Annotated in this window: 97 protein-coding genes and 2 tRNA genes (2 of these 99 cut by a window edge); 29 read left to right on the top strand and 70 right to left on the bottom strand. The window is 67.3% G+C overall.

Going from position 1 to position 115,343, the window contains the following annotated elements:
* Window positions 1–259: the 5' portion of an amidohydrolase family protein gene (locus NP825_RS03250; RefSeq protein WP_257548344.1), read on the bottom strand. The gene continues 818 nt to the left of window position 1, outside the view; only the first 259 of its 1,077 coding nucleotides appear in the window; the start codon lies at window positions 257–259; its stop codon lies beyond the left edge, outside the window.
* A 193-nt stretch (window positions 260–452) separates the two neighbouring features.
* Here NP825_RS03250 and NP825_RS03245 point away from each other — a divergent pair, with 193 nt between their 5' ends.
* A complete protein-coding gene (locus NP825_RS03245; protein WP_257548342.1) occupies window positions 453–1,445 on the top strand; it encodes a LysR family transcriptional regulator in 993 nt (330 codons plus the stop codon).
* On the opposite strand, the gene NP825_RS03240 is transcribed toward NP825_RS03245, so the two are convergent.
* The 21 genes from NP825_RS03240 to NP825_RS03140 all read right to left on the bottom strand — a co-directional run bounded on the left by NP825_RS03240 (window position 1,397) and on the right by NP825_RS03140 (window position 30,026).
* Entirely contained in the window at window positions 1,397–2,779 is a 1,383-nt protein-coding gene (locus tag NP825_RS03240; protein WP_257548340.1) for an amino acid permease, read from the bottom strand. The two genes, NP825_RS03245 and NP825_RS03240, sit on opposite strands and share 49 nt — an antisense overlap.
* A 23-nt stretch (window positions 2,780–2,802) precedes the next feature.
* Window positions 2,803–4,050, bottom strand: coding sequence for a kynureninase (gene kynU, locus NP825_RS03235; RefSeq protein WP_257548338.1), 1,248 nt, complete (start codon window positions 4,048–4,050; stop codon window positions 2,803–2,805).
* Window positions 4,040–5,482, bottom strand: a complete 1,443-nt coding sequence (locus NP825_RS03230; protein WP_257548337.1) for an aldehyde dehydrogenase family protein — start codon at window positions 5,480–5,482, stop codon at window positions 4,040–4,042. Before NP825_RS03230 ends, kynU begins: the two co-directional genes overlap by 11 nt.
* Complete coding sequence (locus tag NP825_RS03225) at window positions 5,479–7,107, bottom strand: thiamine pyrophosphate-binding protein (RefSeq protein WP_257548336.1); 1,629 nt, start codon at window positions 7,105–7,107, stop codon at window positions 5,479–5,481. The genes NP825_RS03230 and NP825_RS03225 overlap by 4 nt, the downstream gene beginning before the upstream one ends.
* Window positions 7,108–7,203: 96 nt before the next feature.
* Window positions 7,204–7,881, bottom strand: a complete 678-nt coding sequence (locus NP825_RS03220) for a fumarylacetoacetate hydrolase family protein (RefSeq protein ID WP_257548335.1) — start codon at window positions 7,879–7,881, stop codon at window positions 7,204–7,206.
* Window positions 7,882–7,891: 10 nt separating this feature from the next.
* Window positions 7,892–8,809: a hypothetical protein gene (locus NP825_RS03215; RefSeq protein WP_257548334.1), complete on the bottom strand. Its 918-nt coding sequence runs from the start codon at window positions 8,807–8,809 to the stop codon at window positions 7,892–7,894.
* 114 nt (window positions 8,810–8,923) lie between these two features.
* Window positions 8,924–10,654, bottom strand: coding sequence for a hypothetical protein (locus NP825_RS03210; RefSeq protein WP_257548333.1), 1,731 nt, complete (start codon window positions 10,652–10,654; stop codon window positions 8,924–8,926).
* Between the two features lie 92 nt (window positions 10,655–10,746).
* Window positions 10,747–13,101, bottom strand: a complete 2,355-nt coding sequence (locus tag NP825_RS03205; protein ID WP_257548332.1) for a TonB-dependent receptor — start codon at window positions 13,099–13,101, stop codon at window positions 10,747–10,749.
* Between the two features lie 213 nt (window positions 13,102–13,314).
* Entirely contained in the window at window positions 13,315–14,775 is a 1,461-nt protein-coding gene (locus NP825_RS03200; RefSeq protein WP_257548331.1) for an NAD-dependent succinate-semialdehyde dehydrogenase, read from the bottom strand.
* Window positions 14,772–16,052, bottom strand: coding sequence for a 4-aminobutyrate--2-oxoglutarate transaminase (gene gabT, locus NP825_RS03195; protein ID WP_257548329.1), 1,281 nt, complete (start codon window positions 16,050–16,052; stop codon window positions 14,772–14,774). The genes NP825_RS03200 and gabT overlap by 4 nt, the downstream gene beginning before the upstream one ends.
* 23 nt (window positions 16,053–16,075) lie before the next feature.
* Window positions 16,076–17,251, bottom strand: a complete 1,176-nt coding sequence (locus NP825_RS03190) for an MFS transporter (RefSeq protein WP_257548327.1) — start codon at window positions 17,249–17,251, stop codon at window positions 16,076–16,078.
* A complete protein-coding gene (locus tag NP825_RS03185) occupies window positions 17,242–19,338 on the bottom strand; it encodes a beta-lactamase family protein (protein ID WP_257548324.1) in 2,097 nt (698 codons plus the stop codon). Before NP825_RS03185 ends, NP825_RS03190 begins: the two co-directional genes overlap by 10 nt.
* A complete protein-coding gene (locus tag NP825_RS03180; protein ID WP_257548322.1) occupies window positions 19,335–20,729 on the bottom strand; it encodes a tetratricopeptide repeat-containing sulfotransferase family protein in 1,395 nt (464 codons plus the stop codon). The genes NP825_RS03185 and NP825_RS03180 overlap by 4 nt, the downstream gene beginning before the upstream one ends.
* A 2-nt stretch (window positions 20,730–20,731) precedes the next feature.
* Window positions 20,732–23,092, bottom strand: coding sequence for a TonB-dependent receptor (locus tag NP825_RS03175; RefSeq protein ID WP_257548320.1), 2,361 nt, complete (start codon window positions 23,090–23,092; stop codon window positions 20,732–20,734).
* Entirely contained in the window at window positions 23,089–23,997 is a 909-nt protein-coding gene (locus NP825_RS03170; protein ID WP_257548318.1) for a carbon-nitrogen hydrolase family protein, read from the bottom strand. Before NP825_RS03170 ends, NP825_RS03175 begins: the two co-directional genes overlap by 4 nt.
* An 84-nt stretch (window positions 23,998–24,081) precedes the next feature.
* Window positions 24,082–25,887: a PLP-dependent aminotransferase family protein gene (locus tag NP825_RS03165; protein WP_257548316.1), complete on the bottom strand. Its 1,806-nt coding sequence runs from the start codon at window positions 25,885–25,887 to the stop codon at window positions 24,082–24,084.
* A 57-nt stretch (window positions 25,888–25,944) separates the two neighbouring features.
* Window positions 25,945–26,892 carry a copper resistance protein B gene (locus tag NP825_RS03160; protein WP_257548314.1) on the bottom strand — a complete coding sequence of 316 codons (948 nt, stop codon included), beginning with the start codon at window positions 26,890–26,892 and terminating at the stop codon, window positions 25,945–25,947.
* Window positions 26,889–28,679 (bottom strand): copper resistance system multicopper oxidase, encoded by a 1,791-nt coding sequence (locus NP825_RS03155; protein ID WP_257548312.1) that lies wholly within the window; start codon window positions 28,677–28,679, stop codon window positions 26,889–26,891. Before NP825_RS03155 ends, NP825_RS03160 begins: the two co-directional genes overlap by 4 nt.
* A gap of 54 nt (window positions 28,680–28,733) precedes the next feature.
* Complete coding sequence (locus NP825_RS03150) at window positions 28,734–29,324, bottom strand: RNA polymerase sigma factor (RefSeq protein ID WP_257548310.1); 591 nt, start codon at window positions 29,322–29,324, stop codon at window positions 28,734–28,736.
* A complete protein-coding gene (locus NP825_RS03145; protein ID WP_257548308.1) occupies window positions 29,321–29,758 on the bottom strand; it encodes a periplasmic heavy metal sensor in 438 nt (145 codons plus the stop codon). Before NP825_RS03145 ends, NP825_RS03150 begins: the two co-directional genes overlap by 4 nt.
* Window position 29,759: 1 nt before the next feature.
* Entirely contained in the window at window positions 29,760–30,026 is a 267-nt protein-coding gene (locus NP825_RS03140) for a hypothetical protein (RefSeq protein ID WP_257548306.1), read from the bottom strand.
* A gap of 130 nt (window positions 30,027–30,156) precedes the next feature.
* Between NP825_RS03140 and NP825_RS03135 the strand changes: the two genes are divergently transcribed.
* Both NP825_RS03135 and copD read left to right on the top strand, forming a co-directional pair.
* Window positions 30,157–30,540, top strand: a complete 384-nt coding sequence (locus NP825_RS03135) for a copper resistance protein CopC (RefSeq protein WP_257548303.1) — start codon at window positions 30,157–30,159, stop codon at window positions 30,538–30,540.
* Between the two features lie 4 nt (window positions 30,541–30,544).
* Window positions 30,545–31,504: a copper homeostasis membrane protein CopD gene (gene copD, locus NP825_RS03130; RefSeq protein WP_257548301.1), complete on the top strand. Its 960-nt coding sequence runs from the start codon at window positions 30,545–30,547 to the stop codon at window positions 31,502–31,504.
* A gap of 80 nt (window positions 31,505–31,584) precedes the next feature.
* Here copD and NP825_RS03125 read toward each other — a convergent pair.
* The 19 genes from NP825_RS03125 to NP825_RS03035 form a co-directional block, all read right to left on the bottom strand.
* A tRNA-Phe gene (locus tag NP825_RS03125) sits at window positions 31,585–31,660 on the bottom strand.
* Between the two features lie 96 nt (window positions 31,661–31,756).
* On the bottom strand, window positions 31,757–31,951 hold the full coding sequence (locus tag NP825_RS03120; RefSeq protein ID WP_257548299.1) for a DNA gyrase inhibitor YacG: 195 nt from the start codon (window positions 31,949–31,951) through the stop codon (window positions 31,757–31,759).
* Window positions 31,941–32,906, bottom strand: coding sequence for a ribonuclease (locus NP825_RS03115; protein ID WP_257548297.1), 966 nt, complete (start codon window positions 32,904–32,906; stop codon window positions 31,941–31,943). Before NP825_RS03115 ends, NP825_RS03120 begins: the two co-directional genes overlap by 11 nt.
* On the bottom strand, window positions 32,899–33,471 hold the full coding sequence (locus NP825_RS03110) for a nucleoside triphosphate pyrophosphatase (RefSeq protein ID WP_257551275.1): 573 nt from the start codon (window positions 33,469–33,471) through the stop codon (window positions 32,899–32,901). The genes NP825_RS03115 and NP825_RS03110 overlap by 8 nt, the downstream gene beginning before the upstream one ends.
* A 26-nt stretch (window positions 33,472–33,497) precedes the next feature.
* On the bottom strand, window positions 33,498–33,716 hold the full coding sequence (gene infA / locus NP825_RS03105; protein WP_010162480.1) for a translation initiation factor IF-1: 219 nt from the start codon (window positions 33,714–33,716) through the stop codon (window positions 33,498–33,500).
* Between the two features lie 82 nt (window positions 33,717–33,798).
* Window positions 33,799–34,665, bottom strand: coding sequence for a cupin-like domain-containing protein (locus NP825_RS03100; protein ID WP_257548284.1), 867 nt, complete (start codon window positions 34,663–34,665; stop codon window positions 33,799–33,801).
* 8 nt (window positions 34,666–34,673) lie between these two features.
* Complete coding sequence (locus NP825_RS03095) at window positions 34,674–35,846, bottom strand: GNAT family N-acetyltransferase (protein WP_257548282.1); 1,173 nt, start codon at window positions 35,844–35,846, stop codon at window positions 34,674–34,676.
* 228 nt (window positions 35,847–36,074) lie between these two features.
* A complete protein-coding gene (locus NP825_RS03090) occupies window positions 36,075–37,970 on the bottom strand; it encodes an XrtA/PEP-CTERM system amidotransferase (RefSeq protein WP_257548280.1) in 1,896 nt (631 codons plus the stop codon).
* Between the two features lie 13 nt (window positions 37,971–37,983).
* Window positions 37,984–39,462, bottom strand: coding sequence for an exosortase A (xrtA, locus tag NP825_RS03085; RefSeq protein ID WP_257548278.1), 1,479 nt, complete (start codon window positions 39,460–39,462; stop codon window positions 37,984–37,986).
* Complete coding sequence (locus tag NP825_RS03080; RefSeq protein ID WP_257548276.1) at window positions 39,459–40,664, bottom strand: TIGR03087 family PEP-CTERM/XrtA system glycosyltransferase; 1,206 nt, start codon at window positions 40,662–40,664, stop codon at window positions 39,459–39,461. The genes xrtA and NP825_RS03080 overlap by 4 nt, the downstream gene beginning before the upstream one ends.
* Entirely contained in the window at window positions 40,664–41,743 is a 1,080-nt protein-coding gene (locus NP825_RS03075; protein WP_257548274.1) for a FemAB family XrtA/PEP-CTERM system-associated protein, read from the bottom strand. The genes NP825_RS03080 and NP825_RS03075 overlap by 1 nt, the downstream gene beginning before the upstream one ends.
* Window positions 41,725–42,585 carry an XrtA system polysaccharide deacetylase gene (locus NP825_RS03070; RefSeq protein WP_257548271.1) on the bottom strand — a complete coding sequence of 287 codons (861 nt, stop codon included), beginning with the start codon at window positions 42,583–42,585 and terminating at the stop codon, window positions 41,725–41,727. Before NP825_RS03070 ends, NP825_RS03075 begins: the two co-directional genes overlap by 19 nt.
* A gap of 45 nt (window positions 42,586–42,630) precedes the next feature.
* Window positions 42,631–43,800 (bottom strand): XrtA/PEP-CTERM system-associated ATPase, encoded by a 1,170-nt coding sequence (locus NP825_RS03065; RefSeq protein ID WP_257548269.1) that lies wholly within the window; start codon window positions 43,798–43,800, stop codon window positions 42,631–42,633.
* Window positions 43,801–43,813: 13 nt separating this feature from the next.
* Window positions 43,814–45,541: a hypothetical protein gene (locus tag NP825_RS03060; RefSeq protein WP_257548267.1), complete on the bottom strand. Its 1,728-nt coding sequence runs from the start codon at window positions 45,539–45,541 to the stop codon at window positions 43,814–43,816.
* Window positions 45,538–46,572: an AAA family ATPase gene (locus NP825_RS03055; RefSeq protein WP_257548266.1), complete on the bottom strand. Its 1,035-nt coding sequence runs from the start codon at window positions 46,570–46,572 to the stop codon at window positions 45,538–45,540. Before NP825_RS03055 ends, NP825_RS03060 begins: the two co-directional genes overlap by 4 nt.
* Before the next feature lie 14 nt (window positions 46,573–46,586).
* Window positions 46,587–48,125: an XrtA system polysaccharide chain length determinant gene (locus tag NP825_RS03050; RefSeq protein WP_257548265.1), complete on the bottom strand. Its 1,539-nt coding sequence runs from the start codon at window positions 48,123–48,125 to the stop codon at window positions 46,587–46,589.
* Window positions 48,126–48,178: 53 nt separating this feature from the next.
* Window positions 48,179–48,832, bottom strand: coding sequence for an XrtA/PEP-CTERM system exopolysaccharide export protein (locus NP825_RS03045; protein WP_374046558.1), 654 nt, complete (start codon window positions 48,830–48,832; stop codon window positions 48,179–48,181).
* A gap of 185 nt (window positions 48,833–49,017) precedes the next feature.
* The gene (locus tag NP825_RS03040) at window positions 49,018–50,247 is read right to left on the bottom strand and encodes a pyridoxal-dependent decarboxylase, exosortase A system-associated (protein ID WP_257548263.1); all 1,230 of its coding nucleotides are present in this window, start codon (window positions 50,245–50,247) and stop codon (window positions 49,018–49,020) included.
* Window positions 50,244–51,767, bottom strand: coding sequence for an acyl-CoA ligase (AMP-forming), exosortase A system-associated (locus tag NP825_RS03035; RefSeq protein ID WP_257548262.1), 1,524 nt, complete (start codon window positions 51,765–51,767; stop codon window positions 50,244–50,246). Before NP825_RS03035 ends, NP825_RS03040 begins: the two co-directional genes overlap by 4 nt.
* Before the next feature lie 74 nt (window positions 51,768–51,841).
* Between NP825_RS03035 and NP825_RS03030 the strand changes: the two genes are divergently transcribed.
* The 4 genes from NP825_RS03030 (at window position 51,842) to NP825_RS03015 (ending at window position 54,646) form a co-directional block, all read left to right on the top strand.
* Window positions 51,842–52,819 (top strand): GNAT family N-acetyltransferase, encoded by a 978-nt coding sequence (locus NP825_RS03030; RefSeq protein WP_257548261.1) that lies wholly within the window; start codon window positions 51,842–51,844, stop codon window positions 52,817–52,819.
* The gene (locus NP825_RS03025) at window positions 52,816–53,076 is read left to right on the top strand and encodes an acyl carrier protein (protein ID WP_257548260.1); all 261 of its coding nucleotides are present in this window, start codon (window positions 52,816–52,818) and stop codon (window positions 53,074–53,076) included. Before NP825_RS03030 ends, NP825_RS03025 begins: the two co-directional genes overlap by 4 nt.
* Before the next feature lie 116 nt (window positions 53,077–53,192).
* Window positions 53,193–53,873: a hypothetical protein gene (locus tag NP825_RS03020; protein ID WP_257548259.1), complete on the top strand. Its 681-nt coding sequence runs from the start codon at window positions 53,193–53,195 to the stop codon at window positions 53,871–53,873.
* Complete coding sequence (locus NP825_RS03015; RefSeq protein ID WP_257548258.1) at window positions 53,858–54,646, top strand: hydrolase 1, exosortase A system-associated; 789 nt, start codon at window positions 53,858–53,860, stop codon at window positions 54,644–54,646. Before NP825_RS03020 ends, NP825_RS03015 begins: the two co-directional genes overlap by 16 nt.
* A gap of 162 nt (window positions 54,647–54,808) precedes the next feature.
* On the opposite strand, the gene NP825_RS03010 is transcribed toward NP825_RS03015, so the two are convergent.
* Complete coding sequence (locus NP825_RS03010; protein ID WP_257548255.1) at window positions 54,809–56,341, bottom strand: class I adenylate-forming enzyme family protein; 1,533 nt, start codon at window positions 56,339–56,341, stop codon at window positions 54,809–54,811.
* Between the two features lie 65 nt (window positions 56,342–56,406).
* On the opposite strand from NP825_RS03010, the gene NP825_RS03005 reads away from it, so the two are divergent.
* Window positions 56,407–57,114 carry a response regulator transcription factor gene (locus NP825_RS03005; protein ID WP_257548253.1) on the top strand — a complete coding sequence of 236 codons (708 nt, stop codon included), beginning with the start codon at window positions 56,407–56,409 and terminating at the stop codon, window positions 57,112–57,114.
* A gap of 211 nt (window positions 57,115–57,325) precedes the next feature.
* Here the strand turns inward: NP825_RS03005 and trxB are convergent, their stop codons facing one another.
* Window positions 57,326–58,291 carry a thioredoxin-disulfide reductase gene (gene trxB, locus NP825_RS03000; protein ID WP_257548251.1) on the bottom strand — a complete coding sequence of 322 codons (966 nt, stop codon included), beginning with the start codon at window positions 58,289–58,291 and terminating at the stop codon, window positions 57,326–57,328.
* Window positions 58,292–58,384: 93 nt separating this feature from the next.
* Between trxB and NP825_RS02995 the strand changes: the two genes are divergently transcribed.
* Entirely contained in the window at window positions 58,385–59,011 is a 627-nt protein-coding gene (locus tag NP825_RS02995) for a class I SAM-dependent methyltransferase (protein WP_257548249.1), read from the top strand.
* A 15-nt stretch (window positions 59,012–59,026) separates the two neighbouring features.
* On the top strand, window positions 59,027–60,325 hold the full coding sequence (locus NP825_RS02990) for a caspase family protein (protein ID WP_257548248.1): 1,299 nt from the start codon (window positions 59,027–59,029) through the stop codon (window positions 60,323–60,325).
* Window positions 60,326–60,506: 181 nt separating this feature from the next.
* On the opposite strand, the gene NP825_RS02985 is transcribed toward NP825_RS02990, so the two are convergent.
* The 5 genes from NP825_RS02985 to NP825_RS02965 all read right to left on the bottom strand — a co-directional run bounded on the left by NP825_RS02985 (window position 60,507) and on the right by NP825_RS02965 (window position 68,015).
* On the bottom strand, window positions 60,507–61,235 hold the full coding sequence (locus NP825_RS02985) for a rhodanese-related sulfurtransferase (RefSeq protein WP_306998158.1): 729 nt from the start codon (window positions 61,233–61,235) through the stop codon (window positions 60,507–60,509).
* 115 nt (window positions 61,236–61,350) lie between these two features.
* Window positions 61,351–61,587 carry a DUF333 domain-containing protein gene (locus tag NP825_RS02980; RefSeq protein WP_257548246.1) on the bottom strand — a complete coding sequence of 79 codons (237 nt, stop codon included), beginning with the start codon at window positions 61,585–61,587 and terminating at the stop codon, window positions 61,351–61,353.
* A 105-nt stretch (window positions 61,588–61,692) separates the two neighbouring features.
* Entirely contained in the window at window positions 61,693–63,693 is a 2,001-nt protein-coding gene (locus NP825_RS02975) for a GMC family oxidoreductase N-terminal domain-containing protein (protein ID WP_257548244.1), read from the bottom strand.
* Window positions 63,694–64,042: 349 nt separating this feature from the next.
* Entirely contained in the window at window positions 64,043–66,136 is a 2,094-nt protein-coding gene (locus NP825_RS02970) for a malate synthase G (RefSeq protein ID WP_257548242.1), read from the bottom strand.
* 139 nt (window positions 66,137–66,275) lie between these two features.
* Window positions 66,276–68,015, bottom strand: coding sequence for a chloride channel protein (locus NP825_RS02965; RefSeq protein WP_257548241.1), 1,740 nt, complete (start codon window positions 68,013–68,015; stop codon window positions 66,276–66,278).
* Between the two features lie 93 nt (window positions 68,016–68,108).
* Between NP825_RS02965 and NP825_RS02960 the strand changes: the two genes are divergently transcribed.
* Window positions 68,109–68,531, top strand: coding sequence for a MarR family winged helix-turn-helix transcriptional regulator (locus NP825_RS02960; protein ID WP_257548240.1), 423 nt, complete (start codon window positions 68,109–68,111; stop codon window positions 68,529–68,531).
* A gap of 15 nt (window positions 68,532–68,546) precedes the next feature.
* On the opposite strand, the gene NP825_RS02955 is transcribed toward NP825_RS02960, so the two are convergent.
* A complete protein-coding gene (locus tag NP825_RS02955) occupies window positions 68,547–69,743 on the bottom strand; it encodes a GGDEF domain-containing protein (RefSeq protein ID WP_257548239.1) in 1,197 nt (398 codons plus the stop codon).
* A gap of 193 nt (window positions 69,744–69,936) precedes the next feature.
* Here NP825_RS02955 and NP825_RS02950 point away from each other — a divergent pair, with 193 nt between their 5' ends.
* From NP825_RS02950 to NP825_RS02935, 4 genes are read left to right on the top strand one after another with little or no spacing between them, the layout of a single operon-like run.
* Window positions 69,937–71,145, top strand: coding sequence for a hydrolase (locus NP825_RS02950; RefSeq protein ID WP_257548238.1), 1,209 nt, complete (start codon window positions 69,937–69,939; stop codon window positions 71,143–71,145).
* Window positions 71,142–72,143, top strand: coding sequence for an arginine N-succinyltransferase (locus tag NP825_RS02945; protein ID WP_257548237.1), 1,002 nt, complete (start codon window positions 71,142–71,144; stop codon window positions 72,141–72,143). Before NP825_RS02950 ends, NP825_RS02945 begins: the two co-directional genes overlap by 4 nt.
* 1 nt (window position 72,144) lies before the next feature.
* Entirely contained in the window at window positions 72,145–73,395 is a 1,251-nt protein-coding gene (locus NP825_RS02940) for an N-succinylarginine dihydrolase (RefSeq protein ID WP_257548236.1), read from the top strand.
* A 7-nt stretch (window positions 73,396–73,402) separates the two neighbouring features.
* The gene (locus NP825_RS02935; protein WP_257548235.1) at window positions 73,403–74,074 is read left to right on the top strand and encodes a spermidine synthase; all 672 of its coding nucleotides are present in this window, start codon (window positions 73,403–73,405) and stop codon (window positions 74,072–74,074) included.
* Window positions 74,075–74,077: 3 nt separating this feature from the next.
* Here NP825_RS02935 and NP825_RS02930 read toward each other — a convergent pair whose 3' ends face one another.
* Window positions 74,078–74,539 carry an Lrp/AsnC family transcriptional regulator gene (locus NP825_RS02930; RefSeq protein WP_257548234.1) on the bottom strand — a complete coding sequence of 154 codons (462 nt, stop codon included), beginning with the start codon at window positions 74,537–74,539 and terminating at the stop codon, window positions 74,078–74,080.
* Window positions 74,540–74,663: 124 nt separating this feature from the next.
* Here NP825_RS02930 and NP825_RS02925 point away from each other — a divergent pair, with 124 nt between their 5' ends.
* On the top strand, window positions 74,664–75,716 hold the full coding sequence (locus NP825_RS02925) for a Glu/Leu/Phe/Val dehydrogenase dimerization domain-containing protein (RefSeq protein WP_257548232.1): 1,053 nt from the start codon (window positions 74,664–74,666) through the stop codon (window positions 75,714–75,716).
* Entirely contained in the window at window positions 75,716–75,988 is a 273-nt protein-coding gene (locus NP825_RS02920; protein WP_257548230.1) for a hypothetical protein, read from the top strand. Before NP825_RS02925 ends, NP825_RS02920 begins: the two co-directional genes overlap by 1 nt.
* A 192-nt stretch (window positions 75,989–76,180) precedes the next feature.
* On the opposite strand, the gene NP825_RS02915 is transcribed toward NP825_RS02920, so the two are convergent.
* The 7 genes from NP825_RS02915 to NP825_RS02885 form a co-directional block, all read right to left on the bottom strand.
* Window positions 76,181–77,359 carry a dipeptidase gene (locus NP825_RS02915; RefSeq protein ID WP_257548228.1) on the bottom strand — a complete coding sequence of 393 codons (1,179 nt, stop codon included), beginning with the start codon at window positions 77,357–77,359 and terminating at the stop codon, window positions 76,181–76,183.
* Window positions 77,356–78,933, bottom strand: coding sequence for a serine hydrolase (locus NP825_RS02910; RefSeq protein ID WP_257548226.1), 1,578 nt, complete (start codon window positions 78,931–78,933; stop codon window positions 77,356–77,358). The genes NP825_RS02915 and NP825_RS02910 overlap by 4 nt, the downstream gene beginning before the upstream one ends.
* Window positions 78,930–80,063 (bottom strand): hypothetical protein, encoded by a 1,134-nt coding sequence (locus NP825_RS02905; RefSeq protein WP_257548224.1) that lies wholly within the window; start codon window positions 80,061–80,063, stop codon window positions 78,930–78,932. Before NP825_RS02905 ends, NP825_RS02910 begins: the two co-directional genes overlap by 4 nt.
* Window positions 80,060–81,115 carry a DUF1611 domain-containing protein gene (locus tag NP825_RS02900; RefSeq protein ID WP_257548222.1) on the bottom strand — a complete coding sequence of 352 codons (1,056 nt, stop codon included), beginning with the start codon at window positions 81,113–81,115 and terminating at the stop codon, window positions 80,060–80,062. The genes NP825_RS02905 and NP825_RS02900 overlap by 4 nt, the downstream gene beginning before the upstream one ends.
* Window positions 81,116–81,138: 23 nt before the next feature.
* Complete coding sequence (locus NP825_RS02895) at window positions 81,139–83,340, bottom strand: TonB-dependent receptor (RefSeq protein ID WP_257548220.1); 2,202 nt, start codon at window positions 83,338–83,340, stop codon at window positions 81,139–81,141.
* A 233-nt stretch (window positions 83,341–83,573) separates the two neighbouring features.
* The gene (locus NP825_RS02890; protein ID WP_257548218.1) at window positions 83,574–84,578 is read right to left on the bottom strand and encodes a dipeptide epimerase; all 1,005 of its coding nucleotides are present in this window, start codon (window positions 84,576–84,578) and stop codon (window positions 83,574–83,576) included.
* Window positions 84,578–86,554: a serine hydrolase gene (locus tag NP825_RS02885; protein WP_257548216.1), complete on the bottom strand. Its 1,977-nt coding sequence runs from the start codon at window positions 86,552–86,554 to the stop codon at window positions 84,578–84,580. Before NP825_RS02885 ends, NP825_RS02890 begins: the two co-directional genes overlap by 1 nt.
* A 141-nt stretch (window positions 86,555–86,695) precedes the next feature.
* Between NP825_RS02885 and NP825_RS02880 the strand changes: the two genes are divergently transcribed.
* Together NP825_RS02880 and NP825_RS02875 are read left to right on the top strand one after the other, a co-directional pair.
* Complete coding sequence (locus tag NP825_RS02880; RefSeq protein WP_257548215.1) at window positions 86,696–87,319, top strand: helix-turn-helix domain-containing protein; 624 nt, start codon at window positions 86,696–86,698, stop codon at window positions 87,317–87,319.
* Window positions 87,320–87,347: 28 nt separating this feature from the next.
* Complete coding sequence (locus NP825_RS02875) at window positions 87,348–89,033, top strand: amidohydrolase family protein (protein ID WP_257548214.1); 1,686 nt, start codon at window positions 87,348–87,350, stop codon at window positions 89,031–89,033.
* A 6-nt stretch (window positions 89,034–89,039) separates the two neighbouring features.
* Here NP825_RS02875 and NP825_RS02870 read toward each other — a convergent pair whose 3' ends face one another.
* Entirely contained in the window at window positions 89,040–89,645 is a 606-nt protein-coding gene (locus NP825_RS02870; protein ID WP_257548213.1) for an NADPH-dependent FMN reductase, read from the bottom strand.
* A gap of 29 nt (window positions 89,646–89,674) precedes the next feature.
* Window positions 89,675–90,439, bottom strand: coding sequence for a phytanoyl-CoA dioxygenase family protein (locus NP825_RS02865; protein ID WP_257548212.1), 765 nt, complete (start codon window positions 90,437–90,439; stop codon window positions 89,675–89,677).
* A 100-nt stretch (window positions 90,440–90,539) separates the two neighbouring features.
* Here NP825_RS02865 and NP825_RS02860 point away from each other — a divergent pair, with 100 nt between their 5' ends.
* The 3 genes from NP825_RS02860 to NP825_RS02850 all read left to right on the top strand — a co-directional run bounded on the left by NP825_RS02860 (window position 90,540) and on the right by NP825_RS02850 (window position 96,390).
* Entirely contained in the window at window positions 90,540–91,460 is a 921-nt protein-coding gene (locus NP825_RS02860) for a LysR substrate-binding domain-containing protein (RefSeq protein ID WP_257548211.1), read from the top strand.
* Between the two features lie 438 nt (window positions 91,461–91,898).
* A complete protein-coding gene (locus NP825_RS02855; RefSeq protein ID WP_257548210.1) occupies window positions 91,899–94,217 on the top strand; it encodes a TonB-dependent receptor in 2,319 nt (772 codons plus the stop codon).
* A 163-nt stretch (window positions 94,218–94,380) separates the two neighbouring features.
* Window positions 94,381–96,390 carry an alpha-glucosidase gene (locus NP825_RS02850; protein WP_257548209.1) on the top strand — a complete coding sequence of 670 codons (2,010 nt, stop codon included), beginning with the start codon at window positions 94,381–94,383 and terminating at the stop codon, window positions 96,388–96,390.
* On the opposite strand, the gene NP825_RS02845 is transcribed toward NP825_RS02850, so the two are convergent.
* Window positions 96,336–96,536: a hypothetical protein gene (locus NP825_RS02845; protein WP_257548208.1), complete on the bottom strand. Its 201-nt coding sequence runs from the start codon at window positions 96,534–96,536 to the stop codon at window positions 96,336–96,338. The two genes, NP825_RS02850 and NP825_RS02845, sit on opposite strands and share 55 nt — an antisense overlap.
* Window positions 96,497–97,252, bottom strand: a complete 756-nt coding sequence (locus NP825_RS02840; RefSeq protein WP_257548206.1) for a LysR family transcriptional regulator — start codon at window positions 97,250–97,252, stop codon at window positions 96,497–96,499. Before NP825_RS02840 ends, NP825_RS02845 begins: the two co-directional genes overlap by 40 nt.
* A gap of 65 nt (window positions 97,253–97,317) precedes the next feature.
* On the opposite strand from NP825_RS02840, the gene NP825_RS02835 reads away from it, so the two are divergent.
* The 3 genes from NP825_RS02835 to NP825_RS02825 all read left to right on the top strand — a co-directional run bounded on the left by NP825_RS02835 (window position 97,318) and on the right by NP825_RS02825 (window position 101,822).
* Window positions 97,318–98,871: a glycerol-3-phosphate dehydrogenase/oxidase gene (locus NP825_RS02835; RefSeq protein WP_257548205.1), complete on the top strand. Its 1,554-nt coding sequence runs from the start codon at window positions 97,318–97,320 to the stop codon at window positions 98,869–98,871.
* A gap of 1 nt (window position 98,872) precedes the next feature.
* Window positions 98,873–100,276, top strand: a complete 1,404-nt coding sequence (locus NP825_RS02830) for an FAD-binding oxidoreductase (RefSeq protein WP_257548204.1) — start codon at window positions 98,873–98,875, stop codon at window positions 100,274–100,276.
* A 118-nt stretch (window positions 100,277–100,394) separates the two neighbouring features.
* Window positions 100,395–101,822 carry an FGGY family carbohydrate kinase gene (locus tag NP825_RS02825; RefSeq protein ID WP_257548203.1) on the top strand — a complete coding sequence of 476 codons (1,428 nt, stop codon included), beginning with the start codon at window positions 100,395–100,397 and terminating at the stop codon, window positions 101,820–101,822.
* A 125-nt stretch (window positions 101,823–101,947) separates the two neighbouring features.
* Here the strand turns inward: NP825_RS02825 and NP825_RS02820 are convergent, their stop codons facing one another.
* Entirely contained in the window at window positions 101,948–102,784 is an 837-nt protein-coding gene (locus NP825_RS02820) for a hypothetical protein (RefSeq protein ID WP_257548202.1), read from the bottom strand.
* Window positions 102,785–102,986: 202 nt separating this feature from the next.
* On the opposite strand from NP825_RS02820, the gene NP825_RS02815 reads away from it, so the two are divergent.
* Window positions 102,987–104,321: an MFS transporter gene (locus NP825_RS02815; protein WP_257548201.1), complete on the top strand. Its 1,335-nt coding sequence runs from the start codon at window positions 102,987–102,989 to the stop codon at window positions 104,319–104,321.
* On the top strand, window positions 104,318–105,484 hold the full coding sequence (locus tag NP825_RS02810; RefSeq protein ID WP_257548200.1) for an iron-containing alcohol dehydrogenase: 1,167 nt from the start codon (window positions 104,318–104,320) through the stop codon (window positions 105,482–105,484). Before NP825_RS02815 ends, NP825_RS02810 begins: the two co-directional genes overlap by 4 nt.
* Window positions 105,485–105,506: 22 nt before the next feature.
* On the opposite strand, the gene NP825_RS02805 is transcribed toward NP825_RS02810, so the two are convergent.
* From NP825_RS02805 to NP825_RS02780, 6 genes are all read right to left on the bottom strand, one after another.
* Window positions 105,507–105,719, bottom strand: coding sequence for a hypothetical protein (locus NP825_RS02805; protein WP_257548199.1), 213 nt, complete (start codon window positions 105,717–105,719; stop codon window positions 105,507–105,509).
* Between the two features lie 351 nt (window positions 105,720–106,070).
* Entirely contained in the window at window positions 106,071–107,138 is a 1,068-nt protein-coding gene (locus tag NP825_RS02800; protein WP_257548198.1) for an LLM class flavin-dependent oxidoreductase, read from the bottom strand.
* Window positions 107,135–108,037: an aldo/keto reductase family oxidoreductase gene (locus tag NP825_RS02795; protein WP_374046557.1), complete on the bottom strand. Its 903-nt coding sequence runs from the start codon at window positions 108,035–108,037 to the stop codon at window positions 107,135–107,137. Before NP825_RS02795 ends, NP825_RS02800 begins: the two co-directional genes overlap by 4 nt.
* Before the next feature lie 159 nt (window positions 108,038–108,196).
* The gene (locus NP825_RS02790; protein ID WP_257548195.1) at window positions 108,197–109,444 is read right to left on the bottom strand and encodes an MFS transporter; all 1,248 of its coding nucleotides are present in this window, start codon (window positions 109,442–109,444) and stop codon (window positions 108,197–108,199) included.
* Window positions 109,445–109,865: 421 nt separating this feature from the next.
* On the bottom strand, window positions 109,866–110,870 hold the full coding sequence (locus tag NP825_RS02785; protein ID WP_257548194.1) for a LacI family DNA-binding transcriptional regulator: 1,005 nt from the start codon (window positions 110,868–110,870) through the stop codon (window positions 109,866–109,868).
* A 197-nt stretch (window positions 110,871–111,067) separates the two neighbouring features.
* Window positions 111,068–111,138: transfer RNA gene (locus NP825_RS02780), tRNA-Thr, on the bottom strand.
* Window positions 111,139–111,427: 289 nt separating this feature from the next.
* On the opposite strand from NP825_RS02780, the gene NP825_RS02775 reads away from it, so the two are divergent.
* Window positions 111,428–111,967, top strand: coding sequence for a phosphatase PAP2 family protein (locus NP825_RS02775; protein ID WP_257548193.1), 540 nt, complete (start codon window positions 111,428–111,430; stop codon window positions 111,965–111,967).
* A 22-nt stretch (window positions 111,968–111,989) separates the two neighbouring features.
* Here NP825_RS02775 and dgcA read toward each other — a convergent pair whose 3' ends face one another.
* Both dgcA and NP825_RS02765 read right to left on the bottom strand, forming a co-directional pair.
* Window positions 111,990–113,006 (bottom strand): N-acetyl-D-Glu racemase DgcA, encoded by a 1,017-nt coding sequence (dgcA, locus tag NP825_RS02770; protein WP_257548192.1) that lies wholly within the window; start codon window positions 113,004–113,006, stop codon window positions 111,990–111,992.
* A gap of 135 nt (window positions 113,007–113,141) precedes the next feature.
* On the bottom strand, window positions 113,142–114,053 hold the full coding sequence (locus tag NP825_RS02765; protein WP_257548191.1) for a LysR substrate-binding domain-containing protein: 912 nt from the start codon (window positions 114,051–114,053) through the stop codon (window positions 113,142–113,144).
* Between the two features lie 93 nt (window positions 114,054–114,146).
* Here NP825_RS02765 and astD point away from each other — a divergent pair, with 93 nt between their 5' ends.
* Window positions 114,147–115,343, top strand: partial view of a succinylglutamate-semialdehyde dehydrogenase gene (gene astD, locus NP825_RS02760; protein WP_257548190.1) — the 5' portion only. The gene runs 234 nt beyond the window's last position; 1,197 of the gene's 1,431 nt are visible here — the first part of the coding sequence; the start codon lies at window positions 114,147–114,149; its stop codon lies beyond the right edge, outside the window.

Genomic DNA, 115,343 nt, shown 5'->3' with positions numbered 1-115,343 from the left:
GCGCGGGATCCCACAATATATCCTCGACCGGGCGGAACGTCTTCGCACCCTGCATGATGAAGCCCTTGCCCGCGCCATCGTCGCGGAGCCACGGCAGCCCCTCGGCCTCGGCACGCGCACGATAGGCGACATCCATCGCAGGAAAGAAGTGGCTGTGCATGTCGATCACGGCCGCCTGTGTCGCACCCTCGTCCATCATGATTGTCGCCGCATCCTCGCCATTTCGCCATCCCGCGGCGTGCTGAAGCGCGCGGGCCATGCGGTTGAGTAACGAGGGTCAGCTATCAACAATAATCCCGAGACTTGCCCTAGCTATTACAAAACGGCTATATCTTCCTTGGGCCCGACACCGGCCCGCTCCCTCACCCGGCCTCCCATAGTTTGCCATCGTTAGGGAGGCCGGGTGAGGGAGCGGGCCGGCGCCGAACGCCAGGGGCTGCGGGAGATGCATCATGCCTAAATTTCACGAGAATTTCCTGCTGAGCCGGTTGAAGCTGCGCCAGCTCCGCCTGCTCACCGCCATCGCCGACGAGGGTACGGTTTTGAAGGGCTCGCAGGCGCTGAACATCGCGCAGCCCGCCGCGACCAAGAGCATCAAGGAACTCGAGGACGCGCTCGGCGTCCAGCTCTTCGAGCGCTCGTCGCGCGGGGTGACCCCGACCGATTTCGGCGCGGTGATGATCAAGCACGCCAAGCTGATCCTCGCCCAGCTTCGCCACGCAAGCGAGGAATTGCAATCGCTCGAGGAGGGTCTGTCGGGGCGCGTCCATGTCGGAACCTTGCTCGCGGCGTCGACCTCGCTGCTGCCGCGCGCGCTCGCGCGGCTGCGCGAGCGGCGGCCGGGGATCGCGGTGACGGTCGCCGAGGGGACGATCGACCGGCTGATGCCGGGGCTGCGCACCGGCGACATCGATGTCGTGCTCGGCCGCCTGCCCGAATATCGCGAGCGCGAGGGGCTGAAGCAGGAGGTGCTCTATCTCGACACGGTGTCGATCATGGTGCGCGAGGGACATCCGCTGGCGGCGCGCGCTTCGCTCACCCTTGCCGAGTTGGTCGAGCAGGCGTGGGTCATGCCGCCGACGCAGACGTCGCTGCGTCGTCAGATCGACCATGCCTTTCGCCACGAAGACCTCGAACCCCCACGCGACGTGATCGAATCGGTATCGATCCTCACCAACCATGCGCTGTTGGTCAGCACCGACATGCTCGCCGCGATGCCGCATCAGGTCGGGCTCGGCCAGGCGGGGCTCGTTGCGCTGCCGGTGACGCTGGAGGGCGCGAATTCGCGGATCGGCGCAACGACGCACGCGAACGTCGAACTGTCAGCGGCCGCCGCCTACTTCATGGGCGTCGTTCACGAGGTCGCCGCGGAGATCCGGGACGAACTGGGTCAGGATCAGGAGGTCCTCGCCGACCCCGCTGCGACGCGCCGCCAGACGAAGTAAGCGGCGGTGATCAGCACCAGCCACGGCCCGCCCGCGAACACCGCGACCTGCCAGTCGGCGTCGATCGCCATCGTCACCGTGATTGCGCCGAGCAGCCCCAGTCCCAGTATCTGCGCATAGGGGAAGAAGGGCATCCGCACCGGCAGGTCGGCCGCATGATGTTTGCGGCGGAAGCGCAAATGGCTGACGAGGATCGCGCTCCAGACGAGCAGCCCGCCGAACAGCACGATGCCGAAGAGATAATTATACGCGAGCGGGGTCAGGATCGACAGCGAGGCGGCGGCGAGGATGCCGATGCCGGTGACGATCGTCGCGCGCATCGGCACATGCTGCGCGTTGAGTTCGCCGAGCTTTCGCGGCGCATAGCCGCCGCGCGCGAGCGAGAAGAGCATCCGCGAGCCGAGATAGATGCTGGTGTTCATCGCCGACAGCGCCGCGGTCGCGACGACGAAGTTCATGAGGCCCGCCGCATAGGGAATGCCCGCGCTCGCGAACATCTTCACGAACGGGCTTTCGGTGACGACCTTCGCGCCTGACTCCGTCCACGGCAGGAACGCGACGATGATGAACAGCGCGAGGATGTAGAAGAGGAACAGCCGCGCCGCCATCGTCCTGAGCGCGGCGGGGATCGCGACCCTGGGGTCTTTCGCCTCGCTCGCGGTGCCGACGACGAACTCGAGCCCCATGAAGGAGAAGAGCGCCATCAGCACCGCCAGCCACACGCCCGAAAAGCCGTTGGGCAGGAAGCCACCTGCGAGCCCGGTGACGTTGTAGAGCCCGACCGGATCGCCGACCACGCCGAAGATGCGGCTTAAGCCCACGATGATGAAGGCGACGATCGCCGACACCTTGATCACCGTCAGCCAATATTCGACCGAGCCGAAATTATGCACCGCGCGCGTGTTGATCCAGACGACGGTCGCCGCGCTGCCGAGCGCCCACATCCACACCGGCGTATCGGGCAGCCACCAGCGCATATAGATGCCGACCGCGACCGCCTCGCTGCCGATCAGCAGCACCTGCTGGATCCAGTAGGTGTAGCGGACGATAAAGCCCATCATCGGCCCCAGATAGATTTCGGCATAGGTGCCGAACGAGCCCGCGGTCGGATGGACGACCGCCATTTCGGACAGGCTGAACACCATGATCACCGCGACCAGCGCCGCGATCGCATAGCTGACCAGCACGCCCGGCCCGGCATAGCCGATCGCGATCCCCGACCCCATGAACAGGCCGGTACCGATCGCGCCGCCGAGGCCGATCATGATGATCTGCGCCTTGCTGAGCCCACGTTCGAGCCCGGCCTCGCGGTCAAGATAGGCCTGTTCGTCCATGCTTGCGTCCCCTCCCCTGCCGCTCATGTCACCGCGTCGCGGACCTGATGCTCGGGCAATTTCCAGATGTCGCCGTCCATGATCGTCACCAGCCGGTCGACCGCGTCCCACACGTCGGCATAGCCGACATAGAGCGGCGTGAAGCCGAAACGCACCGTGTCGGGCGCGCGAAAATCGCCGATCACCCCGGCGGCGATCAGCGCGCGCATGATCGGATAGCCGTCGGCGTGCGCGAAGGAGACCTGGCTGCCGCGCGCCGCCGCGTCGCGCGGCGAGGAGAGCGTGAAGCCATGTCCGGCGCAGCGCGTCTCGACGAGGCGGATGAAGAGGTCGGTGAGCGCCATCGACTTGGCGCGGATCGCGCCCATGTCGGCGGCGAGGTGGATGTCGAGCCCGACCTCGACGAGCGCCATCGACACGATCGGCTGGGTGCCGATCAGGAATTGGCGGATGTCATGCTGCGGGCGGTAGCCGGGCTCGAAAGCGAAGGGCGCGGCATGGCCCCACCAGCCGGTGACGGGCTGGAGCGCCTGCCCCTGATGCCGCTTCGCCGCGAACAGGAAGGCGGGCGAGCCGGGGCCGCCGTTCAGATATTTATAGGTGCAGCCGACCGCGAAATCGGCATTGCAGCCGTTGAGGTCCACGGGCATCGCCCCGGCACTGTGGCACAGATCCCAGATCGCGAGCGCCCCCGCCGCCTGCGCGCGCGCGGTGATCGCCGCCATGTCGTGGATATGGCCCGACTTGTAATGGACATGGGTGATCGCGACCGCGATCGTCTCTTCGTCGATCGCGTCCGCAATCTCGTCCTTTTCGCAGAGCCGCACTTCGACGCGCCCGCCGGTCGCCGCGGCGACGCCCTCAGCGATATAATTGTTCGTGGGGAAATTGCTGCCTTCGAGGATCAGCACGCGGCGGTCGGGGCGCAGCGCGACCGCGGCCGACAGCAGCTTGAACAGATTCTGGCTCGTCGAATCGCAGACGACCACCTCGCCCGGCGCCGCGCCGAGCAGCGGCGCGAGCTTGTCGCCGAGGCGCACCGGCAGGTCGAACCAGCCCGCGCTATTCCAGCTTTTGATGAGGTCGGTGCCCCATTCGCGCGTCACCACCTCGTGGGCGCGCGCTGCCGCGCCCTTCGGCATCGCGCCCAGCGAATTGCCGTCGAGATAGATCATCCCTTCGGGCAGGTCGAAGCGGGCGCGGAGCGGTGCGAGCGGGTCGGCGGCGTCCATGCCCAGGCAGGCGGCGCGGTCGAGAGTATCAAGCGTCATGGAAACAAATCACCTTCGTCTGCGACATTTCGCGCGCGGCGAAGCGCACGCCCTCGCGGCCCATATTGCCCCGCCCCGCCCCGCCGAAGGGCATGGCGTCGAGGCGGTAATCGGTCGAATCGTTGATCATCACCCCCGCCGCACGCAGCCGCCGCGCCGCGTGGCGCGCGTGCCCGAGCGATTCGGTGAAGATGGCGGCGTGGATCGCATAGTCGGCGCGGTTGGCGGCGTCGATGGCTTCGCCCAAGTCGGCGAAGCGGAACAGGCTGACCACCGGGCCAAAGGCTTCGTGGCAGGCGACGCGCGCGTCGTCGGGGACGCCGGCGAGCACAGTCGGTCGCACCAGCGCCCCGGCGCGTTCGCCACCCGCGAGCAGGGTGGCGCCGCGCGCGACGGCTTCGTCGGCCCAGGCGAGGATGCGCGCGGCTTCGTCGCCGCCGATCATCGGGCCGACGTCGGTCGCGGGGTCCATCGGATCGCCGACGCGCAACGCCTCGGTGGCAGCGATCAGCTCCTCCCGAAAAGCGTCATAGATGGCATCGTGGGCGTAGAGGCGCTGGACGCCGATGCAATTCTGCCCCGCCGCGCCGAACGCGCCCGCGACGCAGGCGGCGGCGGCCTTTTCGACATCGGTATCGTCCATCACGATCACCGGGCCGTTGCCGCCGAGTTCCATCGCAACGCGCTTGATCCCCGCCGAGCGGCAGATCGCCTGGCCGACGCTGGCCCCGCCGGTGAAGCTGACCATCGCCACGTCGCCATGCCCGGTCAGCGCATCGCCGAAGTCGCGCCCGCGCCCGGTGAGGAGGTTCAGCGCCTCGGTCGGCAGCCCCGCCGCGAGCAGCAGCTTCGCGAGCATCACCGCGACGAGCGGCGCCTGCTCGGCGGGCTTGAGCACCACCGCATTGCCCGCAGCGAAGGCGGGACCGAGCTTGTGGCAGACGAGGTTGAGCGGATCGTTGAACGGCGTGATCGCGGCGATCACCCCGACGGGTTCATGGACATAATGGCCCGAGCGTGCCTCGCCGCCCGCAAAGCTGTCGAAGGCGATCGTTTCGCCCGCGAGCCGTACCGCTTCCTCGGCCGAGAGGCGGAGCGTGTTGACCGCGCGCGCCACCTCGCGCGACGCGGCGCGGATCGGCTTGCCGGTCTCGGCGGTGATCGCGGCGGCGAAGCGCTCGGCATCGGCCGCGAGCGCCGTCGCGGCGGCGTGGAGGATGCGCGACCGTTCGCCGGTCGACAGGTCACGCATCGCCTCGGCGCCGCGCAGGGCGCTCGCCACCGCGCGCTCGACATGGCCCCCATCGGCGCAGGCGACCGCGCCGAGCGCTTCGCCCGACCATGGGTTGACCACCGGCATCGTTTCCGCCGCCGCTTCCCAGCGGCCGCCGATCAGGAGCGACCGGCCGGTATCGACCGCGACATGCATCATGGCTTGTCCTTGCGGAGCACCAGCGCGTCATATTCGCGGCTGTCGAGCAGCGCCTCGACGATCACCGGGCCGTCGGCGGCGAAGCCGGCCTCGAGCGCAGCGCGGAATTCGGCGGGGTCGCGCGCAACCGTGACTGGCACGCCGAACAGCGACGGGCCGCCGATCGTGCCCTCGGCGCGCACCGGGGTGCCATAGATGGGATTTGCCTTCTTTTCCTGCTTGATGCGGATCAGCGCGAGGTCGTTGTCGGTGAAGACGACGATCACGATCGGTAGCTTCTCGCGCGCGGCGGTCGCGAGCTCGCCGACGGTCATCAGGAAGCCGCCGTCGCCGACGACGCAGCATACCGGCGTATCGGGGCGGCAGAGCTTCGCAGCAATCGCGGCGGGCAGGCCGAAGCCCATCGCCGACCAGCCGTTGGTCATGATCTGCGTCCCCGGCCGGGGCGTGCGCCAATGCTGGCCGATCAGATGCGTATGCGCGCCGACGTCGCAGGTCATGATGCCATCGTCGGGAAGCACGTCGCGGAGCACGTCGAGCGCCGCGCAGGGGCCGAAAGCCCCCTCGCGCGCCGCAAGCTTCGCGAACATCGCCGCCTTGCGCTCGCCGAGCGCGGCGAGGTCCCAGTCCTTGGCCTCGGCGGGCAATGCGAACAATGCGTCGAGCGCGGGCGCGATCGCGCCAACGGTCTCGGCGGCAACCGGATGCTTGGCGCGGTCGATGTCGGCAGGCGCAACGTCGATGCTGGCAAGCGCCAGCCCGTCCTTCATCCAGCTTTCGTAATTGAACTCGATCGGGTCATAGCCGACCGCGACGACCAGATCGGCCTCGGCATGGGTGAGCCCGACCGTGTCGGACAGCGCGTGAAAGAGGACGCCGGCGTAATTGGGATGATCCTCGGCAATCATGCCCTTCGCCATCGGGGTCAGCAGCACCGGCAGGCCGAAGCGCTCGGCGAGCGCGACGATGCGATCCTGCACCTTCGCGTGAACGGCGCCGAGACCGATCGCGAGCACCGGCCTTTCGGCGGCGGCGAAGGCAGCGACGAGCGCGTCGATCGCGGCGGCATCGGGCAGCGGCAGCGGGTCGGCGGCGAGCGCGCCGATCGTCGCGGCCTCGACCGCCTCCGCGCTCATTCCCTGCGGCAGCCCGACGTGCACGGCACCGGGGCGACCCGACAGCGCGATGCGCGCCGCCTCGGCCAGCGTGTCGACGGCGCTGTCGGCCGCGATCCGCATCGTCGCCTTGGTCAGCGGCGCGAACAGCGCCTGATGGTCGATCGCCATCTGCACCGTGCGGCCGCGCAGCGGCGCGGGCATTTCGTCGGTCAGCGCAATCATCGGCGAACGGTCGAGCGTCGCGCCGCCGACCCCGGTCGCGAGGTTGGTGGCGCCAGGCCCGAAGGTGCCGAAGCAGACCCCCGGTACCCCGGTCAGCCGCCCGCACACATCGGCCATGAAGCCCGCGCCGCCTTCGTGGCTGGTCAGCACGAAGTCGATGCCGTCGGTGGTGCGGATCGCCTCCATATAGTCGACCCAGCCGCCGCTCGGGACGCCGAAGATATGGCGCACACCCAGGTCGCGCAGCCCGGTCACGACGTTGCGGGCCACTGTGGTCGATGTCATGCGCGATCCTTCATGCGAGAGTGCAGTCGCACCCCGATTAGGCGCGGGCGCCATACACAAATAATATCAAATACCCGCGATGATATGGCGAACCAGTTATAGGAAGCGGTTCGCGATCGTGCCGATGCCGTCGATCCCGCCCTCGACGACATCGCCCGCCACGATGCGGCCGACGCCCGCAGGGGTGCCGGTATAGATGAGGTCGCCAGGCTTGAGTTCGACATAGGTCGACAGTTCGGCGATGATGTCGGCGACCGGCCAGATCATGTCGGCGATATCGCCGTCCTGCCGCGGCTCGCCATTGACCGACAGCCAGATGCGCGCGCTCGCGGGATGGCCGCTTTCGCTGGCGGGGCGGATCGGCGAGAGGACGGCGCTATGGTCGAACCCCTTCGCCATGTCCCACGGCCGCCCGCCGGCCTTGGCGTCGGCCTGCAGGTCGCGGCGGGTCAGGTCGTTGCCGACCGCGTAGCCGAAGATGCAGTCCGCCGCAGCGTCGGACGCGATGTTCGCGCCACCCTTCGCGAGCGCTACGACGAGTTCGATCTCGTGATGCAGATTGGCGGTGCGCGGCGGCATTGCGATGTCGGCCGTTCCCGCCACCAGCGCATCGGCGGGCTTCGAGAAGAAGAAGGGCGGCTCGCGCGTCGGATCGCCGCCCATCTCGCGCGCGTGGTCGGCGTAATTCTTGCCGACGCAGAAGATACGGCGAACGGGAAAACGCGCGCCGCTTCCGGCGATTTCGGCGGTGGGAGCGGGGACATCGAAACGCATGGGCAAATCCTCAGGCTGGCGGATAGAGCGCCGCGCGGCATTTGCCGAGGTCGGCGCCGTCGAGGCCGCTTTCCCTCACCGCATTCCACGGACTGCCCATCCTGTCTTCGGGGCGATACCAGAAGCCATAGAGCTTGCCGTTCGCCGCGACCAGTGTCGCCGCGCCGATGCTGCCTTCCGCCTTCGAATACCAGGCGAGCCGCATGATCCGCCCGAAGATCGTGCCGCGCAGCGTGCCGAGCCCGTCGTTATAACAGCCGAAGACCTCATTCCCCTTTTGCCGCAGCAGGATCGGGCCATATTCATGGGCGTAGACGCCGCTGGCGTCGGCGATGGCCGCGCCGCCGCGCTGATCGAGCGTGCCGAGGATCGCGAGGTCCGAAAGCCGCGTCTGGCCGCTGCCCGCCCAATTGCTGTCGATGCGCAGCCGCAGCCAGCGCGCGGCGGCCTGTTTTGGCAGCTTGACGACCGTCTGCCCGTCGGCCTTCGCCTCACCCTCGACTAGCGTCACATAAGGGCCCTCGGGCCCTGCGGTCGAGCCGAGCAGCGCGAAGCGCCGCACCGGTGAGCCTTCGGCGGTCTGCGACATCGACCCGTCTTCGCGCACCACCGGCTCGAAACGATTGTCGAGCGCGACGGCGTCGATCTTGCCGGTGCCCGCGAGCTCGAAATTCAGCGCATGCGGCAAGGTGATTCCCTTGTCGGACAGCCAGCCATAGGCCGGGCCGCCGTCGACGAGGTTGATCGTCCAGGTCGACCAGTGCCGCTTCGCCTCGCCCGCATCGGCCGCGGCGATGCCGCCCCAGCTGATGTGGAGGATATTGTCGCCCGCGGGTTCGGCGGACTTGGCCGCCGGCTTGTCGGGGGCCGCGTTCGAACATCCGGCAAGGAGCAAGGCTCCCGCCAGCGCCATCATGGCTGTACGCATCGGTTTGTCCTTCTAAAACATTTCTTCCGTCATCCCGGCGAAGGCCGGGATCCCGACCTCGCGTCTCACCGCAACGGCGAGATCTCGGCCTTCGCCGGGGTGACGAACAACTTCCTATCGCCGCTCGGGCCAGACCGTCTTCGGCGCGCCGAGGTTGGGCTTGCCGAGCAACGGGCTCGACAGCGCGTAGACGCCGTTCACCGAAAAGGCCCAGATGATCTTGCGGTCATATTCGGTGAAGACCGCGAAGGTCGAATTTTCCTTCGCATAGTCGGGCAATTCGGCATCGGTCGGGAAACGCGGCACGAAATAGCCCGCGATGCTGGGTTTCGCCGGATCCTTGACGTCGAAGATCTGGATGCCCGCGGTATAGAAGGCATAGATGGCGAGCCCCTGGCCCCCCTCGACTTCGCCGGGCTGCCCCATCCCACCCGACCTTTTCGGGCCGAAGCTGCCGCGGCGCTGGCAATAATCGGTGAAACCGGCGTCCTTCGGCGGAGTGGGGCGCGGGAAGCGCGCCGCGATCTTCGGATGCGCGGGATCGCGCGCGTCGATCGAATAAATGTCCTTGTACGGCTCGTAGCAATTGCCGTTCATCGGATAGCCGTTGCCGAACACGAAGCCGGTGCGATCGTATTGGCTGACGTCGACATTGTCGAACTCGGTCCCGGCATAGCTCGGCGGCACCGTCACATGGCCGAGCGTCTTGGGATTCGCGGGGTCGGAGAGGTCGAAGCTGTAGAAGCCGAGACCGCCCATGCCGCCGAAGCCGATCTTGCCGCCGTCCTCGATCGGCCTGGTGAGCAGCAGCGCGGTGCGCGAGCCCATCCAGCTCGTCCGGTTGCCCGCGCGCGGATTGGCGCGATAGGCATCCTCGCTCTCCTTGTCGCCGAGCCGTTGCCCCGGGACCGTGATCTGCGAAACAAATTTCGGATCGGCCGGGTCCGACATGTCCCAGACCTGATAGCCGGGCGAATAGAGATAGTCGGGATATTCGGTCGCCGAATAGCTGTCGTCGGGCGCCGCCGAGAGCAGCATATATTTGCCGCCCCACCACGCCACCGAGTCGAGTGCGCCCGATCCCTGCTGCTCGCCGATCGGCGCGTCGGGATGCTGATAATCGGTGGTGCGCGTCGCGATCAGCTTCCACGTGTCGGGCGTCGGGCCGTCCATCACGAAGACCTTGAAACCCTTGAGCGAATTATAGTGGCGCTGTTCGGCCACCTTGGCAGGCTCGCGCTTCTTGTCCTCCATCAGGCCGAATCGGCCGATCTCGTAGGACGCGACGAGGACGTTGCGCTGCAGCGTCTTGTTCCAGGCGATGGTGACGCCGCCGAAATAATCGGTGACCGCCGCCGCGTCCCAATCCTCGCTCGACCCTTTCGGACCCCATACGCCGCCCTGCGACCACACCGTCTTCGCCTTGCGCGGGTCGGTGACGTCGAGGATGCGCAGATAGTCGCGGTCGTGGGCGTAGAGATAGCGCTTGCCGCCGAAATCGGCGATATTCGCCCATGCGTGCCAGGGCGAGGTCACCGCCGGATAGAAAGCGATGACCTTCACATTCTTCGCGTAGCTGTTCTGATCCCAATGATCGAGCTGGCCGGGAAAGGCCGGCGCGTCGTTGGTGAGCGGCGTCGCGACCGGGTGGCGGAAACTGCCGTCGGGGTTCATGCCGTAATCGGTGCCGGGAACCGGCGGGCGCGGCGGATTGTCGGGGGTCGCGGCGATCCAGGCCTTGAGCCACGGGTCGCGGATGTCGACCGGACCGGGTTCCTTCGCACCCCAGTCCGCCGCAGCGAGCGCCGTCGCGCCGAGACAGGCGGCGATTGCCGCGCCTGCCATGATCCTGATCCCGCGCTTCATTGCGAACCCTTTCTTTTCATAGGTCCTTCCCCCGAAGAGGAAGGACCCGTTATCCGTCGAACCGTCGATGCTCAGAAGCGGAACCGCGCGGTCACGCCATAGGTGCGCGGCGGGATATAGGTCGAATAGATGGTCCCGAACAATTCGAGCTTGCTCGTATAGTTGAGCTCGTTGGTCAGATTCTTCGCCCAGGCCGTCAACTCCCACTTGTCGTCGGCGTCGCGCAATCCGATCCGCGCGTTGAGCAGGATTTCGGAATCGAACTTCAGAATGGGCGTGTTCGGATTGTCGAAGAAATTGGCTCCCGTGTACTGGAAGTCGCTGCCGAGGACGAGCACCAGCCCTTCGCTGACCGGCTGTTCCAGATTGGCCGCGACGTTGAAGGCATGCTTCGGCGTCCGGCGGCAAGTGTTGCCGTCGAGGTCGGTCCCCTCGTCATCGATGATCAGTTCGCCGGTGAAATTGCACTTCGAGAAGGCATAATTGCCCGACAGGGTAAAGCCATCGGTGATCCGCGCCTGGAAATCGAGCTCGAGGCCATAGGCGCGCGTGCCGTTCTTGGCATTGAACACGAAATTGTCGGGCGGCATCCCCGGTCCCGGCGACAGGAACTGGTTGGTCTGCAGATTGTCGTAATTGGTGTAATAGGCCGCTGCGTTGATGAACAGGCGCCGGTTGGCGAGCGCCAGTTTCGCGCCCACCTCGAAGCTGTCGGCGGTTTCGGGATCGAACGACACCAGCGCTTCGGACGGGGTATTGGCATCCTCGCCGGTCCAGCCGCCGGGTTTGTAGCCCTTGGCATAGCGGCCGTAGAGGGTGACATTGTCGTTGGGTTCGAAACGCAGCGTCGCGCTCGGCAGCCAGGCGTCCCAGCTCCGCGTCTCGCCGACGGTGAAATTGACCGCCTCGCCCTCGAACGAGACGCCCGAGCGATTGTTCGAATAGCGCTTGTGGTCATAGGCATAGCGCAGCCCGGCCTCGAAGGTCAGCTTGTCGGTGATGCTGTAGCTGAGTTCGCCAAAGACGCCGACATTGTCGTTCTTCGACGTCGTGACCGTGTGGTTCGACCCCGGCGACGGCGTCGCGGGCGTGCCGCCATAGGCCATGGCGAAGGCGAATTCCTCGATCGCCTGATAGTCGGCGAACAGGAAGTTCACATCCTCGGCGCGGCGGATATTCTCGTGCAAATAATAGACGCCGCCCTCGACGCGCAACGGCCCGCCATTGTCGAAGCGCAGGCGCAATTCCTGCGAGAATTGCTTCACATCCTCACCCTTGCCGCTGTCGAAATAGCTGTCGGGCACAGTGGCGAGATAGGTATCGAGCCCGGCGAGCATCGCCGAGGTGATGTCGGGCGCGTTGGTTGCGGGGTCGATCGGGAAGTTGAACAGCATCCCCGACCCGTCCTCGCGCGCCGTGAGCGAGCTGTCGCGATAGGCGGTCTGCGAGGTGATGCTGATCCCGTCGCTTGGCTGCCAGTCGATCGTGCCGCTCACCCCATACATGTCGCCGTTCTGGAAACCGGTGAAATTATGGTTGCCCGAGCGATGCTTGGCGCTCTTGAACGGCGCGTTGCGGTTCGGCAACACGAAGCCCGGCAGGCTGTCGATCGTCGGCGCATAATAGCCGAGGTAGGTCACTTCCTGGCTGTCGCCGGGAATCAGGATGTCGACCCAGCGCGCGCCGTCGCGATGGCGCGTATAATCGGCCGACAGATTGATATCGAGCGTCGCGTCGGGCTGCCAGCGAAGCTGGGCGCGCACCGACTGCATATTCTGGTCCTCCTCGTCGCCGCCGCTGAGGTTCTTGGCATAGCCGTCGTGGGTGCGCGAACTGGCGGTCAGGCCGAGGCTGACCGTGTCGGACACCGGCCCGCGAACCGACGCCGCGACGTCGAGGCGGTTGTAATTGCCATAGGTCGCCTCGAAGCGGCCCTCGAAGGTATCGCCGGGCTTCTTGGTGACATAGTTGATCAGGCCGCCGACGACGCTCTTGCCGAAGCGCAGCGCCTGCGGCCCCTTGAGCACCTCGACGCGCTCGAGGTCATAAAGGTCGAGCAGCGAGCCGGTGCCGCGCGACAGATAGACGCCGTCGACGAAGATGCCGACCGCCGCGTCGGCGCCCGCGCCCTGGATATCCGAGCCGATGCCGCGGATGAAGAGCTCGGTGTCGACCGCGCGCTCGGCGCTGAGCTTGAGGCCCGGCACACGATAGGCGACCTCGGAGAAATCCTTGATTCCCGCGCGTTCGAGCGCCGCGCTGCTGAACGCCTGGACCGAAATCGGGACGTCCTGCAGGCTTTCCTCGCGCTTGCGCGCCGTCACGACGATGTCGTCGCCCAGCGCCGCGCCGCTTACGCTTTCATTGTCGGCGGGTGCCGACTGCGCTTCCGCCACGGTCGGCAAGGCGCAGGCCGCAGCGGTCACAAGCAAGGCCCGGCGCCAGTTTCGATTCATTCGCATAATCTACCCTCCCCAGCGGCCGGACGCATCCTGTCCTCTTTCGGGAGGTCCCGTGCCGGCCTGAACGATTGGACGAGGGAAACCTAGCGGGCTTTCTATATCGATATAATAGATTGTCGAATATACGATATTCCTGTTTCATTATAGCCCGCTCAAGTGGGCTGCAGTTGCAAGCGGTTAGGCGACGCCGACGCAGACATATTTGACTTCGAGATAATCCTCGATGCCATAGCACGATCCTTCGCGCCCCAGGCCCGACTCCTTGATCCCGCCGAAGGGCGCGACTTCGGTCGAGATCAACCCGGTGTTGACCCCGACGATGCCATATTCGAGCGCTTCGGCCACACGCCAGACGCGGGCGAGATCGCGAGCATAGAAATAGGCGGCGAGGCCGAAGCGCGTATCGTTCGCCTGCGCGACGACATCGGCCTCGTCGGAGAACCGAAAGACAGGGGCAAGCGGGCCGAAGGTTTCTTCCTGCGCGACGTCCATCGCCGCGGTCACGCCGGTCAGCAGGGTCGGCTCGAAGAAAGTGCCGCCGAGCGCAGAACGCCCGCCACCGCAAACGATGCGCGCGCCCTTCGCGGTCGCGTCGGCGATGTGGCGCTCGACCTTCAGGGCCGCTGCTTCTTCGATCAGCGGCCCGACCTCGACGCCGGTGTCGGCGCCGTTTCCGACCTTCAGCCCCCGCACCGCGTCGGCGAGTTTCGCGACGAAAGCGTCGTGGATTCCCGTCTGCACATAAAGCCGGTTGGCGCAAACGCAGGTCTGGCCGGCATTGCGATATTTGGAGGCGATTGCACCCTTGACCGCTTCGTCCACGTCGGCGTCGTCGAAGACGATGAAGGGCGCATTGCCGCCGAGTTCGAGCCCGAGCTTCTTCACCGTGTCGGCCGACTGGCGGTAGAGCAGCTTCCCGATCTCGGTCGATCCGGTGAAGGAGAGTTTGCGGACCAGCGGATTCCCCGTCATCTCCGCACCCACGCCGCGCGCGTCGCTGGTCGGGACGATGCTCAGCAGCCCAGCGGGCAGCCCCGCCTCCTCCGCCAGCACCGCGAGCGCGAGCGCCGACAGCGGCGTCTGCGCCGCGGGTTTGACGACGATGGCGCAGCCCGCCGCGAGCGCCGGGCCGACCTTGCGGGTGATCATCGCGGCGGGAAAGTTCCACGGTGTGATCGCGGCGACGACGCCGACCGGCTGCTTGAGCACGAGGATGCGCTGGCCCTTCTGGGTCGCGGGGATGATATCGCCATAGGCGCGCTTCGCTTCCTCGGCGAACCATTCGATGAAGGACGCGGCATAGGCGATCTCGCCGCGGCTTTCGGCGAGCGGCTTGCCCTGTTCGGCGGTCATCAGCCGTGCCAGATCCTCCTGGTTCGCCATGATCAGGTCGAACCAGCGACGCAGGATCGCCGCGCGCGCCTTGGCGGGGGTTGCTGCCCATGCAGGCATCGCCGCCGTCGCGGCATCGATCGCCGCGCGCGTGTCGGCGGGAGTCGTGTCGGCAACTTCGGCGATCAACGCGCCGGTCGCGGGATTGGTGACGGCGAGGCGGTGGTCGCCTGCCGTCCAGTACCCGCCGATGAAGGCGTCGGTCCGCAAGAGGTCGGGCCGGAGAAGGGTCGGGACGTTGCTCATAGTGCGCTCAGGGCCTTTTCCAGGATCGCCATGCCTTCGTCGATCAGCGCGTCGGACGCGGTGAGCGGCATCAGCAGGCGGATCGTCTCGCCATGGATGCCGCAGCTCAGCAGCACGAGGCCGAGTTCGAGCGCGCGCGCCGTCACGCGCTTCGCCGCCGCGCCGTCGGGTTCGTCGCTGCCGCGCGCCGCGAGCAGGTCGAAGGCGACCATCGCGCCGGGGCCGCGGACATGGCCGATGGGGAGCAGATCATTGCGCGCCGCGAAAGCCTCCAGCGTCGCCCGCAGCTTGTCGCCGAGGGCGTTCGCGCGTTCGATCAGCCCCTCCTCCTCGATCACGTCGAGCACCGCGAGCGCGGCGGCGCAGGCGACGGGCGAGCCGGCGTAAGTGCCGCCGAGCCCGCCGGGCTGCGCCGCGTCCATGATGTCGGCGCGGCCGATCACCCCCGATAGCGGGAAGCCACCGGCGAGCGACTTGGCGACCGTCATCAGGTCGGGCTCGACCCCGCCATGCTCGATCCCGAACATGCGGCCGGTGCGCGCGAAGCCGGTCTGCACCTCGTCGGCGATCAGCAAGATGCCATGCTCGTCGCAGAGACGGCGGAGCGCCGCCAGCAATTCGGGCGGCGCCATGTGAAAGCCGCCCTCACCCTGCACCGGCTCGACGATGATCGCGGCGACGCGCGACGGCTCGATGTCGGCGGCAAACAGCAGCGACAGCGCGCGCAGGCTGTCCTCGACGCTCACGCCATAATGGGCGATCGGAAACGGCAGGTGGAACACCTCGCCCGGCAGCGGGCCGAAGCTGCGCTTGTAGGGCAGCACCTTGCCCGTCATCGCCATCGTCAGCAGCGTGCGGCCGTGGAAGCCGCCGCCGAAGGCGATGACGCCGGGGCGGCCGGTGGCAGCGCGGGCGATCTTCACCGCATTCTCGACCGCCTCGGCGCCGGTGGTGAAAAGGATCGTCTTGGCCGGGCCCGAGAAAGGCGCGAGCGCGTTCAGCCGTTCGCAGAGTTCGACGTAGGGCTCGTAGGCAGCGACCTGAAACGCCGTGTGCGTATAATGGTCGAGCTGGTCGCGCACCGCCGCGATGACGCGCGGATGGCGGTGGCCGACGTTGAGCACCGCGATGCCGCCCGCGAAATCGATATAGCGGCCGCCGTCGGCGTCCCACAGCTCGGCATTTTCGGCGCGCGCCGCGAACAGCGGCGTCGCACTCGCGACCCCCTGCGGGACCGCGGCGGCACGGCGCGACAAAAGAAGGGCATTATTGCTCATCGTTGGACCTCGTGGGTTGGGGGTTAGGCTTGGGAAGGTTGGGCGCGGTCGAGCAGCCGCGCGGGCCACGCCGCCGCGAGACCGCTCGCCAGCAACAGCAGCACCGCCGCGACGATCGTCAGCGGATAGCCGCCACGATCGAGCAGCAGCCCGGTCAGGAGCGGCCCGCTCGCCAGCCCGAGCTTCGAGCAGAAGCCGCCGAGCGCCGCGGTGCGCCCGACCTTGTCGAACGCGGCGGCGAGGCCGAGCAGATAGGGGATGGTGAAGGCCCAGACGATCGCGGAACCGATGTTCGCGGCGACATAGACGGCCGGAAGGTCCGATCGCCAGAAAGCGGCGGTGAAGATCAGGGTCACCGCGATCGAGCCGAGGATCGGCCTCGCCCGGCCGAAACGCGCGCCCATCGCGACGACGAGGATCGACCCCACCGCGCCAAGCCAGTTGGCGGCGGCAAGCGTCGGGCCGATGAAATCCTGCGACAACCCGGCGCCCCGCCCAAGTCCGATGATGAAGGCGGCGAGTCCCATATTGCCCGCCTGGAACAGGAAGATGGCGGCAAGCGTCGCGGCGAGCGGTTTCCGGGCGATCGGTGGCGCCTCGGCTGCGCCGGCGCTTTCCACCACGACCGGATAGGCGGGCAGAAAGGGCAGCATCGCCAATGTCGCGAGGCTGAAGGCGGCGAGCGCGAGGAAGAGGACGCCGGTGCCGTACTCCGGCACGAGCGGCGGCAGCGCCCAAAGGCCGATGCCCCCGATCCCGAACTGCACGACGAGCAGCATTCCGAACACGCGGTCGGGCGAGCGGGTGCGCGCGATCACCGCAAAGGCGATCCCGACGAGCAGCCCGCCGATCATGCCGTGGCAGGCACGAAGCACCGTGAGTCCCGGCACCGACACGAGCTGCGTCGAGACAAGATCGACCGCGATCAGGCCGACCAGCGCCGAGGTCGCGGCGATGCGCCACGGGATGCGGCGAACCAGAAACACCGCGATCAGCGCGCCGACCGCAGCGCCATAGACATTGGCCGAGGCGATCAGTCCGGCGCTCGCGGGCTTGATGCCGAGCCCGTCCGACAGACCCGTGACGAGCGCCGCCATGATGTTGACGTAGAAGAGCCCGGCTGTCGCGAGGAAGGACAGCAGCACCGCGGCGGGCAAGCCGTCAGGCGCGACCTTCGGCAGCGTATCGGTCAGCCGCATGGCGCATCCTTTCCGGCAAGCGCCACGGCGGCCGCGCTCCAATCCCAATGATCGCTGTCGCCGAAGCTGTAGAAGAGCGCGTCGCGGCCGGGCAGCATCGCGACCGAAATGCCGCCGAACCCCGACATCGCCGGAACCCAGAGCGATCCGGCGCAGCCGAGCTTCGCGCCCATGTCGCGCGTCCAGAAACCGGCGCGGTAGCGGAAGCCGGGGAAGCCCGCGGGAAGCCCGCCGCCCTGCGGCGCGCGCTGCATCGCCGCGTCGAGCAGGCGCCGGTCGAGCCGCCCGTCCGCGCCCTGCATCAGCCAGCGCGACAGGCGGGCGATGTCGTCGGGCTGATAGGTCAGCCCCCAACCGACGAAGGGCTGCGCGACCGCATCCTCGCTGCGCCGCGTCGTCGACAGCGTTGGGCTAAGCTTGAGACCATCCCACAGTGGCCGGACGAGATCGTCGTAGAGATCGGCCTTCGCGCCACGCTTCGCGCGCAAGATCGCACTCATCGCGGTGCCGAGCAGATAGGTGTCGGAGGTGTGATAGACCCATTTGCCGCCCGGCGGCGCCTTGCGCGGATAATGGGTGCAGGCGAAGGCGATCTTCGCCGCATGATCGGCGGGCTCGAAGAAAGCGGCGATCGACGGATCGTCCTCGTCGGCCATATAGGCGTCGGAGCGATAATGGCCGGTCGTCATGTCGAGCGCCTGCTCGAGCGTCACCCCCGCCCAGCCGCGCGCGCATTGCGGGACGTGTGCGGCGATCTCCGTTCCCGCGCTACCCGGATAGAGTTTTTCGAGCCGCATCAGCGCGACCCCGCCGAACACCGACTTGGCGGTCGAATAGGACGGCAGGTCGATCGCCTCGCACGCCGGATAGTCGCCGTGGCGGGTCGCGCAGGCGCTGCGGTAATGGACGCCGTCCACCACCGCGCCATAGACGGTCGGCTCCGGCCCCGCCGCGGTGGCGAAGGCAAGCGCATCGGGGCGTTCCTCGATCGAACGCACCGGCAAGCGCGCCGCCACCGCCTCCTCATGACGCCGCACAATCGCGTCGGCGTCGCGGACTGCGCCCGGCGCAAGGCGCGCGGCAGCGAAGCCCCAGGCGTCGAACTTGCGATAGCGGCAAGTCTCGCCCGCAATCTCGAAGGCGGCTTTGCTCACCGTTCCGTCCGCGCCGAACAGGAAGGTCAGCATCCCGTTGTGCGTGCAATTGGCGCCCCGCTCCTGCAGCGCGAAGGGCAGCGCGGCGCGGGTCAGCCCGCCGTCGCCGGGCTCCGACCAGACGCGGCCCGGCTCGACGATCCAGTTCCAGTCGGGATGGGTCGATGGGATCAGTCCGCGCTGCGCGGGGATCAGCGCGTCGCCGTGCTGGACGAGGTCGATGGCGAGATCGGGCAGCGAGCGGCTCGTATCGCCGCGCTCATAGCCCTTTTCTTCGACGATCAGGCGGAACCCCGCCATCGGCCCGCCCGCCAGATGCAGGCGGCCCGTAAAGTTCGCCAGCGGCTTCACAGCATCAGTGGCGGGGGCGAAGGCCGACAGGTCGACGGGGCTATCGAAGCCCTCCCCCGCCAGCAATGCCACGCGGCCGAATGTCGGCCTTGCGCCCGAAACCTCGGCCTTGGCGACGCCCGTCACCACCACATCGTCGAACCAGCAGGTCGCGCGCTTGCCCCGCGCCGACAGGCGGAGCCGCAGCCCCCCATCACCCTCGGCGAGCGCCTGTCCGCCCGGCCACAGCGTCACCGCATCGGCACGTGCCTTGCCGACCGACAGGATCGGCGCCCATGTCGCGCCGCCATCGCGCGAGGCTTCGGCCGCGCAGGCGGCGTCATCGCCGAGCGCATCGGCGGCGATCTTCACGGTCGCATAGAGGCGGCGCTTGCCTTCGACCGGCACCGCGACCTCGGCGCTCGCCCCGGCGGTGAGGCGCATCGAGACATTGCCCTCGAAGCTCGTCAGCCGCACGTCGCCCGCGCCTGCCGCGCGCCACGGGTCGGCGCTGCCCTGCTGGAAATCGCTGCGCAGCAATTCCTCGGCAGATGCGCTGCCGGGCGCCGCGAGCGCGATCAGGGCGAGCGCCCCATATCTCACAGCGTGATGCCTGCCCTGCCCAGCGCCTCGGCAAGCGGCGCGAGCCCCGCCGCATAGCGCCGCCAGAGGCCCACGGAGCGATCGTGGATCGGCGCGCGCACCTGCACGGCGCTCGCGGTCGCCACAGGGGCGGGGTTGCGGTGGAAATCGAGGCAGGCGTCTTCCCAGTCGAAACCGCACGCCGCGACCAGCCGGCGGCTCTCGCCCTCCTGATCGGCAATCAGCGCTTCATAGTCGATCTCGATCATCCGGCCGGGCAAGGCATCGCGCCAATGCGCCATCAGTCGCTCATAGGCGATGCGATAGGCGGCGAGATCGTCGAGGTCGTAGCTGAAGGGATAGCCCATGCGGAACAGCGTCTTGTACATCGCATAGCAGCCATCCATCGCCCCGCGCCGGACATGGACGATGCGCGCATCGGGCAGCGCAAGCGCGATCAGGCCGATATAGAGGAAATTGAGCGGCGTCTTGTCGATCGCGAAAGGCGCGCCGGGATCACGCTCGGCGATGCGCGACCGATAGGCGCGGCCGAGCGCGCCATGGTCCATCGCGACACTGCGGCGGATAAGGTCGGCCTTGTCCCGCGCCTGCCCCGCGCCCTCGATCAGCGCGAGTGCGAAATCCTGAATCTCGCCGAGGCTCGCGACCTGGCTGTGCGACGACAGGATGCGGTCGACCAGCGTCGTCCCGCTGCGCGGCAGGCCGAGGACGAAGATCGGTCCCGGTTCGGCGGACGGCGGCGGAGCCGCGCGCAGGCGCTCGGCCGAAAAGGCGTCGGCGATCGCCGCCATCGTGTCGACGTCGTCGGCGACACGATAGGACAGCCGCGCCCGCCGCGCATCGGCCGCCGCCTTCAGCGCCGCGAACGCCCGGTCATGGCCGCCGAGATCCTCGAGTTCCTTCGCCAGCGCATGGCCGAGCGCGATGCGCGCCTCGGCATCGCTTCCCGCCGCTACCAGCGCGTTTTCAAGCGCCGCCACATGATTATTGTCCGCGGTCGCACGGCGCAACGTCGAGCGGTTGGCCCAGGCGTCCCAATCATGCGGATTTTCCGCAATCACATGGTCAAAATGCGCCTCTGCCGCATCGATCCGGCCGAGCGCGATCGACGCGGCGGCAAGGTCGTAGCGCGCGCGGCCATCGTCCGGCGCCAGTTCGACCGCGCGAGCGCAGCAGCGCTCGGCCTCGACCGGCTGGTTCATATGCCCGTGATATTCGGCAAGGCGGCGCAAGGCATGGGCGTCGTCCCACGCCAGTTCCTCGATCGCGGCGAGGACCGCGCGCGCCTCACCATAGCGGCCCCGCACCGCCGCAGCCCTCGCCCGCGCCAGCCCCGCGTCGAAATCGCCGGGGCCGCTTGACGGAGGAGAGGCGGCGGGCCAGGCCGTCATCGTCAGAAACGCACGTCCGCCGACAGGCCGATCGTCCGCGGCAGCGTGATCAGATCCTTCGACCCATTGCCATAATAGCCCTGCGACGGCGACGTCCCCATATAGGCCTCGGTGAAGACGCCCGTGACCCCATCCGCGTTGAACAGATTCTTGACGAACAAAGTCAGTCCATAGGAGCCCTTGCGCAGCGTCGCCGAGGCGTTCCAGATCGAGAAGCCCGGCAGGCGGACGTTGAATTTGGGCGAGGTGCTGATCGCGTTGCGCGTCGACGATTGATAGAAACCGTCGCCGCGCAGCGTCAGGCTGGTGTCGTTCCCGAGGTCGAAGCTGTAATCGGCGCTGCCAGTGAGGATGTGGTGCGCCGACCCCGGCAGGCGATCGCCGTCGCGCCCGATCAGCGTGTGGCTGGGATCTGGCGAGAAGAAATCGCGCGTCAGCTTCGCATCGACGTAAGTATAGCCGAGGGCATAGTGGAAGCCGCCGCTGCGCCCCTCGATCTGCGCCTCGATCCCCTGCGAGCGGGCCTTGCCGCCGTTCTGGACGACATAGAAGCCCCATACCGGAGTCGCGGTGTTGAGCTGGATATCCTTCCAGTCGATGTAGAAGGCGTCGAGATTATAGGTCAGCCCGCCAAGCGCACCCTTCACCCCGATCTCGTAATTGACCAGCGTGTCGGACTTATACTGCTGCCACGACGGATCCTCGGCATAGCGGCCGATCGTCGGCACCGCGTTCGACCCGCCGCGCCGATAGCCCTGCGACACGGTCGCGTAGAGCAGGCCGCGGTCGGCGAATTTCCACGACAGATTGCCCTTGAACAGCGCCTTGTCCTCGCTGGTGCGGAAAGTGGCGTCGGTCGGCTGCGACAGTGACGGGAAGATCGGAATGTCGATCGAGGTGTCGTTATGCGCCTTGTTCCAGAAATAGCGCACCCCGCCGGTCAGATCGACCGTATCGGTGGCGTGCCATGTCAGCTCACCGAACAGCGCGCGATCCTTGAACGTCTCGTGCCGGCGATAGAAGAAATCCTGATCGCTCGCGACCGCGGCGGGCAGGCCGGTCGCGGCGTCCCACCAGCGCTTGAAGCCGCGCAGAAAGCTGTCCTGCGACGAAAAGAGCTTCTGGTCCTGATAATAAGCGCCGATCACATAATCGAGCGGTCCGCCGCCCTTCGACACGAGACGCAGTTCCTGCACGAAGCTCTTGTCGCGATAGCTGCGCACCGCCGATGCCATCGGGCGCGGGTAGTTGTAATAGAAGGCGAGGAAGCCGGCCTTGGCGTAGAAGCCGGTATTCTCGCTGACGCTGTCGCCCTCATGATCATACCAGGAGGAGCTGGAGGTCAGCGTGGCAAAGCCCAGGTCGACATTCGCTTCCAAGGCGACCGAATCGACGTTGCGGGTCGAGGGTTCGAGCTGGATCGACCCGTTCTGATAGCCTTCATAGGCCTTGCCATAGCCGTCGAGCCCGCGGGTGATCTGCCGCCGACCCCCGACATTATCCTCTTGGTGATTATAGGTCAGCGTCAGGTCGACCGCGTCGCTCGGCTGCCATAGCGCGGCGATGCGGCCGTACCAGACATGGACGAAATCGGCATCCTTGACGCGGCGATATTCAGCATCGGGCGCGAGCACCCCGGCGGGCGCGGTCGGGATGCCGTCGCCGTCGAGCTTGTAGACGTTCACATAGTCGGTCAGGCCCGGATAATGCTGGCGGCTACCCACAGCACGGATCGCGAAGGTATCGCCGAGCGGCACGTTGAGCACGACGTCGGCCTCGTAACCGATGCCGTCCGATCCCTTGACGTTGCTGACGCCGCCGGTGACGCGCCCCTCGAAACGGCCGAGCACGGGCTTCTTGAGGATATAGCGCACCGTGCCGCCGAGCGCGCCCGATCCATAGAGCGTTCCCTGCGGCCCGCGCAGCACCTCGACCCGGTCGAGATCCTTGAGCAGATAGGCAGCGAACAGCGGTGTGTCGTTGACATAGGTCGAGACCGGCGAAACCCCCGAAACGGCGTAGTCGCCGAGCGCGGCGCTGTCGACGTTGACGCCGCGGATCGTCACCGTGTTGATGACGCCCGCGTTGCGCCGGCCGCGATCGACGACCGCGACGCCGGGGATCGAGCGGAGCAGCTCGGCCTGATCGCGCGTCTGGTTCGCGTCGATCCGGTCGCCGCCGACCGCCGAGATATTATAGGGGATATCGATCGTCCGGGCTTCGCGGCGCGTCGCGGTGACGACGATGTCGGTGCCGTCGTTCGCGGCCCCCGCCTCCTGGGCGAAGACCGTTGCCGGCATCGCCGCCAGCAGGCCGGTGCAGGCGAGCGATGTCGTCGCCAGAAGTCGCGTAGTGTTGGTCATGGTTTTCCCCCCTTTTGTGTCATCGCGCGCGCGTCGGCGCTATCCTTGTCGGTGAGCGAAGAAGCAGGCTGAACGAGCGGGCCGAGCGCCTGGAGCGTCGGCGAGGCCGCGGGCCCGCGGTCGAAGGCTTCGAAATGCTGCGGACCGTCGCGCAGGCTCTTGAGCGGCTGGCCGAGCCCGTGCCAGCCGCGTTCGCGGCAACGGCGGACGTAGCCGAGGTCGAGATCGACCGCGATCACCTCGCGCCCCTCCCCCGCCGCGTGGATCATCTCGCCGCCCGGCCCCGCGACGCACGAACGCCCATAGCCGAGGTCGCCCGCGACATTGACCGAGACGACATAGGCCTGGTTGGTCGCGGCGGCGGCGCGGACGATCGACAATTCGACGTCGCGGTCGATGGTGTTGGTCATCACCGGATTGAGGATGACCTCCGCCCCGCGCCAGATCAGCGAGCGGACAACCTCGGGAAACCAGATGTCGTAGCAGATGGCGAGGCCGAAGCGCCCGACGCCGGGAACGTCGAATATGGTCGGCTCGACGCCACCGGTCACCCCCTCTTCATAGGGATAGAAGGGATAGATTTTCCGGTGCCGTGCAGCGATGCTGCCGTCGGGGGCAAAGACGCTGGCGGTGTTGTAGATGGTGTCGCCGTCGCGCTCGAACAGCGAGCCGTTGACGAGCCACAGCCCATGTTCGCGCGCCATCGCCGCAAAGGCGTCCTCGGCGGGGCCGGGCAGCGGCTGCGCATTCGCGGTAGCGGGGCCAAAGCAGGAGAGTTCGCCGAGCACGACCATGTCGACCCAGCCGAAGCGGCGGCGGACGAGCCGCACTTCCTCGGCGATGCGGTCCAGATTGTCGCCGCGCGGCAAGGCCAGTTGCAGTCCGGCGATAGCGAAATGAGTCATAATCCTCCCCAGCGCGCCGATCGGGGCGCGTCCGGGGGATAATCTGTCCGCTATGCGGCGCTTGCGATAGGTCCAGTTTGCAAACTAGGATGGTGCCAGATCGCCAATGCGACCGATCAGCGCCCAGTCGACAATGCGCTGTCCGGCGCCGAGCCACTGGATGACGTCGCCCTCGACCGCGACCTCGAACGAGGTCGCCTCGCCATAGGACCAGCTTTGCCATTGGCGGTGCCAGCGGTCGCCCTCGATCCACCAGCGCCCGGTGTCGATATCTTCGTCGGCATGGCCCGCGCGCCCGGTCATCGTGCCGTCGGGCAGCAGCAATATGGTGCAGGGGTCGCCATAGATGGTGCGGCATTCGAGCCGCGCGCCGCTCATCTTGCGGCGCAGCGCGCGGCCGGTCAGGATCGGCGGCGGCTCGGCCTTCTTCGCCATCACGTCATTGAGCGCCGCGGTCAGCGCCGCGACGCCGGGGCGGATGCGTCCGGTTGGCAGGCTGGTGACGCCGAGCCGGAACAGGCCGGGCGGCGCAGTGCCAGCATAATAGGAATCGACCCGCTCGATCAGCACCCCGCGCCGCTCGGCCGCCGCGGCAAGGTCCGCGACGTCGAGTCCGTCGGGCCCCTGCACCCACATCGTCGTCCCGCCGCGCACCGGCTGGATCGCGATCGAGCGCGGCAGATAATGGTTGAGTGCGTCGCGCAGCGCGATTTGCCGAGTGCGGAATTCGCGGCCGATCCGCCGCATCATCGAATCATAATGGCCGAGCGACAGGAATTGCGCGGCGGCGCGCTGGTTGTTCGGCGGCGGCTGCTTGACCGACAGGCGGCGCAGTTCGCGCAGGTGCGCGATCACTTCGCGGTCGGCAACCATGAAACCGAGCCTGAGGCCGGGATCGAGTACCTTGGCGAGCCCGGCGATATAGACGACGCGGCTGCCTCCCGCCATGCCGCGCATCGCCGGAAAATCCTCGTCGAGATAGTTGGTCTCGCATTCGAAATCATCCTCGACGATGATCAGGTCATGCGCGTCGGCCGCGGCGAGCAGTGCGCGGCGCCGGTCGAGCGACAAGGTCGCGCCGGTGGGCAGTTGATGGCTGGGCGTGACCATGACGAGGTCGCAATCGGCCAGCCGCGCGTCGGTCACCACGCCTTCAGCATCGACCGGCTGCGGCGTCCACACGCCGCGCCGCGCCTCGATCAGCGCGCGCAGTTCGAACAGGCAGGGGTCTTCGATCGCGACGCAGCTACCGTCGGTGCAGAACAGATCGAGCGCGAGGACGCGGGCATGATGCGTGCCGAGCGTCAGCAACATCTCGTCGGGGCGCGCATAGATGCCGCGCCGCGGCAATATCTTGGTTCGGATTTCCTCGATCAGCGCCGCGTCGTCGTCGGCGATTCCCGACCAGGAAGCGACCTGCCGCCGCTTCAGCGACAGACTCGCCGCCTCGCGCCAGTCGTCGACCGGAAACAGGCTGTCATCGAAACAGCCATCGAGGAAAGGATAGGGATACTGCTGCCAGTTGGCGGGCCGCGGCTCGGGAAGCGCGGGCAGGCGCGGCAGGCGTTCGGACCAGGATACGCCGTTCGGCGTCGCACGCTCGGCGATCCCCGCGACCTCGCCGAACCCGATGCGCCCGGCGGTCAGGTCGCCCGACACGAACAGTCCGCTACGCTCGCGCGCGACGACATGGCCGTCGGCGACGAGCTGTTGATAGGCGATCGTCACCGTGTTGCGGGCGACGCCGAGCAGGCGGGCCATCGAGCGCGAGGACGGCAGCCGGTGCCCCGCCGGCCACGCCTGCGACCGCATCAGTTCGATCACGCCCTTGCGAATCTGGTCCTGCAGCGTGGCATCGCTATCGCGATCGAGGATGAAGGACGGGCGCATAGCCGATTGTGCGCAAATCACCCGGTCTTGTTCAAGCGCTAACGACGTCAACCCGACCTAAAACCAGGCGCGTACCCCCAGGACGAAACTGACGCCGTCCACATCCTCGCCGCCCGCGCGCGCGAAGCGCGCGGTGTCGCCGAGCTTGCGCGCCCATTCGACCCCGACATAAGGCGCGAATTCCTTGACGATCTCGTAGCGGAGCCGAACCCCCAGTTCGACATCGGAAAGCCCCGATCCGATGCCGGTTTCGGGAACGTCCTGAAGCGCGAAATTGACCTCCGCCCGCGGTTGCAGGACCAGCCGCTGGGTGATGCGCTGGTCGTAATAGCCCTCGACACGCCCGAGCAGATCGCCCTTGTTCGACAGGAACAGCGCGCCCTCGACCTCGAACCAATAAGGAGCGAGTCCTTCGAACCCGACGACGGCATAGCTGCGGTCGGGCCCTTCGCCCAGATCCTGCCGCACACCGGCCTGGAGGTTGAAATAGGGGCCGACCGCCCGGCTGTAGAGCAGCTGGAGTTCCGCCTCCTCGATCCCCTCGCCCCACCGACCCTCGCCTTCGCTCTTGAGCGTGACGCGGTCGATGTCGCCGCCATACCAGCCCTCGGCGCCCCAGCGATATCCGTCGCGCCCCTTGCGCGCCTGATATTCGGCGCGGTCGAGGCTGAGGAAGGCGATCGTCTGTCCGCCATTCTCCTTCATCATCTCGTGACGCGCGCGATCCATCTCCGCCTTCGGATAGATATGGTCGGCATACCAGTCGCCGGGCGGCGCGGGAGCAGGCGCGTCGCCTGGCGGCAGGTCGGTGCCGGCCGCGCCCATTTGCGGAGCGGGCGACGGCGCGGCTGGCGTGCAATGCCCCATCGCGGCATGGTCCGGCGGGCATAGGGGATCGGACGCGGGCGCAGCGGGCTGCCTATCGTGCATCGCATGGCCCTGCGCGCCCGCCGGAATGGCGAAGACCAGCGCCGGGACCGCGACGATCAGGGCGAGCCGGATCATGCCGCCTCTCCTCGCGGACGGACGCTGACGACGCGCATCATGCCCGCATACATGTGATAGAGGAGGTGACAGTGGAACGCCCAGTCGCCGACCGCGTCGGCGGTGAAATCAAAGGTCGCGATCCCTCCCGGCTGGACGAGCACCGTATGCTTGCGCGGCGCCCGGTCGCCCTTCCCGGTGACCAGCTCAAAGAAATGGCCGTGGAGATGGATCGGGTGGCTCATCATCGAATCGTTGATCAGGTTCACGCGCACCCGCTCGCCCTCGATGAAGGGGATCGGTTCGTGGTGATCCGACATCTTCATGCCGTCGAACGACCACATGAAGCGCTCCATATTGCCGGTCAGATGGATGTCGAGCGAGCGTTCGGGGGCGCGAACGTCGGGATTACGGTCGAGCGCGACGAGGTCCTTGTAGGTCAGGACCGCGTGCCCGGCATCCTCGAGCCCCTGGCCGGGCTCGCCCATCCGGTCGACGGGCATCGGCGAGATCGTCTGCACGCCCGGGTCGCGCCTGACCTGCGGCGCGGCGTCGAAGTCGCGCATCCGATGATCCATGGCGCTGCCCGATCCGTGATCCATGCCCGCCATCGCCCCGCCGTCGCCCGCCGGCGTGCAATGCCCCATCGCGGCATGTTCGGCGGGACACGCGGCGTCCCCGCTCGTCATCGCCCCCATGTCGCCCATCCCCATATCCTTCATGGTCGCGAGCGGCCGCGGTCGCAGCGGCGGAACCTCCGCCACCATGCCGGGGCGCGGCGCAAGCGTCGCCCGCCCCATCCCCGACCGATCATTGGCTTCGGCGACGAGCGTATAGGCACGGTCCTCGACCGGGGTCACGATGACGTCATAGGTCTCGGCAACCGCGATCTGGAACTCGTCGGTCTCGACCGGGACGATATTGAGGCCGTCGGCTTGCACGACCGTCATCCGCAACCCCGGGATACGGACATTGAATATCGACATCGCGGAGGCGTTGATGATGCGCAGCCGGACGCGCTCGCCCGGATGAAAGAGCGCGGTCCAATTGTCGCGCGGGCCGTGGCCGTTGACGAGGAAACTGTAGGTCGAACCGTTGACGTCGGCGACGTCGGTCGGGTCCATCCGCATCCGGCCCCAGTCGATCCGCTCCCCTAGCGGCTGATCCTTGCCGGCGAGCAGACCGGACAGCGTCTGGCGCTGCCGGTTGAAATGGCCGGGGTCGACCTTGAGCTTGTGAAAGATCGCCTCGGGCGAAATCCGGCTGTGATCGGACAGCACGACGACATGCTCGCGGTCATAGGCGATCGGATCGGCGCCTTCGGGGTCGATGACGATCGGTCCATAATGGCCGATCTGTTCCTGCAGGCCCGAATGGCTATGATACCAATAGGTGCCCGACTGGATTACCGGAAATTCGTAGACGAACGTCGAGCGCGGCCTGATCCCCGGAAAACTGACCCCCGGAACGCCGTCCATCTGAAACGGAAGAAGAAGCCCGTGCCAGTGGATCGAGCTGTCCTCGTCGAGGTCGTTGACGACGGTGAGCCTTGCCGTCTGCCCTTCCTTCAGGCGCACCAGCGGCGCCGGCACCGTCCCATTGATCCCGATCGCGCGGCTCGGCTTGCCGTCGATCCGCAATGTCTGGCGCGCGATGCGCAGCGTGATGTCGCTGCCCGACACCGTCGGGATAGGAGCGGTGATGCCGGACGACACCGGCTGCGCCCAGGCGGGGAACCATGCCGCCGCCGCGGCCCCGCCCCCCAAAACCCCGCTGACGAACCGACGCCTGTTGATCTGCATGTTCATTCCGACCGTTTATGTTTGTTCTTCGCTTTCATACGCAGGCGCCGCCGCCATCCCTCACGCCAATCGGTCGCTCACTGCATCAATATCGGCAAGCAATTGCCGCAGTTTCGCGCGTGCGCGATAGAGCCGCGTTTCGATCGTCTTCTCGCTGACGCCGAGCAGCGCCGCCGTTTCCGCCTGGCTCATCTCTTCCACTCCGCGCAGCAGCAGAACCTCGCGCAAATTCCGGGGCAGATCGGCTATCGCGGCGCGGACGCGGGCGAGTTCGGACCGATCGCCCGCCTCGCTATCGGGCAGCGGTGTGCCGCTGGCGACATCGTGCGCCGCTTCGATCGGGAGAGCGCGCGCGAAAAAGGCGCGCACCTTGCGCCGCCGCGCCCAGTCGCGGCACTTGTTGATCGCGATCCGGCTGATCCAGATGCGAAAGGGCCGCTCGCCATCATAGCGATCGATCGCCGCGAAACCCGCGACAAAGGCTTCCTGCGTCAAATCCATCGCCTCCTCGGTATCGCCGGTCTGCCGGACAATCAGCCGGTAGACCCCGGCCTTGTAGCGATTCAGCAGTTCACGGCAGGCGTCTTCGCGCCCGGCGCGCGCAAGCGCGGCCAGGTCCGCGTCCGACCATTGCGACGGGTCGGCACTCACCGCGCATCGGCGGTCAGCGCCTTGACCACGCTCTTGTCGAACATGCGCGCCTGATCGCGGTCGAGGACGGCGCGCATCGCAAAGAGATGTTCCAGCGTTTCCTTTTGCAGCGTTCCCATGACCCGATGGCTATGGTCGATCGCCTCGGTGACGCGCGGGCCATAGCCGTGCTCGGCCTCGATCGCCTGCGCGAGCGCCACATTGGCGGCGCGCATCTCCTGCTCCAGTGCGCGCCGGCGGCCCACGAAATCGGCCTCGATCGTGTCGATCCGGACCTTCTGCGCGGCCGTCAGGTCGAGCTGGCTGTGCAGGAGCGCATGAAGCTCGGTTTCACTGGCTCTCGGGGTGTCGGTCGCCAGACGGCCGACGAACACCCCGGCGATGGCGGCGGCAAAGGCGATGAGGCAGACCAGAAGCACGCGGCGAGAGGGCATGTTATTGCGCATCCAGCAGCGACGAGGGCGCCAACGCGCTGGCCGGGGCGAGCGGGCTGAGCGGGCTCGCCGCCACCGCCGGACGCGGCACCACGCTCCCCGCGAAAATGCCGCCGCCGAGCGACAGAACGGCGGCGAGCGTCATCACCCGGCGCATGATCACCGCTTCGCGGCGCCGGACGCCGAGCGCGCGGATGACCCTGTCGTCGAGCGCGTCGAGCGCCGCCGGCAGGTCGACCCGGCCCAAGATGCGAAGTTCGTCGTCCATGAAACCTCTTTGCCGAACAGCCTTCCTATATAGAGCATACGCGCCCGCGGCGATCATCCCTCAAACCGATCGATGAGGGAAAATCCGCCCGCCCGCGTATTAGCAGGACAGATCCGATATTGGAGGTTTTATGCTCAAGTCCTTTCTTCCGTCCGCAGCGGCAGCCGTCGCCATGCTGGTGACGCCGATCGCGGCAAGCGCGCACACCCGGCTCATGGCTTCGACCCCCGCAGCCGGCTCGACGGCCTCGAAAGTGACGTCGGTGAGCCTGCACTTCAGTGAGAAACTCATTCCCGCGACGATCAAGACCAGCCTCGTCATGACCGCCATGCCCGGAATGACCGATCATCCGCCGATGAAAATTCCCTATTCGTCGGCGATGGGCAAGGATGGAAAGTCGATGACGCTCCTGCTCAAGCGCCCGCTCGCGGCGGGCAGCTACACGCTGAGCTGGTCGGCCGCGGGCGCGGACACGCATCACATGGGCAGCGAATTCAGCTTCACGGTGAAATAGGGCGGTGGGCGATCTCGTCCTGATCGGCATCCGGTTCGCGCTCTATACGGACCTGATGCTCGTCGCCGGTCTCACCGCTTTTCCCCTTTACGCCCTGACGCGGCAAGACCGCGCAAGGCCCGAACTGACGGACAGGATCTGGTGCGCCGAACGATGGCTCTGCGCGGCGGGTCTTCTCCTGTCGGCGCTCGGCATGGGGATGCTCGCGGCATCGATGCAGGGCGTCGGGCTCCTCGCGCTCGACGCCCAATCCTTTCAGGCCATCGTCCGGCAAAGCGACGTCGGCACCGCCTGGCTCTATCGCAGCGCCGCGCTCGCCGCCGCGCTGGCGGCGTCGATCTGGACGAGGCGGTGGCCGACCGCCGTCGCCGCACTGCTCGCGGCGGCGGGCCTGGTGGCGGTCGGCACGCTTGCCTGGTCGGGTCACGCCGGCGCGACCGAGGGAACTGCCGGGACCATCCACCGGATCAGCGACATCGTGCATATCGCGGCAGCGTCGGTGTGGATCGGGGCGATCGCTGCCTTTCTGCTGCTGCTGTCTCCACGGCGCAGCGGCCCGCCGCCGGGGACGATCGCAATCGCCGCGCGCAGCCTCGATCGCTTTTCGGTCGTGGGGACGATCTGCGTCCTGACCATTGCGGGAACCGGGCTCATCAACGGTCAGATGATCATCGGCGCGGAGAATCTCGGCCGGTCGCTCGCGGCTCCCTATGGACAAGGGCTTCTCGCCAAGCTCGCGCTGTTCGCGCTCATGCTCGCCCTCGCCGCCGCCAATCGCTGGCGGCTCACCCCGGCGCTCAGCGCCGCCGTCGCGCGGATGGAAGCACGCGACGACGCGAACCCGTCCGAAGCGATCGCCGCCCTGTGCAAGAGCCTGATCGCCGAAGCGACGGCCGCTTTCGCGATCCTGGCCCTGGTCGCCTGGTTCGGGACGCTCGATCCTTTCGGCGGCGAAGCGATGTGATGCGAAGCACGGGTCGAATTTCGGCGCCGCCAAAGCGAGCGCTCGTTTCCCGGACAAGCCGATGCGCGTCGAGGAAATAATGGTGCCCGGGGACGGAGTCGAACCGCCGACACTGCGATTTTCAGTCGCATGCTCTACCAACTGAGCTACCCGGGCACGGGCGTCGCGAGGCCGGTCGGCCTGCTGGCGAGCGGCGGCTATAGGCAGGGCGTTTCATCCTGTCCAGAGCCTTTGTTGCGTCAATTTCGCGGGTCAATCGCCTTCGAACCGGGCGTCGTCGGTGCCCCCGTCGGGCCCTTCGTGCGCGGGGGTGCGATAGCGTTCGTCGAACCAGTGATTGAGGTCGCGATCGCGGCAGCCGCGGCTGCAGAACGGCCGATATTGCTGGACGCGCGGCTTGCCGCAAAGCGGGCATTTGTCGGGTTCGGCGGCGGCTTCATTGGGCATGGCCCGCTCCTTTCGCTTGGGCATCGCGCACAATCTCGACCGGTCGCCCGGTGCGTTTCTGCAACTCGGCGACCCAGCCGGGATGCGCCGCGATATGATCGGCAACGGCCGGGCGCGCAGTCAGTTGCAACGCGCCCGCGCCCTTTGCCCGTTCGGCCTGGCGCAGCAACAGCGCGGCGTCGGTGGCGGCAGGATCGAATCGCACCTGCTCGACCAGCGACGGCCGCTCGCGGCGGCGGATGATCTGCATCAGGCCGAAGCCGTTGATCGCGGTGCGCTCGAAGGGCGGCGGCAGCCATTCGTCGACCAGCGCGTCGATCGCCTGCCGCTCGGCCCGGCCGGCGAGGGTCGGGAAATCGATGCCGATCGACCCGCCAATATCGCAGCAGCGAATGACATGCGCCGCCGCGGCGGCCCCGGCTCGCGCGAGCGCCAGCCCGCTTCCGTCGCCGTCGATGTCGATCAGCGTCATCGCGGGCGTCGTATCGACCCACAGCGCGCCGCCCGCGAACGGCCAGTGCCCCGCGCGGATATGCCCGATTAGCTCGGACCAGCCCGCTTCCTCCAGACGGTCGAGGCCCATCGCGCTCAGCTCGGCGACCGGATATTCCGTCGCCGCGATACGTGCGCGCAGATCGGGACCGGCGCCCACCGCCCGGTCGGACAGGCGCGCGCGCGCCGGCTTGTCGCGGCCGCGCTCGCGCAGCGCCATGCGCGTTATCTCGACGGTCAGGCGCGTTCCCAGCGAAAGCCCGGGCGGCGGGGACAGCGTCGCGAGCGGATCGCCGGGCGCATCAAGCACAACCTTGCCCGCCTCGACCAGCCGCGCCGCCACCACCGCACCGACGCGCGGCCCGTCGCCGTCACGCTCGATCCGCGCTTCGACGATCACCCCGTCCTCGACCAGCGCGGCGCGGCATTCGCCGATACCGGCTTCATAAAGCCACTCAGCCAAGCGGCACGCCGGCGCTGCTCAATAGCGCGCGCGCCTCGAACAGCGGCAGGCCGACGACGTTGGAATGGCTGCCCGACAGGAAGCGGACGAAGATTTCGGCCTTGCCCTGGATCGCATAGCCGCCTGCCTTGCCCATCCCCTCGCCGCCTTCGACATACCAGTCGATTTCGGCCTGGCTCAGCACCTTGAACGCCACGGTCGTGTCGGCGACGCGAACGCGCGGGCGTCCGTCGGCACCGACGACGCAGACGCCCGACCAGACATGATGGCGCCGCCCCGAAAGCAGGCCGAGCATCCGGCGAAGGTCGGCTTCGTCGACCGGCTTTTCGAGGATGCGGCGCCCGACCGCGACGGTCGTGTCACCCGCGAGCACGACTTCGTCCGCCGCGCGCTCGACGGCCAGCGCCTTGCCGGTCGCGAGCCGCGCGACATAGGCGCGCGGCAGTTCGCCTTTCAGCGGCGTCTCATCGATGTCGGGGGCCGCGATACGCGCGGGCGTCAGGCCGATCCGCGCCAGCAGCTCGCGGCGGCGCGGCGAGGTCGAAGCCAATACGAGAGCCGGAATTGGCGCGGGAGAGGTCGCCGCGCCGCTCACTTGAAGCGATAGGTGATCCGACCCTTGGTCAGGTCATAGGGGGTGAGTTCGACGAGCACTTCGTCGCCCACCAGAACGCGAATGCGGTTCTTGCGCATCTTGCCGGCCGTGTGGCCGAGAATTTCGTGATCATTTTCCAGCTTCACGCGGAACATCGCGTTGGGGAGCAGTTCGACCACCTGGCCGCGCATTTCCAGAAGTTCTTCTTTCGCCATCTATCCTCTAGGGGCTCGAAATATCGGGATGGGCGCCCATAACGCCAAATGTGCGGAATTGAAAGCCATCTGTAACGTCGGTTCAGGACACGAGTTTCAGCTTGCGCGCCACCCGCCAGCCGATGGTTTTCGCCCAGGCATAGCTCGGCCAGCGCGGCGGCATCGCGGGGTCGAGCCCGATGCGGCGCAGCGTGGCGTTGGCGGCATGCGCCTCGGACTCGCGGTAACTCCATTCGCTGCGCCAGGTGATCGACAGCGAGATCGAGGGCGCGTCGCCATTGGCGACGAAATGCGGCGCCATCACCGGCATCAGCACGGCATCGCCCGGACCGAGCGGCACCTGCTGCGCGCGATCGCGAAATTCCTCCTGCCACGGCAGATTGCGGTGCCCGCCCAGATGATATCGCTCATGTTCGGTGCGATGCGCGAAACGTTCGTCGCCCGCGGGCCAGACGTTCATCACCTTGGTGCCGCGCAATTGCAGCAGGATATTATGCTCGGGATCGAAGTGGAACGGCGTGATCGATCCGGGCGAGGAAATGAAGATGAAGCCCTGCGGCGTCAGCATCGCCCCGGTGCGCGGCGCGACAACGGGTTCGAGCTCGCCGAGCAGATCCATCAGCAGCGTGCGATAATCGGGCATCGTCTCGATATTCTTGAGCACCGCCCAGCTGCGGTTGGTGTCGATCGTGCGGATCGTCTCGCCGATCGACAGGCCGTTCGACGGGATATCCTCGGGCCGGATCCCGATCGGCAGTTCGCCGGGATTATATTCGACCTGCGCGTCGGGCAGGCGTTCGCCGAGCGCCGCCAGCGCTTCGAGCGACAGCAGGGGATGGTCGGGCAGGCGGTGATGCAGAAGTCCTGCCTCCGCGGGATAGAGCGCCTCCATCCGCGCGAGCGTTTCGGCGGGAAAGACGGGCTGGTCGATGGTCTGATGGGCCGTCATGGCGATTCCTATAGATTATTTTCAGCAGACGCGGCGCGTTTCCAGCGCCGCCACATTTTTTCCACGCCGACCAGCGCCTTGAAGCGCAGCCGGTCGGCGCCGCCCGCAAGCGGCGCGTTGACCCAGACGAGATGGCGGCGCTCGCGCCAGACGCTGTCGATCATCGGATGGCCGGGCGCGGCGCAGCTATCGACCCAGTCGATGCGATCATCGCCCAACAGATCGAGATTCGCCTGTTGCAGCAGCACGCCGGGCGAGAAGCGGGCGAAATCCTCGTCGAACGCGGTCTTGAACGAAAAGCCGCCCGGCGAGCTGAGGAAATTGATCAGCATCGCGAGCGGCCGATCGTCGAGCGCGAGCAGGCGCATGTCGAGCTTGTCGGCGCCGGCGGCGGCCGTGACGATCGCGCGAAACCACGCTTCGGTCTCGCCATGGCTGGCGAGCGCCGATCCGGCCCGGCCTTTCCAGCCGCGCGCTTCGAGATCAAGAAACGCGTCGATCCAGGGCTCGACCGCCTCGCCCGGTTGCCAGCGGCGAAACGCCATCTCGCCCTGTTCGGCGAGCCGGTTCGCCTGGCGGCGAAGCTCCTTGCGCTTCTTCGCGCGCACTGCTTCATCCCAATAGGCTTCGGCCGAGAGATCGCTGTCGAGGAGCGCGCGCTCCTCGCGGTGGACGACTTCCGCCTCGCCCCCGCGTCCGCGCGCAACCTCGACCAGCGCGCGATGCAACGGCCCGTCCTCGGTCAGGCGCGGCACATGGAGCAAGGTTTGCGTCCAGTTCGCGGCGTCGCACCAGCCGAGCAGGATCGACCAGAAGAGCGTCTCCATCCCGGCGCGGACCAGCGGCGCGCCGTGGAAATGATTGGCGTGCGCCCATCCGGTCACATGCCGGAGCGGTAGACGCCCATATTTCACCGCGGGCGCGAGCGGCATCACGCCGACCAACGGCCCCGCGCCGTCGGCCCGCACCATCACCAGCCGCGCCCGCCGCTCGGGATCGAGCAGATGGAGCGCGGGTTGCAGGCACCAGCGTTCGGCGAAGGGATTCGGCTCGCTCGCCTCGTCCGCCAGCCGGTCCCACGCCTTCGCCAACTCGTCCGAAAGCGACAGCGGGTCGGCGACACGCACGGCAAGCGGCGCGGCATCGGCGACGCTGATCGGAAAGGCGGGGTGGACCGTCATCGGCGGCGAGCCTAGCAGCAAGTCGTTAAGAGGGCGTGGCGATTCATCTACGTCCTTCTATCACTCTCCGCAGATCGAGATGGCCGCTAATGCCCCAATTTCGTCATCCCGGCGAAGGCCGGGATCTCGCCCTATCGCCATAACGCACCGGCGAGATCCCGGCCTTCGCCGGGATGACGAGAGTGGTTAGTCGACGTAAACTCCCCACTCCACGGCGGCGATCAGACCTCAAATCCCGAACAGCTTCGCCAGCGATTTCTCCAGCATGAAGAATTGCCAGATCAGCCGCCCATGGTCGCGGCGGCCCGACTGGTGCGCGGCGACGATGCGTTCGATCTCGGCCATGTCGAACCAGCCCGAGCGCGTCAGCGTCGACGACGTCGCGAGCGCCTTCGCCTGCTCGACCAGCGGCCCGCGGAACCAGCGCGACACCGGCGTCACGAACCCCATCTTGGGACGATAGAGAATGTCGTGCGGCAGATAACGCTCCATCGCCTTCTTGAGGATCGCCTTGCCGGTGCCGCCCTGCACGCGCATCGACGCCGGCAGGGTCGCGGCGAATTCGATCAGGCGATAATCGAGCAGGGGTTCGCGCGCCTCGAGGCTGACCGCCATGCTCATCCGGTCGGTCTTGGTCAATATGTCGCCGGGCAGCCAGATCATCAGGTCGGCATATTGGGCGCGGTCGAGCGGTTCGGCGGCGGGCGCCTCGGCCATCGCCTTCCAGTAACGCGCTTCGCCGATATGATCACCGAGCGCATGGACCGCGGCATCGTTGAACAGGCGCGCGCGCTGCGCGGGGCCGGTCACCCCGACCGCCTCGGCATAGCCCTCCGCCCCGCTCCGCGACAGGCTCGCGAGCGTCGCGCGCGCGCGCAGCGGACGCGGCGCCCAGTCCATCTGCGGCCAGACGCGCGCCAGCGGGCCGAACAACCCCTTGCGCAGGAAACGCGGGATCATCCCGCGCAGCCGTTCCTCCTGATGCTGGAAGACGAGGCGGCGATAGCCCGCAAACGCTTCGTCGGCGCCGTCGCCCGAGAGCGCGACGGTCACATCCTCGCGCGCGAGTTCGCAGACGCGGTAGGTCGGCAGCGCGCTCGCATCGGCAAAGGGCTCGTCGAACATATCGGCGATCCGGTCGATCAGCGCGAAGTCGCCCGCGGCGACGGTACGGGTGCGGTGATCGGTCGCGAAGCGTTCGGCGATTTGCTGCGCATAGGCCGTCTCGTCGAGCGCCGCCTGGTCGAAGCCGATCGTGCAGGTTTTGACCGCCTTGGCGCTCGCCTCGGCCATCAGCGCGACGACCGCGCTGCTGTCCACCCCGCCCGACAGAAAGGCACCAAGCGGCACATCGGCGACCATGCGGTCGGTCACCGCGGTACGCATCAGGTGGATCAGATGCTCGGCGGCCTCGCCTTCGCTCGCCCGGACGCGCTTCGAGAAATCGGGCGCCCACCAGCGCGTCGGCGCGGGCACCGGCTTGCCGCGTTCGAGGAGCAGATAATGGCCCGCGGGCAATTTCTCGACCCCCGCGACGATGCAAGCATCGTCGGGGACATAGCCCAGCGCGAGGAAATCCTCGACCGCCGACAGATTGGCCTCCTGCCGCAGCAGCGGATGGCGGAGCAGGCCCTTGAGTTCGGAGGCGAACGCCACCGATCCGTCCGACAGGCGGACGTGATGGAGCGGCTTCACCCCCAGCCGGTCGCGCGCGAGGAACAGGCAGCCGCGCGCATGATCGTGGATCGCGAAGGCGAACATGCCATTGAGGCGCGACAGGCATTCGACGCCCCACTGACGCCACGCCGCGATGATCACCTCGGTATCGCCGCTGGTGCGGAAGCGGTGGCCGCGATCCTCGAGCTCAGCGCGCAGTTCGCGGAAATTATAGATTTCGCCGTTGTAGGTAAGCGTCACCGCCTCGTCGTCGCTCGCCATCGGCTGCGGGCTGCCCGCGATGTCGATGATCGACAGGCGGAGGTGGCCGAGCCCGACCCCCGGCGCGGTCCAATCGCCCGAACCGTCGGGGCCGCGATGCGCCATCGGGTGCAGCATGGCGCGGACGCGAGCGGGATCGACCGGCTTGGCCGTCTCGAGATGATAAATGCCTGCGATCCCGCACATATAGGAAGCGGCCTTAGCGCAGTTTCAGCGCGCGGTCAGCCATCGCCTGCGCTCCGCCCGACGCGGAAACGAAATCGCTGATCGCTTGCGCGCCGCCTTGCCCCTCCTCGCTCGACACGATCAGCGACAGCGCGCGCGGGTCGCCGCCAAGCAATCGCGCCTTCAACTCGGCGAGTTTGGCGCCGCGCGGGTTGCCCGTCGCGCTACCATCGACGACATACCAGGTCGCGGCGTCACGCAGTACCGGGCCGGGATGGAGCAAACGCTCGGTCTTGGCACCCTCGACCGGTGGCAGCGCCGCGCTCCACGCCCATTTGCTGTCGGGGTCGACCGCGCCCTGACCATAAGCGACGACCTCGCGCCCCTCGGCCTGCCGCACATAGCCGCCGATCGCGACGGCGACGCGTCGCCCCTTCGCATCAACGAAATCGCGGACCAACCGCTGGTCTGCGCCGTCGAAGCGCGGCATCCATACCGCCCGTTCCCGCGCCGCGACACTCCATCCGGCAGGGGCCGCAATCGGCATGGCTTCGGGCAACGGCGCCGAACGACCGCCGACCAGCCAGCCCCAGGCGGCGAAGAGCAGGGGCAGCGCGAGCGCGGCGGGAAGAACCCCCTTCGCCGCCCCCGCATGGCGCGGCAGGCCATCGAGGTCAGCGACATCGGCCGCGACGTCGTTCGCGGGCCGGTCGAACCAGCGCCGCGCGATCAGCATCACGAGCAGAATGACGACCCCGAAAAAGACCCAGCCATAGAAGACATGGTCGATCCCGCCCGCCCGCTCGATCCCCCAGATTTCGGCGGCGACCATCGTGCCGTATGCGCGCAGCGCATTGGCGAGCACCGTCGTCGCGAGCGCGAGCGCGACGAAGACGATCCGCCGCGTCCAGCTTTTGAAACAGAGGTGCGCCGCGAACACCGCATAAGCCAGCATCGCCATCAGGAAATTGACCCCCGAGCAGGCCTCGGCCACCTCGAAGAAGCCCGCGCGGGTGGTGATGAACACTCCCTCGATCTCGGCCGACAGCCCCGACAGGTGGAGCAGCGCGATGCTGATCTTCGCGGTGAGCGTCTGGAGCAAAGGCACCAGCTCCTCGCCGAACGGCACGAGCAGCAGCGCATAGCCGAGCGGAAAGAGCAGCGCGCGCACCAGCTTCCCGCCGAGTGCCACCGCGACGGCCCCTTGCAGCATCAGGATCAGCCCAAGCTGGCGGAACAGACCGACCCCCGCCGCCTCGCCGACGAGCCAGACCAGCCCCGCGCCCGCCATCCAGACCAGCGCGGGCCACCAATAAGCGGGGGTCAGCGGCTTGAGCAAAGCGGCCCGCTGCGACACCAGCCAGCCAATCATCGGCACCATCAACAGGCAATGGGTGAAGGTCGAACTATGCCACCAGATGCCGATCATATCGACGGCATCGGCGTGAAAAATCGCGAGGATCACCGCCGACAGGATCGCCAGCGCCGCGAGATGGTGCTGCCAGCGCGTCACGCGTCCAGCCCCAGCAAGTCGGCGAGCGGCGCAAGGCGTGCCTCCCAGCCATAGCGCGCGATCATCCGCGCGCGCGCCGCCTGACCCATCGCCGCCGCCGCGGCCGGATCAGCGAACAGGCGAACGACCGCCGCCGCCATCCCGGCCGCATCATCGGCCACGAGCAGATGCTCGCCATCCACCGCGTCGATTCCGGTTGCCGCCGCAGCGCTCGCGACCACAGGCCGCGCCATCGCCATCGCCTCGAGCAGCTTGTTCTGCACCCCGCGGGCGAGCAGCAGCGGCGCGACGACCGCGTCGGCGGCGGCGAGCCACGGGCGGACGTCGGGGACCTCGCCGGTGACGGTCACACCGGGCAGCGCCGCCAGCGCACGCACCTCCTCGGTCGGGGCGCGGCCGACGATCGCGAAACGCGCGGTGGGATGCGCCTTGCGGATGAGCGGGAAGATGTCGGCCACGAACCACTGTACCGCGTCAATGTTCGGGCGATAGTCCATCTGGCCGGTGAACACTGCGAGCGGCCCTTCGTCCTCGTCCAGCCAGTCGAGCGCCAGCGCGGGGTCGAAGCGGTCGGTGTCGATGCCATTCTCGATCGCGAAGACGATGTCGCCGCCCAGTCCGCTCCGTTCGCGAAACAGCGCGGCCTCGGCCTCGCTGACGAACAGGCTGGCATCGACCCGGCGCGCAACATCGGCCTCGAACGCCCCGAGCTTCTTCGCCTCGCGTGCATGAACCCAGTTGAGCGGCTGGCGCTTGTCCTGCTCCGCATAAGTCGCGAACTTCGCCGAATCGACATCGACGAAATCCATGATCACCGGCCCGTCAAAGCGAGCCGGAAGATATTGCGCCGTCTGACCCGAGAAAGCGACGATATGGGTGACGGTGCCGAGCGCGAGCAGCGCTTCGATATGCTCGGCGAGCGCGGCATTCCGGAACAGCCGGTTCGACACCGGCTCGCCGCGCAGCACCGCCTGCGCCAGCGCGGCGGGGCGCGAAACCTTACGCACTTCGATGCACAAACTCTTACAAAGCGGTGCCATCTTGGCCCGCGCCGCTGCCGCATCAGCCTCATTGTCGGCAAGCGCGGCGACATGCACCGGCGCGAGCTTCGCCAGCGCCTCGAACATATGCCAACTGCGAATGCGGTCGCCGCGGTCGGGCGGCCATGGCGCGCGATGCACCAGAAACAATATTTCGGCCATCACCCCAACCCGCGCGCGATCAGCGGGCCGATGCGGTTCGCCGCCCACAGCGGCAGTTTCTTCCAGAGGTCGACTTGTAGCCTATATTTGGCGCTGTTGGGGTTGGTGTCGCGCGGGGTTTCGCCCGGCGCCAGCCAGCGCGCATAGACGAGCGGGCGCGGCTCGAAACCCCAATTCTTCTTGTAGGCGAACGGCCCCGTTCCGACCTTCGAGCGCCCGAAGTCGAAGCGCGTGCAGCCCTTTGCGCGGGCATGATACATCAGCGCGTAATACATGCGTTCGTTGGCGCGCAGCCCCCGCGCCTCGGCGGTGCCGCCGCCCCAATAGGGCATCACCGTGCCGCGCCAGTAAAGGCTGAGCACGCTCGCCACCGGCCTCCCGCCGTCGCGCACGGTCAAAATGTCGGCATCGTCGCCGAACGCGTCGAGCACCACGTCGAACAAAGCCTTCGGGAATACCGGCGTGCCGAGGTTGCGGACGCTCGTCGCATAGATGCGATAATGATCGCGGCGTTCGGCGGCGTCGCGGCCCGTCGTCACGGTCAGCCCGCTTTCGAGCGCCTTGCGCACCTCGGCGCGCTGTTTGCGCGGGATAGCGAGCAATTCGGCATCGTCATCGGCCGCCAGGTCGCGCGCGAAACCGGCATATACGCCGTCTTCGACCCGCCAGCCCGAGCCTTCGGGCAAGGGACCGCCGCGCAGTTCGACCGATGAGACACCCAGCGATGCAGCGAGGGCAGCAGCCGCGTCGGCAAGCACCGCCGCCGCATCCTCATTGTCGGCCAGCAACCCGCCATCGACGGCAAAGCCGGTCGCGACGAGAGCCTGCCCGAACAGCGGCGAGCGGATATGGTGGAGCGGCAGCACGCCGACGATAATCCCCGCCGCATCATGCGCCGCGAGCACATGGCATGTGTGCCCCGTCGCCTTCGTGATCGCCTCGCACCACGCGCGGGTATGGAAGGGCGTGGCATCGGGATGCGCCGCGACATAGGCGTCCCATGACGCCGCATTATCCAGCGGCGCAACCGACAGCTTCGTCACCGGATGCACCGGCGCGTTCACGCCGCGGCACGCCACGGCTGCGCGCGATCCTGCTGCGCGGGGAGCAGGGCGTCGGCGCGGGTCCATTCGAAATCGGCAAGCAATTTCTTCAGCTTGCCCGCCATCGCCGACAGGCCGCTGTAATGACGGATCTTCGACTTGATCGGCGCATCGGCGACGCGCGGCTGGCCGGGGTCGATCTCCCACGGATGGAAATAGAGAATCGCCGGATGCCCCTCTGCGTTCATTCGCGCGATCGCCCAGCGCGTGAAGCCATAGGGCAACAGCCGCATGAACCCGCCACCGCCCGCCGCAAGCGTGCGCCCGGCGATTCGCGCGGTCGTCACCGGCCATTCGACGAGATCGCTGCCCGCCACCGGCCGCCAGACATGGCGCGGGCTTTGCGGCCAGCCATAATGGTCGTGGACGACGGGCGCGACGCTCGACGAATAGGCATAGCCCTGCTCGGCAAGCACCGGATGCGCCCAGGGGGTGCGCGTGTCGATCGAGAAGCTCGGCGCGCGATAGCCGCGGATCGCGACCCCGCCCAAATCTTCGAGGATCGCCCGCGCCTTCTTGAGGTCCGCCGCGAATTCGTCGGCGGTCATCTGGAACACGCGCTTGTGGTCATAGCCATGGCTCGCGAGTTCGTGCCCGGCATCGACGATCCGCCGGATCAGCGCCGGATAGCGCTCTGCCACCCAACCCAGCGTGAAGAAAGTGCCCTTCACGCCCGCATCGGCAAAGATTTGCAGCACCGCGTCGCAATTCGCCTCGACCCGGCATTCGAGCGCCGGCCAGTCGGCACGGTCGATCGTGCGCTCAAAGGCGCCGACCTGGAACCAGTCCTCGACATCGACCGACAGGCCGTTCTGCATTTTCCCTCACCTTCATCAGCATCTTAGCCGATGATGTTCAGCGCGTCACGCGGCCCACACTTCGGACCGGGCGGGGTTGGGCGAATTTTCGGGATCGCGTTCGACCCACTCGATCAGCAGGTCGAGCACCCGGCGAAGCGCGGCATCCTGTTCGACGATGCGCGCCTCGAGACTGGCGATCTGCTCCTTGAGCGCAGCGATCTGCTCGTCGTCAACCGGCGAAGAGACAGGAGCGGGCACGACGGCTTCTGCGGATTCTACAGCAGGCTCGACCGGCGCGGCGAAAGGCGGGCGATCGTTCGCGGCGGCAGGCGCCGGCCATTCGAGCGGCGCGGCCGCGGCGGCGGCATGCGCGACGACCTCCTCGACCGGCAGCGGCGCGAGGCTCGCCTCGTCGATGCCGCGGTCGGCCTCGACCTCGGCGATGACGTTGCGGACGTGCTGCGCCGAAATGCGGTGCAGTTCCTCGACCGCGCCGAACAGCAGCAGCCGGCTGACCAGCACGTTCAATTTGCGCGGCACGCCGTCGCTATAGTCGAAGATCAGCTCATACGCCTCGGGCGCGAAGCTGGGATTGCCCGTCCAGCCGACTTTCTTCAGGCGGTGGAGGATATAGGGTTCGACCTCCTCGGGCTCCATCGGATCGAGGTGGTGCGTCGCGATCACCCGCTGACGGAGCTGTTCCAGCGCGGGCGTATGGAACAAGGTCTGGCGGAACTCGGGCTGGCCGAGCAGGAATATCTGCAGCAGCGAATGGTCGCCGAGTTGGAAGTTCGACAGCATCCGCAGCTCTTCGAGCGCCGAGATCGCCAGATTCTGCCCCTCGTCGACGATCAGCAGGGTGCGGCGGCCGGCGCGCGCCTGTTCGCGCAGATATTGCTCGATCGCGCGCAGCAACTCGGCCTTGCTCTGCCCTTCCCATTCGATCCCGAACTGTTCGGCGACGAGGCGGAGCAGATCGTCGCCCTCGACCTGCGTCGACACCAGCTTGACCGCGGTCAGGCGATTGGGGTCGATCGTGTTCATCAGATGCCCGACGAGCGTCGTCTTGCCCGCGCCGACGTCGCCGGTGATGACGATGAAGCCTTCGCCCTGCGCAAGGCCGTAGCCGAGATAGGACATCGCCTTGCGATGGGTGCCGCTTTCGAAATAGAAAGCCGGGTCGGGCGTCAGCTGAAACGGACGGCCGGTGAAACTATAATATTGATCGTACATCGAAATTCCCCGATCAGAAGTTGTAGCGCAGTCCCACCAAGGCTGAACCGATAAGCTCGCTGTTGAAGCCGTCCTGGTCGAAGGCATTGATCGACGCGGCGGCGGTCCCGGTCAGCCCGCGCCAGAAGCGCCGCGAATAGGAAGCCGTAAGCCCCGCCGACTGAACGTCGCCAGCTCCGGGGGCGCCATTGTCGAAATAGCTGAGATAGCCGGTGATGCTGATGTCGGCATCGGCGCCCAGCGGACGCCCCGCGCTCAGGAACAGATAATAGCTTTCGTCGGTCACGCCGTCGAGATTGGCGAGAACCGAGCCGTGCGGCACGAGCAGGCGGCGGCGATCATAGCCAAGCCCGACGCCATAGGACCAACGTCCGTAGCGCGACGACAGCACCGCCTGGACGCCGCTGTTGCGATATTGGAACGCCCCGGCATTGCCGATCTGGCCGTTGAGGCAACCGCCCGTCCCCTGTCCGAAGACACAGGTGTCGACATCGCCGCTGATCGGGTTGCGCGTCGGGTCGAACTGCGTCGGCAGCGCCGACAGCCCGCTCGACATGCCGCGGCCGAGGCTCGACAGCCCGTCATAGACGCCGACCTGGAACAGGGTCGCATGGTCGGGGCGATAGGTGAAGCTGCCGGTATAGATGGTGTCGCCATAGCGGCGGCCGATCTTCGCGGTGAGCGAGGTGCGGCGGCTCGGCTGCCACATCACGCCCGCATCCCAGATCAGCCCGTCGGTATCGAACGAAAGCTGGCGCGGGCTCGATTTGTCGGTGACGAAACGGCCCGCCGAATCGCGCACGGGAACACCGTTTCCGTCGAGGACCGGACTGCGCTGGCCGATCTCGATATCCTCATAACCGACACCGCCGAGCAGTGCGACGGTCGGGCCGATCGGCACGGTCACGTCGGCGCGGGCATATTTGCCCTCGAACCGCTGGTCGAGCTGGCTCGCATCCTCGCGTTCGTAGCCGCCCGAAACCTGCCAGCCGAAGGGCAGGTCGCCGGGACGCTGGCCGATGCTCGCCCAGGCGAGATGGTTGGTCGAGCTGTCGAAGACGTCCTGTGCCGCCACACCGGGCGCGAGGGTCGGCGCCGAGCCGACATCGATCTTCGTATAACCGAAGCGATAGCCCGCCCCGACGTCGAGATTGCCGATGCGTTGCGCAAGCGTCGGTCCGGCATAGATGGAATAGAGGTCGGCGGCATTGCCCGCATCACCGATGAGCAGCCCGCTGACCGCGCCCCGCCCGTCGGCACTGGTCCGCGTCGCGAGCGCTCCGGCCTCGAGGTTGAAGCCGCGCGAGACTTCGAGTCTTCCGCGTGCGAGGCCGGTGACGGTGTCGCTGTCCCGCAGCCCGCCCGATTCGCCGAAGCGATGCTCGTAGCGGAGCGTGCCCGCAAGTTCGACGCGGCGCGTGACGATCGACGCATCGACCCCGGCCGCGACGGTCGTATAGGTCAGTACGTCGCCGCCATTCTTGAGGTCGGCGGAGAGAATCTGGTCGACTTCCAGATAGGGCGCGACGGAGACCTGACGCTGCTTCTTCTGGCGTTCGCCGCGCTTGCTCTGGCGATCGGTGCTCGAATCCGACGCCGACGCGTCTCCGGCGGCAGGCGTATCCGCGCCGCCCGCGCCCGGGTCGCCCGAAAATTGCGCCTGCGCGCCCGTCGCGGTTCCGGCGAGTAGAAGGGCGGCGAACGCCGCCCCGCAGCGTAGCTTGAGACTGGTGCGCATCATGACGCGCCTCCTTGTCCATAATAGGTGCCGAAGCGGCGGCCGCCCGGCGAAAATTTGACGCCGTTGAGCAGCAGCTGGATATGCGGACACGCGCCCATCAGACCGATCGCGTCGCGCAGCGAGGATTCGAGCGTCTGGTCGGCGCGCACCACCATGATGAGCTGACCGACATGCCCCGCGAGCACCGCCGCGGGCGAGGCTGCGAGCACCGGCGGCGAATCGAGGATGACGATACGCCCCGGCGCCCCTGCTTCGAGCTGCGCGAGCAGCGCCTCTGTGCGCGCCGAAGCGAGCAATTCGGTGTCGTGCATATGCTGGGTGCCCGCGGGCATGACCTTGAGCCCGGGAATGTCGGTCTGGATCAGGCAGTCGCCCACCGCCAGATGCGGGTCGGCAAGCGCGTCCATCAGGCCCGGGCCGCTTTCGGCCCCCTCCGCCAGCCCCAGCGCTTCGAGCACGCTCGGTTTCGCGATGTCGGCGTCGATCAGCAGCACGTCGTGATCGGCTTCGACCGCGAGGCTGAGCGCCAGATTGACCGCGGTGAAGGTCTTGCCCTCGCCCGGATTGGCCGAGGCAATCAGCACGCGGTGGCCGCGCGGCACGACCGGGCGGTTCGCGGTGCCCGCGAAATTGCGGATGATCTCACGCTTCACGATGCGATATTCCTCGGCGATGCCAGTGACCGGCGCGCCGGGAACGACCATGCCGCGCGCGGCGAGGCGTTCGCGGTCGATCGTCCCCTGACGGTTGGGCACGATCGCAGGCGCGGCCCTGGCAATCTCCTTGCGGGGAGAGGGCTTCGCAGGCGCAGGCTCGACCGCGGGCGCGGCCTCGACCACCGGCGCTTCGGGCGGCAGCACCTCGGCGGCAGGCATTTCCTTCGCCTTGGCTTTCTTCGCCTTTTTCTCGGGCTCGGGCGGCAGTTTCGAGACGTCGATCGTCGCCGCATTCTTTGCGGGATCGAGGCCGAACATGTCGGCAGCGCGTTCGAGCAGCGAGGGCGGGCGCTTGACGGGGCGTTGATCGTTCATGTCGTCTTCCCCGTTCACGCGACCATGCCGCGCTGGACAAATTCGGCGATCAGCAACAGCGCATAGAGGCCGACGAGCGCCGCCGCGCCGCCGCCGAGCCAGACGAGCCGCTTGCGGCGTTCGACATGGCGGTCGGGCGTCACCACCTCGGTGATCGATCCGATCACCGGCAGCCCGCTCGCGCGTTCGAGCTTCGCCGCGGTCGCATAGCTGGCGCGCACCTGCGACAGGGCAAAGGCCGCGCCGATACCGCCGCCGATCCCCGCCAGAAGCACCAAGGTCAGGAACAACGGCCGGTTCGGCGCCGCGGGGCTCGTCGGCTTCGAGGGCGGGTCGAGCAGTTCGACCTTGATCGCGTCGGTTTCGGTCTGCACCTCGCCGCGCAGCCGCACCTGCTCGCGCTGGGCAAGCAGCTTGTCATATTGCGCCTTCAGCGCGGTATATTCGCCATTGATCCGGTCATATTCGGCCGCGATGCCGGGGTTCTGGATCTGCTGCGAGGTGATCTTCGCAATGTCGCCCATGAGCTGCGTCTTGCGTGCCGACAGCGCGCTGACCGTCGCCTGGCGATCGGCGCGCATCGCAGCGAGCGAGGCATAGGCGGGGTTCTGCATCCCGCCGCCACCGCCACCCGTGCCTTCGCGATCGGCCATCGCTTTCAGCGAAGCGATCTGGCTCTTGAGCGCGATCACGTCGGGATGCGCGTCAGTCAGGCCGCGCGCACGCATCGACGCAAGCTCGTTCTGCGCCCCGGCAAGCTGCTGGCGCGCGACGCCACCGCCGACTCCGCCGACCCCGGGCACCGTCGCGGGGGTCGAGGAAAGCTGGCCGTTCGCCGCCGCAAGCTGCGCCTGCGCCGAAACGAGCTGCGAATCGATCTGGCTGAGTTCGGCGCGTGCGGCATCGACGCGCTGCGAAGGCGATCCGCTGCCGCCGGGGATCAACCCGATATTCTGCGCCTCGAACGCACCGCGGCGCGCCTCGACCTCACGCAGCCCCTTTTCGCGGTCGGCGATCTGCGCATCGAGGAATTTGAGGCCCTCGCGCGCGTCCATCCGCCCGCCGCGAAGCTGGTCGTCGCGGAACACGGTGATCAGGCTGTCGAGCACGCCCGACGCCAATTTTGCATTGTCGGCGTCGGACAGGCTGCCGACCCCGACCGAAGAGGTGATTTCGAAGATGTTCTGCTGCTGCGGAACAACCTTGATATTCTTTTGCAGCATCGCGACGGCACCCGCCTTGTCGCGCTCGCCGGCGTCGGCGCCGATCAGTCCCGTCGTCAGCGCGACCTTTTCAAGGTTGCGCGCGCTGGTCAGCGTTTCGCGAATCTGGTCGATCTGCTGGGCGCTCGAATAAGCGCCGCCGCCGGCATCGTCGGGAAGGATCTGGTTGGCCTGAACAAGCAGGCGCGCGCGGCTGTCATACCGGTTCGGGATCGACGCGACCGCCAGCCAGCCGAGAATGCAGATGCCCCAGGCGACGCCGAGCACCAGCCAGCGCCGTGTCCATACGCTGTGCACCACCACCCGGATTTCGTCGTAAAGGCCGTTCATCGTCTGCTCTTAATCCTTGGCAATCGGCATCGTGCGGGCCGCCTGGGCCTGCGTCAGAACATGCTTTCGGGAATGATGATGACGTCGCCCGGCTGCAACCGGACATTCGCCTTGATGTCGCCGCGCTTGATCAGGTCGTTGAGGCGCAGCGCATATTCATGCTGCTTGCCCGTGCCTTTGTCGAACCGGACGAGCCGCGCCTTGTTGCCCGCAGCATATTCGCCGAGGCCGCCGACCGCGATCATCGCGTCGAGCACGGTCATATTGGCGCGGAACGGGATCGACGCGGGCTTTTCGGTCGCGCCGACGACGCGCACCTGCTGCGAGAAAGTGCTGTTGAAGCTGGTGACGATCACGCTGACGATCGGATCGGTGATATACTGGCTGAGCTGCAGCTTGATATCCTGCTGCAGCATCGTCGGCGTCTTGCCGACCGCGGGCATGTCGGTGATCAGCGGTGTGGTGATGCGGCCGTCTGGGCGGACCTGCACCTTGCCGCCCAGTTCGGGATTGCGCCACACGAAGATCTGAAGCTCGTCCAGCGGGCCGATGATATATTCCTCGCCCGGCCCTTCCTGATTCGCGACGAAATTGGCGCTCGGAAGCTGCGGCGCAGCGCCGCCCGCGCCCATGCAGCCCGTCAGCGCCGTCGCGGCGATGCCCGAAACGAGCGCGGCCTTTGCGGCACGAAGCTGGGGGAAGGACATCATATTCAAATCACCTTTCGAGCGGACACAGCCCTCGCAGGACCGGCATCCCGCGAGAACAGCCTTTGCGTCAGGATCAGCCATTGCTCGGAAAGGGTGAACATACCGTTAGTATTGGGATAAGTTCGCACCGCGCTCGTCGAACCTTGTGCCGCCTTGGCACAGAAATTAACCGTGTCGGCCGTTCAGACGAGCATTTCCTGCGCCGGTCCCTGCCCCAGAAAGGCTGATGGACTCGCGGTTGCCCCATAAGCCCCAGCCTGAAAAATCGCAACAAGATCACCCACATCGGCGTGCGGCAGCGCAACCTGATCGCCGAGCCGGTCGAGCGGGGTGCAGAGGCAGCCGACCACCGACACCGTCTCCGCGGGCGCTTCGCCAAAGCGGCTTGCCACCGCGATCGGATAGTTGCGCCGGATCACGGTGCCGAAATTGCCGCTCGCGGCGAGCTGGTGGTGAAGGCCGCCATCGGTGACGAGAAAGGTCTCGCCATGGCTGGTCTTGCGGTCGACGACGCGGGTCAGATAGACCCCGGCCTCGGCGACGAGCCAGCGCCCGAGTTCCATCGCGAAACCGCTGTCCGCCAATATCGAATCGCGGTCGCCGAGCGTCTGCGCCAACGCATCGCCGACCGCCGCGACGTCGACCGCCGTGTCGCCGGGAAAATAGGGCACGCCCATTCCACCGCCCAGATTGACGAGCGGCGGCGCGACGCCGATCGCCTTCGCCAGCCGCGCCGCGAGCGCCACCGTCTGCGCCTGCGTGTCGGCGATGGCCGCAGCGTCAAGGGCCTGCGATCCCGCGAAAATATGAAAGCCGCGCCAGTCGGCGCCGGCGTCGATCAGGCGGCGCACCAGCACCGGAACCCCGGCGGCATCGACCCCGAAAGGCTTGGCGCCGCCGCCCATCTTCATTCCCGATCCCTTGAGGTCGAAATCGGGATTGACCCGCACCGCCAGGCGCGGCGTGATGCCGAGCCTCTGCGCGATCGCAAGCGCCCGATCGGCTTCGCCCATCGACTCGAGGTTGAGCGTCGCACCTGCCGATATCGCCGCTTCGAGTTCGCGGTCGCGCTTGCCGGGTCCCGCGAAGCTGACATGCGCCGCCGCCATTCCGCTCGCCAGCGCCGCCTTGAGTTCGCCGCCCGAGGCGACGTCGAACCCGTCGACCAGCCCCGCCATATGGGCGAGCAAAGGTGCATAGGGATTCGCCTTCATTGCGTAATGAAGCTGGACCTGCTTCGGCATCGCGGCGCGCCACTCGGCGACGCGCGCAGCCAGCATCGCACTGTCATAGACGAACAGCGGCGTGTCCCCCGCCGCATCGGCTAGCGCTTCGGCGCGGTCGCCGCCGATCAGCAACATGCCGCTGGCATCGGCGCGGAAAGCGGGCGGGATCGGACCGTGCGGCTTCATGCCGTCACCTTCCAGTCGGCGGCGATCGCCACCCGATCGAGCTTGCCATTGGGATTGCGCGGCAAGGCGCCCCGCCACTCGATCACTTGCGGCTGCATGAAATTGGGGAGGTTCTGGCGAAGATGGGCCGCCAGCCCTTCCTCGTCGCGCGCGCCCTTCCCCCGCACGATCAGCACGATCGCGGCGCCGAGGCGCGGGTCGGGAACGCCGAAGGCGACCGCTTCGTAAATCAGGCCGGAGGCGACCGCGGCATCCTCGACCTCGGTCGGGCTGACGCGGTTGCCCGCGGTCTTGATCATCGCGTCGTCGCGGCCGACGAACGTCAGTAGACCCTCGGCATCGCGCCGCACCGTATCGCCCGACCAGACTGCGGTCCCGCCATAGCGCGAGGCGGCGGGGGCGGGTTTGAAGCGTTCGGCCGTGCGCTCCGCATCGCGCCAATAGCCCTTGGCGACGAGCGGCCCGCAATGAACGAGTTCGCCGGGCTCGTCATCGTCGGCGATGCTGCCGTTGGGGCGGCAGACGAGAATTTCGGCGTGCGGGATCGCGCGCCCCATCGAGGTCGGATGCGTCGCAACCAGTTCGGGGGCGAGGTAGGTCGAACGAAAGGCCTCGGTCAGCCCGTACATCGGATAAATGGCAGCGTTCGGAAAAGTGCCGCGCATCGCATCGATCAGCGAAGGGGTCAGCGCGCCGCCGCTGTTGGTCAGCCGTTCGAGCAGCGCCGCCGTTTCGGTCGGCCAGTCGCTTTCGACCAATTGCACCCAGAGGGGCGGCACCCCCGCGAGGGTCGTGATCCGGTGGCGAGCGACCGCCTTCACCACGTCGCGCGCGGTCAGATAGTCGAGCGGCGCGACCGCGGCGCCCGCGTGCCACGCCGACAGAAGCTGGTTCTGCCCATAGTCGAAGCTGAGCGGAAGCACCCCGAGCACTCGGTCGCGCGGCGAAAGCTTCAGATAGGAAGCGACGCTTTCGGCGCCGAGCCACAGGTTCGCGTGGCTGAGCATCACCCCCTTGGGCCGCCCGGTCGAGCCGCTGGTATAAAGGATGGCGGCGAGGTCGTCGGACTCGGCGATCGAAAGCGGCAGGCCGTCGCCGCCCGAATCGATTACCTCTTCGGCGACCTTCAGATCGCGCACCGCGCAAGCGTCGGGCCGGCCGGCGCCGAGCATGTCGGCGCGCGAACCGTTGGTGACGAGCAGAACCGCGCCGCTATCGGCCAATATATGCGCGACCTGCGGTCCTTTCAGCAACGGATTGACCGGAACATGGATCAGCCCCGCGCGTGCCGCGGCGAGCGACATCAGGCAGGTTGCGCGGCCCTTTGCGCCCCAGCTCGCGACGCGCTCGCCGGGGCCGCCCGCCTGATCGAGCAGCCACGCCGCGAGCCGCCCGACCCCGGCATCGAGATCGGCATAGCTCGTCACGCGCTCGCCAATCAGCAGCGCAGGCGCATCGGCGGCGCCAAAACGGACGAGATGGTCGATCGGACGCGACGGCGGATTTTGTATCATGGTCATCGGCTGTTAGGAGCTAGGTGATAGAGCGCTGGGTCATGCAAGGGAACGGTGAAGATCACGCTAATGATGACGGGTTGCCCGCCACAGCGCGCGCGGCGGGCTTTGCCTCGCCCTTCGATCGCGCCGAGTGGTTCGACCTGCTCGCGGCGCATGGCTTTGCGGGACAAGGTCGTCACGACGCGCGCGGCGACTGCGGGGCGGTCAGCGCATGGCTGCCGCTGCGCCTTGAGAAGCCGGGTTATTTTTCGGGGCTGACCTGCTGGTATAGTTTCGGCATCCGGCCGCTTTACGACGGCCCGGCGCATCCCGGCGAACGCGGCGGGGCGCTGCGCGACCTGTTCGCACGGTTGAGGGACCGCGCCGCGCGCCTGACGCTTTATCCGGTGCCCGAGATGGACGGCCTGCCCGGAGACATTAGCATCGCGCTCCGCAACGCTGGCTGGTGGGTCAGGGCGGTGCCGGCGGGCGACCGCCACTGGCTCGACCTTACGGGCCTGACGCACGATCTATGGTGGGAGAGCCGCCCCGGCGCACTCCGCAACACCGTCAAGCGCAAGGCAAAAAAGGGCGTCGTCGACATCGCGCTCTTTACCCGCTTCGACGCCGACGCCTGGGCCGCCTATGAAGCCATCTACGCGGCGAGCTGGAAACCCGAAGAGGGCGACCCCGCGCTGCTCCGCGCCTTTGCCGAGGCCGAATCGGCGCGCGGCACCTTTCGCATGGGGCTCGCCCGCATCGAGGGGCGACCCGTTGCCGCGCAGTTCTGGACCGTCGAGGACGGCACCGCCTTCATCCACAAGCTCGCACATGTCGAGGACAGCCTGAAAGCCTCGCCCGGCACCCTGCTGTCGGCGGCGCTGTTCCGCCATGTCATCGAGACCGACGGCGTGGCGCGGGTCGATTTCGGCACCGGCAACGACGCCTACAAACGCGACTGGATGAACCGGCACGACCCGCTGTGGCGCATCGAGGCTTTCAATCCGGCGCGCATCGCGGCATGGGGACCGGCATTCAAAGCCTTTGCGCGTTCGCTGATCAGGAAAGACATATGACCGACACCGTCGACGCCACCCTTCGCGCCCTGCTCGCCGACGTGCTCGGCCTCGGCGAGGACCGCGCCGCCGCGCTGACCGACGACAGCGGCCTGTTCGGCGAGCTGCCCGAATTCGATTCGATGGCGGTCGCGACCGTGCTCACCGAGATGGAAGACCGGCTCGGCATCACCATCGACGACGACGAGATCGACGGCGAGATTTTCGAAACCTATGGGCACTTGCTCGCTTTCTCGCAGCGCAAGGTGGCCGGTTGACGGCCATCGCTTCCCTTTCATCCCGTCATCCCGGCGAAGGCCGGGATCTCGCCGTGGCGTTTCCAGCTATGGCGAGATCCCGGCCTTCGCCGGGATGACGGGAGGGAATCGCAGTCATGGCGGCGGATGTTCTCGAACATCAATTGCGCATCGCCCCCGCAAACGCTCCCCGCGCCACCGTCCTGATCGTCCCGCCGCTGTTCGACGAAGCGAACCGGCTGCGCCGCACGCTGGTACTCGCGATGCGCGCGCTGAGCATGGAGGATTTCGCGGCGGTGCTGCCCGACCTACCCGGCCAGAATGAAAGCCTCATCGCGCTCGAAGACGTCGATCTGGAGCGCTGGCAGAATGCACTCGCCGCTGTCGCCGCGAGCCTCGCCGGTCCCGTCATCATCGCATCGATCCGCGGCGGCGCACTGATCGATCACCGCGCCGAGGCCGCCGCATGGTGGCGCCTCGCGCCCGTCGGCGGCGCATCGCTGCTCCGCACGATGATGCGCGCGCGCGTCGCCGCCGATCGCGAGGCGGGGATCGAATCGTCGCTCGACAGCCTGCACGAGACGGCACAGGCCACGCCATTGCTGCTCGCAGGCAACGCTCTGTCGCCCGCCATGGTCGCGCAGCTCGGCGCCGCCGAAGCGCAGGCAGTCGGGCCGCTACGCAGCATCGGCCTCGGCGCCGATGGCATCGCAGGCACCCCGCTCTGGCTGCGCGCCGAACCCGGAGAGGATGCCGCGATGGCGGCCGCAATCGCCGCCGATATCGTCGCATGGAGCCGGACATGCGGCGTCATCTGAGCTTCGCCTGCGAAGGCGCGATGCTCGCCGCGAGCCTCGACGAAGCGCCCGGCGCGACGGGCCTGCTGATCGTCTCGGGCGGCAACGAGGTCCGCAGCGGCGCGCATCGCGGCATGGCGGCGCTCGCGCAGCGCATCGCCGCGGCGGGCCATCCGGTCTTCCGCTTCGACCGCCGCGGGATCGGCGACAGCGAAGGCGCGAACGGCGGCTATACCAGCAGCGGTCCCGACATCGCCGCCGCGATCGCCGCTTTCCGGGAGGCCGCGCCGCATGTCGAGCGCATCATCGCCTTCGGCAACTGCGACGCAGCGAGCGCGCTGCTGCTGCATCAGCCGCTGCCGCTGGGCGGGCTGATCCTCGCCAATCCCTGGACCTATGAAGAGAGCGAGGCGGAAGCCGACGAACCTGCCCTGCCCCCGGCCGCCGCGATCCGCGCGCGCTATCTTTCGCGGCTGAAAGACCCGAAAAGCCTGCTGCGGCTGGTCAAAGGCGAGGTCGATGTCCGCAAATTGCTGCGCGGCCTGTCGGCGCTCGGCAAGCCGAAACCGCCCGCCGCCCCCGACAGCCTGCCCACCCGCCTCGACCACGCGATGGCGGCGCTACCCTGCCCCGCGACGATCCTGCTCGCGACCGGCGACCGCACCGCGCAGGCGTTTGCGGAAAATTGCCGGCCGGGCGACATAAAGGTCGAACGTCTGGACAGCGGGTCGCACAGCTTTGCGGGAGCGGACGCCGATTGGCTGGCCGAACGGATATTGGAGAAGCTGAGCTGACGTCAGCTTTGAGGTGGGAAGCGGACATTCCCCACTTTCGTCATTCCCGCGAAAGCGGGAACCCAGTGTGGGGTTAGCCGACGCACGCTCTGGGTCCCCGCTTTCGCGGGGATGACAAAGTTAGGAGAGGCCGGGCGGCCGCAATCGGCCGCTACCCGCCATTCACCCTGCATAGGCATCGCGCAATTCGCGCTTCAGCACCTTGCCGATCGCACTGCGCGGCAGTTCCTCCACGACCTCGATCGCGCTCAGCCGCTGGGTCTTGCCGACCTTGGCGTTGCAGTCGGCGCGCACCGCTTCGGCGTCCGCGCCGTCCCTCAGCACGACGAAGGCGACCGGCGTCTCGCCCCATTCCTCGCTCGGCATCCCGACGACGGTCGCTTCGACGACGCGCTCGTCGGCGTTCAATATCGCTTCGAGGTCGCTCGGAAAGATGTTGAAACCGCCCGAGATGATTATGTCCTTGGCGCGGTCCATCAGGGTCAGGAAGCCGTCCTCGTCGATGCGGCCGATGTCGCCGTGGCGGTAGAAGAGGTTTCCCTCGGCATCGTGCCAGTGCATCGCCTTCGTCGCGTCGGGGCGGTTGTTGTAGCCGGTCATCATCGCCGGCGAGCGGCCGACGACTTCGCCGACCGATCCTTGCGGCAGTTCGTTGCCCTCTTCGTCGATCACCTTGGCGACATGGCCGGGCGCGGGCTTGCCGACGGTGTGGAGCTTGTCGGGAAATTGATGCGCCTCGAGGATGAAGGCCGCGCCGCCCTCGGTCATGCCGTAGATTTCGACGAGCCCGCCGGGCCAGCGCTTCAGCACGTCGGCCTTGAGCGCGGCGGGGAAGGGGGCCGAGGTGCAATATTTCATCACGAAGCCGGAGAGGTCGAAGCGGTCGAAATCCTCAAGCGCCATGATCCGCCGATATTGCACCGGCACCAGCATCGTGTTGGTCGCGCGCTCGCGCTCCGCGAGTTCCAGGAAGCCGCGCGCGTCGAACTTCTTCATCAGCACGACCTGCCCGCCCGATCCGACGGTGGGGAGGAAGCTCGCCATCGTCGTGTTCGAATAGAGGGGGGTCGACAGGATCGTCACCGCCTTCGGCCCATAGGCCGGAACCCCGCGCTGGATATGCTGCCAGCGCATCGCATGGCTGTGGACGATGCCCTTGGGCGTACCGGTGGTGCCCGACGAATAGATGATGTTGAACCCGTCGAGCGGATCGATCGCGACCGGCTCGGGCTTCGTGCCCGCGGGCGCCATCCACGCGTCCAGCGCCGTGCCGACGGTGCTGCCGTCCATCGCGATGCGCTCGCGCGCGGCGATGCTCTGCCCTTCGAGGCTCGCGGCCGCCGCGCTGTCGAGGAACAGGTGGCGCGCGCCGGTGTCGGCGATCATCGCCGCCATCTGCTCACCGGTCGCGCTGTTGGTGATCAGCCCGGCGACCCCGCCGGCGCGCAGCGTGCCGAGAATCACCGCCGTCTGTTCGACGCTGTTCAGCCCGGCGATCGCGGTGCGGTCGCCCTTGGCGAAGCCGTCGGCCTGCAGCCGCGCCGCGATCCGGTCGATCGTTGCGTCCAGTTCGGACCAGCTCAGCCGCCGCGCCGGGTCGGCGGCGGCTATGGCATCGGGACGTTCGGCCGCATGGGCGCGGACGAGATCGGGCAGGGTGGCGAAGTCGGCTTCGAGCAAGGTGGCACTGGTCATGACTCGGGGTTAGCACAGCGGAGGCGCGGCGCAATGCCGCGCATGGCGGATCGGGGGAGACGCGAATGGAAGCGATCGGCACGGCGGCGGATGAGGGCAGGGCGCCGCTGGTCGCCGTCTATCATCCGCTGCGCGACCGGGCCTTGTTCGATTCCGTAACGGCGGCGGGGCATCGCGCGCATATCCTGCCCGCGCCGGTCGGCGGGCTCCGGCCCTGGCTCGATTGCTGCTTCGACCTACTGGCAATCAATCCCTTTCTGGGCTGGCAGGAGCCGTCCGCGTTCGTCCGGCTCGCGCGCAGCATCGCGGGGCGCCGTCCGCTGCTTGTCCTGTCGGATCGCGATTCGCTGGGTGACCGGATGACCGGGCTGACCCATGGTGCCGACGACGCGGTCGGCTGGACCGACAATCTGCCCGAACTGCTTGCGCGCATCGCCAGCCTCATCCGCCGCAGCCGGCTCGCGGCGGGGCAACTCGGCGAGGGTGAGCTGCGGATCGACCTGATCGACCGGCGGGTCGAGCGCGCGGGGCGGCTGATCCGCCTGCCGCTGCGCGAGTTCGACCTGCTCGCCAATCTCGCGCGCGTTCCCGATCGGCCGCTGTCGCGCTCGGCGCTGCTGAAGGCGGTGTGGCGGCTCGATTTCGACCCCGGAACCAACCGGGTCGAGGTGCATATGTCGCGGCTTCGCGCCAAGGTGGACCGCGATTTCGCCTGGCCGATGCTGCGCACGGTAAAAGGCCACGGCTACGCGCTGTGCTCGCGGCCGGATTGACGATCGTCAATTCCGCTTCGTCCGCAGAATGACGACGGCTTTGGGGTGGTGGGGAGCGGACCTTGCCACCTCGTCATGCTGAACTTGTTTCAGCATCCATGGCCTGCGCTCTCGTCAGGCGCTGCGCCGAAGGAAACGACAGGCCATGGACCCTGGGGTGACGAAGGTTGTTATGACCGCAATCGGTCGCGAACGGCCCTTCCGTCCCCTTCTACGCCTCCACCAGCGCCTTATACTCGGCCTCGGCGAGGAAACGCTCGGCATCCAGCGCGGCCATGCAGCCCATGCCCGCGGCGGTCACTGCTTGGCGATATACCTTGTCGGTCACGTCGCCCGCCGCGAACACGCCGGGGATCGACGTCAGCGACGTGCCCGGCGTCACCTGCAGATAGCCGTCGTCGTCGAGCGGCAGCTTGCCCTTGAACAGCTCGGTCGAGGGGCTGTGGCCGATCGCGACGAAGCCGCCGTCGGTCGGCTCGTGGCTCGCCTCGCCGGTCACCGTGTCGATCAGGTCGACCCCGATCAGGCCCGCCGTGCCTTCGCCGCCGACGAAGCGATCGACGCGCTTGTTCCACAGCACCTTGATCTTGGGGTTCGCGTGCAGCCGGTCCTGCAATATCTTTTCGGCACGCAGGTGATCGCGGCGGTGGATCAGCGTCACATCGTCGCTGTGATTGGTGAGATAGAGCGCTTCCTCGACCGCAGTGTTGCCGCCGCCGATCACCACGACCTTCTTGCCGCGATAGAAGAAGCCGTCGCACGTCGCGCACGCCGACACGCCCTTGCCGCCAAGCTCCTGCTCGCCGGGGGCGCCGAGCCACTTCGCCTGCGCGCCGGTCGCGATCACCAGTGTTTCAGCCAGATAGACATCGCCGCCGTCGCCGGTCAGTTTGAACGGGCGCTGCGACAGGTCGACGTCGACAATCGTGTCCCAGATCATGCTCGTGCCGACATGCGTCGCCTGCGCGGTCATCTGTTCCATCAGCCACGGCCCCTGGATCACCTCGGCAAAACCCGGATAATTTTCGACGTCGGTGGTGATGGTGAGCTGCCCGCCCGGCTGGAGCCCCTGCACGACGATCGGCTGCATTCCCGCGCGCGCCGCGTAAATGGCGGCCGACAGGCCCGCGGGGCCGGAGCCGAGGATGAGCATCTTGGTGTGGTGGGTGGCGGGCATGACGGTCTTTCTGATCCTGTGCGGGACCGCACAGATGGGTGTTGCCAACCGCGCTAGCAAGGCTCACCTTCGCCGCCAAGGGGAGTCGGAAAAATGGCGAGCTGGTGGGAACGTCATGGAGTGCCGCGGCTGATCAAATGCGCCTGTTCGCAGGGGCAGATCATGAAGGCGCGCAGCAAGGTGGTGCCGCGCGCGGCGGGCGACGTTCTGGAACTCGGCTGCGGCGGCGGCATCAACATGGAATTTTACGATCCGATGCGGATCGCCAGCTTCACCGGGCTCGACCCTTCGCCCGAACTGCTCGCGATGAGCCGCGCCGCCGCCGCGGCGCGCGGGATCGACGCCGACATCCAGGGCGGAGTCGGCGAGGCGATGCCGTTCGAGAGCGGGCGCTTCGATACGGTCGTCACCACCTTCACCCTCTGCTCGGTCGCCGATCAGGCGGCAGTGCTCGCCGAAATCCGCCGCGTGCTGAAACCCGGCGGCACCGCGCTCTTCCTCGAACATGGCGGCGCGCCCGACGCGGGAGTCGCCAAATGGCAGCGGCGGATCGAGCCGCTATGGAAACGCATCGGCGGCAATTGCCACCTGACCCGGCCGATCGGCGATGCCTATGAACAGGCAGGCTTCGCGGTCGAGCGGCAGGGCGCGGCCTATATGCCCAAGACCCCCCGCCCCTTCGGCTGGATCGAATATGGCGCGGCGCACGCCGCCGCCTGACGAAAGGACGGCGCGATGACGCGATTCTGGCTTGTCCTCTTCACCACCCTCTTCCTGCTCGCCCCGACGGGCGCCGAGGCACGCAAGGTCGCGCTGATCATCGGCAACAGCGACTATGCGAACACCAGCCACCTCGTGAACCCGGCGAACGACATCAAGCTGGTCGCCGCGTCGGCGCGAAACGCCGGTTTCGACGATGTCACCGTCGCGGCGGACCTTGCGGTCAACGAGTTCCAGAAGGCGATGCGCGATTTCCGCGCCAAGGCCGAGGGAGCCGACGTCGCGATGGTCTATTATGCCGGGCACGGGATCGAGGCGCAGGGCAAGAACTGGCTGATCCCGACCGACGCGCAGCTCAAGTCGGACCTCGACCTGCCCTATGAAGCGATCAACCTCGACCGGCTGATGGAGTCGGTCTCGGGCGCGCAGATTCGCATGGTGATCCTCGATTCGTGCCGCAACAATCCCTTCGGCCGCAGCTGGCGGTCGGGGACGCGCGCGGTGCAGACCGGGCTCGCGGGGGTCGAGGCCGACGACGTGCTCGTTATCTTCGCCGCCGCGCCGGGGCAGACCGCCGCCGACGGCAGCGGCGCCAATTCGCCCTTCGCGACCTCGCTCGCGAAACGCCTGCCGCAGCCCGATCTGCCGGTGCAGCTTCTCGGCGGGGCGATCCGCGATGATGTGCTCGCGGCGACCGGCGGCCTCCAGCGCCCCTTCGTCAGCGCGAGCATCACCGGGACACCGGTCTATCTCGTCCCGCGCCCCGGCGCCGCCAACCGCGCGGCGATGGAGGAATTGATGTGGAAAGGCGCGCTCGCCGACAACAGCATAAGCGCGTTCAAATCCTATCTCGCCGAATTTCCCGCGGGCAAATATGCGGCGCAGGCGAGCGACGGCGTCGCACGGCTGACCAGAGACCCCAAAGCGCCCGCACCACCGGCGGCGATCACCGCGGCGGTCCGGCCGGCGGGCCCCAAATATATCCTCTCGAACGTCCGCGTCGATTGCGTCAAGCTGACCGGGCGGCTGGGACTCGGTCTGCCCGACCAGCTTTTCCTGCGCTTCAACACCGGCGAGCGCTTTCCCGAGGGCAAGAGCGAGATCTTCTCGATCAAGAAAGGCGAAAGCTGGGTCGTCGACAAGGCGTTCTCGTTCGACCAGCCGGTGAGCTTCCAGCTCCGCGAATTCGACGATATCGGCGGCAGCGACCATATCGGCACCGTCGACCTCGGCAGCGAGCCGGGGACGTTCACCAGGACGCTGACCGGAGACGCGAGCGACTATCGCGTGACTTACACGCTGACGGTGGGGTGAAGGCGGTCAGCGAAAGATAAGCGGCATTCCGTGTTTCATAACTTCGTCATTCCCGCGAAAGCGAGAACCCAGAGTGGGCATCGGCTGACCCCACACTGGGTTCCCGCTTTCGCGGGAATGACAAAGAGGGGGAACGGCCGCCCTCTACCCCCGAAGCGGATGCCATGCCGGGGCGTCCCAGCTATTCCTTCTCCCCCACCTCGGCCAGCCCGTGCCCTACGCTCACCCGCTCGTCGAAGACGAAGCAGCTACCGTGCCAGCGGCTGTCCGCTTCCGGCACCTGTTCCAGATAGGCGAGGATGCCGCCCTTCAGATGCACGACATCCTCGACGCCTTCGCTCCGCAGAAAAGCGGTCGACTTCTCGCAGCGGATGCCGCCGGTGCAGAACATCGCGATCCGCTTGCCCGCGAATTCGGCGGCATGGTCGCGCCACCAGCCGGGGAAGTCGCCGAAACTCTTGGTCTGCGGATCGATCGCGCCGGCGAAGCTGCCATAGCCGATCTCGAAGCCATTGCGCGTGTCGATCAGAACCGTGTCCGGATCGTCGACCAGCGCATTCCAGTCGGCCGGGTCGACATAGGGCGCCGCGCCGCGCGCCGGGTCGAGCCCCGGCACCTTCATCGTCACGATTTCCTTTTTGAGCCGCACCTTGAGCCGCCGGAACGGCATCGCCGCGGCGGCCGAATATTTGACGTCGAGTTCGGCGCAGCCCGGGAGCGCGCGGATATGCGCAATCACTGCCGCGACCCCATCCGCGCTGCCCGCGATCGTGCCGTTGATGCCCTCGCGGGCGAGAAGCAGCGTGCCCTTGATCCCTTCCGCCGCGCACAGATCGAGCAAGGGCTGACGCAGCACGGCGGGATCGTCGAAGGCGGCGAAACGATAGAGGGCGGCGACGGCGATACTCATAGCGCCCGCTTCTTAGGCCGTAGCGACAAATTTCACAGCAGAATCGGCGCGAGAATCCCGCAGAGCCATGGCAATAAGCAGGTCCAGGGCTGCTTGCGCCGCTTCGCCGCGATGTTCAGGCACCGGCATCCTTTTTCTGCGAGCGGTAGAATTCCCACTCTTCGACCACACGGCCATCGGGAAGGTGGCAATAGCCGGTTTCGCCATCCGGCCCGCGACGGATTTCAATCTTTCCCTTCTGCTCCACGCAATAGACGGATGCCGGATTGGCCAAGCCGACCGGCGTTTCCGATGGCGAGGGAGAAGCGCAGCCCGCCAAGGCGAGCATCCCGATCACGAAGATGTTTTTCATTCGCTGCTCCTGTTCCGGGCATGGAGAATGACCCCTTGTCTGGATCATCCCTCCAGCAGCGTCAAGTTCGGGCAATCGGCCCAACCCCCTGAAAGACCTGCCACATCACCGGAACGGATCGCCCCGCGCCGTCGCATAATGCGCCATCGCCATCGTCGTCCATTGCGCGTTGACGCGAATGCAGGTGGGAAAAACGCTGGCGTCGGTCACCAGCACATTGGTCGTGCCGTGGACACGGCATTCGGGGTCGACGACGCCGTGGCGCGGGTCTTCGTTGATCGCATTGCCGCCGTGCGGATGGCTGCTCGACAGCGTGACATCGTCGGCCTCCTCGATCGCGTCCTCGAAAAAGGCATCGACATCCATGCCGGGGGTCACCGTCTGCCCTTTGGTGAGCGCCGGGTAACATTCGAGCGCACCTGCGGCGAAATGGACCTTGGTCAGCGTCGCCATCGCGCGGCGAAGCAGCGGCAGATCCTCGGCCTTGTCGAGCTGGAACTTGAGCTTGCCGTCCTTCACCCGCCCGCGCCGGTCGGCGGGAAACAGGATGCCCGCCGAATGAACGCGGCCGAAATTCTGCATCCGCGCCGCATGGTCGGCGAACCAGCCGGGCATCAGCGACGCCATCGCCATCGGCGGCTGGAAATGGCTTTCGAGCAGGAAGTCGCCGCAATCGACATAGGTCGCCATCTGATCCTCGTCCCACGCATCGCCGCCGGCTCCCGGCGGCATCAGCGCGACGACCGGCGAGGCGATGTTGAGCGACACCTGTCGGCCGGTGCCGTCGATGTCGCTGCGGCTGAGCAGCTTCGACGAGGCGATGGTACCGCCCGCGACGATCACCCCGACGCGGGCGCGGACGAGCGCCTGCGACCCATCGGGCAGGATCAGCTTCACCGCCTCGGCCTCGCGCCGACCGTCGACCGCGGTCTGCCAGACGATACGGTCGGCCTTGGTGCCGGGCAGGATGCGCGCGCCATGGTCGCGGCAGGCGTCGGGCAGATAGGTCTGCGCCATCCCCATCCGCCGCCCATAGGCGCATCCCGTGTTGCAATAGCCGCAATAAGCGCAGGCTTCGGGCGTATGCGGCGGCCCGAAATTCTTCGCGAACCAGTCGGCGACCGCACGCCGGTCCTTCGGATCGGTCGAGGTCGCGGCATAGGCGTGCCAGCCGTTCAGCAGGTGCGGCCCGTTGTGCCGCCCGCTGCGCGGCTCGATCGGCGCGATGCCGAGGCGGCGCTGGATCGCGTCATAGCTTTTGTGAAAGGCATCGGCGTCGATCGGCGCGCCGACGCTCGCCCATCTGGCGAACACGTCGACCGCGTCGGGGTGCGTCCGCCCCGCCTCGTTCACGCGCAGGCAGATGCCGTTGTTGATCGTCGACGACCCGCCGACGCAGCGTCCCTGGAACACCACGAAATCGCGGTTGGTCGAGGTTTGCAGCGCGCCGTGCTTGAACAGGTTCGCGACCATGTCGAGTTCGTGATGCGTGATCCGCGGCGAAGGATAGAAGGGTCCGGCCTCGACGATCAGCACCTTGTAGCCCTGCGCCGCGACCCCATGCGCCGCGACCGCGCCGCCCGCGCCCGATCCGATGACGATCACGTCATATTCGTCCGCGAGCGTCGCGGCGTCCAGAATATGCGCCGGGTCGATCTCGCGCCCCTCGACGCGCGTGATCTCGATTTCGCCGGAACCGCGATGGCGATGCTTCGGCAGGGTGAAACCGATCTGCCTGTGCACCGGGTTCGCGGCATTGGCATCCTGATCGCCCGGCATCCAATGCCCGTAATAGCAACCGTAGATGATGCCGCGCAGCCGCGCCATGTCCTGGAACAGGTCGATCTGGCTATTCTGGAGCCGGTTCCGGATCCGCCGCGCGCGTTCCCCGACATCGGCGAGCGCGAACAGCGGGCCGAGTACGATTTCGGTCGCGGTCAGCGACAGGCGAATCTCGTCGAGCTTCGTTCCGCCGACCTTGGCGAACAGGTCGCTGACGTTGGCGACGACCTGATCGGGCGTGATCTTCATCTCGGCGCCATGGAACAGCGCCTCGGTCAGCGCCTTCAGGAATTTGAGCTGCCCGAAATTGAACGGTGCCGCCATCGCCATGCCCCCTGCCTGTCCCGTGGTCAGATGCCGGTTTATAAGGCGCAAAGGCAAGGTGTATTGTATCGAAGCGGCGGGTTTAAGGCTTCTGGGGATTCGGGCTTGAACGCCATGCTCACAGGAAGAAACCTGTTCCCCCGCGAAGGCGGGGGTCCAGAGCAGCCCTGAGCCAGCCCGCTCTGGACCCCCGCCTTCGCGGGGGAACACGGATTTTCCATAATCGGACGGTTAAAACTTAAATCCCCACAGGCCATAGAGCGGCGAGCCCTTAATCTGACCCATCGTTGGGGCGACACCGATAACGGCCCCCGCCTTCGCGGGGGCGGCAATCTTGGTTCGGCCGCCCCTACGCCGCCTTCTTCGCCTGCCGGAACTTGTGGAGCAGCGGTTCGGTGTAACCCGACGGCTGCGTCACCCCCTCGAAGATCAGCGCCCGCGCCGCCTGATACGCAATCCCGTCGGGCGTCAGCTTTTCGTAAAGCGGGTCGCCCGCATTCTGCGCATCGACCTTGGCCGCCATCCGCGCCAGCGCCGCGTCGACTTGGCGCTCGGTGCAGACGCCATGAAGCAGCCAGTTCGCGAGCGCCTGCGACGAGATGCGCAGGGTGGCGCGATCCTCCATGAGGCCGATATCGTCGATGTCGGGCACTTTCGAGCAGCCGACGCCCTGGTCGATCCAGCGCACGACATAGCCCAATATACCCTGGCAATTATTGTCGAGCTCGCGCGCGACCTCGGCTTCACTCCAGTTGCGGCCGGTCGCTACGGGAATGTTCAGCAGCCGGTCGAGCGCGGGCACCGCCTCACCCGCGATCTCCTTCTGCCGCGCGAAGACGTCGACCATATGATAATGCAGCGCATGGAGCGTCGCAGCGGTCGGCGACGGCACCCATGCCGTATTCGCACCCGATTTCGGGTGGCCGATCTTGGCTTCGAGCATTGCCTTCATCAGGTCGGGCATCGCCCACATGCCCTTGCCGATCTGCGCCTTGCCGCTGAGCCCGCAGGCAAGGCCGATGCGGACGTTGCGGTCCTCGTACGACGCGATCCAGTCCGACGCCTTCATCTCGCCCTTGGGGATCATCGGCCCGGCACGCATCGAGGTGTGAATCTCGTCGCCAGTGCGGTCGAGGAAGCCGGTATTGATGAAGACGATGCGGTCCTTCACGGCCTCGATGCAAGCGGCGAGGTTGGCGCTGGTGCGGCGCTCCTCGTCCATCACCCCGACCTTGACCGTGTGGCGCGCGAGGCCGAGCATATCCTCAACCGCGTCGAACAGCCGGTCGGTGAAGCCGCATTCCTCCGGCCCATGCTGCTTGGGCTTGACGATATAGACGCTGCCCGCGCGGCTGTTGCGGAGGCTGCCGAGCCCCTTGAGGTCGTGGACCGCGCAGAGGCTGGTGATCACCGCATCGCACAATCCCTCGGGCGCCTCGCTGCCGTCGGGGAGCCGGATCATCGGCGTCGTCATCAGGTGGCCGACGTTGCGCACGAACAGCACGCTGCGGCCGTGCAGCGCGAAGGCCGTGCCGTCGGGCGCGGTCCAGTCGCGGTCAGCGGCCATGCGGCGCGTCATCACCTTGCCACCCTTGTCGAAACTCTCGACCAGATCGCCCCGCATCAGGCCGAGCCAGTTCGTATAGCCGAGCACCTTGTCCTCGCCATCGACCGCGGCGACGCTGTCCTCGAGATCGATGATCGTCGTCAGCGCGGCTTCGACGATCACGTCGGCGATGCCCGCAGGGTCGGTCTTGCCGATCGCGCTCGCGGGATCGATCACCAGTTCGATATGCAGACCGTTGTGCTTGAGGAGGATACCGCCATCGCGCGTGCCGGCAAGCTGCGACGGGTCGGCGAGCGTCAGGTCCCCGCCCTGCCAGTCGGCCCATTTCCCGTTCGCCAGCGGCACCGCTTCGTCGAGAAAGACCTTCGCGCGCGCGATCACCGCCGCGCCGCGCTCGGCATCATAGCCGCCGGGCTTCGCGGCCGGCGCGTCGAGCGCGTCGGTGCCGTAGAAGGCATCGTAAAGGCTGCCCCAGCGCGCATTGGCGGCGTTCAAGGCAAAGCGCGCGTTCAGCGCGGGAACGACGAGCTGCGGCCCCGCCATCGTCGCGATTTCGGGATCGACATTCGCGGTGCCGACCGCGAACGGCGCGGGCTCGGGGACGAGATAGCCGATCTCGCGCAGAAACGCCTGATAGGCTTGCGCGTCGTGTCCCTGCCCTTCCCGCGCCTGATGCCAGGCGTCAATCTTGGCCTGCAAATCCTCGCGCTTCGCCAGCAAGGCGGCATTCTCGGGCGCGAATTTGCCGAGCAGTGCGGCGAAATCGGCCCAGAAGCGCGTCGCATCGAGCCCCGTTTGCGGCAGCGCCTTGGTTTCGAGGAAATCGACCAGACGCGAATCGACGGAGAGGCCGTGGCGATCGAGGAAATCAGTCATGCAAACACCCTTTGGTCAGCGCGGACGCGCCAGTGGACCCGGGGAGGAAAGGGCCGCCGCCCTATGGCGCGAATGGCGGGGCTTGGCAATGGGGCGGTGGATCGGACGGCGAGGTTCTGCCTTGGGCGGTTCGATCATCCTACCGCGACCGCGCCGTCTCCGCCCTCCGATGGTCGCGGCGCGCCTTGAGCAGATCGTGGCGCGACAGGATCCCCAGCACCTTGCGCGTCGCCGGATCGACGATCGGAATGCGCCCGACCCCGGTTTCGACGATCAGATCGGCAATCTGCCCGATCGGCGCGTCGGCGTGGGCGACCGGCTGCGCGGCGTCGGAGACCAGGTCGGCGAGGGAGCGGTCGACCGGCATGTCGGCGACGCGCCATTCGAGCACGTCGCTGCGCGACACAAGGCCCAGCAGCCGCCCTTGGCCATCGACCACCGGATAGCTGCGATGTTCGGCGCTCTCGGCGAAGAAATCGAGGACGTCGCCCGCCGCCATCGTTCCGGGCAGCGTCGCGGGCTGCGGCGTCATCAGGTCGCGCGCCTGCACCAGGTCCATCGGGTCGACGACATATTCCTGCCGGATATGCCGCCCGCGCCGCGCGATCTTTTCGGTGAGGATCGAGCGCTGCATGAGGAGCACGCTGACCGCATAGGCACCGCACGCGGCCGCGATCGTCAGCGGCAGCGCGCCGTACAGCCCCGTCACCTCGACCGCGAACAGCGCGCCGGTCAGCGGCGCGCGCATCGCGCCACTGAGGATACCGGCCATGCCGACGAGCGCCCAGACGCCCGGATTGCCAAGCCAGAGATGTCCCGCGAGCGCTCCCGCCGCGCCGCCGAGGATCAGCAAAGGCGCGAGGATGCCGCCCGATGTCCCCGACCCCAGAGCAAAGAGCCAAACCACCGCCTTGACCACCAGCAGCGCGACGACGACGCGCATCGCGAGCGTTCCGTCGAGCAGCGCCTGGATACTGCCATAGCCGGCGCCGAGGACATGCGCGTCGATCAGGCCGCCGAGCCCGACCACCACCGCGCCGATCGCGGGCCACCACATCCAGTGGACCGGCAGGCGGTGGAAACCGTCCTCGATCCGGTAAAGCAGCGCCGACAGCAGCGCCGCCTCCAGCCCCACGACCACACCGAGCACGCCGGCGATCGGCAGCGCCGATCCGGCGGGCGGCAGCGACGCGGCGAGCGGGAACATCGGCTCGCTGCCGATCAGCAGCGGGCGAACGCCCATCGCGACGAGCACCGCGACGACGACGGGGACAAAGCTGCGCGGCTTCCACTCGAACAGCAGCACCTCCAGCGCCAGCAGGATCGCGGCGAGCGGCGTGCCGAAGATCGCGGTCATCCCCGCCCCGGCGCCCGCCACCAGCAGCGTCTTGCGCTCGGCGGCACTGAGGCGGAAGCGCTGCGCGAACAGCGAGCCGATCGCGCCGCCGGTCATGATGATCGGCCCCTCGGCGCCGAACGGCCCGCCGCTGCCGATCGAAATCGCCGCCGAGATCGGTTTCAGCACCGCGACCTTCGGCGACAGGCGGCTCTGGCCATAGAGGATCGCCTCGATCGCCTCGGGGATGCCGTGGCCGCGGATCTTGTCCGACCCGAAACGCGCCATCACCCCGATCATCAGCGCCCCGATCACCGGAATGACGACGACGAGCAGGCCGACCGACGCATCGGTGATCGCGGTCGCGGCGAAGGAAAAGCGGCCGAACCAGAAGAGATTCGTCGCGAGCGCGATCGATTTCAGCAGGACCCAGGCGCCGCCCGCAGCGCCCGCCCCGATCGCCAGCGCCAGCCCGGCAAGCAACAGCATCCGCCGGTCGGCGCTGTGATCCGCGAGTTTATAGGCGGCGGGAGAAACGGACATGCGGCTTCCAACAGGATGGGACGGGCGGCCCGCGCCATTATATCGCAATGCGATATAATTCAATGGAGCTTTCCTCCTTTCGTGCCGCCCCCTATGCCGACCGCCATGCCGCGCGAGACCGCCCTCACCGATGCCGACTATGCCGCGCTCGCCGAGTTCCGCCATGCGCTGCGCCAGTTCCATGCGTTCAGCGAGGCACGCGCGATCGAGCAGGGGCTGACCCCGCAGCAGCATCAGGCGCTGCTCGCGATTCGCGGCACCGGGCCGGACCTGCCGACGATCGGCGACGTCGCGCGGCGGCTGATGCTCAAACCGCACAGCGCGACGGGGCTTGTGGGCCGTCTCGTCGATCAGGGCTGGATCGAACGGATCGCCGCGACGGACGACCGGTGCCGCGCACGGCTACGCCTGACCGCCAAGGCGCGCGACGCACTGGCGGCGCTGTCGGCGGCGCATCGGGACGAGATCCGGCGAATGCGCCCAATGCTGGAGGCCATGCTCGCGGCGATCGGATGAGGCCGGGTGGCCCCGTCAGGCGGCGCCGCGCACCGGCGTCGGCGGGAGGTCGACCAGCGCGACACGAACCCGATTTCGTCCGCCCGCCTTGGCCCGGTAGAGCGCGGTGTCGGCACGGTGGAACAGGTCCGGCAAAGCCTCTTTCGGCATCCATTGCGCGACGCCGAAGGAAGCGCTGAACCGGCGATTGACGCCAAGCACCGGCAGTTCCGCGGCGGCGAAGGCGGCGCGCACCGCTTCGGCATAAAGGCGTCCGTCGGACAGCAGCGCAGCGGGCAGCAGCACGGCGAACTCTTCTCCCCCGACGCGGCCGACGATCGCTTCGGGTGGCGCGGCCTCGGCGAGCATCGCGGCGAAATGGGCGATCACGCCGTCGCCCGCGGCATGGCCGAAATTGTCGTTGATCCGCTTGAAATGATCGAGATCGGCAGCGATCAGCACCGCCTGGCCCCCGTCATCACCCCCACTCTCGCCAACACGCGCGAGCGCGGCTTCGGCATGGCGTTCGAAACCGCGGCGATTGAAGACGCCCGATAGCGAGTCGGTTTCGGAGCGGGCGATCATCTCGGCCGTCGTGTCGCGCATCGTCACCAGCAGCATGATGAGTCCCGTCGCGATCAGCACCACGACACTGCCGCTCTGCGAGATCGCCGCATAGGTCGTCGCCATATAATCCTGCGGCGTGCGCGCCGTCCCGACCATCATCGCGAACAGCGATTTGAGCGGATAGAGCATCGCCGCGACCGCTTGCAGCGCGACCAGCAGCAGGTCGAGCGGCTGGCGATGTCCCGAGCGCCAGATCGTGAGGCCGAACAGCGCCTGCATCGCGAAATAGGGAAGCTGATAGAGCACCAGCCGCACCGGCGAGCCATAGGTCATGCTGAAGATGACCGGCACCGACAGGATCGTGGCGGTCCAGATCACCGCCATCGCGGTCCATGGCGGGCGAGCGCGATAGTGGCGCGCGACCCCGATCAGCGCGAAGCTGAGCGCCGACAGAAAGACGAGGAAGATGCCGATGCCGACGGGCACCGGATCGGCCTGTTGGCGGAGCAGAAATTCCAGCCCGGCATTGACGATTCCCATGCCGCAGCCGAGCGCCAGCCACCCCGCGCCGCGTGCGCTCCGGTTCGTTGCCGCGACCACGGCGAAGGCCAGGGCAAAGATGCCCGCAACGGCCATGTTGATGCCAAGCACGAAGGCAGCAGTCATCGATCCACTCATCATTGCTCCGGGGCGGGTAGCGGAACGGCCACGAACTTTTGGTTAACGGCGTCGATCGGCAGAGGATTCGCATGGGGTGCATAGGCGCGCGGGCGCGCGGCATCAGTGACTTACGGTATCGCGGCAACAAAATGCCGGGCCGGGGGTGCAAAAGCCCCTCGCCGCCCGCTATAGCCACGCCATGACCACCCTCACCGCAAGCGAAAGCGCGACCCTCGAACGCGCCGCCGATGCCCCGATGCTGACGCAGGTCGAGCAATGGGCGGCGGTGAACAGCGGCACCGGCAATCTGGCGGGGCTGAAAACCGTAGCCGGCCTGCTCGCCAACGCCTTCGCCGCCCTGCCCGGCAATGTGCGGCTCGTTGCGCCCGACCCGGTCGAAAGCGTCGATGCCGCGGGAATCGTCCGAACGACCCAGCGCGGCGACCATCTCCATTTGCGCGTCCGGCCCGAGGCGCCGGTGCAACTGCTGCTGACCGGCCATATGGACACGGTGTTCGCCGCCGATCACCCCTTCCAGTCGCTGCAATGGCTGAAGGATGGCGTGCTGAACGGCCCCGGCACCGCCGACATGAAGGGCGGCATCGCGGTGATCCTCTCGGCGCTGACCGCGCTCGAAGCCTCGCCGCTCGCGGCGCGCATCGGCTATGACGTGATGATCAACAGCGACGAGGAGACCGGCAGCCACGCCTCGGCGGCGCTGATCGCCGAACTGGCACGCGGCAAGACCGCGGCGCTGACCTACGAGCCCGCGCTGCCCGACGGCACGCTCGCGGGCGCCAGGCCGGGAAGCGGCAATTTTTCGGTGCTGATCCACGGCCGCTCGGCGCACGCCGGCCGCAATCCCGAGGAAGGGCGCAACGCCCTCGTCGCAGCGGCCGATCTGGCGCTGCGCCTCAACGCTCTCAAGTCATTGGATTTGAAGGTCAATCCTGCCAAGATCGACGGCGGCGGACCGAACAATGTCGTCCCCGACCAGGCGATCCTCCGCGTCAACATGCGCCCGATGACCCCCGCCGCCATGGCCGCCGCCGAAGCCGCGCTGCGCGACACCATCGCCAACATCCAGCGCGACCACGACGTGCATTGCCATCTCCACGGCAATTTCAACCGTCCGCCCAAGCCGCTCGATCCCGCCGCGACGCGCCTGTTCGAACTGGTGCGCGACTGCGGCGCGACGCTCGGCCTGACGATCGGCTGGAACGCGACTGGCGGCGTCTGCGACGGCAACAATATCGCGGCGTGCGGTGTGCCCGTCGTCGATACGATGGGCCCGCGCGGCGGCGCCATCCATTCGTCGGATGAATTTCTGATCGTCGACAGTCTCGCCGAACGGGCGCGGCTGTCGACGCTTACCTTGTTGAAAATAGCAGAACGGGGGACTGTGTGACCTATGTGATCCGGGCGGCCAAACCGGGCGATCTCCAGAGCATTTACGAAATGGCGAAGCTGACCGGCGGCGGCTTCACCAACCTGCCCCCCGACCGCCAGGCGCTGCGCGCCAAGCTCGAACGCGCCGAGGCCGGTTTCGCATCGGACAAGGATCAGCCGGGCGACGACCTCTATCTGATGGTGCTTGAGGACATGGACAGCGGCGAAGTGCGCGGCACCTGCCAGATCTTCGGGCAGGTCGGCCAGCGCTGGCCCTTCTACTCCTATCGCATCGGCACCGACAGCAAGCATAGCGAGCAGCTCGACCGCACCTTCCACGCGCAGGTGCTGATGCTCAGCAACGATCTTAACGGCGCGAGCGAGGTCGGCGGGCTGTTCCTTCACCCCGCGGCACGCGCCGGCGGGCTCGGCCTGCTGCTCGCGCGCTCGCGCTATCTGTTCATCGCGCGCCACCGTGCGCGCTTCGCCGACCGCATCCTCGCCGAGCTGCGCGGCGTGATCGACGAGGCGGGCGGCTCGCCCTTCTGGGACGGGGTCGCGGGCAAATTCTTCGGGATGAACTTCCAGGAGGCCGACCAGTTCAACGCGGTCCACGGCAACCAGTTCATCGCCGACCTGATGCCCAAGCACCCAGTCTATATCGCGATGCTGCCCGAAACCGCACGCGCGGTGATCGGCGTCCCCCATCCCACAGGCCGCGCCGCAATGCGGATGCTGGAGAATGAGGGCTTCGCCTTCGAAAATTATATCGACATCTTCGACGGCGGCCCGACGATGACCGCGCGCACCGACCAGGTCGCGAGCATCCGCGATGCGAAGCATGTCGCGGTGGCGGCGATCGGCGATGGTGGCGCAGACGCGCTGATCGCCACCGGGCGCCTCGCCGATTTCCGCTGCTGTTTCGGACGCATGGGCGCCGACGGCACGATCGACGCCGAAGCGGCGCGGATATTGGGTGTCAGCGTGGGTGACGAGATCAGCTGGATCGGGCGCTGACATGCCCACCGAAATCAATTTCGACGGGATCATCGGCCCGACCCATAATTATGCCGGCCTCAGCCGCGGCAATATCGCCTCCGCAAGCAACGCCGGCGACGTGTCGCAACCGCGCGCAGCGGCGCTGCAGGGCATCGAGAAGATGCGCCACAATATCGCGCTCGGCCTGCCCCAGGGCTTCTTCATGCCGCTGGATCGTCCCGACGCGCCGTGGCTCGAAACGCTCGGTACGACGCTGGACGGGGCGGAAGCGCATCTGCGCGCGCAGGCCTGGTCGGCTTCGTCGATGTGGGCGGCGAACGCCGCGACCGTCTCCCCCGGTCCGGACAGCGCGGACGGCAAATGCCATCTGACCGTCGCCAACCTCGTCACCATGCCGCATCGCAGCCACGAATGGCCGGGGACGCTCGCGCAGCTTCGCCTCGCCTTCGCCGATCCGGCGTTCGTCGTCCACGGCCCCGTCCCCGCGCCGTTCGGCGACGAGGGTGCGGCGAACCATATGCGGCTGTGCGACGGGCACGGGTCGCCGGGGGTCGAGATTTTCGTCTATGGCGTCGGCGGCGGTCGCTTCCCGGCGCGGCAGCATCTCGACGCATCGAAGGCGATCGCACGCAAGCATCGGCTCGATCCCGCCCGCACGCTCTTCATCCGCCAATCGGATACCGCGATTCAGGGCGGCGCGTTCCACAATGACGTGGTCGCAGTGGCGAACGAGCGGGTGCTGTTCACGCACGAGACCGCGTTCGAAGACCGCGAAGGCGCGCATGCGCAAATCCGCGCCGCCTTTCCCGAGGTCGAGATCGTCGAGGTGCCCGCGAACGCGGTCAGCCTGCCCGAGGCGATCAAATCCTATCTGTTCAACGCGCAGCTCGTCAGCCTGCCCGGCGACGGCGGGATGGGGCTGGTGCTGCCGACCGAGGCGCGCGAGACCAGACCGGTCTGGGACTGGCTGGAAGCGCATGTCGCGGGCAACGGGCCGATCCGCCGCCTGCTGCCGGTCGATGTCCGCCAGTCGATGGCGAACGGCGGCGGCCCCGCTTGCCTGCGCCTGCGCGTCGTCGCCGATCCGGCGCGCGTCGATCCGCGCTTCCTCGCCGACACGGCCAAGCTCGATCGCATCGCCGAGGTGGTGGCGAAGTATTGGCCCGAGGCGATCGCGCCCGGCGATCTCGCATCGGCCGCGCTCGTCGCCGAAGTGCGGCAGGCGCGCGCGGCGCTGCTCGATGCACTCGGCCTTGGCGAATTGAACTGACCGCCGGGTGAAAATCCGCGAGCTGATCGACACCGCCGCGATCCCGGGCGGCGAAACGCTGCGCCTGTTCCGGCGCGGCGGCGACCATATCATCGCGATCGGCGGCAACGAGCTGATGAACAGCCGGATGAGCGGTTCGGAGGAAGCGCTCGCGGTGATGAGCTGCGAGCGGCTGCAGGGTCCCGACGCCGCGCATCTGCTGATCGGCGGCTATGGCATGGGGTTCACGCTGCGCGCGGCGCTGGTGGCGCTGGGACCGAAAGCGCAGGTCACCGTCGCCGAACTGGTACCCGCAATCATTAACTGGGCGCGCGGGCCGATGGCGGATCTGGCGGCGGGATGCCTCGACGATCCGCGCGTCGAACTGGTTATCGAGGACGTCGGCGCCGTGATCGCGGCGGCGTCCGGCCGCTACGACGCGATCCTGCTCGATGTCGACAACGGCCCCGACGGACTGACGCACCCCGCAAACGACCGCCTCTATTCGCCCGCGGGCCTCACGAAAGCAAAGGCGGCGCTGCGGCCCGGCGGGCTGTTGGCGATCTGGTCGGCTGCCCCCGACGCACGCTTCACGAAGCGCCTCGCGGCGGCGGGCTTTCGGGTCGAAGAGGTCAGCGTCCGCGCCCGCGCGGGCGGCAAGGGGGCGCGGCACGTCATCTGGTTCGCGCGGGCGGGCTAGCCCCTATAGCGGCAATTCGGTCGTCGCCTTGATTTCAGACAGCGCAACAGTCGAGTTGATCTCCTGAATGCCCGGTAATTTGCTGAGCTGGTCGAAGAAGAACCGCTCATAGGCGTCGATGTCCTTCGCGACGATGCGCAACATGAAATCGGTCGTGCCCATCAGGACATAGGCGTCGAGCACTTCGGGAAAGCCGCGGATCGCCGCGCTGAATTCATCGAGATTGGCGCGGCCGTGGGCGTTAAGCTTCACCTGCGCAAAGACATGCGCGTTGAGCCCGACACGGCGCCGGTCGATCAGCGCGACGCGCTTGCGGATGAAGCCCTCGCGCTCGAGCCGGTCGATGCGGCGCCAGCAGGGCGACACCGACAGGCCGACGCGCTCGGCGATCTCGGCAGTCGTCTGACTCGCGTCGCGCTGCATCTCGCGGAGGATTTTTATCTCGAACGGATCAAGGTCGGTCATTTATTTCCCATAGGGCAAATATCGGGGAATAAACATCCCACATCTTGCCGTTCCGTGCCGAAAAGCGACCGAGATTGCCCGCGCCGCCCGTGCCATCTTCCGCGCCTCATCAAAGGAGAGAATCATGGTTGCCCGCCCCGCCCGCCTGACCCCGCCGGTCGAATGCGTCCGCCTGCACGATGCCGAGAGCGGACTCGACGGCGTGATCGCGATCCATTCGACGACGCTCGGTCCCGGCGCCGGCGGCTGCCGCTTCTGGACCTATGCCGGTATCGACGAAGCGCTCGCCGACGCGCTGCGCCTCGCCGAGGGCATGAGCTACAAGAATGCGCTCGCCGGCCTGCCGCTGGGCGGCGCCAAGGCGGTGCTGCGCAAACCCGCGGGCGATTTCGACCGCGCCAAGCTGTTCCGCGCCTTCGGCCGCGCGGTCGAGCAGCTCGGCGGCCTCTATGTGACCGCCGAAGATGTCGGAACCTCGGTCTCCGACATGCAGGAGGTCGCCGGCACGACGCGCCACGTCGCGGGCCTCCCGCCCGCCGCCGGCCGCGCCGGAGGCGATCCGTCGCCGTGGACCGCGCGCGGAGTCTTCGAATCGATGCGCGCCGCGGCGCGCTTCGCGCTCGACACCGACCTCGCCGGGCTCACCGTCGCGGTGCAGGGAACGGGGAATGTCGGCGCCGACCTTTGCCGCCGCCTGTCTGATGCCGGGGCGCGGCTGGTGATCGCCGATCCGAACCCGGCGCGCCGCGACCGGCTCGCCGCGATCCTGGGCGCCAAGGTCGTCGACGTCGATGCGATCGCGTCGGTGCAGGCGGAAATCTTCGCGCCCTGCGCGCTCGGCGGCGTGCTCAATCGCGACAGCGTCCGCACGATGAGGGCGAAGCTCGTCTGCGGCGCGGCGAACAACCAGCTCGCCGCGCCCGAGGTCGCCGACATGCTCCGCGACCGCGGCATCGCCTATGCGCCCGACTATGTCGTCAACGCGGGCGGGATCATCAGCGTATCGGCCGAATATCTGGGCGAGGACGAAAGCGACGTCGAAGCCCGCGTGGCCGCGATCGCGCCGCGCGTCGCCACCTTGCTCGACCGCGCCGCGCGTGAGGGTCGCTCGCCTGCGGCGGTCGCCGATGAAATGGCCGAAGAGGTGATCGCAGGCGCCGAGCGGGTCGCGGCCTGATGCACCGGTTCCGGATCGACGCGCTTCCCGATCCGCAATCGCTGCCCCGCATCGCCGGGGTCTTCGCGCAGCGCGCGATCGTGCCATCGGCGATGCGGATGGAGTTGCGCAACGGGTTCCTTCAGATCGAGGTGGCCGTCGCCGGCCTCGACGACGCGCGCGCCGCCGTCATCGCTGCCAAGCTGGGCGAGATGTTCGCGGTCGTCGAGGTCGGGTTGGACGGAGGAGAGGAGGCGGCCGCATCCTTCGGAATGGAGAGCCTTGCCGCATAACGGCGGAGAATGACCTTCTACTAAAAGCAGACCCTGTGCTCCCGCGAAGGCGGGAGCCCATCTCCGGCCGGTGCCAGTTTGAGCCGATCGGAGATGGGTCCCCGCCTTCGCGGGGACACACAAATTTGCGCGCGCGGCGCATGATCCCGGAGGGCGCCGGCCCTTCTCATAAAATAGAGGGGCTTGCGCCGTCTATTTCCCCTGCGCCGCGAGGACGCGGAGGATGTTGCCGCTCCACATCTTCTCGATGTCGGCGTCCGAATAGCCCGCCTGCTTCAGCCGCTCGGTGACCTTGGGCAGCGCGGTGATGTCCTCGATGCCCTTGAGGCCGCCGCCGCCGTCCCAGTCGGCGCCGAAGCAGATATGATCGACGCCGCCGACCTCGATCGCGCGCAGTACCATCTTCATATAATCCTCGAAGTCCGCCGCCCACATCGTCTCGGTCTTGTCGAGTTGGCGCCATTGGCGGGTGAGGTCGGCCTGCGCTTCGGGGCTCAATTCGCCGATCCGCTCATAGTCGGCGAACAGCTTCGCGCGCGCCGGCGACATGTTCATTTCCGACATATAGATGGTCGAGATGCACATCGCGCCGCCCTTCGCCGCAAGCGCCTTCAGCCGCCCTTCGTCGAGGTTGCGCGGATGGTCGTGCGCCGAGCGCAGGCTCGAATGTGAAAGCAGGATCGGATATTTCGACAGCGCGAGAAGCTGGTCGAAGGTCGCGTCCGACGAATGGCTCGCGTCGATGACGATGCCGAGCCGGTTCATCTCGGCGACCCATTGCTTGCCGAGCGGGCTGAGCCCGTTCCAGCGCGGCTTGTCGGTCGCGCTGTCGGCGAACTGGTTGTTCGCCCCGTGCACCGGCCCCGCGAGCCGCACACCCTTGTCATAGAACTCCTTGAGCAGCGACAGGTCCTCGCCCAGCGGATAGCTGTTCTCGATCGACTTGAAGGCGACGAGCTTGCCTTCCTTGTTCAGCCGTCGCGCATCGTCGGCGGTGCGCGCGGCGCCGATCACGCCGCTATTGTCGGCGATCATCCTGTCGATCGCATCCGACCGCTTACGGGCATGGGCGAGCGCCGCCGCATAGCCTTCGGCGGTCAGCGGCCCCTGATCGGTGTAGATGGCGAAGAAGCCGCCATCGAGATTGCCGTCCTTCATCCGCGGGATGTCGAGCTGCGACAGGTCAGTCTCGAGGGTGTGGCGGTCGGCGAAATTCCAGCCCTGGCGCTCGAAATGGAGCGGGGTGTCGAGGTGGGTGTCAAGCACGAGCATCCGGCTGTGCAGCGGCGCTTCGGACGGCTTCGGCTTGTCGCCGCCGCTCGAACAGGCGGCGAGCGCGGTCGCGGCGAGCAGAATGGCGATGCGTTTCATTTCTTGTCCTCCACGGGCTTCAGGTCGAGGTCCTGATAATCCCAGCTGAAATCGGCAATCTGGCTGACCGCCTTCATCGTCACGCCGGTCACCTTGCCCTCGGCATCGAGCGCAAAGGTCACATAGGCGGGTTCGATCGCCGGATCGTCGAAATCGGTGACGAAGCTGTCGTACTGCCAATGCTTGAGCCGCCCCGCCATCCGCGGCGTCGAGGTGAAATCAATCGTCAGCCCCTTCGCGCCCGACCCGATCACCACGTCGCCGTACCAGGGATCGCGGTAGCGCCCCGCATAGCCCGCAAGCGGCAGCGATGGCCCCGATTTGACGGGCGACGCCTTCGCCTGCTTGAGGAACTCGACCCCGCCCGCAAGCCGCGCCTGATACCAATCCTCCCACTTGGTGGTCCAGCCATAGTCGGGCTGGTCCAGATAATGGTCGAGCAGTTCGTAAGTGAGGCCGAGCAGCATGCCGCTGTCCTCGCTGTTCATCATGATCGCGAAGCCGACATTCCTGTCGGGGATCATGACGACGCGCGTGATCGATCCGAAGACGCCGCCGCCGTGCTGGATGATGCGGTGGCCGCGATAATCCTGCACCTGCCAGCCGAGCGCATAGGCCTGCTGCGTCGGCTGCGCGGGTTTCAGCGCGTCGGGCAGCGGGGTGATCGGCATCGGCGTCACCGGCGCCCACATCTCGGCTGCCTGCTCCTCGCTGAACAATCGCTTGCCGTCCGGAAGCGCACCGTGCGCGAGCTGGATCTTGAGCCACGCCGCCATATCCTCGGCGCTCAAGGCAAGCCCGCCCGCGGGCGCGCCGTTGCGGCCGAGTTCGTCGCGTTCGTCGAGCACCTGCTGCCGCCCGATTCCGCGCAGCACGCCCGACAGGCGCGCGTGCGGCCAGCTCCGGTTCGTGACGCGGAAGCGGTCCTCGCTGTCGCTCGTCGCATTCTTCATGCCGCCTGCGCGCAGCACGCGCGCGCGAATGAAATCCTCCCACGTCTGGCCGGTGACCTCCTCGATGAGCTGCCCCGCGACGGCGTAAAGGATATTGTCATAGGCATAGGCCGAGCGGAAACTCGTCCGGGGTTTGAGGAAAGCGACATGCTCGGCGGTCTGCTTGCGGGTGAGGTTGGTGCGCGGCACGAACATCAGGTCGCCCTGCCCCAGCCCCAGCCCGCTGCGATGGACGAGCAGGTCGCGGATCGTCATCTCGCGCGTGACCCACGGATCGTACATGCGGAACCAGGGCATATGCTTGATGACCGGATCGTCCCACGCGATCCTGCCCTCGTCGACGAGCACCGCCAGCGCCGCGACGGTCATCGCCTTGCCGGTCGATCCGGTCTGGAAGATCGTCTCGCCGTCGACCGGCGCGCTCTCGCCGAGCTTGCGGACGCCCCAGCCGCGCGCCAGTGTGGTCTTGCCGTCCTCGACGATCGCGATCGACACGCCGGGCGCGCCGACCTTTTGCCGCAGCGCCTCGACGCTTTCGCCGATGTCGGCGGGCGGGTCCGCCCAGACGGGCGCGGCGGCGGACAGCAGCAGCGGCAGGGCAAGCAGGCGAAGCGTTTTCATGGCAGAGCCTCCAGTGGGGGAGCGGACGAGGGGCGCAGCAGGCGCCAGGTGCCGAGGGTGAGCAGCGGCACGACGAAGACGGCGAGGAAGAGCCAGGCGAGGAAGCGGTATCCGCTCGCGATCAGATCGACGAGGCCGATCTCGCCCGCCACGAACATGCAGCCGGTGAGGATCGCCGCGCCGATCAGCACCCGTGCTCCGGCGCCGAGCGCGGGACGCCCGCGGCTTTCGACCGCACCCGAGATACGCTCGTTGATCGCGTGCACCGCGCCCGCGCCGCTTTCGAGCAGCGCCGCGAGGATCATCACCTGGAACAGGATGTGAAAGCCCGGCACGTTCATCTGGCGGAGCAGGAAATCGGAGGGCAGCGTCTCGGCGCCGATCGCGGGATAGAAGGCCATCATCGCGACGAAGAAGAGAATCGCGGGCAGCATCGACAGCGGCCCCGCGATCAGCCCCGCGACCACGGCGTCGCGCTGGCTGGTCAGATGCCGGAGCACCGGCAGGATCACCACCGCGCCGACGATATTATAGCTCGCATAAGTGATGCCCCCCGCCATCCAGTCGCCCGAAGGCGGCGGCGCGGCGGCGAACCCCTGTGCGATCGGCCCGCCGAAGCGCGCGAGCGCGAGGATCAGGAACAGCGCATAGACGGTGTAGAGCAGGATCGAGACATATTTGAACATCTGCTCGACCACCCCGGTCCCGCGCGCGGTCACCGCGACGATCAGGACGGCGAGCAGCAGCGCGCCCGCCCATTCGGGCCAGCCGAAGGTCGCGGCGCCGATCGCCGCCGCCGCCGCGCCGAACACCGCGAGGATCAGGATGACGAAGATGATGTACGCCGCCTCGAACGCGATCCACCCGGGGCCGAGCAGCCCCTTGAAGAAAGCGCGATAGTCATAGGCGCCGAGCTGGCGCGCGAGCGCGAAGGTCAGCGCCGCGACGAGGCTCCAGATGCCGGTCGCGAGCAGCATCGCGGCGAGCCCGCCCCACGGCCCCGAGGGCACGAAATATTCGGCGAGCTCGCGCCCGGTCGCATAGCCGCCGCCGATGATCACGGCCTTGAGCGCAAAGCCGGGGAGCAGGAAGCGCTGGAACCGGCTGGGGTCCGCCGCGCCGGCCGTCATGCGAGGATGGCATCCACGAGCGCGTCGAACCCCGCGCCGCCGCGGATCGGATCGGCGACCGGCAGCCCGAGCCGCGCGCGCTCGGCCGCCATCAGCGCCTCGGCGCCGTCGGCGTCGAAGCTCGCGGTATTGAGGCAGACCCCGCCGCAGCGGATCGCCGGGTTCGTCCGGCTGCCGAGGCGGATCGTCAGGTCGATCACCTCCTCGATCGTCGGCAGTGCGAAACTCTCCATCCCCAGGATCACCTTGCGCGTCGGATCGTGGCAGACGACGAAGACGTCCGGCTGGCTGCCGTGAAGCAGGCCGAGCGATACCGCAGCATAGGCGGGGTTGAAGATCGACCCCTGTCCCTCGATCAGATCCCAATGATCTGCCGCCGCGTCGGGGCTCAGCATCTCCGCCGCGCCCGCCTCGAAATCCGAGACCACGGCGTCCATCGGCATCCCGCCGCCCGCGATCATGATGCCGGTCTGGCCGGTCGCGCGGAAATCGGCGGCGATCCCGCGTTCGAGGAAGGCGCGGTGCAGCGCGAGCGCGGTATATTTCTTCCCCAGCGCGCAGTCGGTGCCGACCGTCAGCAACCTCTTGCCGCTGCGCTTGCGCCCGTTGCCGACCGGGATCGACGGCGGCGGGGTGCGGACGTCGATCAGCCGCCGCCCGGTGCGCCGCGCCGCTTCGGCCAGCGCAGGCACGCTCGCGAGGCGGGCGTGGAGGCCGCTGACAATGTCGAGCCCGGCCTCCATCGCCTCGACGAGCGCCGCGACCCAGCTTTCGCCGATCACCCCACCCTGGTTGGCGACCCCGATCACCAGCGACCGCGCGCCCGCTGCCCGCGCTTCGGCAGGCGCCATCGGCGGCAGGCCGGTGGTGACGGCGCAGCCCGCGACCGACCATTCGCCGACACAGCGGTCGGCCGCCCAGTCGGCGAGCCCGAAGGCGGTCTTGGCATAGCCGGCCTCGACCGTGTCGCCGAGGAAGAGGAGATAGGGCTGCGGCAGGGCGGGAACGCCCCCCCGGTCGGCGTCCGCACGCCGTTGCAGCACAGTAGCCATGGTCCAGTCTCTCCTCTCGGCCGTCAGAAGCCGGCGGTCAGTGTCACGCCAAAGGTGCGCGGCCGGATCACCGCCGTTCCGGCGGCACCCAGCGGCACATTGGCCGGCGCCTCGAGCGATGTCTTGCCTTCGCTGTCGGTCAGATTCTTCGCATAAAGCTCGAGCGAATATTTGCCGAAATCGACCCCGGCGCGCAAATCGACGACCTCATAGGCGGGCAGATAGCGCTGCCGGCCATTGGCAGTGCGGAAATCGAGATCGAAGCCCGCGGGCTGTTTCGACAGGCTGCGCACCGACGCCCCGACATAGGCCTTGGTGTCGCCGCCCAGTGCCCACTCGTAATCGGCATTGGCGCCGATGCTGTATTTGGGGGTGTAGGGCAGGCGATCGCCCGCGAGCCCGCCGACCAGCGGCGGCGTGTCGTCCTTCAGCCGGGCGTTGGTATAGGCGCCGTTGAGCGAAAAGGTCAGCCCGCCCGCCGGGCGCAGCGTCGTCGTGAATTCCAGGCCGTCGCTCTTCGCCTTGCCGCCGTTGAAATTGACGCCGAAATCATTGACCTGGCCAAAGACCTGAATGTCCTTCCAGTCGATATGGAAAGCGGCGATGTCGATCGAGAAGCTGCGGTCGACCGTTTCCGCCTTGACGCCGATTTCGTAGCTGATCAGCGAATCCGAACCATAGGTTGCAAGTTCCGGCGGCGCCCCCGGCGCGAGCACGTTCGGGCCGCCGGGGCGGAATCCCTTGGCGACGCGAGCATAGATGGTCGCCTGGTCGCTGATCTCGAACTGCGGCGCGACCGAGAAGGTGAAGACATTTTCGGACGAGCGCGCTTTCGGCAGCTTGTTGAACCCGCCCGCAAGGGCACCGTCCGACACCTGATCCGCGACCTGTTTGTTGCCGCTGTAGCGGCCGCCGAAGGTCAGGTCGAAGCGCTCGCCGAGATGGAGCGTCGCATTGGCGAAGCCCGCGAGCTCGCGATAGCGCGAGTTGATCGTCGCGATGCCGAGCAGCGGCAGATCCTCGATCGGGGTCAGCGTCCCCGGCTCCACCGCGTTGAAATCCTGATCGATGATCCCTTTCTCGCGCGTGTAATAGGCGCCGAGGAGCCATTCGAAATGCTCATTCTCGGGCGACTGCAGTCGTATTTCCTGCGAAAAGCGCCGCACGCGGGTGAGTTGCCCCTGATAGAAATCGTTGGGCGCGCCGAAAAAGGCCTCGATCAACGGACCATATTGAGTCGTGAGATCGCCGCGGAACGATTGCGACAGACTGCTGTAGCTCGTCGCCCACACCAGATTCGCAAAGCCGAGATCGGCGTCGACGACGGCACTGTATACGCGGTAGCGGACATCGGTGAATTCGGGAACGAACTGCGACTGCGACAGGCGGCCGTACAGCGTCCGCCCGGTCGACGGGTCGCTGTCGACACTGTTCGAGGCGTGCGTCTTCAGATTCTGGAGATAGGCGCTGAGCTGGATCGAGATACTCTCGCTCGGCTTGAACAACAGCGACGCGCGGCCACCATAGCTTTTCGAACTGTTGATGTCGTTTTCGACATCCGATCCCGCGGTGCCGATCGAGTCGATGAAACCGCCGAAGTCGCGGTAGAAGCCCGAGGCACGGAAAGCGACCATATCGCCGAGCGGCACATTGACCACCGCGCTGCCCAGATAGGATGCATCGCCGCCCTTGACCGTCTCGACGCTGCCGCGCGCGCGGACCTCGACCCCGCTGGTATCGGGCTTGCGCGTCACATATTTGAGCACGCCGCCCATCGAGCTCGCGCCATAGATGGTCCCTTGCGGACCGCGCAGCACCTCGATCCGCTCGACGTCGAAGGTGTCGAAGTCGCCCGCGAGGATCGCGCCGTTGACGAGCCCGCTGCTCGATCCGAAGGTTGTTTCGTCCTGATAGACCGCAACCGTCGAGGCGACGCCGCCGGTATTGACCCCGCGCAGCACGAGACGGCCGAAGCCGGCGGTGGTCTGGTTGAGCTGAAGCCCCGGAACGAGCTTCAGATAATCCGAAAAATTCGTCGCCTGGACATTTTCGAGCGCATCGCCCGACACGACGCTCACCGACTGCGGTACGTCGATCAGCCGCTGCTCGCGTTTCTGCGCGGTGACGACGATATCATGTTCGTCGCCGGCCGCTTCGTCGGCATGGGCCGGCATCGTCACCGCCAGCGCGACCAGGCTGCCCGCCATCAAAAAGCTCTTCTTCATCGTCCTACCCCCAAGACCTGGCCGGGCAGGCAGCGAAATCGCTCCGTGCGGCCGTGATGATGCTCTTGTCGGATCGTCCATGCGGGCCATGCGCACCCCAGACCCGCCCGCGAAAGTCGCGCGGCACGCCGTGGGGAATGACCCTGTCATCCCGTCCTTCGATCTCATGTTTCGGTTTTTCGACTATTGTCCTAATCAGAAAATTGTCAACCCATTTAGGACATGAATTTGCATCAACCCCAGATTTCGGGCGGACAATCGATCATGCCGCCGCGATAGACGACGCCGGGGTCGCGATCGTGCGCGAGAAAGGTCGGCCCGTCGAGATCGACGATGTCGCAAAGCTGCCCGACGAGATAGGATGGCGCCATCGACAGGCTGGTGCCCATCATGTTGCCGACCATGACGTCGAGCCCGAGCCTCTTCGCCTGCCGCGCGATCGCGAGTCCCTCGGTCAGCCCGCCGCACTTGTCGAGCTTGATGTTGACGACGTCGAAGCGCCCGACGAGCGAGGCGGTATCGGCGAGCGACAGCGCGCTTTCGTCGGCGACGAAGGGCAGCGGCCGCTTGAGCCCGTCGAGATCGGCCTCGCGCCCGCGTTTCAGCGGCTGTTCGAGCTGCGCGACGCGCGCTTCGACCAGCATCGGCAACAGGTCGGCGAGCGTGCCCACATCATAGCCCTGGTTCGCATCGACGCCGATCCAGGCCTCGGGGCGCGCGGCGCGGATCGCGGCGACGCGCGCGATATCGTCGCCGAGGTCGCCGGTCAGCTTGACCTTCACCGGCGCCTCGGGATCGATCGCGAGTGCCGCCTTTGCCATGATATCCGGGCTGTCGGCGCCGAGCGTCAGCGTCGAGCGCAGCGGCTGCGGCGCACGCAGCCCCGCCAGTTCCCAGACCGGCCGCCCCTGCTGCTTCGCTTCGAGCTCCCAGAAAGCGCAGTCGAGCGCGTTGCGCGCGCCGCCCGGCGGCAGCAAGGTCTGAAGGTCCGCGCGCGTCGCCCCCTGCTCGATCGCGCCGCGCACCCCGGCCGCCTCGGCGACCATATGGTCGATATCGTCTCCGAGATAATAGACCCCGGCCCCCTCGCCGCGCCCGACATGTTCGCCGTCCGACAGCTCGGCGACGAGCAGCGCCGTCTCGGTGAAGACATGGCCCGAGATGCGGAACGGCTGGTGATAGGGAAAACGCTCGACCCGAAGGTCGAGCGTCAATCCGCGAAAGCCCTGCGCCGCCATCAATAGACCATCCCGAAGCCATAGAGATGGAAGGCAAGCGTCACCCAGACGAGGACCAGCCCCGCGAGGACGAGCAGCACCGCGCCGAGTTTCATCGTCCATTTGCGCTTGCCCTGGATGCTGAGCCACAGGTGCCAGGCGGCGGTCGCCAGCAGCCCGAAGGCGGCAAGCGGCGTCAGGACGCGCAGCAACTGGATCAGCCAGTCGAGCGGCCCGCCGATGCTGCCGATATCGGCCGAGAAGGCCGCGATCAGCCCGAACCAGCCGGCGACCGCGGCCAGCGCCAGCCACGCGAAGACGCGCGACAGGCGATACGCGCGGAGCGGCTTGCCTTCGAGTGCGAAGCTCGCGCCGAAGCTGCGCCGGACCAGCGCGCGCACCGGCCAGGCGAGCGCGGCGAGCAGCGCGATGCCGAGCGCCGCGATCAGCGCGGGCATCAGCCACGCCGCATTGGCGCCGGCCGGCGCGGGATCGAAGACCATGAAGGGCGATCCGGCGTCGAGGCTCCAGCGCACGACCTTGCCGTCCTTGACCTCGGCGGCGAGGCGTTCGCCGGTGGCGGTGTCGCGCCAGACGAAGGGCTCGACCTCCACCCAGTCGCGCGCGCCGGCGCTGAGGCCGTCGAGTCCGGGCACGCTGATCTTGCCGTCCTCGGTCAGCGTCACCGTCGGCTGGCCGAGCAGGCCGAACAGGCTCATGAAATTGGTGAACGACCCGCGGCTGGTGACATAATGGCCGACCATCATTTCGGCATGTTGCTTCGCGGTTTTCGCATCGACCCGGCCCGTCGGCGCGGGGCCGGGCAAGTAGCGGTCGGCAAATTCATGGAACAGCGCGCTGCGCACCGCGCCCGCGCCGCCTTCCTTGCCCGGGCTGTTCATCGAGATGAAGACGCCGACGTCGGCGTCGGGGAACAGCCACAGATAGGAATGGAACCAGACGGTGTCGCCGCCGTGCGCGATCGCGCGGTGGCCGTTGACCCATTGTTCGTAGAAACCGAGCGCCATGCTGTTGAGCGGGCCGACGCCGGGCGCCTTGTAATCGTGCATCATCTTCGCGGTTTCGGGCTTCAGCAGCCCCGCGCCGTCGTTCAGATGCGCGATCATGAACTTGCCCATGTCGGCGCCGCTCGCCGACAGGCTGCCCGCGGGGGCCGGGATCACCATCTCGAACGGCCGCGCCTTCTGCGTGATGTCGGGATAGCCGCTCGCCATATCGGGAACGAACGCCTTGGGGAGTGGCTGACGGAAGGTCGAATGCGCCATGCCGAGCGGCGTGAAGATATGCTTGTCGATATAACTATCGAAATCCTCGCCGCTGACACGCTCGACGATATAGCCCGCGAGTGCGGTGGCATAATTCGAGTAAGCGGGCGTCGTTCCGGGCGCGAACACACGCTCGGGCAGCGCGAGCGGCAACAGCTTCTTGAGCGACATCGCCGCCTTCGGATCGTTGCTGATCAGATAGCGGACCGATTCCTCGAAGCCCGCGGTGTGGGTCATGATGTTGCGCAGCGTGATCGGCTTGCCCTGGAAAGGCGGAATCTTGAAGTCGAGATAGGCGTTCACATCCTTGTCGAGGTCGAGCTTGCCCGCTTCGACCTGCTGCATCACCGCGGTCCAGGTGAAGAGCTTCGACACCGATCCCGGCCGGAACAGGGTGGTTTCGGGCGACACGGGCTTGCGCGTCGCGACGTCCGCATAACCATAGCCCTTTTCGAGCACGACCCCGTCGCCGCGCACGACGACGACGACCGCCCCCGGAATGCGCGCGCGGTCGAGCGCATAGGGCAGAAAGCCGTCGAGAAAGGCTTCGAGATCGGCCGCGTTGAGCGTCGCCGCCTGCGCGGGCTTCGACGGCGGCAAGGGCGGTGCCTCGACCGTCCTGGCGGCGGGCGCGGGGGCCGGGCCCTGCGCCGCGAGCGGAACCGCCGCGATCGCGGCAAGCCCGATCATGGCTTTATGGAGTAAACGCATCCTCTTCCCCTCTTTGTCAGGCGGGTCTGCTGACCCTTGCGGCAAGCCGCGCGACCCCTTACCAAGGGGCGGCACCTCTTGACCCGATGGGGACATAATGATCCTGATTAGAAAATTGTCAAATATGGAATGGAAGAACTGATGGCGGACCGTCCCAGCCCGCCGACGCTCGGCGCGGTGATGCGCGGCATTCGCTCGCGAAACGGCTGGACGCTCAAGGAGATGAGCGCGAAGTCGGGGATTCCGGTATCAACGCTGTCGAAGGTCGAGCACGACCGGCTGACGCTCAGCTACGACAAGCTTCAGCAGCTCAGCCAGCGACTCCAGATTCGCATGTCGGACCTGTTCGCCGAGGACGAGGAGGAAAGTCCGCCGCGCGTCACCGGCCGCCGCAGCATCGGAACGATCGACCGAGCGGCACGCGTCACGACCGACAATTACGACTATCATTATCTCTGCACCGACCTTCGCCAGAAGCGGATGATCCCGATCGTCACCCGCATCCGCGCGCATAGCGCGCGCGAGTTCGGCGAGCTCGTCCGCCACCAGGGCGAGGAATTCATCTATGTCCTCGAAGGACGGATCGAAGTGCACAGCGAATTCTACGACCCCGTCACGCTCGACGTCGGCCAGGGCATCTACATCGATTCGTCGATGGGCCACGCCTACGTCGTCGCCGAAGGCTGCGAGGAAGCGCTGGTGCTGGGGGTCTGTTCGAGCGCCGACGATGGCCTCATGGATTCGCTGATGAGCCTGCACGGCTGAATTTTCGGGAAAAGCACAGGAGAGACGCATGGCATCCGGTCGAACCTTCACCCTCGCCCTCGCGCTGCTCGCCGGCACGGCGCCCGCAGCGGCGGCCGAGCCCGCCTATGACGTCGTGATCCGCGGCGGCACGGTGTACGACGGGTCGGGCCAGGCGCCGGTCGTCGGCGACGTGGCGATCAAGGGCGACCGCATCGTCGCGGTCGGCAAGGTCGCGGGCCAAGGCCGGACAGAAGTCGCGGCCACAGGCATGGCGGTCGCGCCGGGCTTCATCAACATGCTGAGCTGGGCAACCGAATCGCTGATCGCCGACCCGAGGAGCGAGAGCGACATCCGGCAGGGCGTCACGCTGGAGGTGATGGGCGAAGGCTGGTCGATGGGACCGCTGAACGCGACGATGAAGGCGCTGGAAACCCAGCGTCAGGGCGACATCAAATATCCGATCGAATGGACCAGCCTCGGCGATTATTTCACCTATCTCGAAAGGCGCGGCATCGCGACGAATATCGCGAGCTTCGTCGGCGCCGCGACGGTGCGCGTCCACGAACTGGGCGAAGGCGACGTCGACCCGAATCCCGAGCAACTCGGCCGCATGAAACTGCTCGTCCGGCAGGCGATGAACGAGGGGGCGCTGGGCGTCGGCAGTTCGCTGATCTATGCGCCCGGCTCCTATGCCGAGACCCCCGAACTGGTCGCGCTGATGACCGAGGCCGGAAAATGCGGCGGCATGTATATCAGCCACATGCGTTCGGAGGGCGACCGGATCGGCGAAGCGGTCGACGAGCTGATCGAGATCGCGCGCCAATCGGGGGCGCCCGCCGAAATCTATCACCTCAAGATGGCGGGGCGCGATAATTGGGGCAAGCTAGACGCCATCGTCAGGAAGATCGAGGATGCCCGCGCCGAGGGGCTGCGGATCACCACCGACATGTACACCTATACCGCCGGCGCGACCGGGCTCGACGCCGCTATGCCGACCTGGGTGCAGGCAGGCGGGCTGGAGGCATGGATCGAACGGCTGAAAGACCCCGCGATCCGCGCGCGCGTCGCCGCGGAGATGCAGAAGCCCGGCAGCGACTGGGAAAATCTCTATCTCGGCGCGGGCGCCGACAAGATGATCCTCGCGGGGTTCAAGAATGACGCGCTCAAGCCGCTGACCGGCAAGACGCTTGCCGAAGTCGCGGCGATGCGCGGCAAGTCCCCTGAGGAAACCGCGATGGACCTGGTCGTCGAGGACGGCTCGCGCGTCGGCACCATCTATTTCCTGATGTCCGAGGACAATGTCCGCAAGCAGATCCAGCTGCCGTGGATGAGCTTCGGTTCGGACGCCGAATCGCAGGCGCCCGAGGGCGTGTTCCTGAAATCGAGCACGCATCCGCGCGCTTACGGCAATGTCGCGCGCCTGCTCGGCCGCTATGTCCGCGACGAGAAGCTGATCCCGCTCGAGGAAGCGGTGCGCCGCCTCACCTCGCTTCCCGCGACGAACCTCGGCCTTGCCGAACGCGGGGCGCTGAAGCCCGGCTATTATGCCGATGTCGTGGTATTCGATCCCGCGACGATCGCCGACCGCGCGACCTTCGAACAGCCGCAGCAATATGCGGTCGGGATGCGCGACGTCTATGTGAACGGGGTCGCGGTGCTCAAGGATGGCGAGCATAGCGGCGCGACGCCCGGACGCGCGGTCCGCGGCCCGGCGTGGAACCATTGCCGCTGAGGGCGCTCAGGCGAACGCCGCCGCCTTGTGCGGATTGTCGGCATAAGCGCGCTTCATCCGCGCGAAGCCGACGACCTGGCCGGTCATGATGTCGAGTTGCGCCGCGATCGCCTGATCGACGAGCACACCGTCGGCGTCGAAGAGCGGCTGGCTCGAATTGGCGGTCACCGCCATCGGCGTCGGCCAGCCGCGCAGGGCATGGGTAATCGAGCGCAAGGTCGCAAGCGTGCTGCCCGCCGCCTGCCATCCGCCCGCGACCGCGATCAACCCGACGGCGCGCCCGTCGAAATAGGGCTGCGCGTCGGCAACCAGATCCTGCGCATAGTCGAGGGCATTCTTCACCACCCCCGATACGGTGCCGTGATAGGCGGGCGACGCGACGATGACCCCGTCGGCGCCGCGAAGCGCGGCGACCAGCGCCCGCGCCTTGTCGCAGCGTTCGCTGAGGTGCGGCGCATAGAGCGGAAGGTCGATCGCATCGCCCGCCAGCAGCAGGCTGTCGGCGCCCCGCGCCTCACAGCACGCCAGCGCGTGGCGCAGCAGCCGCTCGGCCGAACCGCCGGCGGTCGCGTTGCCGCCGAGCGCGACGATACGGGGGCGCGTGCCCGTCACCTGCCCCGCCCCATCAGTTGCCCATCCTGTCAATTGAACGTGACCTGGCTGCCGCCGCGCAGGAAGGCGATGGCGTTGCGGCGCAGGTGGTTGGTGCCGGGATTGAGGATCGGCTCGGGCGAATATTGCGCCAGATAGACGCGGCGCATGTTCGGGGTCGAGTTCGATCCGGTCGCGTGGAGCGCGAGACTGGAGAAAGCGACGACGCTGCCCGCCGGGACTTCGAGCGTCACCCCCTCGCTGTCGCCGGTGTAGCCGACGAGGTCGTTGCTCCCGGGTTGGCGGCTATGCGGAACGATGCCCTCGCGCGTTCCGGGCGCCTGCGAGAAGGGCAGAATGCGCACCGTACCGTTCGCGACCGTCGTGTCGTCGAGCGTGCACCAGCAGGTGAGATAGGGCTTGTGGTCGGCAGGGCCGCCGTTGCCGACGACATAGCCCGAATCCTGATGCCAGCTGAACGGCATGCCCTTGTCGGCGCCTTTGACGACATATTGGTCGTAGAAGAAATAAGCATCGTCGCCGAGCGTCGCGCGGCAGATGTCGGCCATCGTCTCGCTGAACAGCATCCGGCGCAGGTCGGGCTGCCGGCGCTGGCATTCGCCGGCGAAATAGCGCTTGCCCTTGTGGCTGATGCCGTCGACCTCGACGCCGAGCGCGTCGAGGCGGGCGTCCTCACGTTCGATGACGCGGCCGCATTCCTCGCGCAGCAGGTCGAGGAGCGGGCCTTCGAGGATGCGTTCGAAGACCGCATAGCCTTCGGTGGCGAATTGTTCGCGCTGGGCGGAGAAATCCATCTTCACTCTCCCGATGTTGTCTAAAGTGCCACGTAGCGCAGAGTCATCCATCGCATCCAATCGAATTGCATCCGCCGGTCATACGTCTATACTATGGCTTATGAGGATGAGACAGGTCGAGGCGTTTCGCGCCGTCATGATGAGCGGGGGCATCACCGCCGCCGCGACGATGCTCAACATCAGCCAGCCGTCGGTGAGCCGGCTGATCGCCGACATGGAGCGCGCGGTCGGCTTTCGCCTGTTCGACCGGCGCGGCGCGCGCGTCCACCCGACCGCGCAGGCGCAGGCGCTCTATGAAGCGGTGCGGCGAAGCTATGCCGGGCTCGACCTGCTCGACCAGGCGGCGCGACGCATCCGCGCGCATCCGGTCGGCACGGTGCGGATCGCGGCGCTGGCGGCGATCGCGACGGCGATCCTGCCCGCGGTGATCGCGCGCTTCCGCATCCTCTATCCCGAGATCAAGATCACGGTCGAGTCGCTCGGCCAGCGCGCGATCGAGGAGCGGGTGTTCCTGGGGCAGGCCGATCTGGGCATCGGGATCGACGCGCCGGGCCGCGAGGGCATCCGATCGACCCCGCTCGCGCGCGCCGAATATGTCTGCGCGCTTCCGGCCAATCATGTGCTAGCGGCGCGCGAGCGTGTGACAGTCGAGGATCTGGCGGGCGAGGAATTCATCGGCCCGATGCACGAGGCCGACGCGCTGTGGAACAGAATCGACGTCGTGCTCGAAACATCGGGCATCGCGATCTCGCGCCGACTCGAGACGCAGCAGTCGCACACCCTTTATGCCTTCGTCGAGGCGGGGCTGGGCGTGTCGATCGCCGAACCGTTCAGCGCGCCGCTGTTCCACCGGCTGGGCGTCGCGATCCGCCCCTTCACTCCGCCGGTCGAGCTCGACTTCGGCCTGCTCGAACCCGACATCGGCCCGACGCCCGAAATCGTCGCCTGGCTGAACGCCGACGTCGCGCGCGAGACCGCCACGTGCCTGGCGCATGTGCGGAAGGTCGTGGCGGCGGGTTAGTTGGGATGGCGGGTTGGGGGGGAGCGGATATTCCCCTCCCTGCAAGGGAGGGGTTAGGGGTGGGTAGCGAGCGTAGCGAGCCGGAAGGAAGAGCGCCGCCTTCGGCGGCCACCCACCCCCGCCCCCTCCCTTGCAGGGAGGGGAGAAGATAGGTCCGCTCCCGGTCGCTTTCAGACTCTCATCATCCGGATCAGGTCCGGAATGCCGACAAAGGATGGCTCGGTTTTCGGTCCCTAGCTGCTGCCCAATCAAGCCATAGCATTTGGACATAATCCACCGACATTTCTCGATTGGACTGCAATGATTTTAGCGGTCATCCCTACGCTGGCAGATTGACCATATTGTCAATTGAATGAGTAGATATTAGGAGGCCTGCCGAGCCTCCTACTCGATGCACGAGCGGACGCAGATCCGCTGCCGCTTCTTGGGGAGGATGAAATGAAGTTTTCGCCGTTCAAAAAATCGTTGTTCCTGTCGTCCGTGCTGGGCGCCGCGGCCTTGGCCGCGCCCGCCGCCGCGCAGGAAGCCGCGGCAGCAGCCGACGCGCCCTTCGCCAACAACGACATCATCGTCACCGCGCAGAAGCGCGCGCAGAATCTGCAGGACGTGCCCGTCGCCATCTCGGTCGTGTCGGGCGACATGCTCGAGCGCGCCAACGTCAATTCGGCCGAACAGCTTTTCCAGCGCGTCCCGACGCTGACCTTCCGCAAAGGCAACACCAACAAGGATTCGGCGCTGTCGATCCGCGGCGTCGGCACGATCAGCTTTTCGTCGGGGGTCGAACCGTCGGTGTCGACGGTGATCGACGGCGTCGTCTATGCCCGCACCGGGCAGCAGACGTCGGACTTCCTCGATGTCGAGCGCATCGAAGTGCTGCGCGGGCCGCAGGGCAGCCTGTTCGGCAAGAACGCCAGCGCGGGCGTGATCAACATCGTGACGCGCGAGCCCGACGATGCGCTCGGCGGCTATGTCGACGCCGCCTGGTACGAGGGCAATGAGTATCGCATCCGCGGCAGCGTCGGCGGCGCGCTCGGCGACGGCGTCAAGGCGTCGCTCACCGGCTTCTGGTCGCAATATGACGGCAACGGCCGCAACGTGTTCAACGGCCACAAGATCAACGGATATGAGCATTGGGGCGTGCGCGGCAAGCTGATCGCCGAGCCGACCGACGCGCTGAAGATCACGCTGATCGCCGACTATTCGAAGAACAGCGACAATGGCTATGCCGACAGCATCGGCACCGTCTTTTCCTCCGCGTTCAACGATGCGGTGTTCAAGCCGAGCCTCGCGCCGCTGACGCTCGACGGCAAGAACAAGAACATCGACAACGACCTCGACCCCTATACCAAGGACAAGAACAGCGGCGTGTCGGGGCAGATCGACTATGATTTCGGCGGCGCGACGCTGACCTCGATCACCGCCTATCGCCACTGGTATAATTTCCAGGTCCGCGACGGCGATTTCCGGTCGGACGCGCCCTCCTACGTCAACACCGGCACTGCGTCGGGCGACGTGCTTTCACACGACCGCGGCGACCTGAAGTTCGACCAGTTCACGCAGGAATTGCGCATCGCCTCGTCGAACCCGCAATTCTTCGAATATGTTGCGGGGCTTTATTACTACCACACGAAGGAGGTCGACTTCTTCAACCGCACGGTCACCGCCTGCACCGCCTCGACGCTGCCGACCGTGGGTGGGCTGACGCCGTGCGCCGCCGGGTCGTCGACCTATACGACGAACGAGGGCAACGCCGATTTCACGACGACGCTGACCAGCTATTCGGCGTTCGGCCAGGGCACGCTCAACTTCACCGACGCGTTCCGCGGCATCCTGGGTCTGCGCTATACCGAGGACAAGGTCAGCTATGACTTCGCCCGCACCTCGACCCAGACGACCGCGTTCAGCGGGGTGAACCCCGCCTTCAGTGCCGACGGGTCGATCAAGGATCATGGCTGGTCGGGCAACGCCGGGCTGCAATATGACGTGACCGACGACATCATGGCCTATGGCATGTACACCCGCGGCTACAAGGGACCGGCGCTCAACGTCTTCTTCAACATGCAGGCGCGCGATACCGGCCGCATCGATCCCGAAAAGTCGAACGCCTATGAGGCGGGGCTCAAGATGCGGCTGTTCGACCGCAAGCTGACGCTGAACCTCGCGGCCTTCTATGCCAAGTACGACAATTATCAGGCGAACTTCCTCGACATCGTCGCGGGGCAGGTCGTCACCCGCCTGACCAACGCCGGTACGGTGTCGACGCGCGGCATCGAGATGGATTTCAACGCCGCGATCACCGACGATTTCCAGCTTTCGGGCGGCTTCAACTACACCGACGCGCACATCAACACCTTCATCTGCCCGGTCGGCGCGGCGGTGACCTGTGCCGATGCGATCAACGGCAAGCCATTGCCCTTTGCCCCCAAATACAAGGGTACGGTGACGATGGACTGGCGCCTGCCGCTGAACCTCGACGGCTTCAACGTCGATCTGAACAGCTCGCTCACCTATCAGAGCAAGACCAATTTCGACATCAACCAGAACCCCAACGCTTTTCAGAGCCCCTATGCGATCTGGGATGCGGGGATCACGCTGCGCACCGCCGACGACAAATATGCGCTGTCGTTCCTGGTCAAGAACATCACCGACAAGCAGTTCGTCATCCAGCGCATCCCGAACGGTACCTCGTTCATGCGCCAGATCACCCCGCGCGACGCCGAACGCTATGTCGGCGTCACCGGGCGGGTGAACTTCTAAGGCCCCTGCCCCGCCGCGCGATCCGTCCACATCGCGCGGCGGGGCGAATTTTGCCGGGCACATGGCAATAATATAATCGTCGCCCCTATCCTGAGCGCCGCCGCAGGCGGCGTCGAAGGGCGGGGGCGACGATCAAAGATTCGCGATGAAAGGATATTCGCCCATGGCGCTCGACGCGCTCGACACCGGCTTTGCTCTCCGCGTCGGCGGGCGGACGATCCTGTCGCACCGCGCGGATGCCCCCTGTTTTTTCGTCGGGCGCGGTGAGCCACATGTCCACGGGGCGCTCGGCCATTTCGACGTAACGCAGGACATGATCGAGCGGCGGGCGCTGGCCTATGCCGAGATTCAGGGCGATGTCGTGCGCTTTGCCGAAAGCCACGGCGCGCCGTGGCTGCTCGAAGCGGCGGTGTCGGACGACGACAACAACGCGGCGATCGCGCTGAAGGCGCTCGACCCGGCGCTCAACCGGCTGTGGCTGCGCGTTCCCGCGGAGGCGGGCGAGCATGTGTGGGGCGGCGGCGAGCAATTCTCCTATTTCGACCTGCGCGGCCGGCATTTTCCGCTGTGGTCGAGCGAGCCCGGCAACGGCCGCGACCCCTCGTCCTCCCTGTTCCGGCAGGTCGAGGCGCATCGCAAGGGCGGCGGCGGCAGCTATGCCCACACTAATTATCCGCAGCCGACCTATGTGAGTTCGCGGCGCTATGCACTGCACGTCGACAGCTTTGCCTATGCGGCATTCGATTTTCGCAATGCCGATTTCCACGAAGTCGAGGTCTGGGAGATTCCGGCGCGGATCGAGCTGTGGGCGCGCCCGCGTTTCACCGACCTCGTCTCGGCGCTGTCGGCGCGGTTCGGGCGCCAGCCGCCGCTGCCCGAATGGCTGCTGAAGGGCGCGGTGATCGGGCTCAAGGACGGCGACGAGAGCTTTGCGCGGCTCAAGGCCTTTGAGGAGGCCGGGGTCGCGGTGTCGGGGCTCTGGTGCGAGGACTGGGTGGGCCTGCGCATTACCAGCTTCGGCAATCGCCTCTTCTGGGACTGGCAGTGGAATGCGGACCGCTATCCCGATCTGCCGGCGCGGATCGCGGAGCTGCGCGAACGCGGCATTCGCTTCCTCGGCTATGTAAATCCCTATCTTGCGGTCGACGGGCCGCTCTATGCCGAAGCGGCGGCGCAGGGCCTGTTGGTGATGCGGCCCGACCGCGACGAGCCTTATGTGATCGATTTCGGCGAGTTCGATTGCGCGCATGTCGACTTCACCAATCCGGCGGCGGCGGACTGGTTCGCCGACACGATCATCGGCGAGAAGATGATCGATTTCGGCCTGTCGGGCTGGATGGCCGATTTCGGCGAATATCTGCCCGTCGACGTGCGGCTGGCGAACGGCGAGAGCGGGATGACCGCGCACAACCGCTGGCCCGCGCTATGGGGCGAAGTGAATGCCAAGGGGATCGCAGGACGCGGGCAGACGGGCGAGATGATGGTGTTCATGCGCTCGGGCGCCGCCGGGGTGCAGGGGCATTGTCCGATGCTGTGGGCGGGCGACCAGGCGGTCGATTTCAGCCGCCACGACGGGATCGGCACGGTGATCTGTGCGGCGCTGTCGGCGGGAATGTTGGGCAACGCGCATCATCACAGCGATTGCGGCGGCTATACGAGCCTGTTCGACACGGTGCGCGATGCCGAACTGGCGATGCGCTGGGCCGAGATGTCGGCCTTCACATCGATGATCCGCACGCACGAGGGCAACCGGCCGCGGCAGAATGTCCAATATGACGACAGTCCCGAACTGCTCGCGCATTTCGCGAAGATGACGCGGATTTACGCGCATCTGGCGCCCTATGTCCGGCGGTTGTCGCGGGAAGCGTCGGAGACGGGGTTGCCGGTGCAGCGGCCGCTGTTCCTGCATTTCGAGGACGATCCCGAAACCTATGCGATCCAAACCGCCTATCTGCTCGGCCCCGACCTGCTCGTCGCGCCGGTGGTCGCGGCGGGGAAAAGCGAGTGGACGACCTATCTGCCCGCGGGGGCCGAGTGGGTGCATGTCTGGTCGGGCAAGACTTACGCGGGCGGCGGCGATGCGACCGTGGCGGCGCCGTTCGGGGAGCCGCCGGTCTTCTATCGCGCCGAGTCGCCGGACGCGGCGCTGTTCGCCGGGATCCCCTCGGCCTGAGCGACATCCTTGAGCACCGCGACGAAGGCGGCGACGAGCGCGCTGCGACTACGGTTGCGCAGGAGGTGGATGGCGTCGCGGGTGACCTCCGACGGCGGGAGGGCGATCATCGCGAGGCCGCTGCGCAGCGCAAGACGCCGCGGCACGACGGTGATCGCGCGACCGCTGCGCGCCATGTCGAGGCAGGCGGCGGTGGAATCGAGTTCGTAATCGGGGAACTGTCCGGCGGCGAAGCGCGTGCGGATCGCGCGCGGAAAATTGCTGCCCGGCGCGGGGCGCGGGAGCGCCCAGGGGAAAGCGCCACTGTCGCCCTCCCCCGCGCGAGCGGGTGATCGAGCGCGCAGACGAGCACCAGCGGCTCGGGCGGCAGCGGGATGCACAGCACTTCGTCGGCGTGGGCGGACGTGGCGAATTTCGCGCGATTGCAGACGACGAGATCGAGGCGGCGGTCGACGAGGGTTTCGAGCAATTGCTCGGACGGTCCGCCGGTGACGGTGACGCGCACCCCCGGATGCCCCTTGGCGAAGCGCGCGATCGCGTCGGTGAGCAGGGGTTGCAGCGGATAAGGACCGGCGCCGACCGCGACGGTGCCGCTGCTCGGCTGGCCGAGCCCGCGCGCTTCCTGTTCGAGGTTCGCCGAAGCGGCGATGACGTCGCGCGCCGAGCGGATCAGGCGGTCGGCATCGCTCGTCGGTCGCACATAGTGCGTGGTGCGGTCGAACAGCGTGGTCCCCAGTTCCTCCTCGAGCTTCTGGATCGAGCGGGTCAGCGCCGATTGCGTCAGGCCGAGTTCGTCGGCGGCGCGCGCATAGCTGCCGAGACGGTAGAGCGTGTCGAAATGACGAAGGCGGCGGAGGTTCATACCGCGCACCATATCATTCCCATTATGCAATACCAATGCCGCTGTGATGCGCTTAGCGTGACGCCATGAGCAGCACCCAACTCGACGCGCGGACGCGGCGCCAGGCTTTTGCCGAACTCGAAGCGCGCACCTTCGACCTTGCGGTGATCGGCGGCGGGATCACCGGTGCCGGGATCGCGCGCGATGCGGCGATGCGCGGGCTGTCGGTCGCGCTGGTCGAGGCGCGCGACTATGCGAGCGGGACGAGCAGCCGGTCGTCGAAGATGATCCACGGCGGTCTCCGCTATCTGGCACAGGGCGATATCGCGCTGGTCAAGGAGGCGGCGTCGGAACGGCAGGTGTTGCGGGGGATCGCGCCGCATTTGACGAGATTGTCGCCTTTCCTGATCCCGACGACGAACATGGCGATGACCGCGAAACTGCGGACGGGGCTGTGGACTTTCGAGAAATTGGGCGGGGTGCCCGAGGCCGAGAAGCATGAAGTGATCGGCCTCGCCGAATTGCAGCGGCGCGAGCCGCTGATGCGCACCGACCGGCTGAATGGTGCGGTATTATACCCCGAATTCCTGACCGACGATGCGCGGCTCGTGCTCGCGAATATCCGCAGCGCGCAGGGTGCGGGCGCGGTGGTGATCAATCATGCGGCGGCGTCGGACCTGACGGACGACGGGCTGGTCGCAACATCGTCGCTGGGCGATAGTCTCGGCGCGCGGATCAGGGCGAGGCTGGTCGTGAACGCCGCGGGCGCGTGGGTCGACGCGGTGCGCGGGCTCGAAGCGGGCGAAGGCGATACGCGGCTGTCGCTGAGCCGCGGCATCCACTTGGTGCTGCCGCGCGAACGGTTGCCGATCAACGCGACGATCATCATCCGCGCGCCCGACAAGCGCAGCATCTTCGCGGTGCCGCGCGGGGCCTTCACCTATATCGGCACGACCGACGTCTTCCACGACGGCGCCGATTACTGGCCCGCGCCGACGCGCGCGGACATCGACTATCTGCTGCGCGCCACCGAAGCGGCGCTGAGCATCGACCCGATCGGGGATGCCGAGATCGTTTCGCTATGGTCGGGGGTGCGGCCGCTGATCGCGCAGCCGGGGAAGAAAGCGAACGAGGTGTCGCGCAAGGACGAGATCTGGACCTCGCCGAACGGACTCGTCTCGATCGCGGGGGGCAAGCTCAGCGCCTATCGCGCGATGGCCGAACGCGTCGTCGATCTGGTGGTCGAGCGGCTGGGCAGGAACGCCCTGCCCTGTTCGACCGCCGAAGTGTCGCTGCCGGGCGGGTCGCGCGAGGTGCGGCTGGCGGGGCTAGATCCGCTGGCGGCCGAACGGCTGGCCGGGCTTTATGGCGACGAAGCCAACGAGATACTGATCGCGGGCGGCGACGTCGCCGCCGAAGCGGCGCGCGCGGTGACGCACGAGGGCGCAGCGCGGCTCGAGGATTATTGGGTGCGGCGCAGCGCACGCGCCTGGTTCGACGAAGGCGCGGGTCTTGCCGCGCTGGCGCCCGCCGCCGAGGCGATGGGCGAGTTGCTCGGCTGGGATGACGCCATGAAGGCAGCCGAGCTCGCGCATTGCCGACGGATCAACGATGAGAGCCGCCGGTTTTTGGGAGAGTGAGATGAGTTCGATTGCCGAAGCCCTAGCGAGCGCCGTCGGCGCCGATCGCGTCGCGAGCGACACCGATGCGCGACAAGCGCGGCGTTACGACCAGTGGGCGGTCAAGCATCTGCGCGACTGGCGCGGCGAATCCGTGCCCGCGCCGGGCTGCGTCGTGCGGCCGCAATCGGTGGAGGATGTGCAGAAGGTCGTGCGCCTTGCCGCCGAGCGCCGCGTGCCGCTGATCCCCTACGGCCTCGGCAGCGGGGTGTGCGGCGGGATCGAGCCGACGCCGGATGCGATCCTGCTCGACATGAGCACGATGAACCGGGTCCGCTTCATCGACAGCGACGATCTGCTGGCGAGCTTCGATGCCGGACTCAACGGCATGGAAGCCGAAGAAGCGGTCGCGGCCCACGGCCTGACGATCGGCCACTGGCCGCAGTCGATCGCGATCAGCAGCGTCGGCGGCTGGGTGTCGACGCGCGCCTCGGGGCAATTTTCGACCGCCTATGGCAATATCGAGGACATCATCCATTCGATCGAGGCGGTGCTGCCGAACGGCGAACTGGTGACGCTGGGCAAGGCGGTGCGCGCCGCCGCCGGGCCCGATCTTCGCCACCTGCTGATGGGCGCTGAAGGGACGATGGGCGTCATCACCGGCGTGACCTTCTCGCTGCGCGCGAAGGCGCCGCACCGCGATTACAGCATCTTCTATGCGAACGACATGCGCGCCGGGTTCGAGGCGCAGCGGCGGATCGTCCGCGCCGACTGGCGCCCGCCGGTGATGCGCCAATATGACGGGCGCGAGGTGCGGCGGCTGTTCCGCGATTATGAACAGGGCGGCAAGGCAATGCTGCTGATGGTCCATGAAGGCCCGAAAACCCGTGTCGACGTCGAACTGGCGGCGATGCACGAGATTTGCGCCGCTGCGGGGCTTGAGGCGGGCGATCCGACGGCGGCGAAGCAATGGATCGAAAAGCGCAACCATGTGCCGAGCTGGCGCGATATGTTCGAGCGCGGCTATGTCGCCGACACGGTCGAGATTTCGGGGCGCTGGAGCGAGATCGGCGCGATCTACGACGACAGCATCGCGGCGCTGAACGCGATCCCTGGGGTCATCAACGCATCGGCGCACAGCAGCCATGTCTACCGGTCGGGGATCAACCTCTATTTCAGCCTCGCCGCGACCTTCGAGGACAGCGCGAAGATGGAGCCCGCCTATTTCGCGGGCTGGCGCGCGATCATGGAAGCGACCGCGAAGCATGGCGGCGGGGTCGCGCACCATCATGGCGCGGGGCGATTGCGCAAGCCGTATCTGCACCATGACTTGGGCGAAAATGGCGTGGCGCTGTTGCGGCGGATCAAGCATTGTCTCGATCCGGAGGGGATCATGAATCCGGGCAATCTGATACCCGATGCGTGAACAGGGCATCCATACACCCCGTCTCCCCGAGCGAAGTCGAGGCAGCGACGGTGCAGGTTCTCGCTTCGCTCGAACAAGCCCCTCGTCTTCGCTCGGGGATGCGGAATAAGATGGGTCAGTGAGTAAGGACGGCTCCCTCCTCCTCGCGCTCGATGCAGGCACCACCGGCGCCCGCGCGATGCTGGTCGATCCGGCGGGCATGGTGCTGGGCGTCGACAAAAGGCCGATCGCCAGCCGCTTTCCCGCCCCCGGACTGGTCGAGCAGGACGCCGGCGCGGTGTGGGAGATCTGCCGCGCGGTGATCGATGGCGCGCTGGCCGCCGCCGGGCGCGGCATCGCCGACGTCGGCGCGATCGGCGTGACGACGCAGCGCGCGAGCGTGGTCCTGTGGGACCGCGCGACCAGCGAGCCGGTCGCGCCGATGCTCGTGTGGAGCGACCTGCGCGGGATGGACGAATATAAGGCGCTGCGCGCGGCGGGCTTCACCGCCTGGCCGCAGGTGCCCTCCGCCAAGCTGCCCGCAGCGATCGCACTGTCGGGGCGCGATCCCAAGGACTTGCAATGGGGAACGCTCGATAGCTGGCTCACTTACAAGCTGAGCGGCGCGCATGTCACCGATGCCTCGGCGGGGTGGCTGACGGGCTATTATGATTTTGCACACGGGAGCGGGTGGGACGCGGCCTTGCTGGCGCACCAGCGCCTGCCCGCGAGCCTGTTCCCGGCGCAGGTCGAAAGCTGGGGCACGATCGCCGAAACCGACCGCGCCGTGCTCGGCGCTCGGGTGCCGATCACCGCGCTGATCGCCGATCAGGAGGCGGCGATGGTCGCGCATGGCGCGCTGGCGCGCGGCGACTGGAAAGCGACTTACGGCACCTCGGGCGTGCTGATGGCGGGAACCGGCGACGCGCCGCAGGAGGTGCATAAGAGTATGCCCGCCGAGGCGCTTGCCTTCGCTGGCGGCAAGCGGCGCTTCTGCGTCGAAGGGATGGTCAACACGACCGGATCGCTGATCGAGTGGCTGTGCGGCGGGCTGGGACTGTTCGCGTCGCCGGCGGCGATGGAAGCGGCGGCGGCTTCGGTGAGCACGGCAGGGAATGTCGTGGTCCGGCCGTCGCTGGCGGGCATGGGGGCGCCGCATGGGCTGTTCGAGGCGCGCGGACTGATCGCGGGGCTGAGCTTTGCCGATGGACCGGCCGAGGTCGCGCGGGCAGCGTTGCAGGGCATCGCCTTTCGCTTTCGCGAGATCGCCGAGGTGATCGCCGACGCGCTGCCGGTGCCCGAGGCGCTGCCCGTCGCGGGCGGGCTGTCGGCGAGCGATACGCTGATGCAGTTGCAGGCCGATGCCTTGCAGCGCCCGGTGCGGCGCCACGCGGTGCGCGAGGCGAGCGCCTATGGCGCGGCGCTCGCGGCGGGGATGGGCGCGGGGCTGTTCGGGGAAAGCGACTTTCAGCGGCTGGCGCGATATGACGCGGAGTTCCTGCCGAAAGTCGGGCGCGACGAGGCCGATGCGGCATTCGCGCGGTGGCGGGCGGCGGTGATGGTGTGAGATACCACCTTCCTTGTGCCCCTGCGAAGGCAGGGGCCCATCACCGAACGCGCGTATTCTGCACCACGGGTTGCTTGACAACGAGAGGGCCGGTGATGGGCCCCTGCCTTCGCAGGGGCACAGGGCTAGGCCCCGCTCACCTCGCGCCACAGCCCGCGCACGATGTCGCGCATTCGTTGCGCCTCGTCCCAGCGGTTCGTCAGTTCGCGGCCATCGGGCGCGGTGATCGCGTAGGGCGGCGGGCCGAGTTCGCACATAAAGGTCAGCGCGTCATCGTCGCGCGCCTGTTCGAGCCACAGCTCGAAACCGCGGCGCCACCAGGCGACATGCTGGTCAAGCCAGCCCTTGTGCTGCGGCGCATCGAGCGCGACCTGCACCTGATGCGTCGTCGAGACGCGGCCGTGGAAATTTTGGCTTCCCTGCAGGATCGTCTCGATCGCCGCGAGCTGGTCGCCGCGCAGCGGCAATTCCATCTCGCCCGCGACCGGATAGTGCGAGAGGTCGGCGGTCAGTGGCAGGCCCGGGCGTTCCTCGATCAGCCGCAGGGTGAAGAGGAGATCGTTGGTGAGGCGGCCGCGATGGGTCTCGAACCAGACGGGCAGCGGCGCGTCCTTCGCCACCGCAGAGAGGCTGTCGACGAGGCGCAGCGCGGCGCTGAAATCGGCCGTCGGACCCGCGATCTGGACGTTGAGATGATGCGCGCCGAGCCGCTCCGCCTCGCCGATCCAATGGCTGAGCTGATCGGCGTCGTGGACGAGCACCTGCCCCTCCCACGCAAGGCCGCGCGGGTTCAGGACGCGCGCGACGCCGTCGGTGCGCGCGATGCGCGCGAGGTTGGTCCCGACGCCGTCGAACCCCGCCGCGACAACCTGCTCGAGCGCATCGTCGAGACGATTTTCGATGTCGAAGCCAGGACATTGGTCGAGGCCCCAGACCGATTGAAGGACGAGCAGTTGCGGCATGATTCCCCTCTCAGACAGCGTTGTCATATCGTGGTGGGGGTGGGAGTCAACCAACTGCCCGACAAATGCGAAACACCCTCGTCATGCCGGACTTGATCCGGCATCCATTCAGGCCGGCAAAGGAAGAATGGACCCCGGATCAAGTCCGGGGTGACGAAACAAGAGAATGGGGTGATAGGATGAAATATGGTGAGAGGACGAAATGAACGACGAATCCCCCGCCCCGCCCGCCCTTCCGCCGGTATCGCCCGCCTATCGCCGCTATGCGCTGACGGTGTTGCTCGTCATCTATATCCTCAATTTCCTTGACCGGCAGATCGTCTCGATCCTCGCCGAGCCGATCAAGCACGATCTCCATCTCGCCGACTGGCAGCTCGGGGTGATGACCGGGCTGGCCTTCGCGCTCTTCTACACCGTGCTCGGCATTCCGATCGCGCGCCACGCCGAGACGGGGCACCGGCCGCGGATCATCGCGGCGGCGGCGGGGCTGTGGAGCCTGTTCACCATCTCGTGCGGCCATGCGCAGAATTTCGTCCAGCTCACGCTGTGCCGCATCGGCGTCGGGATCGGCGAGGCGGGCTGCACCCCGCCCGCCCATTCGCTGATCACCGATTATACGCCGCGCGAAAAGCGCGCCTCCGCTCTCGCCTTCTATTCGCTGGGCACGCCGCTCGGCGGGCTGCTCGGGCTCGCGCTCGGCGGGCTGATCGCCGACGCCCATGGCTGGCGGACCGCCTTTCTGGTCGCCGGGCTGCCGGGGCTGCTGATGGCGGTCGTCGCCTGGACGACGTTGCGCGAGCCGCGACGGCAGATGCATGTCGACCTCGCCGTGCTGAAGGCCGCGCGTCCCGACTTCAAGACCGCGATGGCGGAGATCCGCGGCAAGCGCACCTTCTGGCTGATCGCCTTCGCCGCCGCGATCAAGGCGTTCATCGGCTATGGCGCCGCGGCTTTCATCGCGCCCTTCTTCTTTCGCAACCATGCCGAGGAGCTGACCGGCATCGCAGCCGATTTCGGGCTGGGGCTGACCGGCTTCCTCGGCGTCGCGCTCGGCATCGTGCTCGGGCTGACCGGCGCGGTCGGGACGTGGCTGGGCGGCTGGCTCGCCGACCGCTATGGCGGGCGCGACCTGCGCGCCTATGTCGGCATCCCGGCGATTTCAACCCTGCTCGGCATCCCTTTCTATGTCGCCGCGCTGCTCGTCGATTCGGCGGTGACCGCGCTGATCCTCTTCGCCTTTCCGCCGATCCTCAACACGCTCTGGTACGGGCCGGGCTACGCCGCGGTGCAGGGACTGGTGCGGCCGCAGACGCGCGCGACCGCGTCGGCGGTGCTGCTGTTCATCATCAACCTGATCGGGCTGGGGCTCGGCCCGCTCGGCGTCGGCGCGGTCAGCGATTTTCTAAGCGGGCCGATGGGGCTAGGGTCAGCGGAGGGCGTGCGCTGGTCGCTGATGATCTTCATTATGTTCGGCGCGCTCGCCTCGGCGCTGTTCTGGATGGCGCGCAGTTCGATCCGTGAGGAGATGATCAGTTGAGTATCGCCAGCATCGCTTTGCCCCGCATCCTGCGCATCGGCGGGGGCGCATCGAAAGAGCTGCCCGAGGTGCTGGCGACGCTGGGGCTGGCGCGGCCGCTGATCGTCACCGACGCCTTTCTGCTGGGCAACGGGCGCGTCGAGGAGTTGGTGGGCGGGCTGGCGGCGGCGGGGATCGCCGCGCGCGTCTTTGCCGACACGGTGCCCGACCCGACGGTCGCGTCGGTCGACGCCGGGGTGGCCTGTCTGCATGAGGGCGATCACGACTGCATCGTCGGCTTCGGCGGCGGCAGCCCGCTCGACAGCGCCAAGGCGATCGCGGTGCTGGGCGAGCATGGCGGGGCGATGGCCGACTACAAGGCGCCGCATGTGCAGGACGCGCCGGGACTGCCGGTGATCGCGATCCCGACGACGGCGGGCACGGGTTCGGAGGCGACGCGCTTCACGATCATCACCGACGAGGCGACCGACGAGAAGATGCTGTGCCCCGGCCTCGCCTATCTGCCGGTCGCGGCGCTGGTCGATTATGAGCTGACCTTCACTAAGCCGCGGCGGCTGACCGCCGACACCGGGATCGATTCGCTGACCCACGCGATCGAGGCCTATGTGTCGAAGCGCGCGAATCCGTTCAGCGACGGCATGGCGCTGCTCGCGATGCGCGCGATCGCGCCGAACCTGCGCCGCGTGTGCCGCGACCCGATGGATGCGGCGGCGCGCGCGGCGATGATGCTGGGCGCGACGCAGGCGGGAATCGCTTTCTCGAACAGCTCGGTCGCGCTGGTTCACGGGATGAGCCGGCCGATCGGCGCGCATTTCCATGTCCCGCACGGCTTGTCGAACGCGATGCTGCTTCCCGCGGTGACGGCGTGGTCGGCGCCCGCGGCGCTTCATCGCTACGCCGACTGCGCGCGGGCGATGGGGGTGGCGGACGAGACGGAGGGCGACCAGGCGGCGGTGGCGCGGCTGCTCGACGAACTGGCGGCGCTCAACCGCGAGCTCGAGGTGCCGGGGCCGGCGGCGTGGGGTATCGACGCGGCGCGCTGGGAGGCGCTGGTCCCGACGATGTGCGCGCAGGCGGCGGCGTCGGGGTCGCCCGCGAACAATCCGCGCGTGCCCGATGCGGAAGAAATGGCGATGCTGTATGCGCAGGTGTGGGCGGGGTAGCCCGAGGTTTCGTTCAAAGCCGTCAGCAAACGTCGACGTCGGAATAATCGCTTGAACAACTGGATTGTTTTCCGCGCAGAGTAGCGCAGCCCGACGCGCGAATGATCGTCGTCACATTGCCGATCGCATCCGTCGCGACGGGTCCAAACTCCACTATCCCACTACCACCATTCCATTCAGGCATTCGGGCAATGGCGACCCCCTGCCGTTCCATGGCACGGGTCAGTTGCGCCAAGCACGCGGGACTTCCTTCGACCGACAACCTCCAATGGCTTTCGGCGGATAACGATGGCGCGTCTCCGCACGACAAAAGCGCCATACATGAAGCTAAGGTCATAATTCGGCCAGCCTGCATGGATATGTTGTTACATTACTGGCGGGGCGATAGCCAGCGCGACCGGCACGATCCCGTTCATCCTCCCGCAACCCGCGCTCTGCTTAAGCGCGCTCGCCCCGTCTCCCTCTCTCCTACGTCTCATCGAGGAGGCGGGGCATCCCCTTCATCGTCATTGCGAGCGAAGCGAAGCAATCCAGAGTCAGCGTAAACCGCTCTGGATTGCTTCGCTTCGCTCGCAATGACGAAGTTTCAGAGCGCCAGCGGCCCGTGCGTCATCTTCGGCAGGACGTGGCGGGCGAAGAGATCGGCCTCCGCCGCGTGGGGGTAGCCTGACAAAATGAACGCCTCGATGCCCATGTCCTGATAGCGGGCGAGCTTCGCGAGCACCTGATCGGGATCGCCGACAATCGCGGCGCCGCAGCCCGAGCGGGCGCGGCCGACGCCGGTCCACAGATTATCCTCGACATAGCCGTCGTCGGATGCGGCCTCGCGCAAGGCGACCTGCGCGTTGACGCCGAACGACTGCGAATCGAGCGACTTGGCCTTGATCGCAGCGCCCTTGGCGGCGTCGAGCTTCGAGAGCAGGCGGTCGGCGGCGGTGCGCGCCTCGGCCTCGGTGTCGCGGACGATCATGTGCGCGCGATAGCCGAACTTGAGCGTGCGGCCATAAGCGGCGGCGCGCGCGGTCATGTCGGCGATGATCTCCTTCACCACCTCCTCGCGGTCGGGCCACATCAGGAAGACGTCGCAGCCTTTCGCGGCGGCGTCGCGCGCGGCGGGGGAAAGCCCGCCGAAATAGAGCGGCGGCGCCTTGCCCGACACCATGCCGATGCGCGGCGGATCGAGCTTCAGCTTCCAGAACTCGCCGTCATGGTCGAGCGCCTCGCCATTGAGCAGCGTCTTCAGGATATGCATCGCCTCGACCGTGCGGCGATAGCGCGGTTCGGACTCCATCGTCTCGCCCGGCATGTCCGACGAGATGATGTTGACCGTCAACCGGCCGCCCAGGATACGGTCGATCGTAGCGATCTGGCGCGCAAGCTGCGGCGGCCAGCTTTCGCCGATGCGCACCGCCATCAGCAGGCGGATGCGCTTGACCATCGTCGCGATCGCCGCGGCGAAGGCGGTGGTGTCGATGCCGAGCGCATAGCCCGATGGGAGCAGGATATTGTCGAATCCCAAACTGTCCGCCTGCATCACGATGTCGCGGCAATGCTCCCAGCTCGATTTGAGCATCGGGTCGGGGACGCCGAGAAATTCATAGTCGTCGTCGCAAAGCGCCGAAAACCAGCTCACTTCGCACATGCGATCGGTCATGGCAGATTCTCCCCCATCGAAGTTTGCAGCACCGCGTACCATTCGGCGCGCGTCCAGCGCGGCACGAAAGCCTGCGGGATTTCCTTGATCCGGCCCGGATTTTGGGTGCCGACGATCGGGATCGGGCGGGCGGGATGCGCCATCACCCAGCTATAGGTCGCGGCGGCGCGCGAGACGTCATATTCGGCGGCCTTGGCGTCGAGCAGCGCGGCGATGGCGCGCGCGCGTTCGTCGGCCGGATCGCCGAGCCGGCCGCCGCCGAGCGGCGACCAGGCGAGGAAGGTCATGCCCTCCGCCATCGACTGGTCGAAGATGCCGTCGAACAGCGGGTTCAGGTGAAGCGGCGAAAATTCGCTCTGGTGGCTGACCAGCGGAACCGGCAGAAATTTGGCGAGCGCCGCCGCCTGCGACGGCGTGAAATTCGAGACGCCGATCGCGCCGATCTTGCCCGCGCGATGCGCTTCCTCGAGCGCGCGCGCCGCTTCCTGCGGATGGGTGAGCAGGTCGGGGCGGTGGATCTGCCACAGTTCGACACGGTCGGTGCGCAGGCGCTTCAGCGAAATGTCGATCGCCGAGGCGAGATAGGGCGCGCTGCTGTCGTAAGGCACGCCGAGGATGATCCCGCCCTTGGTCGCGAGCAGCATCTTGTCGCGCAAGGCAGGCGCTTCGGCGAAGACCTCGCCGAGCAGCGCCTCGGCCGAGCCGAAGCCGCCGGGGGTGTCGCAGCCGTAGATGTCGGCGGTGTCGAAGAGAGTCACCCCCGCCTCGAACGCCGCGTCGATGCGCGCGCGGGCAGTGCCGACGTCGGCACCGGCGAAGCGCCACATGCCCCATGCGATGGGAGCGACCTCATGGCCGGCGAGAGTCACGGGGGCGGGAGCGGGCAGATAATCTGACATCGCTGTCATATACTCCATGGTTTAACGGATGGGAAGCGGGTTTCTATACGGTGCAGCTAATCTTTTACGTTGTCATCCCCGCGAAAGCGGGGACCTAGAGCGGGCATCGGCTTACCCCACCCTGGGTCCCCGCTTTCGCGGGGGTGACGAGAATTACCTTCAATGCGCCAGCACCTGCGCCTCGCCATCTTCCTCCTCGTCCACCGCGACGATGCGCGGCAGGATGAGGTGGATTGCGGCGAGCGCGACGAGATAGGTGAAAGCGCAGATGAGCATCATCGGCATGTAGCCACGGCCGGTGTCGAGCGACCAGCCCGCGAACTCGATCATCGCCATGCCCGACAGATTGCCCGCGAAGGCGCCGATACCGATCACCGAGCCGACGATCTTTGCTGGAAAAACATCGGTGGTGAGGCCGAAGAGATTGGTCGAGAACCCCTGATGCGCGAAGAGGCCGAGGCCGAGGATCGCGGCGGCGACCCACGCGCTGTCGGCGTGCACGAGCAACGGCACCGGCAGGATCAGCAAGGCGTAGAGCAGCATCGACGTCTTGCGCGCGGTGTTGACGCTCCATCCGCGGGTCATCAGCAGCGACGGCAGGAAGCCGCCGGTGATGCCGCCAAGCGCCGCCATGAAATAGACGAAGGCGACCGGAAGCCCGAGCGTTCCCTGACTCAGCCCGAAGACGCGGTGGAAGAGGTCGGGCATGAAGAAGAGCAGGAACCACCAGACCTGATCGGTGAGCGCCTTCCCCAGGATTACCGCCCATTGGCGGCGGTCGCGCAGCAGGCTGCCCCATGCGATCTTCGTCGCGGCGGCGTCGGCGGCGCCGGGCTGTTCGGGGATGCGCACCATCAGCCACACCGCGACCCAGACGAGCCCGAGCCCGCCCGCGATCAGAAAGGTCGACTGCCACCCCCACATCAGCGCCATCAGCGGAATCAGCAACGGCGTCAGGATCGCCCCCACATTGGGGGCGATGCCGCCGAGGCCGAGAACGATCGAGCGCTCCTTCGCATTGAAATAGGTCGCGGCGGTCTTCACCGCCGCCGGGGTGCCGATCGATTCGGCAGCGCCGAGCACCGCACGCGACGTGACGAAGCCCGCGACGGTCGTCGCGAAGGCGTGCGCCATGCCCGCAAGGCTCCACACCCCGACCCCGATCGCAAAGCCGCGGCGCAGCCCGACCTTGTCGATGAACCAGCCGGTGCCGAGAAAGGCGAGCGCGGCGGCGAACTGAAAGGCCGAGGCCATGTGGCTGTAATTGCGGTCGCTCCAGTCGAATTCGGCCTGGAGGGTCGGCTTCAGGAGTGCGAGAATCTGGCGGTCGACATAGTTGAGGACGATGGCGACGAAGACGAGTCCCACCAGCAGCCAGCGGCGTTTATCGGCGATTTGCGCCACCATCGTCTCTCCCCGAATCTCTTTTCGTGCTGCGATCAGATAACGCTGTCATATGAGAATGGACAGACGTTTTTTCACTATGCCGGTTTTGGGGTGGGAGCAGCCCCTTCCTAACTTTCGTCATCCCGGACTTGATCCGGGATCCATTCATCCGGCGCTGAGAGAATGGATCCCGGATCAAGTCCGGGATGACGATGCAAGATAGGTCCGCTTCCGGTCGTTAGCAGCCGTCACGGCGCCAATTGCGATCGGAGGCCGAAATGGGGTGGAGAGCTGTCCCTCCCCACCTTCGTCATTCCCGCGAAAGCGGGAACCCAGAGCGTGCGTCGGCTGAACCCACTCTGGGTTCCCGCTTTCGCGGGAATGACGAAGATAAGAGATGCTGAGCGCGACTTTCAGGCCGTCGCCTTCGCGGGGGCGACGGTTAATGGCCCGGCGGCGCCGTCGACCCGCGCACGACCAATTCGTGCGGCAATTGCCGCCGCTCGATCCGTTCGCCGAATTCGAGCAGCAGATCGGCAGCGGCATAGCCGAGGTCGCGGATCGGCTGGCGGATCGTCGTCAGCGCCGGCCAGACGACCTGCGCAAGGTCGGTGTCGTCGAAGCCCGCGACCGACAATTGGCCGGGCACCGACACGCCTCGGCGATGCGCGGCGGCGAGAACGCCCGCGGCCATTTCGTCGCTGCTCGCAAAGATCGCGGTCGGCGGTTCGTCGAGGGCGAGCAGCGCCTCGGCCGCCGCGGCGCCCGACGGAAAATCGAACTGGCCGGGAAAGACGAGCGCCGCATCGAAGCCGATGCCCGCCCGCTGCAGCGCCTGCCGATAGCCGGTCAGCCGCTGGCCGCTGGCGAAATAATTGGCATGGCCGGTGACGAGCCCGATACGGCGATGGCCGAGCGAAATCAGATAGGCGGTCATGTCGTCGGCTGCCTGCACATTGTCGATATAGACCGCGGAGGTCGCGGTGAGGTCGGTCCCCGGCTGGACGCGAACGACGGGAATCCTGCGGCGGAACAGCTCGGCGAGCGCGGTGCCGACGTCGGTCACCGGCGGGGTCATGATGATGCCGTCGAGCTGCGCCTGATCGATCAGCGCGCCGATGTCGTCGACCAGCCCCGGCGAATTAATGTCGCACGGCTGGACGATCATGCGGAAGTCGGCTTCGCGACAGCGCTGTCCGACCCCGGCCTGCATGTTGAAGATATAATAGGGGCTGGGGTTGTCGTGGATCAGCCCGATCTGGAACGACCGCCGCCCCGCGAGCGTGCGCGCGGCGAGGCTGGGATGATAATTGAGCCGCGCGACGGCTTCCTCGACCTTTTGCCGCATGTCGTCGCTGACATAGCGTTCCTTGTTGAGGACGCGCGAGACGGTCTTGATCGACACGCCCGCGACGCGCGAAACATCCTTGATCGTCGCCCGGGTCATGCGCGCATGCGCTCCGCGCCCGTGAGGCAATATGACATCCCGGCTCCCCTGCTGTCACCGCTGTCTGCTTAGGCACGTCACTCGCTCTTTCGCAAGCGAAGCCTGAAAGCGCATGGCTTTGCCGCGCTCCGCGAAGGGGCCCACCGACACGCGAAAGGCCTTGCAGCCGGCCCTCTCGAATTTGCCTGGGGAAGGGGTGGTGGCTTACAGGACTCGAACCTGTGGCCCCATCATTACGAATGATGTGCTCTACCAACTGAGCTAAAGCGGCAACGAGGCGCGCCTCTATCAGCGTGGCGAAACGAAAACAAGCATCTTGGAACGACTTTGGCAGGGAGGTGCCCGCCAATCGGCAGCATCGCCCGTCAGGGCCGGGAATCGCTTGTCGATCCCGGCAGGACGGTCCTTGTCATGCCACGTTATGCCACCGCGAATATCGACGTCGCGCGGAGGCAGGCGCCGCTTTGCTTCGTGGCCCAAGTGCGATATGCCGGCACCCGGCAAATGGGGCTTGCCGTTTCGGGTCCATCGGCCCTCTACGATGAGGGGAGTTTGCCATGCGTAAAATGTGGATCGTCGCGGCGGTTGCGACCGGCCTGTCGGGCGCCGCGCCTGCTCACGCCAGCGAAAAGGGATGGAACGACGCGGGGTCGATCGCGCGCGACGCGCTGGTCGTCGCGGCCTTCGGCGTGCCCGCGGTCCAGGGCGACTGGGACGGGGTATTACAGGCAGGCGGCAGCATCGGCGTCGCCGCCGGCGTCACCTATGGCCTCAAGGAAGCTTTTCCCGAACGGCGCCCCGACGGCAGCGATACCAGGAGCTTCCCGTCGGGTCATACCTCGATGTCCTTCGCCGCGGCGGCGACGCTGCAGAATCGCTATGGCTGGAAGGTCGGCGTCCCGGCGCAGCTTGTCGCGGTCTTCGTCGGATTGAGCCGCGTCGAAGCCCGGAAACATCATGTCCACGACGTCCTCGTCGGGGCCGCGATCGGCGAGGCGTCGGGCTTTCTGATCACCCGCCGCGCCAGCGACCGCGTCCAGGTCTTTCCCTGGGGCGACACCAAGGGCGGCGGCGTCGCGGTGACGATGCGCTTCTAGAATGGCAGATGCGGCGGCCGGTTCATCCCCATAAGGCGGGCTCGGCCGGGTGGACGAGACCCTCTTCATACCGCATCGCGGGGGTCCGGTCCCAGGCCAGCAACAGGGGGCCATCGAGGTCGACGAAGCGCGCGCGCTGGGCGACGATATGGGCGGGCGCCATCGCCAGCGACGTGCCCGTCATGCAGCCGACCATGAGGCCAAGCCCCGCCGCCTCCGCCGCATCGGCAAGCGCCAGCGCCTCGCTCAGCCCGCCCGTCTTGTCGAGCTTGATGTTGATATAGGCATAGCGCCCGATCACCGCCGGCAGCGACTGGCGGTCGAGACAGCTCTCGTCGGCGCACAGGGGGACCGGGCTGGCATAATCGGCGAGCGGGCCGTCGCGACCGGGCGGCAGCGGCTGTTCGATCAGCGCGACGCCGAGTTCGGCCAGCGCGGGCGCCATGTGCCGCAGGCCCTCCATCGTCCAGCCGCCGTTGGCATCGACGATCAGTTCGGCATCATCGCGCGCGCGCCGCACCGCCGCGACCCGCCGCAGGTCGAGCGCCGCTTCCTCGCCGCCGAGCTTGATCTTGAGGCGCGTCCACGCCGTCCTGCGCGCCGCCTTTTCGGCCATGGCGGCGGGCGCATCGATGCCCAGCGTGAACACGGTCGGCAGGGCCGCCGGCGCCGGACATCCCGCCAGCGCCGCGACGCTGGTGCCGCGCCGTTTCGCCTCGAGATCCCACAAGGCGCAATCGAGCGCGTTGCGGATCGGACGGGAGAGCGGCAGCGCGGCAAGGTCGGCGCGATTCAGCCCGCGCGCGACATGGTCCGATAACGCCCACAGCTCGGCCATCGCCTGGTCGCGGAGCGCCGGATCGCTTTCGTGCGGTTCGCATTCGCCGCGCCCGACATGACCGTCGGCGGCGATTTCCGCGACCATTACCTGACTATGCCGAAATTCGATCCGCGAAATCCGAAACGGCTCGCGCAGCGGGATATTCTCCGCGAACACATGCAGCGAGGGTGCGGCCGGCTGGCCGGGGCGGGACATCATCGGCGTTCCTGTAGCGACCGTCTATCGAACCGGGCATTGCACCGGCCACTAATGACATCAAATGTTCAATTATTTGTCAATGTAAAATATATAACATACCTGACCATCGCCCCACTGTCACCCGACCCGCCGCGCTCAGGCCGATTCCGACCGCGTCCGGGCCGCTTCCGCCACGATCCAATCGCGCAGCAGGCGGAATCGCGGATAGCCGAGCCGGTCGTGCGGATAGACGAGATAATAGGCCAATCGGCTCTGCAACGGCCGGTCGACCGGAACGACAAGCGCGCCGCTCGCCAGCTCCTGCGCGACGAGGAAGCGCGGCATCATCGCCACGCCGCCGCCCGATACTGCCGCCTGCGCGAGCATCATGAAATGATCGAACCGGCCCGACAGTTTCACCGGCCCCGTCACGCCGTTCAATGCAAACCACTCCTCCCAGGCGCTCTGGCGCAGCGACTGGCCGAGCAGCGGGCAGCCGATCAGGTCCGCCGCGCCGGCGATATCATGGTCGGCCAGAAAAGCCGGCGCGCAGACCGGCACCGATTCCTCGGGAAACAGCAGGTCGTGCGCGACATTTTCCCAATCGGGCCGGCCATAATGGATCGCGGCGTCGAATCCGCTCGCCGCCAGTTCGAACGGCTCCGACCGCGCGGCCATATTGACCACCATTTCGGGATGAGCGCTGGTCAATTGCGGCAGGCGCGGCGCCAGCCAGCGCATGCCGAAGCTGGGCAGCGTGGCGATGGTGAACTCGCCGTCGCGGCGTTTCGCCATCGCCTCGCCGGTCGCGCGGCGGATTGCGTCGATCGCGGGGCCGATCGCTTCGGCATAGGCCGCGCCCGCTTCGGTCAGCACGATGCGCCGCCCCGCCCGGTGGAACAGCGCCTGCCCGACAATCTCCTCCAACTGCGCGATCTGGCGACTGACGGCGCTCTGCGTCAGGCCGGTTTCGCGGGCCGCCAGCGATACGCTTTCGTGACGCGCGGCGATCACGAAGCTCTGCAGCACGCCGACGGGCGGCAGCAGGCGGCGGCGCAGGTCGTTCATTCCATTTCCTCATAAGCAATTGCCGCAATCTCGTTGGAAGATCGCGCGGCATCTACGTAAGAAATGTGACAGATATTGATAAGGAGTGCAATCATGAGCGTTTCGTTCCGCTCCACCTGCCCGGCCGACGACAGCCTGGTGTGGGAAGGCCCCGCCGACGAAGCCGCCGCCTGCGCCGCCGCCGTTCACCGCTGCCGTGCGGCGCAGCCCGGCTGGGCGGAAACCCCGCTCGATGCGCGGATTGCCGTGGCGAAGCGTTTCGCCACGCTCGCGCGCGAACGCGCCGACGAAATCGCCGCGCTGATTTCCCGCGAAACCGGCAAGCCATTGTGGGAGACGAAGACCGAGGCGGCAGGCATCGCCGGCAAGGTCGATCTCTCGATCGCGGCACAGGCCGAGCGCGCGGGCGAACGGCTGTCGCCCACCCCCTTTGGGCAAAGCGCGCTCCGGCATCGTCCGCATGGCGTGCTCGCCATATTGGGCCCGTTCAACTTTCCGGCGCATCTGCCGAGCGGGCACATCATCCCCGCCCTGCTCGCCGGCAATTGCATCGTCTTCAAGCCGTCCGAGCTGACGCCGGCGGTGGGCGAGATGCTGGTCGGGCTGTGGCGCGATGCCGGGCTGCCGCCGGGCGTTCTCGAACTGGTGCAGGGCGGGCGCGAAACCGGCGCGGCACTGATCGATTGCGCGATCGACGGGCTGCTGTTCACCGGCTCCGCACGCGCGGGCCTGCATTTCCAGCAGCACTTCGCGGCGCGCGCGGGCTTTCTGCTCGCGCTCGAACTGGGCGGCAACAATCCGCTGATCGCGTGGGACGGCGATGCCGACGTCGCGGCGGAGACCATCGCCCAATCCGCTTTCCTGACCGCGGGGCAGCGCTGCTCGTGCGCGCGGCGGCTGATCGTCCCCGACAACGACGACGGCCGCGCGATCGTCGATGCCGCCGTCGCGCTTGCCGAACGGCTGCGGATCGGCCGCTGGGACGCCGACCCGCAACCTTTCATGGGCTCGCTGATCTCGGCCGAGGCCGCGGCGTCGGTCGATCGGGCAATCGATCGGCTCGCGGCGCAGGGCGGCCGGGTCCTCACCGGCACCCGGGACGCGCTGCCGGGCCGGGCTTTCCGGGCCCCGACGATCGTCGACATGAGCGCGGCGCGGCGCGACGATGAAGAGATTTTCGGCCCCGTTCTGCAAGTGCTGCGCGTGCCCGACTTCGATGCCGCGATCGCGGCGGCGAACGACACCGCCTATGGCCTGTCGGCGTCGCTGCTCAGCGCCGACGACGGCCTG

It is taken from the genome of Sphingopyxis sp. DBS4, assembly GCF_024628865.1.
Classification (GTDB): domain Bacteria; phylum Pseudomonadota; class Alphaproteobacteria; order Sphingomonadales; family Sphingomonadaceae; genus Sphingopyxis.
Note: the sequence above shows the minus strand (reverse complement) of the source record. Positions and strands in the feature narration are given on the sequence as shown.

Coding starts and splice junctions, on each gene's coding strand:
- NP825_RS03245 (WP_257548342.1), top strand. CDS start 453: ATGCCTAAATTTCACGAGAATTTCCTGCTGAGCCGGTTGAAGCTGCGC.
- NP825_RS03240 (WP_257548340.1), bottom strand. CDS start 2,779: ATGGACGAACAGGCCTATCTTGACCGCGAGGCCGGGCTCGAACGTGGG.
- kynU (WP_257548338.1), bottom strand. CDS start 4,050: ATGACGCTTGATACTCTCGACCGCGCCGCCTGCCTGGGCATGGACGCC.
- NP825_RS03230 (WP_257548337.1), bottom strand. CDS start 5,482: ATGATGCATGTCGCGGTCGATACCGGCCGGTCGCTCCTGATCGGCGGC.
- NP825_RS03225 (WP_257548336.1), bottom strand. CDS start 7,107: ATGACATCGACCACAGTGGCCCGCAACGTCGTGACCGGGCTGCGCGAC.
- NP825_RS03220 (WP_257548335.1), bottom strand. CDS start 7,881: ATGCGTTTCGATGTCCCCGCTCCCACCGCCGAAATCGCCGGAAGCGGC.
- NP825_RS03215 (WP_257548334.1), bottom strand. CDS start 8,809: ATGCGTACAGCCATGATGGCGCTGGCGGGAGCCTTGCTCCTTGCCGGA.
- NP825_RS03210 (WP_257548333.1), bottom strand. CDS start 10,654: ATGGCAGGCGCGGCAATCGCCGCCTGTCTCGGCGCGACGGCGCTCGCT.
- NP825_RS03200 (WP_257548331.1), bottom strand. CDS start 14,775: ATGAGCAACGTCCCGACCCTTCTCCGGCCCGACCTCTTGCGGACCGAC.
- gabT (WP_257548329.1), bottom strand. CDS start 16,052: ATGAGCAATAATGCCCTTCTTTTGTCGCGCCGTGCCGCCGCGGTCCCG.
- NP825_RS03190 (WP_257548327.1), bottom strand. CDS start 17,251: ATGCGGCTGACCGATACGCTGCCGAAGGTCGCGCCTGACGGCTTGCCC.
- NP825_RS03180 (WP_257548322.1), bottom strand. CDS start 20,729: ATGACGGCCTGGCCCGCCGCCTCTCCTCCGTCAAGCGGCCCCGGCGAT.
- NP825_RS03175 (WP_257548320.1), bottom strand. CDS start 23,092: ATGACCAACACTACGCGACTTCTGGCGACGACATCGCTCGCCTGCACC.
- NP825_RS03170 (WP_257548318.1), bottom strand. CDS start 23,997: ATGACTCATTTCGCTATCGCCGGACTGCAACTGGCCTTGCCGCGCGGC.
- NP825_RS03165 (WP_257548316.1), bottom strand. CDS start 25,887: ATGCGCCCGTCCTTCATCCTCGATCGCGATAGCGATGCCACGCTGCAG.
- NP825_RS03160 (WP_257548314.1), bottom strand. CDS start 26,892: ATGATCCGGCTCGCCCTGATCGTCGCGGTCCCGGCGCTGGTCTTCGCC.
- NP825_RS03155 (WP_257548312.1), bottom strand. CDS start 28,679: ATGAACATGCAGATCAACAGGCGTCGGTTCGTCAGCGGGGTTTTGGGG.
- NP825_RS03145 (WP_257548308.1), bottom strand. CDS start 29,758: ATGCCCTCTCGCCGCGTGCTTCTGGTCTGCCTCATCGCCTTTGCCGCC.
- NP825_RS03140 (WP_257548306.1), bottom strand. CDS start 30,026: ATGGACGACGAACTTCGCATCTTGGGCCGGGTCGACCTGCCGGCGGCG.
- NP825_RS03135 (WP_257548303.1), top strand. CDS start 30,157: ATGCTCAAGTCCTTTCTTCCGTCCGCAGCGGCAGCCGTCGCCATGCTG.
- NP825_RS03120 (WP_257548299.1), bottom strand. CDS start 31,951: ATGCCCAATGAAGCCGCCGCCGAACCCGACAAATGCCCGCTTTGCGGC.
- infA (WP_010162480.1), bottom strand. CDS start 33,716: ATGGCGAAAGAAGAACTTCTGGAAATGCGCGGCCAGGTGGTCGAACTG.
- NP825_RS03100 (WP_257548284.1), bottom strand. CDS start 34,665: ATGACGGCCCATCAGACCATCGACCAGCCCGTCTTTCCCGCCGAAACG.
- NP825_RS03095 (WP_257548282.1), bottom strand. CDS start 35,846: ATGACGGTCCACCCCGCCTTTCCGATCAGCGTCGCCGATGCCGCGCCG.
- NP825_RS03090 (WP_257548280.1), bottom strand. CDS start 37,970: ATGTGCGGGATCGCAGGCATTTATCATCTCGAGACGGCCAAGCCGGTC.
- NP825_RS03080 (WP_257548276.1), bottom strand. CDS start 40,664: ATGGCCGAAATATTGTTTCTGGTGCATCGCGCGCCATGGCCGCCCGAC.
- NP825_RS03070 (WP_257548271.1), bottom strand. CDS start 42,585: ATGCAGAACGGCCTGTCGGTCGATGTCGAGGACTGGTTCCAGGTCGGC.
- NP825_RS03065 (WP_257548269.1), bottom strand. CDS start 43,800: ATGTACGATCAATATTATAGTTTCACCGGCCGTCCGTTTCAGCTGACG.
- NP825_RS03060 (WP_257548267.1), bottom strand. CDS start 45,541: ATGATGCGCACCAGTCTCAAGCTACGCTGCGGGGCGGCGTTCGCCGCC.
- NP825_RS03055 (WP_257548266.1), bottom strand. CDS start 46,572: ATGAACGATCAACGCCCCGTCAAGCGCCCGCCCTCGCTGCTCGAACGC.
- NP825_RS03050 (WP_257548265.1), bottom strand. CDS start 48,125: ATGAACGGCCTTTACGACGAAATCCGGGTGGTGGTGCACAGCGTATGG.
- NP825_RS03045 (WP_374046558.1), bottom strand. CDS start 48,832: ATGTCCTTCCCCCAGCTTCGTGCCGCAAAGGCCGCGCTCGTTTCGGGC.
- NP825_RS03040 (WP_257548263.1), bottom strand. CDS start 50,247: ATGAAGCCGCACGGTCCGATCCCGCCCGCTTTCCGCGCCGATGCCAGC.
- NP825_RS03035 (WP_257548262.1), bottom strand. CDS start 51,767: ATGACCATGATACAAAATCCGCCGTCGCGTCCGATCGACCATCTCGTC.
- NP825_RS03025 (WP_257548260.1), top strand. CDS start 52,816: ATGACCGACACCGTCGACGCCACCCTTCGCGCCCTGCTCGCCGACGTG.
- NP825_RS03020 (WP_257548259.1), top strand. CDS start 53,193: ATGGCGGCGGATGTTCTCGAACATCAATTGCGCATCGCCCCCGCAAAC.
- NP825_RS03015 (WP_257548258.1), top strand. CDS start 53,858: ATGCGGCGTCATCTGAGCTTCGCCTGCGAAGGCGCGATGCTCGCCGCG.
- NP825_RS03010 (WP_257548255.1), bottom strand. CDS start 56,341: ATGACCAGTGCCACCTTGCTCGAAGCCGACTTCGCCACCCTGCCCGAT.
- NP825_RS03005 (WP_257548253.1), top strand. CDS start 56,407: ATGGAAGCGATCGGCACGGCGGCGGATGAGGGCAGGGCGCCGCTGGTC.
- trxB (WP_257548251.1), bottom strand. CDS start 58,291: ATGCCCGCCACCCACCACACCAAGATGCTCATCCTCGGCTCCGGCCCC.
- NP825_RS02995 (WP_257548249.1), top strand. CDS start 58,385: ATGGCGAGCTGGTGGGAACGTCATGGAGTGCCGCGGCTGATCAAATGC.
- NP825_RS02990 (WP_257548248.1), top strand. CDS start 59,027: ATGACGCGATTCTGGCTTGTCCTCTTCACCACCCTCTTCCTGCTCGCC.
- NP825_RS02985 (WP_306998158.1), bottom strand. CDS start 61,235: ATGAGTATCGCCGTCGCCGCCCTCTATCGTTTCGCCGCCTTCGACGAT.
- NP825_RS02980 (WP_257548246.1), bottom strand. CDS start 61,587: ATGAAAAACATCTTCGTGATCGGGATGCTCGCCTTGGCGGGCTGCGCT.
- NP825_RS02975 (WP_257548244.1), bottom strand. CDS start 63,693: ATGGCGGCACCGTTCAATTTCGGGCAGCTCAAATTCCTGAAGGCGCTG.
- NP825_RS02970 (WP_257548242.1), bottom strand. CDS start 66,136: ATGACTGATTTCCTCGATCGCCACGGCCTCTCCGTCGATTCGCGTCTG.
- NP825_RS02965 (WP_257548241.1), bottom strand. CDS start 68,015: ATGTCCGTTTCTCCCGCCGCCTATAAACTCGCGGATCACAGCGCCGAC.
- NP825_RS02960 (WP_257548240.1), top strand. CDS start 68,109: ATGCCGACCGCCATGCCGCGCGAGACCGCCCTCACCGATGCCGACTAT.
- NP825_RS02955 (WP_257548239.1), bottom strand. CDS start 69,743: ATGACTGCTGCCTTCGTGCTTGGCATCAACATGGCCGTTGCGGGCATC.
- NP825_RS02950 (WP_257548238.1), top strand. CDS start 69,937: ATGACCACCCTCACCGCAAGCGAAAGCGCGACCCTCGAACGCGCCGCC.
- NP825_RS02940 (WP_257548236.1), top strand. CDS start 72,145: ATGCCCACCGAAATCAATTTCGACGGGATCATCGGCCCGACCCATAAT.
- NP825_RS02930 (WP_257548234.1), bottom strand. CDS start 74,539: ATGACCGACCTTGATCCGTTCGAGATAAAAATCCTCCGCGAGATGCAG.
- NP825_RS02925 (WP_257548232.1), top strand. CDS start 74,664: ATGGTTGCCCGCCCCGCCCGCCTGACCCCGCCGGTCGAATGCGTCCGC.
- NP825_RS02920 (WP_257548230.1), top strand. CDS start 75,716: ATGCACCGGTTCCGGATCGACGCGCTTCCCGATCCGCAATCGCTGCCC.
- NP825_RS02915 (WP_257548228.1), bottom strand. CDS start 77,359: ATGAAACGCATCGCCATTCTGCTCGCCGCGACCGCGCTCGCCGCCTGT.
- NP825_RS02910 (WP_257548226.1), bottom strand. CDS start 78,933: ATGAAAACGCTTCGCCTGCTTGCCCTGCCGCTGCTGCTGTCCGCCGCC.
- NP825_RS02905 (WP_257548224.1), bottom strand. CDS start 80,063: ATGACGGCCGGCGCGGCGGACCCCAGCCGGTTCCAGCGCTTCCTGCTC.
- NP825_RS02900 (WP_257548222.1), bottom strand. CDS start 81,115: ATGGCTACTGTGCTGCAACGGCGTGCGGACGCCGACCGGGGGGGCGTT.
- NP825_RS02895 (WP_257548220.1), bottom strand. CDS start 83,340: ATGAAGAAGAGCTTTTTGATGGCGGGCAGCCTGGTCGCGCTGGCGGTG.
- NP825_RS02890 (WP_257548218.1), bottom strand. CDS start 84,578: ATGGCGGCGCAGGGCTTTCGCGGATTGACGCTCGACCTTCGGGTCGAG.
- NP825_RS02885 (WP_257548216.1), bottom strand. CDS start 86,554: ATGCGTTTACTCCATAAAGCCATGATCGGGCTTGCCGCGATCGCGGCG.
- NP825_RS02880 (WP_257548215.1), top strand. CDS start 86,696: ATGGCGGACCGTCCCAGCCCGCCGACGCTCGGCGCGGTGATGCGCGGC.
- NP825_RS02875 (WP_257548214.1), top strand. CDS start 87,348: ATGGCATCCGGTCGAACCTTCACCCTCGCCCTCGCGCTGCTCGCCGGC.
- NP825_RS02865 (WP_257548212.1), bottom strand. CDS start 90,439: ATGGATTTCTCCGCCCAGCGCGAACAATTCGCCACCGAAGGCTATGCG.
- NP825_RS02860 (WP_257548211.1), top strand. CDS start 90,540: ATGAGGATGAGACAGGTCGAGGCGTTTCGCGCCGTCATGATGAGCGGG.
- NP825_RS02855 (WP_257548210.1), top strand. CDS start 91,899: ATGAAGTTTTCGCCGTTCAAAAAATCGTTGTTCCTGTCGTCCGTGCTG.
- NP825_RS02850 (WP_257548209.1), top strand. CDS start 94,381: ATGGCGCTCGACGCGCTCGACACCGGCTTTGCTCTCCGCGTCGGCGGG.
- NP825_RS02840 (WP_257548206.1), bottom strand. CDS start 97,252: ATGAACCTCCGCCGCCTTCGTCATTTCGACACGCTCTACCGTCTCGGC.
- NP825_RS02835 (WP_257548205.1), top strand. CDS start 97,318: ATGAGCAGCACCCAACTCGACGCGCGGACGCGGCGCCAGGCTTTTGCC.
- NP825_RS02830 (WP_257548204.1), top strand. CDS start 98,873: ATGAGTTCGATTGCCGAAGCCCTAGCGAGCGCCGTCGGCGCCGATCGC.
- NP825_RS02820 (WP_257548202.1), bottom strand. CDS start 102,784: ATGCCGCAACTGCTCGTCCTTCAATCGGTCTGGGGCCTCGACCAATGT.
- NP825_RS02815 (WP_257548201.1), top strand. CDS start 102,987: ATGAACGACGAATCCCCCGCCCCGCCCGCCCTTCCGCCGGTATCGCCC.
- NP825_RS02800 (WP_257548198.1), bottom strand. CDS start 107,138: ATGACCGATCGCATGTGCGAAGTGAGCTGGTTTTCGGCGCTTTGCGAC.
- NP825_RS02795 (WP_374046557.1), bottom strand. CDS start 108,037: ATGTCAGATTATCTGCCCGCTCCCGCCCCCGTGACTCTCGCCGGCCAT.
- NP825_RS02790 (WP_257548195.1), bottom strand. CDS start 109,444: ATGGTGGCGCAAATCGCCGATAAACGCCGCTGGCTGCTGGTGGGACTC.
- NP825_RS02785 (WP_257548194.1), bottom strand. CDS start 110,870: ATGACCCGGGCGACGATCAAGGATGTTTCGCGCGTCGCGGGCGTGTCG.
- NP825_RS02775 (WP_257548193.1), top strand. CDS start 111,428: ATGCGTAAAATGTGGATCGTCGCGGCGGTTGCGACCGGCCTGTCGGGC.
- dgcA (WP_257548192.1), bottom strand. CDS start 113,006: ATGATGTCCCGCCCCGGCCAGCCGGCCGCACCCTCGCTGCATGTGTTC.
- NP825_RS02765 (WP_257548191.1), bottom strand. CDS start 114,053: ATGAACGACCTGCGCCGCCGCCTGCTGCCGCCCGTCGGCGTGCTGCAG.